117 protein-coding genes, 3 tRNA genes and 5 pseudogenes (1 of these 125 running past the window's edge) are annotated in these 112,607 nt (G+C 56.3%); 45 read left to right on the top strand and 80 right to left on the bottom strand.

Annotated features, from left to right (window positions below; all coding sequences use genetic code 11):
* The 3 genes from ET418_RS16660 to ET418_RS16650 all read left to right on the top strand — a co-directional run.
* Window positions 1-523: the final stretch of a hypothetical protein gene (locus ET418_RS16660; protein ID WP_149309536.1), read on the top strand. The gene continues 620 nt to the left of window position 1, outside the view; 523 of the gene's 1,143 nt are visible here — the last part of the coding sequence; its start codon lies beyond the left edge, outside the window; its stop codon occupies window positions 521-523.
* Between the two features lie 166 nt (window positions 524-689).
* Window positions 690-1,610 (top strand): SphA family protein, encoded by a 921-nt coding sequence (locus tag ET418_RS16655; protein WP_149309534.1) that lies wholly within the window; start codon window positions 690-692, stop codon window positions 1,608-1,610.
* A 119-nt stretch (window positions 1,611-1,729) separates the two neighbouring features.
* On the top strand, window positions 1,730-2,266 hold the full coding sequence (locus ET418_RS16650; protein ID WP_149309532.1) for a PASTA domain-containing protein: 537 nt from the start codon (window positions 1,730-1,732) through the stop codon (window positions 2,264-2,266).
* 80 nt (window positions 2,267-2,346) lie between these two features.
* On the opposite strand, the gene ET418_RS16645 is transcribed toward ET418_RS16650, so the two are convergent.
* Window positions 2,347-3,012: a type I restriction-modification enzyme R subunit C-terminal domain-containing protein gene (locus ET418_RS16645; RefSeq protein ID WP_188055647.1), complete on the bottom strand. Its 666-nt coding sequence runs from the start codon at window positions 3,010-3,012 to the stop codon at window positions 2,347-2,349.
* Between ET418_RS16645 and ET418_RS16640 the strand changes: the two genes are divergently transcribed.
* On the top strand, window positions 2,972-3,712 hold the full coding sequence (locus ET418_RS16640; RefSeq protein WP_149309529.1) for a tyrosine-type recombinase/integrase: 741 nt from the start codon (window positions 2,972-2,974) through the stop codon (window positions 3,710-3,712). The two genes, ET418_RS16645 and ET418_RS16640, sit on opposite strands and share 41 nt — an antisense overlap.
* A 566-nt stretch (window positions 3,713-4,278) precedes the next feature.
* On the opposite strand, the gene ET418_RS18680 is transcribed toward ET418_RS16640, so the two are convergent.
* The 10 genes and pseudogenes from ET418_RS18680 to ET418_RS16590 all read right to left on the bottom strand — a co-directional run bounded on the left by ET418_RS18680 (window position 4,279) and on the right by ET418_RS16590 (window position 9,818).
* Window positions 4,279-4,458, bottom strand: coding sequence for an FmdB family zinc ribbon protein (locus ET418_RS18680; protein WP_149309527.1), 180 nt, complete (start codon window positions 4,456-4,458; stop codon window positions 4,279-4,281).
* Between the two features lie 760 nt (window positions 4,459-5,218).
* On the bottom strand, window positions 5,219-6,892 hold the full coding sequence (locus ET418_RS16630) for an FAD-dependent oxidoreductase (protein WP_149309526.1): 1,674 nt from the start codon (window positions 6,890-6,892) through the stop codon (window positions 5,219-5,221).
* A 67-nt stretch (window positions 6,893-6,959) separates the two neighbouring features.
* The gene (locus ET418_RS16625) at window positions 6,960-7,268 is read right to left on the bottom strand and encodes a rhodanese-like domain-containing protein (RefSeq protein WP_149309524.1); all 309 of its coding nucleotides are present in this window, start codon (window positions 7,266-7,268) and stop codon (window positions 6,960-6,962) included.
* Between the two features lie 28 nt (window positions 7,269-7,296).
* On the bottom strand, window positions 7,297-7,512 hold the full coding sequence (locus ET418_RS16620; RefSeq protein WP_149309522.1) for a hypothetical protein: 216 nt from the start codon (window positions 7,510-7,512) through the stop codon (window positions 7,297-7,299).
* 78 nt (window positions 7,513-7,590) lie between these two features.
* Window positions 7,591-7,995, bottom strand: a complete 405-nt coding sequence (locus tag ET418_RS16615) for an OsmC family protein (protein ID WP_149309520.1) — start codon at window positions 7,993-7,995, stop codon at window positions 7,591-7,593.
* A gap of 62 nt (window positions 7,996-8,057) precedes the next feature.
* On the bottom strand, window positions 8,058-8,507 hold the full coding sequence (locus ET418_RS16610; RefSeq protein ID WP_149309518.1) for a MamS/MamX family magnetosome protein: 450 nt from the start codon (window positions 8,505-8,507) through the stop codon (window positions 8,058-8,060).
* A 101-nt stretch (window positions 8,508-8,608) separates the two neighbouring features.
* Entirely contained in the window at window positions 8,609-8,860 is a 252-nt protein-coding gene (locus tag ET418_RS16605) for a hypothetical protein (RefSeq protein ID WP_149309516.1), read from the bottom strand.
* A 62-nt stretch (window positions 8,861-8,922) separates the two neighbouring features.
* Window positions 8,923-9,078: pseudogene (locus tag ET418_RS16600) on the bottom strand (iron-sulfur cluster assembly scaffold protein); the annotation flags it as partial.
* A gap of 18 nt (window positions 9,079-9,096) precedes the next feature.
* Window positions 9,097-9,435, bottom strand: a complete 339-nt coding sequence (locus ET418_RS16595) for a DUF134 domain-containing protein (RefSeq protein ID WP_149309514.1) — start codon at window positions 9,433-9,435, stop codon at window positions 9,097-9,099.
* 2 nt (window positions 9,436-9,437) lie between these two features.
* A complete protein-coding gene (locus tag ET418_RS16590) occupies window positions 9,438-9,818 on the bottom strand; it encodes a NifB/NifX family molybdenum-iron cluster-binding protein (protein ID WP_149309512.1) in 381 nt (126 codons plus the stop codon).
* Window positions 9,819-10,214: 396 nt separating this feature from the next.
* Between ET418_RS16590 and ET418_RS16585 the strand changes: the two genes are divergently transcribed.
* Window positions 10,215-10,493: a J domain-containing protein gene (locus ET418_RS16585; protein ID WP_149309510.1), complete on the top strand. Its 279-nt coding sequence runs from the start codon at window positions 10,215-10,217 to the stop codon at window positions 10,491-10,493.
* A gap of 198 nt (window positions 10,494-10,691) precedes the next feature.
* Here the strand turns inward: ET418_RS16585 and extS are convergent, their stop codons facing one another.
* From extS to ET418_RS16535, 9 genes are all read right to left on the bottom strand, one after another.
* The gene (gene extS / locus ET418_RS16575) at window positions 10,692-11,483 is read right to left on the bottom strand and encodes a selenite/tellurite reduction operon c-type cytochrome lipoprotein ExtS (protein ID WP_149309508.1); all 792 of its coding nucleotides are present in this window, start codon (window positions 11,481-11,483) and stop codon (window positions 10,692-10,694) included.
* Window positions 11,459-11,875 (bottom strand): selenite/tellurite reduction operon b-type cytochrome membrane protein ExtQ, encoded by a 417-nt coding sequence (gene extQ, locus ET418_RS16570; RefSeq protein WP_149309506.1) that lies wholly within the window; start codon window positions 11,873-11,875, stop codon window positions 11,459-11,461. Before extQ ends, extS begins: the two co-directional genes overlap by 25 nt.
* Complete coding sequence (locus ET418_RS16565; RefSeq protein WP_149309504.1) at window positions 11,872-12,492, bottom strand: cytochrome b N-terminal domain-containing protein; 621 nt, start codon at window positions 12,490-12,492, stop codon at window positions 11,872-11,874. The genes extQ and ET418_RS16565 overlap by 4 nt, the downstream gene beginning before the upstream one ends.
* Window positions 12,489-12,887: a QcrA and Rieske domain-containing protein gene (locus tag ET418_RS16560; RefSeq protein WP_149309502.1), complete on the bottom strand. Its 399-nt coding sequence runs from the start codon at window positions 12,885-12,887 to the stop codon at window positions 12,489-12,491. Before ET418_RS16560 ends, ET418_RS16565 begins: the two co-directional genes overlap by 4 nt.
* Window positions 12,842-14,035 carry a selenite/tellurite reduction operon b-type cytochrome iron-sulfur cluster-binding subunit ExtO gene (gene extO / locus ET418_RS16555; RefSeq protein ID WP_246153131.1) on the bottom strand — a complete coding sequence of 398 codons (1,194 nt, stop codon included), beginning with the start codon at window positions 14,033-14,035 and terminating at the stop codon, window positions 12,842-12,844. Before extO ends, ET418_RS16560 begins: the two co-directional genes overlap by 46 nt.
* 16 nt (window positions 14,036-14,051) lie before the next feature.
* Complete coding sequence (gene extM / locus ET418_RS16550; RefSeq protein WP_149309498.1) at window positions 14,052-15,908, bottom strand: selenite/tellurite reduction operon c-type cytochrome ExtM; 1,857 nt, start codon at window positions 15,906-15,908, stop codon at window positions 14,052-14,054.
* Window positions 15,909-16,055: 147 nt separating this feature from the next.
* Window positions 16,056-17,264, bottom strand: a complete 1,209-nt coding sequence (extI, locus tag ET418_RS16545) for a selenite/tellurite reduction operon porin ExtI (RefSeq protein ID WP_149309495.1) — start codon at window positions 17,262-17,264, stop codon at window positions 16,056-16,058.
* Between the two features lie 66 nt (window positions 17,265-17,330).
* Window positions 17,331-18,674, bottom strand: coding sequence for a selenite/tellurite reduction operon rhodanese-like protein ExtH (gene extH, locus ET418_RS16540; RefSeq protein WP_149309493.1), 1,344 nt, complete (start codon window positions 18,672-18,674; stop codon window positions 17,331-17,333).
* 276 nt (window positions 18,675-18,950) lie between these two features.
* Window positions 18,951-19,238, bottom strand: coding sequence for a hypothetical protein (locus ET418_RS16535; RefSeq protein ID WP_149309491.1), 288 nt, complete (start codon window positions 19,236-19,238; stop codon window positions 18,951-18,953).
* Window positions 19,239-19,438: 200 nt separating this feature from the next.
* Between ET418_RS16535 and ET418_RS16530 the strand changes: the two genes are divergently transcribed.
* Window positions 19,439-20,404, top strand: coding sequence for a LysR family transcriptional regulator (locus ET418_RS16530; RefSeq protein WP_188055645.1), 966 nt, complete (start codon window positions 19,439-19,441; stop codon window positions 20,402-20,404).
* Between the two features lie 93 nt (window positions 20,405-20,497).
* On the opposite strand, the gene ET418_RS16525 is transcribed toward ET418_RS16530, so the two are convergent.
* From ET418_RS16525 to ET418_RS18580, 10 genes and pseudogenes are all read right to left on the bottom strand, one after another.
* Entirely contained in the window at window positions 20,498-20,716 is a 219-nt protein-coding gene (locus tag ET418_RS16525) for a hypothetical protein (protein ID WP_149309487.1), read from the bottom strand.
* A gap of 83 nt (window positions 20,717-20,799) precedes the next feature.
* Entirely contained in the window at window positions 20,800-21,765 is a 966-nt protein-coding gene (nrfD, locus tag ET418_RS16520) for an NrfD/PsrC family molybdoenzyme membrane anchor subunit (protein ID WP_149309485.1), read from the bottom strand.
* A gap of 11 nt (window positions 21,766-21,776) precedes the next feature.
* Entirely contained in the window at window positions 21,777-22,337 is a 561-nt protein-coding gene (locus ET418_RS16515) for a 4Fe-4S dicluster domain-containing protein (protein WP_149309483.1), read from the bottom strand.
* On the bottom strand, window positions 22,330-24,417 hold the full coding sequence (locus tag ET418_RS16510) for a molybdopterin-containing oxidoreductase family protein (RefSeq protein ID WP_246153130.1): 2,088 nt from the start codon (window positions 24,415-24,417) through the stop codon (window positions 22,330-22,332). Before ET418_RS16510 ends, ET418_RS16515 begins: the two co-directional genes overlap by 8 nt.
* A gap of 393 nt (window positions 24,418-24,810) precedes the next feature.
* Window positions 24,811-26,214 (bottom strand): rhodanese-like domain-containing protein, encoded by a 1,404-nt coding sequence (locus ET418_RS16505; protein ID WP_149309479.1) that lies wholly within the window; start codon window positions 26,212-26,214, stop codon window positions 24,811-24,813.
* Between the two features lie 26 nt (window positions 26,215-26,240).
* The gene (locus ET418_RS16500) at window positions 26,241-26,564 is read right to left on the bottom strand and encodes a hypothetical protein (RefSeq protein WP_149309477.1); all 324 of its coding nucleotides are present in this window, start codon (window positions 26,562-26,564) and stop codon (window positions 26,241-26,243) included.
* Between the two features lie 155 nt (window positions 26,565-26,719).
* A pseudogene (locus ET418_RS16495) lies at window positions 26,720-27,032 on the bottom strand (DUF3373 family protein); the annotation flags it as partial.
* Window positions 27,033-27,168: 136 nt separating this feature from the next.
* Window positions 27,169-27,507 carry a CGGC domain-containing protein gene (locus ET418_RS16485; RefSeq protein WP_149309475.1) on the bottom strand — a complete coding sequence of 113 codons (339 nt, stop codon included), beginning with the start codon at window positions 27,505-27,507 and terminating at the stop codon, window positions 27,169-27,171.
* Complete coding sequence (locus tag ET418_RS16480) at window positions 27,504-28,139, bottom strand: class I SAM-dependent methyltransferase (protein ID WP_149309590.1); 636 nt, start codon at window positions 28,137-28,139, stop codon at window positions 27,504-27,506. Before ET418_RS16480 ends, ET418_RS16485 begins: the two co-directional genes overlap by 4 nt.
* 81 nt (window positions 28,140-28,220) lie before the next feature.
* Window positions 28,221-28,343: a hypothetical protein gene (locus ET418_RS18580; RefSeq protein WP_274596139.1), complete on the bottom strand. Its 123-nt coding sequence runs from the start codon at window positions 28,341-28,343 to the stop codon at window positions 28,221-28,223.
* Between the two features lie 341 nt (window positions 28,344-28,684).
* Between ET418_RS18580 and ET418_RS18250 the strand changes: the two genes are divergently transcribed.
* The 4 genes and pseudogenes from ET418_RS18250 (at window position 28,685) to ET418_RS16465 (ending at window position 33,134) form a co-directional block, all read left to right on the top strand.
* Window positions 28,685-28,975, top strand: a complete 291-nt coding sequence (locus ET418_RS18250) for a hypothetical protein (RefSeq protein ID WP_188055659.1) — start codon at window positions 28,685-28,687, stop codon at window positions 28,973-28,975.
* A pseudogene (locus ET418_RS16475) lies at window positions 28,975-29,105 on the top strand (integrase core domain-containing protein); the annotation flags it as partial. The gene ET418_RS18250 and the pseudogene ET418_RS16475, both read left to right, overlap by 1 nt.
* 595 nt (window positions 29,106-29,700) lie before the next feature.
* Complete coding sequence (locus tag ET418_RS16470) at window positions 29,701-31,164, top strand: cytochrome c family protein (RefSeq protein ID WP_149309473.1); 1,464 nt, start codon at window positions 29,701-29,703, stop codon at window positions 31,162-31,164.
* A 338-nt stretch (window positions 31,165-31,502) separates the two neighbouring features.
* Entirely contained in the window at window positions 31,503-33,134 is a 1,632-nt protein-coding gene (locus ET418_RS16465; RefSeq protein ID WP_246153129.1) for a methyl-accepting chemotaxis protein, read from the top strand.
* Here ET418_RS16465 and ET418_RS16460 read toward each other — a convergent pair.
* Window positions 33,132-33,665, bottom strand: a pseudogene (locus tag ET418_RS16460) (IS30 family transposase); the annotation flags it as partial. The gene ET418_RS16465 and the pseudogene ET418_RS16460 sit on opposite strands and share 3 nt — an antisense overlap.
* On the opposite strand from ET418_RS16460, the gene ET418_RS16455 reads away from it, so the two are divergent.
* On the top strand, window positions 33,561-33,845 hold the full coding sequence (locus tag ET418_RS16455; RefSeq protein ID WP_149309470.1) for a hypothetical protein: 285 nt from the start codon (window positions 33,561-33,563) through the stop codon (window positions 33,843-33,845). The pseudogene ET418_RS16460 and the gene ET418_RS16455 overlap by 105 nt on opposite strands.
* Window positions 33,846-34,679: 834 nt before the next feature.
* Here the strand turns inward: ET418_RS16455 and ET418_RS16450 are convergent.
* From ET418_RS16450 to ET418_RS16310, 30 genes are all read right to left on the bottom strand, one after another.
* Window positions 34,680-35,228: a hemerythrin domain-containing protein gene (locus ET418_RS16450; RefSeq protein ID WP_149309468.1), complete on the bottom strand. Its 549-nt coding sequence runs from the start codon at window positions 35,226-35,228 to the stop codon at window positions 34,680-34,682.
* On the bottom strand, window positions 35,228-35,683 hold the full coding sequence (locus ET418_RS16445) for an iron-sulfur cluster-binding oxidoreductase (RefSeq protein WP_149309466.1): 456 nt from the start codon (window positions 35,681-35,683) through the stop codon (window positions 35,228-35,230). The genes ET418_RS16450 and ET418_RS16445 overlap by 1 nt, the downstream gene beginning before the upstream one ends.
* A gap of 3 nt (window positions 35,684-35,686) precedes the next feature.
* Window positions 35,687-35,908, bottom strand: a complete 222-nt coding sequence (locus ET418_RS16440) for a hypothetical protein (RefSeq protein ID WP_149309464.1) — start codon at window positions 35,906-35,908, stop codon at window positions 35,687-35,689.
* A 431-nt stretch (window positions 35,909-36,339) separates the two neighbouring features.
* Window positions 36,340-36,798, bottom strand: a complete 459-nt coding sequence (locus tag ET418_RS16435; RefSeq protein ID WP_275937964.1) for an HPP family protein — start codon at window positions 36,796-36,798, stop codon at window positions 36,340-36,342.
* Window positions 36,799-36,924: 126 nt separating this feature from the next.
* Complete coding sequence (locus ET418_RS16430; RefSeq protein ID WP_149309460.1) at window positions 36,925-37,929, bottom strand: 4Fe-4S binding protein; 1,005 nt, start codon at window positions 37,927-37,929, stop codon at window positions 36,925-36,927.
* A gap of 65 nt (window positions 37,930-37,994) precedes the next feature.
* Window positions 37,995-39,443 carry an ammonia-forming cytochrome c nitrite reductase subunit c552 gene (locus ET418_RS16425; protein WP_149309458.1) on the bottom strand — a complete coding sequence of 483 codons (1,449 nt, stop codon included), beginning with the start codon at window positions 39,441-39,443 and terminating at the stop codon, window positions 37,995-37,997.
* A gap of 22 nt (window positions 39,444-39,465) precedes the next feature.
* Window positions 39,466-39,930, bottom strand: coding sequence for a cytochrome c nitrite reductase small subunit (gene nrfH / locus ET418_RS16420; RefSeq protein WP_149309456.1), 465 nt, complete (start codon window positions 39,928-39,930; stop codon window positions 39,466-39,468).
* A 426-nt stretch (window positions 39,931-40,356) separates the two neighbouring features.
* On the bottom strand, window positions 40,357-40,791 hold the full coding sequence (locus tag ET418_RS16415) for a PAS domain-containing protein (RefSeq protein ID WP_149309454.1): 435 nt from the start codon (window positions 40,789-40,791) through the stop codon (window positions 40,357-40,359).
* A 93-nt stretch (window positions 40,792-40,884) separates the two neighbouring features.
* A complete protein-coding gene (gene hcp / locus ET418_RS16410) occupies window positions 40,885-42,495 on the bottom strand; it encodes a hydroxylamine reductase (RefSeq protein ID WP_149309452.1) in 1,611 nt (536 codons plus the stop codon).
* 170 nt (window positions 42,496-42,665) lie between these two features.
* Window positions 42,666-43,025, bottom strand: coding sequence for a DUF488 domain-containing protein (locus ET418_RS16405; RefSeq protein WP_149309451.1), 360 nt, complete (start codon window positions 43,023-43,025; stop codon window positions 42,666-42,668).
* A 56-nt stretch (window positions 43,026-43,081) separates the two neighbouring features.
* Window positions 43,082-44,416 carry an FAD-dependent oxidoreductase gene (locus ET418_RS16400; RefSeq protein ID WP_149309449.1) on the bottom strand — a complete coding sequence of 445 codons (1,335 nt, stop codon included), beginning with the start codon at window positions 44,414-44,416 and terminating at the stop codon, window positions 43,082-43,084.
* A 70-nt stretch (window positions 44,417-44,486) separates the two neighbouring features.
* Entirely contained in the window at window positions 44,487-45,413 is a 927-nt protein-coding gene (locus tag ET418_RS16395) for a CopD family protein (RefSeq protein WP_149309447.1), read from the bottom strand.
* A 59-nt stretch (window positions 45,414-45,472) separates the two neighbouring features.
* A complete protein-coding gene (locus ET418_RS16390) occupies window positions 45,473-45,916 on the bottom strand; it encodes a hypothetical protein (RefSeq protein ID WP_188055643.1) in 444 nt (147 codons plus the stop codon).
* Window positions 45,917-46,271: 355 nt separating this feature from the next.
* The gene (locus tag ET418_RS16385; protein WP_149309445.1) at window positions 46,272-46,574 is read right to left on the bottom strand and encodes a Rieske (2Fe-2S) protein; all 303 of its coding nucleotides are present in this window, start codon (window positions 46,572-46,574) and stop codon (window positions 46,272-46,274) included.
* Between the two features lie 44 nt (window positions 46,575-46,618).
* Window positions 46,619-46,990: a rhodanese-like domain-containing protein gene (locus ET418_RS16380; RefSeq protein ID WP_149309443.1), complete on the bottom strand. Its 372-nt coding sequence runs from the start codon at window positions 46,988-46,990 to the stop codon at window positions 46,619-46,621.
* 116 nt (window positions 46,991-47,106) lie between these two features.
* Complete coding sequence (gene acnA / locus ET418_RS16375; RefSeq protein ID WP_149309441.1) at window positions 47,107-49,911, bottom strand: aconitate hydratase AcnA; 2,805 nt, start codon at window positions 49,909-49,911, stop codon at window positions 47,107-47,109.
* Between the two features lie 20 nt (window positions 49,912-49,931).
* Window positions 49,932-50,534 carry a hypothetical protein gene (locus ET418_RS16370; RefSeq protein WP_149309439.1) on the bottom strand — a complete coding sequence of 201 codons (603 nt, stop codon included), beginning with the start codon at window positions 50,532-50,534 and terminating at the stop codon, window positions 49,932-49,934.
* 172 nt (window positions 50,535-50,706) lie between these two features.
* A complete protein-coding gene (locus tag ET418_RS18245; protein WP_188055641.1) occupies window positions 50,707-50,859 on the bottom strand; it encodes a hypothetical protein in 153 nt (50 codons plus the stop codon).
* Window positions 50,860-50,963: 104 nt separating this feature from the next.
* Entirely contained in the window at window positions 50,964-51,170 is a 207-nt protein-coding gene (locus tag ET418_RS16365; protein ID WP_149309437.1) for a ferredoxin, read from the bottom strand.
* Window positions 51,171-51,309: 139 nt separating this feature from the next.
* Window positions 51,310-53,589: a nitric-oxide reductase large subunit gene (locus ET418_RS16360; protein WP_149309435.1), complete on the bottom strand. Its 2,280-nt coding sequence runs from the start codon at window positions 53,587-53,589 to the stop codon at window positions 51,310-51,312.
* 98 nt (window positions 53,590-53,687) lie between these two features.
* Window positions 53,688-53,978: an antibiotic biosynthesis monooxygenase family protein gene (locus tag ET418_RS16355; protein ID WP_149309433.1), complete on the bottom strand. Its 291-nt coding sequence runs from the start codon at window positions 53,976-53,978 to the stop codon at window positions 53,688-53,690.
* Between the two features lie 97 nt (window positions 53,979-54,075).
* Window positions 54,076-54,234, bottom strand: coding sequence for a rubredoxin (rd, locus tag ET418_RS16350; RefSeq protein ID WP_149309431.1), 159 nt, complete (start codon window positions 54,232-54,234; stop codon window positions 54,076-54,078).
* 29 nt (window positions 54,235-54,263) lie between these two features.
* Entirely contained in the window at window positions 54,264-54,458 is a 195-nt protein-coding gene (locus tag ET418_RS16345; RefSeq protein WP_149309429.1) for a ferredoxin, read from the bottom strand.
* 71 nt (window positions 54,459-54,529) lie between these two features.
* On the bottom strand, window positions 54,530-55,135 hold the full coding sequence (locus ET418_RS16340) for a DUF6448 family protein (RefSeq protein ID WP_188055655.1): 606 nt from the start codon (window positions 55,133-55,135) through the stop codon (window positions 54,530-54,532).
* 57 nt (window positions 55,136-55,192) lie between these two features.
* Window positions 55,193-55,795: a TetR/AcrR family transcriptional regulator gene (locus tag ET418_RS16335; RefSeq protein WP_149309425.1), complete on the bottom strand. Its 603-nt coding sequence runs from the start codon at window positions 55,793-55,795 to the stop codon at window positions 55,193-55,195.
* Window positions 55,796-55,820: 25 nt separating this feature from the next.
* The gene (locus ET418_RS16330) at window positions 55,821-56,162 is read right to left on the bottom strand and encodes an alcohol dehydrogenase catalytic domain-containing protein (protein ID WP_149309423.1); all 342 of its coding nucleotides are present in this window, start codon (window positions 56,160-56,162) and stop codon (window positions 55,821-55,823) included.
* A gap of 314 nt (window positions 56,163-56,476) precedes the next feature.
* Window positions 56,477-56,725: a helix-turn-helix transcriptional regulator gene (locus tag ET418_RS18675; RefSeq protein WP_188055639.1), complete on the bottom strand. Its 249-nt coding sequence runs from the start codon at window positions 56,723-56,725 to the stop codon at window positions 56,477-56,479.
* Between the two features lie 302 nt (window positions 56,726-57,027).
* Window positions 57,028-57,102 (bottom strand) — tRNA-Gly (locus ET418_RS16320).
* 80 nt (window positions 57,103-57,182) lie between these two features.
* Window positions 57,183-58,568: a threonine synthase gene (thrC, locus tag ET418_RS16315; RefSeq protein ID WP_149309419.1), complete on the bottom strand. Its 1,386-nt coding sequence runs from the start codon at window positions 58,566-58,568 to the stop codon at window positions 57,183-57,185.
* A gap of 73 nt (window positions 58,569-58,641) precedes the next feature.
* Window positions 58,642-59,256, bottom strand: coding sequence for a YdcF family protein (locus ET418_RS16310; protein ID WP_149309417.1), 615 nt, complete (start codon window positions 59,254-59,256; stop codon window positions 58,642-58,644).
* An 82-nt stretch (window positions 59,257-59,338) separates the two neighbouring features.
* Here ET418_RS16310 and rpmB point away from each other — a divergent pair, with 82 nt between their 5' ends.
* Complete coding sequence (rpmB, locus tag ET418_RS16305) at window positions 59,339-59,530, top strand: 50S ribosomal protein L28 (RefSeq protein WP_149309415.1); 192 nt, start codon at window positions 59,339-59,341, stop codon at window positions 59,528-59,530.
* A gap of 114 nt (window positions 59,531-59,644) precedes the next feature.
* Here the strand turns inward: rpmB and ET418_RS16300 are convergent, their stop codons facing one another.
* From ET418_RS16300 to ET418_RS16280, 5 genes are all read right to left on the bottom strand, one after another.
* Window positions 59,645-60,025, bottom strand: a complete 381-nt coding sequence (locus ET418_RS16300) for a Rid family detoxifying hydrolase (protein ID WP_149309413.1) — start codon at window positions 60,023-60,025, stop codon at window positions 59,645-59,647.
* Window positions 60,022-62,172 carry a RelA/SpoT family protein gene (locus tag ET418_RS16295; protein ID WP_149309411.1) on the bottom strand — a complete coding sequence of 717 codons (2,151 nt, stop codon included), beginning with the start codon at window positions 62,170-62,172 and terminating at the stop codon, window positions 60,022-60,024. Before ET418_RS16295 ends, ET418_RS16300 begins: the two co-directional genes overlap by 4 nt.
* 101 nt (window positions 62,173-62,273) lie before the next feature.
* Window positions 62,274-62,483: a DNA-directed RNA polymerase subunit omega gene (rpoZ, locus tag ET418_RS16290; RefSeq protein ID WP_149309409.1), complete on the bottom strand. Its 210-nt coding sequence runs from the start codon at window positions 62,481-62,483 to the stop codon at window positions 62,274-62,276.
* Window positions 62,484-62,543: 60 nt separating this feature from the next.
* Window positions 62,544-63,152, bottom strand: coding sequence for a guanylate kinase (gene gmk / locus ET418_RS16285; protein WP_149309407.1), 609 nt, complete (start codon window positions 63,150-63,152; stop codon window positions 62,544-62,546).
* Between the two features lie 265 nt (window positions 63,153-63,417).
* Window positions 63,418-64,296 (bottom strand): YicC/YloC family endoribonuclease, encoded by an 879-nt coding sequence (locus ET418_RS16280; RefSeq protein WP_149309405.1) that lies wholly within the window; start codon window positions 64,294-64,296, stop codon window positions 63,418-63,420.
* 228 nt (window positions 64,297-64,524) lie between these two features.
* Here ET418_RS16280 and ET418_RS16275 point away from each other — a divergent pair, with 228 nt between their 5' ends.
* Window positions 64,525-65,829 (top strand): aminotransferase class I/II-fold pyridoxal phosphate-dependent enzyme, encoded by a 1,305-nt coding sequence (locus ET418_RS16275; RefSeq protein ID WP_149309403.1) that lies wholly within the window; start codon window positions 64,525-64,527, stop codon window positions 65,827-65,829.
* Window positions 65,830-65,934: 105 nt separating this feature from the next.
* Here the strand turns inward: ET418_RS16275 and ET418_RS16270 are convergent, their stop codons facing one another.
* Window positions 65,935-67,254, bottom strand: coding sequence for a DEAD/DEAH box helicase (locus tag ET418_RS16270; protein ID WP_149309401.1), 1,320 nt, complete (start codon window positions 67,252-67,254; stop codon window positions 65,935-65,937).
* 290 nt (window positions 67,255-67,544) lie between these two features.
* On the opposite strand from ET418_RS16270, the gene recC reads away from it, so the two are divergent.
* Window positions 67,545-70,757 carry an exodeoxyribonuclease V subunit gamma gene (recC, locus tag ET418_RS16265; RefSeq protein ID WP_149309399.1) on the top strand — a complete coding sequence of 1,071 codons (3,213 nt, stop codon included), beginning with the start codon at window positions 67,545-67,547 and terminating at the stop codon, window positions 70,755-70,757.
* Window positions 70,754-74,425 (top strand): exodeoxyribonuclease V subunit beta, encoded by a 3,672-nt coding sequence (gene recB, locus ET418_RS16260; protein ID WP_149309397.1) that lies wholly within the window; start codon window positions 70,754-70,756, stop codon window positions 74,423-74,425. Before recC ends, recB begins: the two co-directional genes overlap by 4 nt.
* Before the next feature lie 110 nt (window positions 74,426-74,535).
* Here the strand turns inward: recB and ET418_RS16255 are convergent, their stop codons facing one another.
* The 4 genes from ET418_RS16255 to rsmD form a co-directional block, all read right to left on the bottom strand.
* Window positions 74,536-75,714, bottom strand: coding sequence for a PilZ-like domain-containing protein (locus ET418_RS16255; protein WP_149309395.1), 1,179 nt, complete (start codon window positions 75,712-75,714; stop codon window positions 74,536-74,538).
* A gap of 52 nt (window positions 75,715-75,766) precedes the next feature.
* Complete coding sequence (locus ET418_RS16250) at window positions 75,767-75,958, bottom strand: DUF1858 domain-containing protein (protein ID WP_149309393.1); 192 nt, start codon at window positions 75,956-75,958, stop codon at window positions 75,767-75,769.
* 107 nt (window positions 75,959-76,065) lie between these two features.
* Window positions 76,066-76,551, bottom strand: coding sequence for a pantetheine-phosphate adenylyltransferase (gene coaD, locus ET418_RS16245; protein ID WP_149309391.1), 486 nt, complete (start codon window positions 76,549-76,551; stop codon window positions 76,066-76,068).
* On the bottom strand, window positions 76,548-77,111 hold the full coding sequence (rsmD, locus tag ET418_RS16240; RefSeq protein WP_149309389.1) for a 16S rRNA (guanine(966)-N(2))-methyltransferase RsmD: 564 nt from the start codon (window positions 77,109-77,111) through the stop codon (window positions 76,548-76,550). The genes coaD and rsmD overlap by 4 nt, the downstream gene beginning before the upstream one ends.
* Before the next feature lie 181 nt (window positions 77,112-77,292).
* Between rsmD and ET418_RS16235 the strand changes: the two genes are divergently transcribed.
* From ET418_RS16235 to ET418_RS16195, 10 genes and pseudogenes are all read left to right on the top strand, one after another.
* On the top strand, window positions 77,293-78,228 hold the full coding sequence (locus tag ET418_RS16235) for a tetratricopeptide repeat protein (protein ID WP_149309387.1): 936 nt from the start codon (window positions 77,293-77,295) through the stop codon (window positions 78,226-78,228).
* A gap of 177 nt (window positions 78,229-78,405) precedes the next feature.
* Window positions 78,406-78,482 (top strand) — tRNA-Arg (locus tag ET418_RS16230).
* A 424-nt stretch (window positions 78,483-78,906) separates the two neighbouring features.
* Window positions 78,907-79,632, top strand: a complete 726-nt coding sequence (locus tag ET418_RS16225; protein ID WP_149309385.1) for a YcbK family protein — start codon at window positions 78,907-78,909, stop codon at window positions 79,630-79,632.
* 220 nt (window positions 79,633-79,852) lie between these two features.
* On the top strand, window positions 79,853-80,293 hold the full coding sequence (locus ET418_RS16220; protein WP_149309383.1) for a hotdog domain-containing protein: 441 nt from the start codon (window positions 79,853-79,855) through the stop codon (window positions 80,291-80,293).
* Between the two features lie 392 nt (window positions 80,294-80,685).
* Window positions 80,686-82,011, top strand: a complete 1,326-nt coding sequence (locus ET418_RS16215) for an ATP-binding protein (protein WP_246153127.1) — start codon at window positions 80,686-80,688, stop codon at window positions 82,009-82,011.
* A gap of 227 nt (window positions 82,012-82,238) precedes the next feature.
* Window positions 82,239-82,655 carry a rhodanese-like domain-containing protein gene (locus tag ET418_RS16210; protein ID WP_149309381.1) on the top strand — a complete coding sequence of 139 codons (417 nt, stop codon included), beginning with the start codon at window positions 82,239-82,241 and terminating at the stop codon, window positions 82,653-82,655.
* A 62-nt stretch (window positions 82,656-82,717) separates the two neighbouring features.
* A pseudogene (locus tag ET418_RS18575) lies at window positions 82,718-82,879 on the top strand (4Fe-4S dicluster domain-containing protein); the annotation flags it as partial.
* Window positions 82,880-82,915: 36 nt separating this feature from the next.
* Window positions 82,916-83,911, top strand: coding sequence for a TVP38/TMEM64 family protein (locus ET418_RS16205; RefSeq protein ID WP_246153126.1), 996 nt, complete (start codon window positions 82,916-82,918; stop codon window positions 83,909-83,911).
* On the top strand, window positions 83,893-84,171 hold the full coding sequence (locus ET418_RS16200; RefSeq protein ID WP_149309377.1) for a hypothetical protein: 279 nt from the start codon (window positions 83,893-83,895) through the stop codon (window positions 84,169-84,171). The genes ET418_RS16205 and ET418_RS16200 overlap by 19 nt, the downstream gene beginning before the upstream one ends.
* A 277-nt stretch (window positions 84,172-84,448) precedes the next feature.
* Entirely contained in the window at window positions 84,449-86,485 is a 2,037-nt protein-coding gene (locus tag ET418_RS16195) for an ABC transporter substrate-binding protein (RefSeq protein ID WP_149309375.1), read from the top strand.
* A 15-nt stretch (window positions 86,486-86,500) separates the two neighbouring features.
* Here ET418_RS16195 and ET418_RS16190 read toward each other — a convergent pair whose 3' ends face one another.
* The 3 genes from ET418_RS16190 to rimI form a co-directional block, all read right to left on the bottom strand.
* Window positions 86,501-87,415, bottom strand: a complete 915-nt coding sequence (locus tag ET418_RS16190) for a dihydroorotate dehydrogenase (protein WP_149309374.1) — start codon at window positions 87,413-87,415, stop codon at window positions 86,501-86,503.
* 4 nt (window positions 87,416-87,419) lie between these two features.
* Complete coding sequence (locus tag ET418_RS16185) at window positions 87,420-88,238, bottom strand: dihydroorotate dehydrogenase electron transfer subunit (protein ID WP_149309372.1); 819 nt, start codon at window positions 88,236-88,238, stop codon at window positions 87,420-87,422.
* Between the two features lie 164 nt (window positions 88,239-88,402).
* A complete protein-coding gene (gene rimI, locus ET418_RS16180; protein ID WP_149309370.1) occupies window positions 88,403-88,852 on the bottom strand; it encodes a ribosomal protein S18-alanine N-acetyltransferase in 450 nt (149 codons plus the stop codon).
* A gap of 229 nt (window positions 88,853-89,081) precedes the next feature.
* On the opposite strand from rimI, the gene ET418_RS16175 reads away from it, so the two are divergent.
* Window positions 89,082-89,444, top strand: coding sequence for a hypothetical protein (locus ET418_RS16175; protein WP_149309368.1), 363 nt, complete (start codon window positions 89,082-89,084; stop codon window positions 89,442-89,444).
* A 121-nt stretch (window positions 89,445-89,565) separates the two neighbouring features.
* A complete protein-coding gene (gene merA / locus ET418_RS16170) occupies window positions 89,566-90,984 on the top strand; it encodes a mercury(II) reductase (RefSeq protein ID WP_149309366.1) in 1,419 nt (472 codons plus the stop codon).
* A gap of 205 nt (window positions 90,985-91,189) precedes the next feature.
* On the opposite strand, the gene gabD is transcribed toward merA, so the two are convergent.
* Window positions 91,190-92,644, bottom strand: a complete 1,455-nt coding sequence (gabD, locus tag ET418_RS16165) for an NADP-dependent succinate-semialdehyde dehydrogenase (RefSeq protein WP_149309364.1) — start codon at window positions 92,642-92,644, stop codon at window positions 91,190-91,192.
* A 364-nt stretch (window positions 92,645-93,008) separates the two neighbouring features.
* On the opposite strand from gabD, the gene ET418_RS16160 reads away from it, so the two are divergent.
* The 9 genes from ET418_RS16160 (at window position 93,009) to pepN (ending at window position 101,263) form a co-directional block, all read left to right on the top strand.
* On the top strand, window positions 93,009-93,596 hold the full coding sequence (locus tag ET418_RS16160; protein ID WP_149309363.1) for a TetR/AcrR family transcriptional regulator: 588 nt from the start codon (window positions 93,009-93,011) through the stop codon (window positions 93,594-93,596).
* A 73-nt stretch (window positions 93,597-93,669) separates the two neighbouring features.
* Window positions 93,670-94,254 carry a flavin reductase family protein gene (locus ET418_RS16155; RefSeq protein WP_149309361.1) on the top strand — a complete coding sequence of 195 codons (585 nt, stop codon included), beginning with the start codon at window positions 93,670-93,672 and terminating at the stop codon, window positions 94,252-94,254.
* Window positions 94,251-94,820, top strand: coding sequence for a flavodoxin family protein (locus tag ET418_RS16150; protein WP_149309359.1), 570 nt, complete (start codon window positions 94,251-94,253; stop codon window positions 94,818-94,820). Before ET418_RS16155 ends, ET418_RS16150 begins: the two co-directional genes overlap by 4 nt.
* Window positions 94,821-94,843: 23 nt before the next feature.
* Complete coding sequence (locus ET418_RS16145) at window positions 94,844-95,683, top strand: epoxyqueuosine reductase (protein ID WP_149309357.1); 840 nt, start codon at window positions 94,844-94,846, stop codon at window positions 95,681-95,683.
* Window positions 95,684-95,755: 72 nt separating this feature from the next.
* The gene (locus ET418_RS16140) at window positions 95,756-96,559 is read left to right on the top strand and encodes a nitroreductase family protein (protein ID WP_149309355.1); all 804 of its coding nucleotides are present in this window, start codon (window positions 95,756-95,758) and stop codon (window positions 96,557-96,559) included.
* 82 nt (window positions 96,560-96,641) lie between these two features.
* On the top strand, window positions 96,642-97,295 hold the full coding sequence (locus tag ET418_RS16135) for a flavodoxin family protein (RefSeq protein ID WP_149309353.1): 654 nt from the start codon (window positions 96,642-96,644) through the stop codon (window positions 97,293-97,295).
* A 1-nt stretch (window position 97,296) separates the two neighbouring features.
* Window positions 97,297-97,725 carry a cupin domain-containing protein gene (locus ET418_RS16130; protein ID WP_149309351.1) on the top strand — a complete coding sequence of 143 codons (429 nt, stop codon included), beginning with the start codon at window positions 97,297-97,299 and terminating at the stop codon, window positions 97,723-97,725.
* Window positions 97,726-98,007: 282 nt separating this feature from the next.
* On the top strand, window positions 98,008-98,586 hold the full coding sequence (locus ET418_RS16125) for a TetR/AcrR family transcriptional regulator (protein ID WP_149309349.1): 579 nt from the start codon (window positions 98,008-98,010) through the stop codon (window positions 98,584-98,586).
* 37 nt (window positions 98,587-98,623) lie between these two features.
* Window positions 98,624-101,263, top strand: coding sequence for an aminopeptidase N (gene pepN, locus ET418_RS16120; protein WP_149309347.1), 2,640 nt, complete (start codon window positions 98,624-98,626; stop codon window positions 101,261-101,263).
* A gap of 83 nt (window positions 101,264-101,346) precedes the next feature.
* On the opposite strand, the gene ET418_RS16115 is transcribed toward pepN, so the two are convergent.
* Complete coding sequence (locus ET418_RS16115; RefSeq protein ID WP_149309345.1) at window positions 101,347-101,769, bottom strand: pyridoxamine 5'-phosphate oxidase family protein; 423 nt, start codon at window positions 101,767-101,769, stop codon at window positions 101,347-101,349.
* A gap of 887 nt (window positions 101,770-102,656) precedes the next feature.
* Between ET418_RS16115 and ET418_RS16110 the strand changes: the two genes are divergently transcribed.
* The 8 genes from ET418_RS16110 (at window position 102,657) to ET418_RS18235 (ending at window position 109,496) form a co-directional block, all read left to right on the top strand.
* A complete protein-coding gene (locus ET418_RS16110) occupies window positions 102,657-105,188 on the top strand; it encodes an SPFH domain-containing protein (RefSeq protein WP_246153124.1) in 2,532 nt (843 codons plus the stop codon).
* 9 nt (window positions 105,189-105,197) lie between these two features.
* Window positions 105,198-105,938: a zinc ribbon domain-containing protein gene (locus ET418_RS16105; RefSeq protein WP_149309343.1), complete on the top strand. Its 741-nt coding sequence runs from the start codon at window positions 105,198-105,200 to the stop codon at window positions 105,936-105,938.
* A complete protein-coding gene (locus ET418_RS16100) occupies window positions 105,935-106,537 on the top strand; it encodes a glycerol-3-phosphate acyltransferase (protein ID WP_149309341.1) in 603 nt (200 codons plus the stop codon). Before ET418_RS16105 ends, ET418_RS16100 begins: the two co-directional genes overlap by 4 nt.
* A gap of 19 nt (window positions 106,538-106,556) precedes the next feature.
* Entirely contained in the window at window positions 106,557-107,729 is a 1,173-nt protein-coding gene (locus ET418_RS16095; protein WP_218043408.1) for an MGDG synthase family glycosyltransferase, read from the top strand.
* A 42-nt stretch (window positions 107,730-107,771) separates the two neighbouring features.
* Window positions 107,772-108,278, top strand: a complete 507-nt coding sequence (locus tag ET418_RS16090) for a hypothetical protein (protein ID WP_149309339.1) — start codon at window positions 107,772-107,774, stop codon at window positions 108,276-108,278.
* 103 nt (window positions 108,279-108,381) lie between these two features.
* Window positions 108,382-108,840, top strand: coding sequence for an FxLYD domain-containing protein (locus ET418_RS16085; RefSeq protein WP_246153122.1), 459 nt, complete (start codon window positions 108,382-108,384; stop codon window positions 108,838-108,840).
* Between the two features lie 179 nt (window positions 108,841-109,019).
* Entirely contained in the window at window positions 109,020-109,310 is a 291-nt protein-coding gene (locus ET418_RS16080) for a hypothetical protein (RefSeq protein WP_149309337.1), read from the top strand.
* Between the two features lie 30 nt (window positions 109,311-109,340).
* The gene (locus tag ET418_RS18235; RefSeq protein WP_188055657.1) at window positions 109,341-109,496 is read left to right on the top strand and encodes a hypothetical protein; all 156 of its coding nucleotides are present in this window, start codon (window positions 109,341-109,343) and stop codon (window positions 109,494-109,496) included.
* 4 nt (window positions 109,497-109,500) lie between these two features.
* On the opposite strand, the gene ET418_RS16075 is transcribed toward ET418_RS18235, so the two are convergent.
* Together ET418_RS16075 and ET418_RS16070 are read right to left on the bottom strand one after the other, a co-directional pair.
* Window positions 109,501-110,067, bottom strand: coding sequence for an HPP family protein (locus ET418_RS16075; protein ID WP_149309336.1), 567 nt, complete (start codon window positions 110,065-110,067; stop codon window positions 109,501-109,503).
* A 313-nt stretch (window positions 110,068-110,380) separates the two neighbouring features.
* Window positions 110,381-110,926 (bottom strand): class I SAM-dependent methyltransferase, encoded by a 546-nt coding sequence (locus ET418_RS16070; RefSeq protein WP_149309334.1) that lies wholly within the window; start codon window positions 110,924-110,926, stop codon window positions 110,381-110,383.
* A 343-nt stretch (window positions 110,927-111,269) separates the two neighbouring features.
* Between ET418_RS16070 and ET418_RS16065 the strand changes: the two genes are divergently transcribed.
* Window positions 111,270-111,345 (top strand) — tRNA-Lys (locus tag ET418_RS16065).
* A gap of 51 nt (window positions 111,346-111,396) precedes the next feature.
* On the opposite strand, the gene ET418_RS16060 is transcribed toward ET418_RS16065, so the two are convergent.
* Both ET418_RS16060 and ET418_RS18470 read right to left on the bottom strand, forming a co-directional pair.
* Window positions 111,397-112,269 (bottom strand): nucleotide-binding protein, encoded by an 873-nt coding sequence (locus ET418_RS16060; RefSeq protein WP_188055637.1) that lies wholly within the window; start codon window positions 112,267-112,269, stop codon window positions 111,397-111,399.
* 168 nt (window positions 112,270-112,437) lie between these two features.
* Window positions 112,438-112,572 carry a YezD family protein gene (locus tag ET418_RS18470; protein ID WP_274596141.1) on the bottom strand — a complete coding sequence of 45 codons (135 nt, stop codon included), beginning with the start codon at window positions 112,570-112,572 and terminating at the stop codon, window positions 112,438-112,440.
* Window positions 112,573-112,607: the final 35 nt, after the last annotated feature.

Below are 112,607 nucleotides of genomic sequence, written 5' to 3'. Positions count from 1 at the left end.
CGGCGATGGGGTCACGCGCCAGACAATGATCAACAGCGGCGCTGTGACCACTGAATGCAAACAATGCCACGAGAAGATCACCGGCCGTTGGCACTCGCAATCACACCTGGACCGTGCAACATGCCAATCCTGCCACTCAATGCCGTACCGCAGCTGCACCGAATGCCACGGCTGGCAACGCATCGTTGACAAGGCCTCGCCGCCGTTCCGGATCACGTACTCGATCAAGCTCGGAGTCGAGCACGGTAAGCTTACCACACTCGTGAAGGCCCCAGTTGATCCGAAGATGCTCGCGGACGAAGGGCTCCCGGAGATACCGGCCAACAAACTCACCACACAGTCCTCTTGGTATGCCGGGGTGCCGCACAACGTCATCCGGCCCAAACCCAACCAAGAATTGTGCGATCGTTGCCATGGCCCGGGGACCGCATTGCTCAAGGAAAATGACCTACAGTTTCCTGACCACGAGAAGAAACATATCATGACCCCGCGCCCGCCTGTGGACGCAACCAACATACACTAGTGTTCCTGATTCGGAACCGCCCCCATTCCAGATCCGCGGCGGCCTTCCCGTCGCCGCGGGTGTCAGGACACTTATGAGACTCTAACGAGAAGGCCTTTTATCGCGAGTCCGGTTGCTACCGGTTTGCCAATAGAAACATCGATACCTACCAAGAGAGGACAATACCGTGAACAGAATTAAAATCAGTGGGGTTTTGAGAAAAATTTTCTTATGTTTCATTGCTTCTGCAATCTCTATCGGTTCTTTGTGTTCCGCTGTGCTGGCAACTGAAGGAGGGGGCTGCGCATATCCCAATGGTGCTGAAGGCTCCCTGGCAGCAGCTCTTCCACCTCCCGGACTTTACTACATCAACTATCTGGTTCATTACGCATCAGATCGTTTGGATAATAAGAACGGAGACAAAGTCCCAATTGATTTCCATGCAAGAGTCTCCGCAAATGCCTCACGAATTCTGTATATGTCGGACAAGGAGATTCTTGGCGGGCAACTTGGAGCTTACGGGATAGTTACTTTGATGAATGCCAGTGCTAATACAAGCATGGGCTCCAAAACGAAGAGCGGTCTTGGTGACCTCACTGTCGGGCCAGTACTTGCGTGGCATTTCAATAAAAATCTGCATGCAGCTACAGCACTTGATATTACGGCACCGGTGGGTGAGTATAATAAAAATGACATAATAAATTTGGGAAGAAACTACTGGACCTTCGAGCCGATTGTTGGTGTGACCTATCTGGGTGACAACGGCATAGAGCTGACGACTAAATTCATGTACGACTTTAACACTAAAAATAACGCCACCGATTATACCTCAGGTCAGGAATTTCATATTGATTATGCAACCGGTTATCAGGTTGGCTCGTGGAAGTTCGGTGCAGAGGGCTATTTCTATAAGCAGGTGACCAATGACCACGGTGCCGGCGCTGCAGCCAATGATGGCAACAAAGGCCAGGTTTTTGCTGCCGGCCCGGCAGTCAAATATGACTTCAAAACAGGTGGTTTTCTGGAGTTGAAGTACGCAAAAGAAATGTTTGTTGAGAACAGGCCTGAAGGCGATAAATTTTTGTGCAAACTTGTCATACCGTTCTAACGGATGTATGCCTGCTTCGACATGGTTAAAATAATCGGGCTCTGTCGAAGCAGGCGTTGACACAACTGGAAACAGTATGGACAACCAGCCAAATCAATTAAAGTTGCCAGAAATGAAACATGCGTAATTTTACAATAATAACAATTACATCACTCGTGATGTCGCTGAATGGATGCAGGTTATTTGATTTGGGTGTGAATAATAGATTATCGGATGATTCTTCATCCCTGTCGGAGCATGCCCCGATATCAGTTAACGCACCAATAAACCTGATGCCTGATGTGGTCAATACCGACATGAACGTGACGGGACAGAAGCTTGCGTCATCGGGATTCGCGGTCATGGTCAAGCGCCCCAGGATTGTCGTAACCGGGCTCGGCACTAACAGGGTCGAATATCCCGAAAAAGTCGAGCCCTTTAAGGCGGCAACATGGAACCACATGATTGCCGGACAGGAACCAGCCGCAGGTATACCGATACACCCAGGCTCGGTGATTACGCTGACTTCAGGTATTCACCATGGTGCAGGTCCTTTTCGTCCCTGGATGGATGCCCACGGCTTTTCCGTCAAAATCAGGGGCGAGTCCCGTTGCCTCGAATGCCACACACGGCAATACTGCATTGATTGCCATAAAGAGGTGTTTGCCGGGAAGTGAGGCATCTATAAACAGTACCAGGGAACGTGCGACTATCGTTCTCCTTCATGTGATGCTGCGGGTGAGGTGAGTGGATTAATCTACGCAGCAGCCTTCAGATTGATCTCCTCCAGTAGCAGAATAACCTTCGTCGCCCCGTCATCCCCGAAGACCCCGTCCAGCCCCTCGTCGTGCAGGTCGGTAAAGGGCGGTTCGTACAGCAGGCCCGGCTCCATGGTGCCATTCTGGGTCAGGTAGCTGATAATCTGGTCTATGAACCTGATCTGGGTGGCCGAATAGGCCGTATCGTGCAGGAACTCGCCAAAGGCCTCGCTGGCCGCTTCCCGATCCAGCCCGACCAGACTGCGGATAAACGTCCCCAGGCTCTGCTGATGGCCGAACACCTTCTCGAAGCGTTCCCTGCCCCCCACCTCTTCCGAGGCGAACAACAGCCGCTCCAGTTCTTCCAGGTCCTGTCTAGTGATCTGCCGGTTCATGCGCAGTTTGTTGATGGTGATATGGTCGCTGTGGTCGCGGATGAAGCGCTCCACCTTCAGGCGATACTGGCGCATCTCCTCGGCGCTGGCATAGCCCGGCACGTAGATCTCCGAATGCTCGCCGATTGCGTCCTCGAAGTCGGTGTAGACGATCACCGCCTCGCCCTTGTCCAGAAATTTGAGCAAATCCCGCAGGCGAAGGCGCACCTCCTCCAAGAGAGGCAGGGTGATGCCGGACCAGTACCATTGGGTACTGCGCAATCCGTTCAAAACCATCACCAAGCATCTGCCGTCCAAACAGCGGACCCGAAACAACAAAGTGTTCCGCTTTGCTGAATGGAAAAAATTCCTGGCGAACGCCCCGGAATTCTATCGACCGCATCTGGAATTTTTGATCATGACCGGTCTGTCGGCAAGCGAATTGGCGGGTATCAGGAGAGAGGACGTATCGGAGCGGGCCATCACCCTGCAACGGTCCATTGTTCTGGGGCAGGAAAAGGAGCGGCTGAAGAACGATTATCGGTTCCGGCGCATTCCCATGACCGGGGCGATTAAAAGGGTAATTGACCGGATTCGAGAGCAATGCTCCGGTTCCCCCCATCCCTTGCCCATGGAAGACGGTACCCCGTTCGACGGCAACTCCTTCCGCAAGGTGGTTTGGAACAAAGCCTTAAAGGCATCGCAGATAGCCGAAAAGACCCCGTATTCGACGAGACACACCTTCTGCGCCTGGGCGCTGACCATCGGCATGAACCCGATGAAGCAGGTAAGCCTCATGGGCCACAGCAGCAAGCAGATGGTATATCAAAACTACGGGCAATACGTAGAGGACCTGGAAGATGACGTGGAGGATATTCTGCGTTATTTCGGTAGGGATTTCCTGATAAAGCCCGAAAAAAAACTGTCCCCGTTACTGGCCTATGGGGACAGTTACGGGGACAGTCGGAGTCAGATTCAGATAAATTATTGAATCGTATAATAAAAATTGGAGCGGGAAACGGGATTCGAAAATATCAGCTATATCAACTTAACTTGTATTAATATAATCATTTCAGATAATTAAATCAACCTTCCATCAGTAGCCAGTCCAATTTAGTCCAATCAATTTCAACCTATTCTGATCTACTCAGGGGCATACCGGGGACAGCAAGCGGCTCAACAGAACAAAACCTGCTTATCCGTAGATTGAGCATTCAAATCTCTCCAAGTACGCCAGTAAAGCTGAAAATAAGTACTGAAAAATATGTTTTGGTATCGCGCGGATATAACCGTTTATTGGTTTATTTGAAGTTATACTTTATTATTAAAGCTAATATATTAAATGGTTATATCTTCTTTGTTGGCTGATTTTCGTTTGCAAGCGTTCAGCAAAATCCATTAAATACCAAGCGATTGGTCAAATCGCTAAACCGAAGATTTTGAACCAGTCAACAAAAATTTGAGCCCGCGCGGGATCACCAATAAAGGCTGTTCTGGAAATTGGATGGCCAATGTCTGATTATTGCCTGTGACGCCAGACTGGCGCCGTCAGATCTTTCAGCCGCCACTATAACATCCTGCCACCGATGAAGACGCAGCCGCGGCAAATGTTGACAACTCCTTTTTAACCTCGCCAGATCCACATGAAGGACATACTACCGACGGGCTTGGGGCGGACACTTGCAGTTTTTCGAAGCGATGTCCACACGCAGTGCAGGAATATTCGAATATAGGCATGGGGGTTCCTTTCAACTTGTTATCTCGTATGGTCTTATTGGCTTTTCAGTATCAACAGCTTTGCAATCAATCGGATATAAATGAAAATCATCACTGCCAGTAAAAACAAAAGGGCAGAGTTAACATTAACCACCACCATGTCTGGCGTCACTCCAGGAAAAGAGCGGGCCATAGGTAGATCATGCGGCTGCAACACCGGGTTCAACCTGCGGTATCTGCCTTTGCATGACAGTAGTAGCTGTTTGCGTTTTCTGGCAAATTTTGCATTAGTTGTGCCATCAATTATGTGATGAGGAGTACCCTCATCGCCAACAGCCTCCATGGCATCAAGCCAGCTGCACTCGGAGTGTGCAATTATCGCGAGCACTAATAATGATCTGAGCAACAACTCCCGGGTCCGGCACATTGCTGCACTTTACTGCCACCGCAACAAGAGTCTGCTCCTGAAGTGTTCTGCAACTCCAAGTAACTCAATTTCAGACGTTCAACAATTTCTCCGAATCTGTCGGCGGTCTCAGTTTTGGGATATGAACTCAGGTAGGGGCGTTCTTCATCCCCACTTCTGGCAATTTCCATATCTATTGGAATAGCGCCGAGATACGAAACATCAAATTTTTGGGACAGCTTATACGGCAACATGTGCAAGTGATACCTAAATATAGGAGAACAAATGTTGTCTTGCCCGCAGCAGCGCATCAGCCATGGCCAGTTTAATCTCTAGGGGTACACATCCCCGAAGCTTGCTACGGGGATGTGTATTCTATTTTTCCAGTTCGTAGGGCCATGTGAGAATGCCGCCATCCATGAATCGGATATTGGAGAAGCCGGCTGCATTGAGGATTTTCTGCGCTTCGTATCCCCGTAGGCTGATTTTGCAAAAGGTGACGATTTCCTTGTCTTTGGGGAGGCTGTCCAACGTATCGCGCAACACGCCAAGTGGAACCAACTTTGCCCCAGCAATCCGCATCACCTCATGTTCAGCCGGAGAACGCACATCGAGCAGGAGAAAGTCCTCCCCTGCTTCCATTTTCTTTTTAACCTCGCGTGGAGATACCCCCTTGGCATGGCCGGAGAGTTTATTTTTCAGTATATCGGCGGCGACGATAAGGTTGTCCATGGCTGCAGCAAATGGTGGCGCATAGCCAAGGTCAAGATGGGAAACCTGCTCGGCAGTAGCACGGAAGGTGATGGCGGTGGCAGCGACATCTATCCGTTTGTCGACAGCGCCGGAGCCCACCGCCTGAAGACCGAGCAGCCGGCCATTTTCCCTGTCGGCCACCAGCTTCAACACTATCGGCTTCGCAGTTGGATAGAAATGAGCCCGATCCGGGGCGGGAGAAAGCACGATTTCTACATCGTAGCCTGCGGCACGGGCAGCGAACTCGCTCAATCCGGTCTTCCCTGCATTGAAATCGAATACCTTGACAATTGCCGTTCCCACTATTCCGTTAAAAACGGCGTCACCCCCCACCGCGTTGATTCCGGCCACTCGTCCCTGTTTGTTGGCCGTACTTCCCATTGGGGCATAAACCCCTTTACCGGTCACCAGATGGGTTGTTTCGCAACAGTCGCCGCAAGCATAAATGTCCGGCACGGAGGTACGCAGGTGATCGTCCACGGCGATAGCTCCGGTCGCACCTATCTCCAGGCCGGCATTGCGGGCAAGGCTCACGTTGGGCTTCACCCCGGCAGCAAGCACCACCAGATCGGCCAAAATCTCTCCCTGATCGGTGATAACCTTTTCCACATGCCCGTTTCCTTCAAAACAAGAGACACGGCAGGACGTCATCACCTGGACACCGTGCGACTGTATATGGCGTTCAAGAAGTGTTGCCATCTCGTCATCCAGAACACCCGGCAGAACTTGACCGAGCATCTCGACCACCGTCACTTGCATCCCGCACAGTGCCAGAGCCTCGACGGTTTCAAGGCCAATTAGACCCGCGCCGATGACGCATGCCCGTTTGCCGGAGACCGCCTGTTCTTTTAAGAAGGTGGCATCCTCGATGCTCTTGACAGTCACGATGCCTGCCAGTTCGCTGCCTTGCAGTGGCGGGATGAGTGGAGAGCTTCCGGTTGCCAAAATCAGGCGGTCATAGTCGATGAAGGAAGTCGTGCCGCTCACAGCCGTCCAGAGCTCAACCTTTTTATTCCGCCAATCGACTACGACCGCCTCGGTTTCAGTGATGACATCGACCCCCTTGACCTTTCTGAAAAAGACCTGATCACGCAATACACCGACTGGAGTGCTCATCAGCTCCTTAACTTCAACTACGGTGTCTGAAACGTAGTAGGGAATACCGCAAGCGCCATATGAGATAAAATTTCCCCGGTCAATCAGAGTTATCTCTGCCTCAGGGTTAACCCGTTTCGCTTTTGAAGCTGCCTTGGCCCCAGCCGCATTGGCGCCGATCACAACTATTCGCATTTTCATGCATTACCTCTCATATCTAAAATATGCAGTCTGGCAGAACGAACTTCAAATAACACGACGACACGTCTTACTTTTCTTGTGGGTGATCGACGTGTCTCCAGTTGGCCATGTGCCCTGAAAGCAGCGCTACGTTCCGGTAACCGAAGGCTTCTAGCACGCTTCTGGCAAGCTGGGCACGAGGGCCATGCTCGCAGGTCACCACCAATTCGGCATTCTTGCCGGCAGGGATGCGCGCCAGCTTCAACAGAATTTTCCAGGTTGGGGCATGGATTGCACCCGGTATATGCCCCGTCCGGAATTCGAAGCGGCTCCGAACGTCAATTATGGATGGCGGTTGTTTTGTTTTGATTCGTTTCAACAATTCCTGGGGTTGCATTTCATCTCCTTGTATCTGGGACGATCAGTTAACCAGTTGGTCTGATGTCTCTGATTATCCGGTAAGCAAGCAATACGAATGGCCAAGCGTGCCAAACCAAATCAAATATATCGATCGGTCTTTTCAGCGTGCCGGCCAGTAGCATCCTGATCTTTTCCACGATATGTGGCTGAGGGAAAAAAGGCGCAAAGCCAAGGAACAGAACAAGCGGGATGAGAAATCGGTATTCCAAAAGGCTTTTCATTGCCTTCCTCATTTGTCGCGCTGTTGCAACATGTGCAACAGCGGACGGGCATTAAGGTTGATTCTATTTTGCTATCCGTTACGCCATGCGGGCAGTGACCACGAACTCCGGAGGGTCCATGATTACCTTTTTCACCGTGCAGAGCCTAGCTGTCTTGACTATGGCGTTCCGGTATTTCTCGGGGAAACCGGGAGGGAGGTGAATCTCGATGGCTACCTTGGTGAGCCTCTTTTTCCCGCCTGTGTCGGTGGCAAACTCCAATCGCTGGGTAAGTCCCAGTCCCTCAGTGGCAATCTGCCGCTGCCGGCAAAATCTGAGAACATAAATACCGGCACAGGTTCCAAGCGAGGCAAGAAAATAGTCGAAGGGGCTTGGCGCCGCCCCCTCGCCCCCAGCTTCCACCGGCTGATCAGTGGGAATAATGACGCCATCCATTTCCGCATTGACCTTTTCCCCTCCGGGAAAGGTAATTTTCATCTCCATGGCATACCCTTTATCGGCATAATTAGTTATTGAGTGTTGTGAATCATTGGAGGCTCCGGTTTTTATCGCCTCCAGCCAGACCAGACGGGGATTCCGCCCTCATCGCGGAGTTTGAGTAACGCATCGCCTTTTTTCACTTCGGCAGCAATGATCGCCGGTTTTCCGGAAAACGTCACACGTGAACCTTTGACTTCTATAGTATTCCCTTTTTCGATGCGGGCGTCCTGCCGTTCGATATACCATGCCGGACCCAAGTGGACTGAAACCGTCTCCCTGTCTGTCTTGAGTTGGATATGAATACCGGCTCCCATTCTCTTCATAGGGGTTATCCGGTCCACAGAGATCACTTCACCACTCACGGTCTCGACGGTTGCGGGATTGTACATTCTCTGATAGGGACTTCCCAGGCCCCAGCCGCCGCTACCACCTCTCCCAGGTGCCGCAAAGGCTGTCACTGCCACTGTAAACATCAAGACAGCGGTAATGACAAAAATGCTACATTTCCCTTTCATGGTAACCTCCTCGAGAATGTTTTGACTACGGCTAGATGCACTGCGCCATTTTTCCTATCTTGCTGCAACGTTTCGACAGCCTTATTCGGCGCGACCAAGAATTATTCCAGGTCATTCTTTTCAGACAACTGTTTGTTGCGTAAGCACTGCACGACCTTTTTCACTTCTTCAATATCGTAGGGATCAAGATCCGCCGGAATATTCTCACCGCCGAATTCTTTATAGATTTTGAACCAGTTGCAAGATTCGTAGTCACCAAGGCACTGTTTCTGTTTTATATACTCGGATGTCTCGGGAAAGGCGCTCATGTTGTCCTTAATGAACTGGCAACACGCTAGTATTTCACAAGCCATTTGTCCACCTCGCCATCGTCGACATGTTGATTTTTCTTATGAGTTTAGCGGCCTTCTCCAGATTACCCGGTCCGCCCGGCATGTCTAATCAGCCAATGGGCTGTTTTGCCTGCCTGAGTAGATCTATACTGTTGCACCGCCGCATGCAGTGCGGAAGCGGCCATGTTCGAACAGTGCATTTTCTCTTCCGGCAGGCCATCAAGTGCTGTGGCTATTTTTTTGTCATTGAGATCTGGTTATCCCTTTTCTGCGTTTTCCCCTGAAATGTCGAGCTCTTCATTTTCCTGCATGGTACCGGAGATCGCCAATGCCTTCTGCCCGATAAGGGCCCGGGCAACTTTAAAGCGTGCATTGGCCAGAAGCCGTTGGACCGTGCCGCGTGATATCCCCATGCAGGCTCCCGCTTCTATCTGGTTTTTTCCTTCTCCGTCGCACAGGTGCAGCGCTTCCAGTTCGTCATGGTCAAGTTTGATTATTTCCAGATCTTTCAATGGTGTTCCAGCCGGCTTAAATACGGCGGAATAACCTGCGCGGTGTGGGCAGTTACAAATTCTCGGTTTGCGGGGTCGCGCCATAATTAGTGTGAACACCCTTCACTGCCGCCATGCCCGCCGCAGGTATGGTCCGGCATAAATTCCGGCAATGTGTTGTTGCGCAGCATCTCAAGATTTTTGCCAATATTCCCATCCTGCGCCTGAAACACTCGCATGCCGGCGCGGTTAAGCTTGTTCAACGCCCCACCACCAATGCCGCCAACCACGATTGCATCTACCTGCTGGCCGCCCAGTCCTGCTACCGGGTTGCAGGCACCATGCTCATGGATCTGGTCGCTATTCTTGATCGTCGCCACCTCGCTGGTGACTAGATCCACTACGACAAAATTTGGTGCGGATCCAAAGTGGCCATACACCTGACTTTCTAAACCGTGATTCTCTTGGACAGGAAAACAGACTTTCATTGTGAACCTCCATGGAGTATTGTGTGCATATGCACAGAATAAACCCCACCAAATCAGGTGTCAAGTTTTTTGTGCATAAACACATAACTTGATTATTCCACCTAATTAGCCAAGATATTTGAATCATCGACATTTTTTAAATATAAATTCAATTTAAAATATATCTAAATTATCTAATATAGTAAAAATAATATTATGTCAACCATGCGTGTGGAGTGCCTGGTTCATGCTAATGGGTGGCCTAGAGGCGACGTGCGCAATCGTGTTTGCATCCAGCATGAAAAATGGTAACCTGGATCAAAATCCCTACCGACACTTTGCGGCCATCAAAGGGGCAGAAGAGGTAGGCTTGGAGCAGATATGAAGTTCATCACGTGGACCCACTGAGCTTTTGCCATGACTTATGCTGATTTGCAGGAGGCGCTCCGGGTCCTTTGCTTGGGAGAGCGGGCTACCCTCAAGGAGATCAAGACCCGCCATCGGGAGCTGGTGAAGCGGCACCACCCCGATATGAACACCATTGATGATTCTGAGGCGATCCGGCAGGTAAACGCCGCCTATCGGCTGCTGATGGACTACGTTTCCGAGTATCGCTTCTCATTTGCCGAGGTTGAGTTCTACGAGCAGAACCCGGAAGAACGGATCTGGCGGCAATTTATGGAAGATTCGTTGTGAGGGAAGGATAAGCATGCCTGGAGAACAGGTCATCCGACTTGCCTTTTTCTTCAATGTCTTGGCGGTTGTTGCCATCTGGGAGGTCATTGCACCTCGTCGAGCGCTAATGTGGTTTCATTATCTATGAGTTGAGATGAAGTAACAGTGGTGCCCAACGTTTAGTTGAATTGGAGCTTGGGATTTTGACAGGTCCGAGTATCACTCCTGTGCTGCGATAATGGCCTTCAGATCTCGCAATTCCCCGGTATTCAGAACTATCGGCTGCATGAGGGTATGGGGGGAGACCTGTCGTGGATTGTGCAGGTGGAGCACCAGGTGCTCCTCGGTCCACCGTTTAGTCCCCGCGTAGGTAGAGGGATAAAACGGAGTGAGAAGACCCGACAGGTTCGGGCCGATAGTTCCCGCCCCCAGCAGGCCGTGGCGCATGGTCAGCATACGATGGCACGGGCCGCACTTGCGGCTGAACACATCCCCGACGGGCTTGTCCGCCTTTTCGAAGTGTACAACCAACGGCAACTCCCTCCCCTGCTTTTCCCCCTTCCCGACTTCGGCAAACAGAGCATTGACGATGACTACGACCTGGGCCTCATCCAGCTTGAAATCGGGCATGCCTTGGGCCGGGGACAGGATGGCTGCCGTGATCTCGCCCGGAGGCCTAGTGGCAAGCAGGCTGTCCAGGGGGGTGGCTAGGCGGTTCCCCTTGCCGCCGATCACATGGCAGCGCCGGCAGGCGAGTTGCTCCACTAGGCGGTTCCCCTGCGCTACCGCGGGTGTTTTTCCCATCGTGAAGTGGGCGTATCGCCCCGGGATCAGCAGGTGGTGGGCGACGTTTTTTCGCTTGGATGCTGGATTGCCCCGGTGGCAACCGGTGCAGGTGCCCCGCTCCCGGTAGTGGTGGGGGTGACAGTTCAGACACTGCGCACCCTGACAACCCCAGGCGGGCAAGAGCAGACAGAGAAAAACCGTCAGGGATGAAAGGAGAGCGACCAATTTGTCCCCCGGAAGAACAGAGCGATGATGGTGAGCGCCACGATGGCCAGAAACGCGACGACCGCCAGTAGATTGACGGTTCGCTGTTCCCGCGGAAACCAGACCGCCTGGTGGGGACGGCCGCCGACGGGGAGCCAGGGGAGTAGCAGGAACAGACACCCCAACGCCATGACCGGGTAGATCATGAAGCGGGAGTAACTGACCAGTTCCTGGATCCAGAGCAGAAACCAGGCCGATTTGACCGGGTTGGGGGTCAGGGCCGGGTTTGCCGCCTCCTGTAGTGGCGCCCGGATTATTGCCGCCGCCAACAGCAACGCGGCCGTAAAGAGGAGCCCGGAGCGGGCGATAAGCCGGAAAAAACCGGGGGAGCTTTTGACAAATCCCTGTTTCATAAGTAGGGGAGCACCCCCTTGTTTTTTCTGACCCGGTAGAAATGGAGCATGGAGAGCCCGCCGAGGGCCAAGGGGAGGATAACGATGTGCAGGGCGTAAAAACGGAGCAGGGACAGGGGCTGACCAATACCGTCGGGCACCAGCAGAGCCCGCAACTGTTCGCCGAAGGTGGCCGTTGTCAGCAGTTCCATGCCGGTCTGGGTCGCCCAATAGGCCAGTTGGTCAAAGGGGAGCAGGTAGCCGGTATAGGCCTCGAAGAGGGCCAAGCAGAGGAGCAGAAAACCGATCACCCAGTTGAGCTGCCGCGGCCGGTGGTAGGCGCCGGTCAGAATGACCCGCAGGGTATGGAGGAAGATCAGGATCAGGAAGGCATGGGAGCAAATCCGGTGGAGGCTGCGCAGGTAGGCGCCCCCCCAGACCGACGACTCCAGAAAGAGGATGGAGGTAAAGGCCCGCTCCGGGGTCGGCTGATAATAGACGAGCAGCAAAAGGCCGCTGGCCATCATCAGCAGGAAGACGCTGAAGGCCAGCCCCCCCAAACAGAGGGTGTAGCTGATAGCCAGGTTGCGCTCCAGCACCACCCGCGGAAAAAGGTGTTTGACGAATTCCATGATCATCCTGCCGTCACCTCGATCATTTCTCCCCGCCTTGACGTCTTCATCCTGCGGAGCGGCCGGTCGGCCGGTCCTTTCACCACATTGCCCCCGCGGTCGAATTGGCTGCCGTGGCAGGGACAGGAGAGCCCGTCGGCGGTGACGTTCACGGTACAGCCGAGGTGGGTGCACACCAGACTCAGGGCATAGATGTCGTCACCGGAACGCATGAGCGCGATCCGCGCTTCACGAAAGACCAGCGCCCCCTGTGCAGGAATCTCCGCCGTGGCCACACTGGCCAGTGCCTTATCAGCGGCCGCCTTGTGCGGCGTCAGGTATCGCCGGAGCAGCAGAGCTGAGCAGAAGAGCGCAGTCAGGGTTGCGATGAAGGTTCGACGCGATTGAGGAATGTTTTCCATTTTTCGATGTACGCCTTTGTGTAGGCCGGTCCCTTCCCGGCCATGCGCCGATAGCGGGAAGCGGTCATGAACGAGCCGTTGGCCAGTTTCTGCCCTTCCTGTACCCAGAAAGACTCAAGCTGCATGCCGTCCCGCCTCAGTTGGTAAATGCGCTCCGAGGGACGTTCTAGGAGGAACCGGCGCGGGTTGTCGTGGCACGCTTCGCAGGTGACGGTCCCCCGCTGCACCGTGTGGGGGAAGAATGCCCGCCACTCGGCGGCCAGCAGGATATTCTCGGGGCCGCTGTTCCGGGCCGACTGGATGTCGGTGTAATAGGCGATGAACTGCGGCCGGATCGGGCTCAACCTCCCCGCTGCATTGAATCCCAAGGGCGGGGCGTCCTGCTTCCTGAGGTAGGCGCTGCGCAGGTATTCGCCGCTTTCCCCCGGCCTGAGGTCGAAATCCTCCTTCAACCGCGGGTCGCGGAAGCGGAGGAAAAAGGTGCCGTACTCCTGGGGTGCCCAGGTCGAATGGCAGGCATAGCATTCCAGGCGTTCCAGGTGGGCACTGATGCGGTGCTCCACGACCTTCCGGCTCGGCCGGTGGCACTCCCGGCACCCTTTGGCCGCCTTCTTCCCCAGGGCCAGGCTGGCCATGGTGTGGCAGGCAGCGCAGGTCATGCCGGTCAGGTAATGCACGTCCGGCAGCATCTTGAGAAAGGTCTCGTTGTTGACCGCCAAGCCCCGCTGGTAGCGCATATTGTCCTCCCGCGGCGCCCGCCCAGCATAGTCCCACCCGGTGTAGTATCCCTTGTGGCAGGTTTGGCAGGCTGTCGTACCCGGCCTTCTTATGGCATGGCCGTTGCCGTGGCAGTCCAGGCAACCCCGCACATGGCATGAAGCGCAGTTTTTGGCGAAAAAGCCGCTGTCCCATTTGGCGTAGCTGCGCTGAACGAACCTCTGTTCTCCCTGCCGGGTCGCCATGGGGCGGTCGAAGATGGCATCGTACCCTTTGTGGCAGCCGACGCACCCTGCGGCACGGTTCCCACTGGCCGCGGGATCGCTGAACCTCCCCCCGAGCCGGTGGCAGGCTGTGCACACCAGAGTGCTGTGAGGAGCGGGCCGGTCGGGTTTTCCCTTGGCCGCCAGAAACGCTCCTGAGGCGACCATCGCCCCCCCAGCCATGCTAGCGGCCAGACAGCAAGCGGCGATGAAAGGTATCATCCAGGGCACGGTAGTCCAGTCCTTTCCGGTAGATTGGGTCGTTGGCCCGGACGTGACACGGGAGACAGAGGTTGACCGAGAGCGCCCGTTTAACCTCGCGGCCGTTCAGGGGACGGGCGTTCTCCCGGGTGATGGCCGAGAAGGCCTTGACCCGCCCGTTCTCCAGGGTCAGGAAGCCGTCCAGCGGTTTGCTGTCCGAACGCTCGCAGATCAGGGTTCCACGGATGGCATTCCCCTCCACTACGTGCTGACCGAACCCCAGGAAGGCGGGGTTGCCATGACATTCGGCACAGCTGATCGCCCTTTTCCCGGTATTGTGGGAGTAAAACGGCGCAAAACGTAACTGCTGGCGTCCCTTGAAACGCGACACGTACTCGGTCTTGGAGTTCTGACCGTCCGCTTCGACCACCGTCACAAAGGTCTGGCACCCAGGCGTCACCGGCGAGATGCGGCCCCGCTGGTTGAGTGCCAGGGGGAAAGGGTATGGCGTGCGATAATCCTCGGTCTCGCTGAAGGCGCCCGGCGTGTCCTCCCCCTTGATGAAATCCCTGCCCATAACCATCTTGTCGTACTTGGTATGACAGCCGTAACACTGGACCGAGGTGCGGGAGTGGCAGGCGTAGCACTCCAGGCGCCCGTGGCCGGCAATGGTATGCTCCGGCGTACCGGTGATCACCTTGCTGCGGTGCAGCTTCCCGCTCCGTTTGCCCAACACCCAGACGCTGTTGTCCCGAAAAAATACATTGGAATAGCTGCGTCCCTTTGCGGTCAGGATCATCTTCATACCAGGACGCATCTGCATCTTGTAACTCTTTGATTCCCGCAGCGCCTCGTCGCTCTCCCGGGTAATCTCCCGGTGACGGGGCGGCTGTGTGGCGCTGCCGTGGCAATCCTCGCAGGCGGTCTCGGCCTGGAGATACATGTTCCGGTACTCATAGCCGTCCCCCATCACGTCCCGTGAAGTGTGGCAATCGATGCACTCCATGCCGGCACTGAAGTGGACGTCAGGGGTGATGTGCACCAGGTTCCGCGCCCCGCTGGCCATCTCCGGCCCCCCTTCACCTTCCCTGGTGGGGACCAGGCCGTTGTTGCCATCGTACAGCCCCTGGTAGGAAAGGGCGATCCTGCCGCTGCGGTTGTGGCAACGGGAGCAGGTGCGGGTGTCAGGCAAGGCGCTCAGTCCATGGCTGGCGGAATGCCCCACCTTGCCCCGCATGGCCTTGTCGCGCCCCTCATAGGTTCCGGCGTCGTTCCAGGGAAAGTGGCAGGCGGCGCAACCGGAGCCGTGGCTGGCGGCATAGACGCCCCTGGTTTCCGCTCCCACATGGCAGCGGGCACAAAATTTACGGTACAGTTCACCGGACAGGTTATCAAGGTTCGCTACCGGCTTGGGGGAAACCGGTGTGCCTGTGGCGTCGTACTGCTTTTCGCCATGGGTGGTGTAACGGTTGCCGTCATCCCCCTCCCAGGTCAACTGTATATTGCGGATCATCCCGGCGGCCGTGTACATCAGGTTGCTCTTCATCCGCTCGAACTGATATTGGTGGCAGGGGGAGCACCCTTTCTCCCAGCGTCCCATATACTCCGGGTTGCCAATGCCGTACATCCCCTGATGGGCTTTCTTCGCATCGATCTCCAGAGGCTTGCCGCCATGGCAGGACACGCATTCGCCGTGATTTTTGGAGGCTGGTTCGATAGCTCCGTGGCATCTGACGCAGGAGGAAGTTTTTACCGCGCCCCCGCACCCGAATAACAGCAGAGAAAGGTAGCAGAAAAGCAGAAACGGTACAGGGATGCTGTTATAGATTCCAAATGGCATCGGCATCTTCTGGGATAGGACCTCTAACTTCTTGTATTGGCAAAATATAGCACGTCGCTATGATCAATTCGAATATAAAAAGACCTGGCAGGCGGGAAGCCTGCCAGGTGGTGGTGCCGCTCAACCGGCGTCCAGCTGAAGTGCCGGCTAGAAGATAACCTGAAGCTGGGTGATGTAGGTATTGAAGTCCTTGGTTGATGCGTTGTTTTTAGAAAAATCCGTATTGCTGTATTCAAAGGAGAGCTTCAGATTCTGATCGCGGAAATAGTAGTTCAGACCGACCCCGAACCAGTCAACACGCTGGTCGTAGACCGTATCGCCGGTTGCACCCGTACTGCTCAGATTGAGGGCTGCGAATTTCCACTTCTCGTAGCGACCGAAGAGCTGGAGCGGCAGGGTGGGGAGCATGTAGCCCGCCTTGACATACCAGCCGTTTTTCTGCCCCGTAATGCCGATGGTGCCGGCATCAGGATTGAGCCCCTTGTAGGCGTCGCCAAGGTCGATGTCCTCATAGGCGCCGGAGAGGGTGACCGTCCCAATCCCCTCAAGCGGGTATTCGAAAAACAGGTCGGTGGTCCACCCCTTGTAATCCACCGCTCCGGTTTTGTTGACCGTATCCCCATAGGCCACATCCGGTTCGAACTGATAGGCGCCGCCGATGGTGAGGACCTTCTTCTTGCCAAGATATGTGCCCTTGTAGCCGTAACTGTTTTCGGGATCGAGCAGCGATACATGACCGCGGAACGAGTAGCGAAAGTTGGATTTTGGCGTAACGTCACCGCTGGCGCTGCGGCCGTTCATGACATCGACACGGTATTGGAATATGTCATTAAAGAGATTGCCCCAGATGGCGACACCCTTGTCGCGGGTGCTGACATAGGGCGCGCGGATAAAGAGGGAGCGGTCGAGGGTCAGCGGGGTCTCGCAGGCGTCGAGGTTTTCGCGGCTCAGGTTGTACTTGAACTTGCCGGCATATACGTTGAACGCCTTGTTGAACTCGAAACGGACTACCGCATCGAGCATGGAGAAATCGGTGCTGGCATCGCCATCAGTGACCGTCAGCGGCGTGATATTCTGTTTCTCCAGAAACTCCGTCTGCACGTAGAGGCTCATGGTATCCCCATAGCGTCCCATCAAGGCGAGACGGTTGCGCCGGAAGTTGAAATCGGTCGTGGCCTTTGATTTGTCGGCGCCGGAACCGGTATCCCGCACCGACATTTGAAACTGCCCCTTGTAATCAAGTTGAAGCATCCCTTCCTCATTGGGCCCGAAGGTCATTTGCGGGCCGGCAAAGGCTGTGCCGGCCAAGCCTAAGAGAAGGGCAGCCGCAGCACCAGTTTTTCCGATTATAGACATAGAGGTTTCTCCTTCACTCGGTAATGTGAGTATTCAAAAGGCAGAATGCAGCATGAACCATCGTCCCTAGCAACCGCTGCCGGTACCACCGCCGCTGCCTGAGGAAGGTGTTGTCGATGAGGAGGTGCCGCTGGTGAAATACGCCTTGTCTTCAATCAGTTGCTGATTGGCACGCGAGTCGGAGATCGAGGTGTACATGGCGTTTGAAGCAGCATCCAGGGTTATGGACGTGCCGGCAACAAGGGCTGCACCGGAGCCGTTAAAAGTCCGGCTGATCGTTGTTCCCGAGGTCAATGCATCCGTTTGCCATACCGCGGCAACCTTGTTTGCAGTGGCGGTTGACAAATAGGACTGCCATTGCTGCCAGGAACCGTCATAAAGGGTCACCGGCCACGTGAGCATGCCGTCAAGCACGAAAAACGGCACGGAAGCCCTGAAGCCGGAAGCGCAGTAGACGTAGTTCATTTTTTTCGCAGCGGTAACTCCTTCCGCAGTCAGATACGCGATTTGGGCGGAGGGGCTATTCAGTACGCCCGTCTTTCCTGTCGCAGCAGTCCAGTAACTGGCATAGTTGTCTTCTATGGAATTTTGGATATAGACACCTGTTGTGGCGCTGACGCCGCCGCGGGCATCGATAATGGATACCCCGGAAGCGTCGGTTTTCAGCGTACCGGAGTTTATCTTGTCAACCAGGGCCAGCATGTCGCCGATGGAATAACGAACGTTGAAGTTGCTGGTACTTCCGGTATAGAAATTACGGACACTGAATGTTGATGCCGTTATCGTCGGCACGGTTGCTGTCAACGCATAGTCGCTGCTCCAACTGTTGGCCGTTGCGGCATCGTTCCAAGCATCATCCCCGCCGTTCAGCACCTTCAAGCGCTCCCGGGGAAAGCCCCAGTAACGGAAGGTGTAATAGGCTCTCGTTGCGTTCATCAAGCTCTGCCCCTTGCTGACGGTAAACACCACAGTGGTGTTTTTCGTAATGCCGAAGCGCTGGACCAAAGCATCCATGAGCTGACCGGTCAGAACTTCACTGGTGTTGGTGCCGACCCCCTCCATTCTCGTTATGGAAAGCTCGCTGGCCGAGTTGAGAAGCTGTGCCCCGGGAATATGCAGCGCCGCGTAGTTGGCCAAGGGGGCCACGGTGACGATGACGACCCGGTCCAGGCTGGCTGCGTTGCTGCTGTTAACCTTGCCTTCGTCCATCCACTGTTTGAGGGTGGCCGGATCGATGGCTGCATTGGCTGTCTTGGTTGTTGTGATTGATGCCGCCTGCTGGGCCGTTACATCCGTGTACCCTTTCGTGCCGGAGTCGCCGCATCCCCACAGGGTAAGCGCGGCGACGGCGAATGCCGCGAGTAATGCGGTTAGTGCCACTCTGCCCTTTTTCATCATTTTTTCCGACATAACTCCTCCTTGGAATTTCTGTGTACTTGTGTACCAGAGCGCATTGACAAGATAACGCGGTGCCTCAACTCACCTCCCCTCCCCTCGAAGGCACGATTTTCGTGTCGGTCCTACGGCAAAAAGACAAAAAAGTGCCGACGCGGTAACGTCGGCATAGCAATGAAGGAGGTTGTTGTATATATTTCAGCTGCGGTGCAATGGCACCACTGCAACCGAAACATTCTGCGACCTGAATACTTGGACATGCCATTATATGTGGCTTCTCCCAAAAGCAATTTATTGAGCGGGCACCGGTTCCGCCCACTTGAAGTGAAAACCGCTCTTTTGTACCCCCGGCTTCGCTGCCGGCTCCGCCCCTTCCGGTCGGCCCTGAACAGCAGGCGGGGTATGGGGTTCGGTCATAGCAGGCGTATTGCTCGCCGTTGGGGTACCGTCCGACAGGTATTTCTGCGATGCTATGGAAGAACTCCTGTCGTCGAGGAGGATGGTCTGGGTCTTGCCTGAACGGTAGGTGATCACCAGTGAGTCAGCATACGACAGGCTGGCGTGGCTGAGGCATGTCAAACACAAGACTGTGACGCATAAACGATTCATCGTGTCCTCCCGGGCGGATCTTCTAAATGAGGAATTCTCTAGGAAATTTAACGCCCAAACGCCTGTATTGCGGTTGTATTTTAACCGTGACATGCCCTATAGTTAAAACGAAAGTTTTTCATGCCCCCATGAGTATTGCGCACAACGATGTTCTGCAAGGAGGAGTGGTGATGAAATCCGAGTATTTACAAACACTTGTCGAATCCATAGCCACCGGCAGTTTTTCGAAGGCGGCAGAAACGCTCTGCGTCACCCAATCTGCTGTTTCCCGGCGTATCAAGTTCATTGAGGACCAGTACGGTTTCCCGCTGATCGACCGTAGCGGACCCGTGCTGGTGCCTACCGAGGCGGGCCGGATCGTGCTTGAAAAGGCCGAAAAGATGCTCTCCCTTGAAAAGGAGCTGCTTCACGACCTGCAGGGGATTTCCGCCAAGCCCAGCATCATGTTCTGCTGCACCCCGGCTTTCGGCGTTGTGTATCTCACCGATATCCTGAAGGACTTCATGCTGTCGAATCCCGATACGACGGAACTGAGGTTCTTCTTCGACATGCCGGACAAGGTTGTGGACGGCATGCGGGAAGGGGCGTATCAGGTGGGGGTCATCGAGCATAACGAGAATTTCGATCTAGCGGAATTTGAAACCTTTGAGCTGCCCGGGGATGAGGTGGTCTTTGTCAGCGCGCCCGAACTCGGGCTGGCGGATGGGGACGTGAGCATCGACCAGTTGACCCGCCAAGACCTGTACACCAGAAAAGAGGGGTGCTGCTCAAGCAAGCTGCTCGATTACAATATGAAGAAGCTTGGCAGGGATTACGGGGAGTTCAGCAGGGTCCTCTACTACGACGACCTGCATCTCATCATCGACTCGGTCCGCACGGGAGGGGGCATCGCCTTCATCTCGCGGCCGGTGGTGGAGGGTCTGGTGAAGGAAGGCCTGCTCAGGCAACACCGGGTTACCGAATTTGAACACGCCTACCGGCGCACCCTGATCGTGAACAGGGCGGTTCCCGCGGTCGATACCCCCCGGTTCGACAATTTTATTGCCTGCATTCTCTCGGCTTTTGACGGCAGCGGTGCGGAGCGCATCGCTGCCGGGTCAAAGCGCTTCTGCGCCGTCCACAGAGCAGCCACGTAGGAGTCTTCCCTTTCCCCGGATCATGTGGGGAAACGCCGCATGCAAAAAAGAGGCATGCTTTCACATGCCTCCGCAGCTGATCTCCGGCAATGACTAACAGCCGGACACTTCCTTTTTACCCTTTTGGGCTGGCTTGGCGTCGCCTTTCTTTGCATCCTTTTTTGCCTTTTTCTCTTTCTTGTCCTTCTTGGCATCCTTCTTTTCAACCTTTTCCGTAGCAGCCTTCTCTTCTTTCTTCTCCTCTGCCAGAACAACCGTTGCAAAGCTCAGGGCCATCAGGGCCGCTACCATGACTGCTGCGATTCTTTTCATTTGTTATCTCCTTTTGGGGGCGAGCTCCGGCGTGCCGGGCGTTTAAAGCGAAATACCGGGCCTGCAGGGCGTTAGACCGCTTACTATAAATGGCTGAGTTGGCCGGCATAGACAAAGGACAAGCGTATGATGAGTCCCCCTGCCAGCACCATGAGGGCGCTCAGATTCATCTTCAGCAGGGCGTCCGCAGTCAATTCCTCTCCATGCTCTTCCTTCACCTCAAGATACTTGAGGACCAGGGCCACCGGAAAGATGATCAACAGCAGGAGCATGCCCAGGCCGTACCAGAAGTATCCGTGGGAAAAGGTGAAAAAGGGCATTATGGATTCGCGGTGCGCCCCCGACGAAGTGTACTGGCCGTAGAAGAATAACGGCAGGATGACCATTTCGGCCAGTATCAGCCAAATATCCACCTTGGTGAAGAAGAGTTTCACCTTCTTTTCTCCGGCGATCATGATCATGAACGCCGCTCCGGCCGACATGGCCGAGGTCAGGAAGAGGACCGGCAAGATCGCCGAATTCCACAACGGGCGGGCAACGAAGGAACTCAAGAGCACCCCGGTGTAGACGCCGATGAAGATCCCCATGGCAAAATTGGCGGCGGCAAGCGGCAACTTGAACCTGCTCAACCGTTCGGAGAGATTCACCAGCACCGGGAACCGGAGATAGTGTCTCTTGGACTCCGGGAGTGTGGCCAGCGCGTACATGATGCTGACGGGATAAAAAACGAGCAGGCCCCAGGAGCCCCAGGACATGGGGGAGAGGGGCTGAACGGTCAGATAGAACCAGAACACGTTGAGTTTGCGTTCCAGATCGAGAAAGATGAAGAGCATGCCGATGCTGAGGATAATGGGGACATAGAGGGGGGCGCTAAAAGCGGCCCGGTCTCCTTCCGCCAGTTTTCCCCCCTTCCTGACATGCAGGATTGAGGTCATGATGGCCAGCCCTGCGGAAAGCCCTCCGAGAAAGAGGTAGAGCGACACCCGCCAGTCCCAGACATGGAGATGTGGCGTGGTGACAGCGTTCACTCCCGTGATGGTCAGTTCCATACCGTCTGCTCCTATTCCGGTTTCCCGAATCGTTTGATGTAATAGACCCGCGGTTTTGTGCCCGCTTCCTGCAGCAACACCTCGGCGTGGTTTTCCCGCAGGGCGATGCTGACGGGGCTTTGAGGGTTATCCAGATCACCGAAGATTCTCGATTTTCCGATGCAAGTTGCAACGCAGGCCGGCTCCTTGCCCTCCTTGATGCGATGTTCGCAGAAGGTGCATTTATCGGCAAAGCCCTTTTTCTCGTTGATGTAGCGGGCGTCGTAGGGGCAGGCGGCCAGGCACGACTTGCATCCGACGCAACGGTACTTCTTCAACAGGACAAGACCGTCTTCCTTGCGCTTGTAGGATGCCCCGGTAGGGCAGTTGTAGACGCAGGGAGGGTTGTCGCAGTGGTTGCAGAGTTCAGAGCGCAACTCCATACGCAGCAGGGGGAATTCACCCTCGATTTTTTCGACCACCCGCGTTCGGTACTGTTCGGGGGGGACCTCGTTCTCCTTTTTGCAGGCAACGACGCATGCCATGCAGGCCACGCAGCGACGCTGGTCGATTACCATGGCATATCTAGGCATGAGGGGCCTCCTTCTCGATCCGGACGAAGTTCACCCGCATGCCGGTCCCGCCGCAGATTGGGTCAACTTCATAACGGGTGATGAGCCCCTGATCATCCGCACCCTTGTTAAAGGCCTTTTTCAAAGATGTGCTTGAAGTGCTGAACCCATGAACCATGTAGGCACAGTCCTTGCGGATACGTTCCGTGACCTTGACCTTGATCGGGTTACTTCTCACGCCATCCTGGTTTACCAACGTCACATACGTCCCGTTGACAAGCCCCATCTCGCGGGCTCTGGGTGCGTTAACCCACACCTCATTTTCCGGGTAGAGTTCGTGCAGTTCCGGATTGTTGGTTGTCCGGCTAAAGGTATGGACGGCGTTGCGGCCGTAGATGAGCCGGAACTCGCCGCTCGCCGGTTGCGGGTGTTGTGTGTAACGGGGTACCGGGTCGAACCCCTTTTCCTTGAGTTCGTTGCTGTAGAGCTCGATCTTGCCCGAGGCTGTTTTGAACTTGGGCGGGGTCTCGGCGGTTATGTAGGGGGCTGCGGTGTCGGGAATCGTGATGGTACCCGCCTTTTTCAGTTCTTCAAAGTTGATGCCCCAGTGGGCGCACTGGGCCTTGATCTTCTCCTCATAGGTGGCCCAGGGGAAGTATTCATCGAGGCCAAGACGCTTCGCCAGTTCCTTGGCGATCCACCACCCCGGTTTTGATTCGTACATCGGCTCGACGACCGGTTGCCGCAGCGAGACAGTCAACGACTTGCCCTTACCCACGGCCAGGGCATCGTACCGTTCCAGGTAGGTGCATTCCGGCAGAATCACGTCGGCCAGCATGGCCGTATCAAAGGGCATGACATCCACCGCGACCAGCAGGTCGAGCTTTTTGATGGCTTCCAGGGTTTCCTTCTCGTTCGGGATCGCCTTCATGAGGTTTGTCCCGCTCACGAACCATCCCTTGATCGGGTACGGCTTGCCGTTGATGGTCGAGGTGCGGATCGCCTGGGTCACCCCCTCGCCTCCGGCAAACGGGTAACCGCCACCGTTCAGGGGTTCCCTGGACGGCTCCGGAAACGGCTTGGACTCCATTTTGGGAAAGGATGCGGTGGTGGCGAAGAAGGTCCCCCCCGGCCTTCCCCACGTCCCAAGGAGTGCCATAAGGATGGCGATGCACCGTGTGCGCTGGACATCGTCGCCATACCAGGTGGCGTGCCGGCCGGGATGAATGCAGACCGCAGGGGCGTTCTTTGCCATGAGGCTGGCGGTTTCCAGAATGGTGGCGGCGGGTATCTCGGTCTCCTTTTCAGCCCATTCGGGGGTGCAGTCCCTGACTGCCTCCGCAAGCTCCCCGAAGCCGTTGGCATAGGCGCCGATATATTCCTTGTCGTACAGCCCGTCACGGATGATGATGTTGATCCAGGCCAAAAGAAGCGCTATGTTCGTTGCCGGACGGATCGGTAGCCAGGTATGGGCCTTGCCGGCGGCAATGGAAAAACGCGGATCGACCACGATGAATTTTGCGCCTTTTCCCACCGCCTCGGCATAGTCCTGGACCTGGGAGTTATGCATGTTCTCGCCGAGATGGGAGCCGAACAGGACCACGACCTTGCTGTTGACCATATCTAGGCGTTCCGGAGAGCCGATGCTTTCCCCAAAGGTCAACTCCAGCCCGACATCACGGGGGCCGCGGCACTGGGCAAAGGAGGGCATTCCCACGTTGGGAGACCCAAATGCCGACAACAGTGGCAGGAAGTGGTCGGTCGGCGTGCCGTGGGTAAACAGCGCAACCGCTTCCGGCCCGTACTGCTGTTTGATCCGGGTCAGCTTTTCCGCCACAAGATTGAGGGCTTCGTCCCAGGATGCCTTCTTGTACTTCCCCTCGCCGCGCGCCCCGGAACTGATGAGCGGGGTCTTGAGACGGTCGGGATCGTACAACAGTCCGGCGCCGCCGTTGCCCCTGCCGCAAAGCTTGCCGCGCGCGCCGGGATGGTTCGGGTTGCCTTCCAGCTTGACAACCCTGCCATTAATAACTTTGGCCATGACGCCGCACTTCCAGAAACAGATCTCGCAAAACGTGGGAACGTATGTCGCCTTCAGCATACCCTGTTCTTCAGCCCACAACAAAAATTTGTCCGGCAGCGTTGCCGCCACGGATAAGCCGACAGTGGTTGCGCCACTGATTTTTAGAAAGGACCTGCGAGTGATTGATGTAGCCACGTCCTGTCACCTCATGAGTGTATTTGGAAGAGCGCTTCCAGTGTCTGTGCCGTTACAGGGACCACTGCAACGGGTCGTGGTGCTACTCCTGTTTGTTATAGTATGTTAGCAAACCGTAGTGAAACGAATACTTGGCATGGTTGCATGCGTTTTGCGCAAAAGAGAACCCCGGCAAAGTATCATTGGTCGTCCGGAACTAATACGGGCAAACGCAAGGGTCTCTGTTTCAGAACAGCCGTTTGTAGTCGTCAGCCGCGGAGGGGCCGGGCTATTCAATCACGGCACCGAGAGAACGTAACTGCCGTCCTTACCAAAGGTGACCGTGGCATTCAGGTATCCGACCGAAGGAAACCCCAACTCTTTCAAGGCATGATAGGCCATCTCGGCCCGCACGCCGGTGGAACAGTGGGCAATGAGCAGCTTGTTCTTGGGGATCTCGCCGGCCCGCGTCGTGAGTTCTTCCACAGGGATGTTGACGGCACCCTTGATCATGCCGCTTTTGACCTCATCCCCGTTGCGGACATCGATGATAAGTACGTCCGGGGGTAGCTCTGCGGCGTATTTTTTGAATTCCGCCACCGCCATCTCGCCGGGGCGGGGTTTGGGAACATAGACGGCCTTGGCGGCAAGCGTGCCGCTCGCTACCGCGTACCCTGCGGCCTGCCAGCCGGCAAAGCCCCCTTCCAGCACCTTAACGTTACCGTAGCCGGCCTTGAGCAACTGCCCGGCGACCTTTTTTGCTAACTTGACGTCAGGCCCACCATACACGATGATCGGCGTTTTTTTATCCTTGGGTGGCAGATTCTTGATCAGCTTGGCGGACCAAGCAGCCGGGAAGGAGACCGCGCCGTTGATGAATCCCTTGGCCGCCTCCTTCGGAGAGCGAACATCCAGAAGGACATGGGGGAGGCCCTTGTCGAGCCAGGCCTCCTGCAAGGCTTGGGGCGACAGCACGGCGTAGTTCTTTACGGACCAGGCCGGCAGCCCGTCCTTGAAAACCTTGATGTTGGTGTAGCCGAGCTTTTTGGCCTTGGTAGCCGATCCTGGGCTCATATTGCAGGTGGGGCCGGAACAGTAGAAAACAATCAGGGCGTTCTTGTCCTTGGGGAGTCGCTCCACCAGTTTGTCGAAGGATGGGAAGGGGAGATTGACGGCCGTGGGGATGGCTCCCTCCTGGAAGCGCGGCAGGGGGCGGGAGTCGAACAGGAAGTACCGCCCCTTCTCCGGCCCGAGGGCCACAAGCCGTTCAACTCCGGCTGTCGTTATGAGCATATCGGAAGAAACCGTGACGGGAGGCTTTTCAATCAGGCGGACGGCGGTCCTGCCCCCTGCCCGCTCGGTATACTCAACCTTTACCTCGTGTCCTTTGGGCGTTTTCCGTAAGAGCTCGCCATCTCCGGTTGCGCCTTGACTGTTGACGACCTTGATCTCATCTTCATCGAACCTGATGAGCTCCACGGAATTGTCAATCCTCACCTGGATCGTCTTGGCCTTGAAGGCAACGTTATCGAAATATCCCCGCAGGGTGTTGGCTTCAGCCGTGTGGCAATTGGTGCAGATCTTTGCGATGACCGGTTTTACCTGAGGGACCTCGGTCATGGCAGGCGCCGAGGCCGCCAGGCTGATACCGACAGCCGTGGCGGCGACAAACGCACTGGGGAGAAGAGGCTTTGCAGTCATGTGGCTCCTCCTTGTGGGGGGTCAGTTTAACATCCTGCTGTTTTCTTAAAGATCTTGCTGCTATTCTTGCCGCCTGCCTTCTCGAACTTGCAGCGGATCTCATCACCCTCGACGATGCGTTTGTCCTTGAACTTGTCGAGGGTCAGGTCGTCGGTAATGATGATGGTCACGCTTTCCCCGCTTTTGCCGTCCTTGAGGGTTGCCGTAGCTGACTTGCCGTCTGCCGCCATTTCGATCTTGGAGATAACGCCGACCATCTTGACCTCTTCCGCGCTGGCGGTTGTTACGACTGCCAGGGAGGTGAACACCAACAAGGCCACCATAACGACGACAGAGAAAATCTTTTTCATGTGCTTGCTCCTTTTTTACGGTGTAGGTTTATTTTCTCCGCCCCCCGGCGGGAGGCGGAGAGGATTCAAACCGGTAAAAAACCGGAGGAGCGGGAGGCACGGTTCCACTCCCCCGGCGTACTGTCCGCATCACGAAAGCGGACACTTGAAACCTGCTAGAAATGCACCTCGAAGGTCGCATACACGTTGTGCGCGTATTCCAGCGGGGTGGTGGTCATCATCTGGCCCTTTACCTCGGAGATCTTGACCGGTGCGCCGACCCAGTTGTTGCTGCCGGTGTATTCGAAGTCATAGAACTGGTAGCCGAGGCGGAAGGAGGTCTTGCTGAAGTAGGAAGAGATCGGTTTCAGGTTCAACTCCTGGATGACGTACCCTTTCATACACGTTGTCGCGGGTTCCGACCTTTGAGGTCCACATGTCGGCGGCGGCAGAGGCAAAGGTAATCCAGTTTTTGGAGTCGTGGTTGTAACTTCTAGTTCGGATGTAACCCTGGCATCAGGATGATGGCCTTTTACCAATTCTCGATGTCGAGTCTTAATATCCTTCATGGTGGCCCGTTCTCCCAGTCCTAGAACATGCAAGGCCTCCTGTAAATCCGAATAAGTCATGGCTTTCTGTGCGTCCAATCGATTATTTTGGTATCCGGCCCCAGTTTTTTCTCGGCACCCCCTTTGATAGCGGCGAAGTGGGGGCAGGGATAACCAATCGGATTGCTGCTCTTCATACATGAGGCAAACACGATTGCTTCTGCCCCACGGTCAACCATCATCTTTGCCCGTGTGGCAGCTTTCTTGCCGGAGCAACCGCCGCACGAACGAAACCTGATAATTTCAACCGGGCCAGTTTTTTCAAAAGCCATAGTGCCTTCATTGGCTACTTTGAAATCGGTGCTGCCCGGACACATGTCCTCAGTCAATTGACAACGAATAATTCCAACTTTCATATATGTTCAGCTCCTTCCTTTTTATGAGCACATACAACGACGAAACCACCGCTTCCGTAGCCGTCTTTGACGGTAAGTAATGAAGACTCTTCCGGCAAAAGTGTCTGGCGGTATGAAAAAGCAGAAAAGCCAGCTTTGACTAACAGTGCTTCCAATTCATTCACCGAATAAAATGTTGCATCACGGTAAAACATGCTATGAGCTTTTTTCTGGTTGTATTTCCGTCCCAGTTCGCTTTCACGGTCGATAAACCCTACTATCAACAATCCACTTGGTTTAAGAATTCGGAATGCTTCCCGGAACGCTTGCAATACGTCGTCAAGGAAGCACACGACCGTTACCATTACAGCAAAATCAAAACTGCTATCGGCAAAAGGTAGGACTTCTGCAATGCCTTCCACAACGACAATACCCCGTTGACGTGCCAGTTCCGCCATTTGTGGTGCAGGTTCAACTCCAATAGGTATTCCAAGGGGAACCGCAAATCGACCCGTTCCAACACCTATTTCAATTCCATTCTTATTTCCGGGAATGAAGAGCCGTAAAGCTTGCAACTCTGCCTGATAAAGGTCGCTATTGCTATCAAACCAGATATCGTAATCGGCTGCATTTTCGTTGAAAGATGATTTCATATCCACTTTGGATACCTCACGGGTAGCGAGTTATCGATCAGGCATATGTTTTTTTGAATATTAACCCGTAATGATGCGGAGTCAAGTCGAAGCTGTTTTGTTCATTGAAATAAAATCCGGCTTCAATTGCCCAATTAAGCCGAAAATCATGGCTATGGTCGGAAATATCCACATACCGCCGCCCCAAAAATATTCGTGTGGCATAGGTCTCTCTTTATTGCCTCCGTACCGGACGCCGTTATGGTTTGCAGGTGAAGGGTTTGCTCCCTTCGGGCGGATGCTGTTCCTCTGGCTCGGCGGTGTCCGAGATGCCTTGCTCTCATGAGCCTGATTTTGTGAACACCTATAGTCATAGCGCGTTATCACTTCATCGATTTCATTCGCGGTTGCAGCACACTACAAGGACATACGCCGCTGAAAGCTCTTGCCGCTCTGATACAAAACTGAGGTTTCCAACAGACGAGGGGGGTCCAAAGCATCGACTAAAAAAACGGATATTGACAAATAACACGTTGCGCGGCCTATTCGCTGCGACCTGAAACTGAATGTCTTCTGAAAATGCTTCTCGTTTCCGCCGGATAACAAGGCTTGAATACGTGGTGGCTACTATCGATAAGCTAAAACCCTTCCTGGACAAAGAAAGGCCGATAAATTTGATTACAAATCGCATTAAACAAGTTGAGTATCTACGATGTCTTGGCACTCAACACCTATCTGTTGTTGGCCATTTATTGCCGGCAACAGCATCAGGAACGACTGCCGATTCTTCCTGGCAGGTTATCCTTCAGCTGGCGGATTTTTGGGATTCAACAAATGGAGTTGTAGCCAATCAGTAGAACTTATTAACGGGGAAATATTTACAACTCTTCGGAAGCAAAAATCTTGATTGGAAACTGGCGGTACGAGTACAATCATATCCGTCCACACAGTTCGTTAGGATATCGACCGCCAGCACCACAGGCACTTGAAACAATCGGCTTTACGCAGTTAGACACGGGCACCACAAATTCCTCGTCATGCTCTTACTGCGGCATAGACTGGGCCAAGTTCGCCCACAGCAGGATTTTGATCGAGTATGACGACGTCACAACCGTTGGGACATTCAGTCTGCGCTGTGCGGCAATCGATCTGGCAAACAACATTGATAAATCGCCCAAATCTATCGATATCGGCGACTACTACAGCAAGAAGCTGATCGATGCAGAAAAAGCCTCCTGGGTCATGGACGACAACAAGCCAGGAGTCATGACAGGGAGGGCCAAAGGGGCTTTTGAAGACAAAATAGCGCTGGAAAGTTCGTCAAGGAAAATGGTGGGTGCAGGCAACTTTCAATGATTCTATCAAGGCCGCATATGAAGACATGCACAAAGACACAAAGCAGATCCACGAACGCCGTAAGATTAAGCACTCAATGCCGATGAAGGAACATAAATCCTGAATATGCGGGAAGAGTAATGTCATACTTTGCAGAAATTTCCCGATCCTCGCTATACTTCTGAACCCAATATCACCGGGGCGATCCAAATATGATCATCTCCCATCCATACCGTAGGAGGCTGACATGTTCCTGAAACATCTTCACGCGATCCCAGCCATTACCCTTTTGTTAGCCATTCTGACCGGAACAGCACTGGCCGGATCTCCTGTTTTCAATGTGGACCGGGAGTATTACCCTTATTATCCGTCACTCATCAAGTGGAACAAGTCAAAAGCTGAATTCACCCCACCGAGTGTCTGCAAGGAGTGTCATGTAAAACAGTACAAGGAATGGGCCGGCTCGGTGCACAGCCTTGCCTTTGTCGATCCTATCTACCAGGGCGAACTGAACAAAGCGGGGAAAGCGGTCGGACATGAAGTCACCCGCCAGTGCGAAGGATGCCACTCTCCTGCTGGAATGGTGGCTGGCGAGATACAAGGGGCGGGAAATTCCGGCTTGAGCGAAATGGCTCTTGCCGGCGTATCCTGCGACATCTGCCATTCGATAAACGGTGTCACCCACTGGCAGACGCCGTCCCATGAACCGGAAAACGGCTCCTTCATCCTCACCCCCGGCGTTGAGACCAAGGAAGGTATTCAACTTCTCAAGCACGGCCCGCTAAAACCGCACAACGCTTGTGGTGGCGGGTTCCATGAATGCGTCGAATCAGGACTCCATCTCCAGGCCGACCTCTGCGCTTCATGCCACCAGGTCTATCACTACGATGCCCATTTCCCTCTGGAGGCCACCTATATTGAGTGGAAACACGGCCCCTATGCCCAGAAGAACATCCTCTGCCAGGATTGCCACATGGTTGATATTGAGAATTTCAAACGTTCCGCCGATGAGTTTGTGAAACCGGAGCGCAAGGAATACAGGCATTACTTTAATGGTGCAAACTACCTGCTGACCTATCTTGCCGCAGGAGCCGCAAAAAAGGCTGGGGACACAAACCATGCTAAAATACTGATGAAACAGTACGAAATGGCGGTGGAACGGCTAAAGTCAGCCGGCGACCTGGAACTGGCACCGGTGTACCGCGACGGGCACTTGGCCGAACTGAGGGTACGGGTCAAAAACGTCCGGGCCGGACACAATTTGCCGACATCCCTTACCAATGTGAGGCAGATGTGGTTGGAGGTCACGGCGAAGGATGAGACCGGAAAGACCGTTATGACCAGTGGCGAAGTTAGAAATGACGGCACCTTGCCCGACAATGCCCGCCTCTTCAATTCGGACGGCATGGGGGAGAATTTTCACTTCGCCGTAGATCCCTGGGTGATAACATCTTTCTCGCGACACGACACCATCCCACCAAGAGGGTATAAGGATGTTTTCTACGGGATTGCCACCCTTGGGATGGCGAAGTCGTTATCCATTGAAGTGAAACTCAGATACCGGCAGGCTGACCAGAAGGTTGCCGAAGCGTTGCTGGGCGCAGTACCGAAGGACATCGACCTGAAGAAAATATATGATCTCAAGGCGGTGCCCCCGCTCCCCGTGGTCGATATGGTGGTAAAGCAGGCGTCGTTTCCCACATCACACTAGGGAAGCAGCCACTTTCCTTACTGGAGTTGATATACAATATAAAGAGACTATGCAGCGGTAATCATATTGAAGCACTCTGCAAAGAACTAAACCCCGCCTGACACGGGTGAGGAGAGCATATGGAATACTTTCTGGCAACAGGAAGAAGATGTGAATCGACTTATGACTTTGGCCCGCAATCGCCGCCTATATTGCCCCACCAGTGTTGAAATGTCAGCAGAATACCGTTGCCACATGGGGCAAATTTGAACGTCGATTAACCCCCATGGAAATTGTGGTGCTCGATTCAAGCAACTCATTTCATTATGCAACCATTATTGCTACTAGAGGAGGCTACAATGTCTTTCATCAAGAGTATCAATTTATTTTGGAAGTTTTTTATTTTTGGCGGTCTAGCCACAGTTCTGCTATTGACGGCAATGTTTGTATCTTATCGCGGGATGAAGGGAACAAACGAGCGTTTTGACCGCTTCAACGATAAATATCAATCATTGGCACTGACGGTAAGTGAGATGCAGGCTCAAGGAATTCAGTCGGAACAGGCTGTTCGCAATGTGATCCTTAACCCATCCGATGAAAAGGCGCTCTCAAACTATAGCAAGGCTTCTGAAGAGTTCCTCGCATTGCTCAAAGACGCTATAATCATTGCCAATGGGGTCGAAGAGTATGGCAAACAATTTAATAAACTGCCGGCTATGTGGCGGGAGAATAGCGTTATTAAAGAGGAGATCATCAAGCTGGCCAGAGAGGGAAAACAGGCCGATGCGATTGAGCTACTAGTTAAGAAGGAAACTCCCAAGTGGCGGGAGATCAAAGTATTAATCGTTGAGATGCAGACCGCAATAAAGAAGGATATGAAGGCTGAACGTACTGATCTCAATGCATTTACTAATCAAACATTTTCCTTGGCGGTAACGACATTGATTATCACCATTTTGTTAATGAACTTGTTATTATTGATCTTCTGGAGGGTCATGCAGACCTCTTTCAATGAACTGATTTTGCGTCTCAAGGATATTGCAGCAGGCGAAGGCGATTTGAGTAAACGGCTTGAGGTACAGGGGATGGATGAACTTGCCCAAACAGCAATTTGGCTGAATAAATTCATAGAGAAAATGTCGGTAATCATTACCAGTGTGGTCGGGACGTCATCCAATCTGGCATCGGCAACCTTAGAATTAAACATAACTGCTGAACAAATGGCCGTCAGTGCTGAAGAAGTAGCTGCTCAAGCAGGTACTGTGGCAACTGCTAGTGAAGAGATGGCAGCCACCAGCAACGATATTGCCAAAAACTGTCACTTGGCAGCGCAGAGTGCCCAACAGGCTGCCGATACCACCCAGAATGGGTTTGAAGTTGTCAAAAACACGGTTGAAGGAATTCGTCAACGCGGAAAGCGCACCAAGGTGAATGCTCAGGCAATTTCTTCGCTGGGAGAACGCTCCGACCAGATAGGTGCCATTGTCGCAACTATTGAGGACATCGCCGATCAAACCAACTTGTTGGCCTTGAATGCCGCAATTGAAGCGGCCAGAGCCGGAGAGCAAGGGAGGGGGTTTGCCGTTGTTGCAGACGAAGTGCGTGCCCTGGCTGAACGTACTACGCGCGCTACAAAAGAAATCGGTGAAATGATAAAAGCTATTCAAAATGAGACCAAACAGGCAATCGTCTCAATGGAAGAGGGGGTTAAGGGAACAGAAAAGGGGGCGGCCGAGGCAACCCTACTGGAGTCTGCACTCCAGAAGATTCTTGAGCAGGTCAATGAGGTCACCTCGCAAGTAAGCCAGATTGCTACCGCTGCGGAAGAACAGACCGCCACCACCAACGAGATCACGACGAACATTCACAAAATTTCTGAAATTATTGAAAGCACTTCCAAAGGAGCACAGGATACGGCCACGGCATCTTCAAGCCTCTCCCGCTTGGGAGAGGACCTAAATAGTCTGGTAGGTCAATTCAAGCTAGCCTAGCAAGCTGTTCATATTTTCGTTGGTACCTCGCTGCCTTGCAGCGTAGGGAGCAGCAAAATATACCTTTAAGCCGGTTGCAGCTTCCAACTCTTTGAACTGTGAAAATTCCTTGCCGTTGTCAACGGTTAGAGTCTGACGCATCGTCTCTGGCAGTTTCAAGAAACACGGGATGCTTTGGGCGTTCACGGCTGCCGCTTTATTGTCCGCGAGCTTTGCCGCCAGCAAATAACGGCTCATCTGCTCTACATGGGTGGCCAACGCCCCTTTTCCTTTGGCCCCTTCCAGGGTGTTTCCTTCCCAGTCACCGAAGCGTTCACGGCTTTCAACTATGACCGGGCGCTGGTCAATAGAAACGCGGCCAGGAATAAAACGCCGCCCTGAACCGTAGCGTCTCTGCTGGCGTTGTTTGGGATGACGCCGCCGTAGATGCTCATGGAGGTCGCCGTCCTGGCTGACGTCCAGGTAAATCCAACAATAAATCGTTTCATGGCTGATGCGCATCCGCTCATCATTGGGGCAAACAAGGGGAAGCGTCCCCACTCGGTGCGAGGCATCGTATCGATATCTGATAACTGCTACTGTGTATCAACCACCGGCAACCAAAGTTCGGGGCGTCTCTCATCGCTTATCCAAGGAAATAAGCTGATAAAACTAGCACCCGAGACATATCATCTTGCCGGAGAACAAGTGGAGGTACTACTACCAGTCTAAGAGAAGCGGGGATAGTTCGTAACCTCCCTCGTCCGGCGGTCGTAGAAGGTACTGAAAGTGGATTTTAAGTGAATGCTCTATATTCGAGTTTTTTGTCAACTGGCCCCATAGTTGGCCCCATTAAATACAAAAGAGGTTAGGCCAAACGGCCTAACCTCGTTATTTTATTGGAGCGGGAAACGGAATCCACTTTTTGATAGTCAATCTTAACAAGGCTTAAACATAAAATTTCAAATAAATTAAACTGTTACTCTTACATTCTCGGCTGATTTTCGTTTGCAAACGTTCAGCAGAATGCGTTAAATACCAAGCTCTTGGTCAAAGTTTAGTCAAATGTTTTGAGACAGTTGTTTCGAGTCCATGCTGGCTCCCCAAGCGCGACGTTCAGCAAAACTTTTTCGCCCACCATTTTGGGTTTCTGATGGCTCCGGTCAAGAAGAATCATCCAAGGACGGAATACACATTTCTGAAAACACCCTGGAGTATATGCTAAACGCCCAGTTTACAGGGTTTCGTTATGCGTTTCGTTATTCCAAAGTTAATTAACAGTACACAACGCGACAAATTTTGACGCTTTGCCATGTCATACTGACCTTACGATCAATGACAAAGGAGGCAGGGCATGGCAAGCAGGAGACCCTTTCGCGGTATTCACCACAGGAACAGCACTTCCTTTCAACTGGACAGCGAATCCCGCAAATACCCCAGAGCGCCTTTTAAACAGCACGACCTTTGTGTCATTTTATTATGACACTATCACTCAAGCGTCTCGAAAACCGCTTTTTCCTCATCCGTTTGTCACGCGAAGCGGGGCATATCTGTTTCGGCGCGATGCTATTCCTTTTCGTATGTTTCTACAAGATTTCGATAATGGGTGCTGAAGTCAGTATTAGTCTGCATTTCCGCTCGCTGATATCCACTTGCTATTTCCGGACGCATGCTCTCTGGAATAACTCTCTCCGCCAGGGGATAGAGGATATCGTCCTCTTTGGCAATATGGTCACGCAGAAGTGCTGCATAGGCCAAGGCGTTTTCTACGATGACGCTCTCTCGCCCCGGAATGCCTTCCACAGCCTCGTTAACAGCAGTTTCCATCCCAAGTACAAAAGCTCTGCCCTGCTCATGTTCCATCAGCATTGCCGCTACCGGACTGTTCTCGCGCGGCATGCCGTTTTTGACCAATGCGACGAAAAGTACATCCTCTTCCTTGGCATGATGAAATCGGTCCGCATAATTGCGGATAAAGTCAACGCCATCCAGGTAGAACTGCCAATCTGTATGGCTACCCTCTAAAGTGAGGGGGGCATTACGCTCCAGCAACGCAATCATGCGCAGTATCAGACGATGCTCGTCCACAAGTGTTGAGGTAATGTTTGTCTTCATCAGTCCCTCCTGGTGCCGTCGATACCGACAATCACGGTTTCCAAGGGGATATCCCTGCCGCTTTTCTGAATGGCTTCCCTGACCATGATATCGAGCCCGCGGCAACAAGGCACCTCCATGATTGCCACGGTGATATGAGGGGTTTCATTAGTAGAAAAGATCGTAGCCAGCTTTTCCACATACGTGTCGGTTTCATCGAGTTTAGGACATGCTATCGCCAGCGCTTTCCCTTTCAGCAGGTCCTGATGCATGCTCCCCATGGCAAAAGCGACACAATCGGCGCAAACCAGGATTTTTGCGTTTTTGAAGTACGGAGCGGCGGGCGAGACCAAATGAAGCTGTACCGGCCACTGTCTGAGTTCAGAGACTGCCTTGTTGTTGTTTGTTTCTTCGTTTAACGGCCTCTCAATTACCTTTGCCATGCTGCCTGGGCAGCCACATCCCAAATTACCCATGATTTACTCTCCTTTTGTCGCTAAGAATTCGTTGACTTCCAACTCGATTTTCGCTTCATCTTCCTTTGACAGGCCATGAATGGAGACTACATCCTTCAGAAGACAGATCCCCACTTTGCAGGTGGTACAGCCAATGTCATACCGGGCAAGAATCTCGCCGATCCCCGGGTAGGTCTGCATTACATCCTGTATCGCTCTATCACCAAGTTCGTTGCTGAAGTTCATTGGGCGCCTCCTTGCTGTTTTATGATTATGAGGTTAACAAACAAACGGTTGACGGGCATTGATGTAGATCAAGTAACTGCGAATTCTCTCAGGAAGTTTATCGACCGGCTATTGGGATGGAAAAACTGTAAAAATGGCACTCCACGACAGAAATCGTTGGAGGATGCCATGAGGGACTTGGTTCATAATTCGTTGGGATTTTTCAAGACATAGCAAGAGATTGTCATGACCACGTCGGCTAATTATGACTCTCAACCTGACAAATTAAAGGTGAAAACCAAATAATTTGACCTGTGTCATGCAACTTGCGATGCAGGAAGGCTACGTTGGACTTAATAGGATAGCGTTCAAATTCGATTCAATAAAGGAGTTGTTTATGCGGGATTGCGGATCAGTCAGATCATCTGACGCATACAGGAACTTCCGCCGAGCTATAGCCAATGTCTGGGGTAGGAACGATGAAATACCACATTATTTGTAAAGATTGCCGTTGCCAGGAGGATCAGAGCTCCAGCCAGCACCGGCATCAGGATAAAACTTGGGCCGACGGCCCCCTGCACGCCGATCAGAGCTGTTGCTCCTCCCGGAGGATGGGTCGTATGGGTCATGTTCATCACGAAGATTGCCAGCCCCACCCCAATGGCCATGGTCACCGGCGAGGAGCCGAAAAGGGCTACCACAATCACCGCAACGGTGGCGGAAACAAGATGCCCTCCAACCAGATTGCGCGGTTGGGCCAACGGCGAGTCGGTGGCGCCGAAAAGGAGGACTGCTGAAGCCCCGAAGGAGCCGATCAGCAAAGGGTGGCCCACCAGGGTTGTTATCTCGCAAATAGCAAGAATACCCAGGGTTGCGCTGATGCAGCTCCATACTGCATAACGCAGAGACATCGGTGGACGCGGCCCCCTGAAGGGTGCCTTGAACTTGCGGGGTAACCTGGCAAGCCTTTTATTAATCGCAACGTGTCTCCGTATGAAGATTGATATGCGTTTTTTCAATCTATTAACGCCTCCAGGTCAATGACTAAGATAAGGCTCGAGCGGTATGAGCCGTTGATAATCGGCATAGCTGAGCGAGCTGTGCCAGTGTCCGCTGAACATTCCAACGCCAATCCCCACCATAAAGATAAGCACAACCACGGCAGGAAAAACCAAAACCGGTAGTGGTCGTTTCCAGAAAAAAGGCTGCATGGCGAGGATATTATGTTCGGGGCAGTGCACAACACAGGTGAGGCACCCCGTGCATTCCGGAGAGGAAACTGCTGTGCTGGAATGAACCGCAAGGCCGGAAGGACAGGCAGCGGTACAGCGCCGACAACCGGTGCAGCCACTCGTGTCCCGACGGATTTTGAAGGGGCTGATGATGCTTGCCAAGCCAAGCAGCGCCCCATAGGGGCAGAGATAGCGGCACCAGAAATTTTTGTACAGAAGGGACAAAAAGGTCAGGATCGCCAGAACCGTCACCGTGGTTATGGACATACTTGTGAAAAAATGGAGCATCTTGACATCGCTGACCGCCCAGTAGGGAGCATCCAAAAATCCACTAAGTGTATCGGCCGGCATATCCAGCAAAATTAGCTTAACGAACAGTAACAGCAATAGATACTTGACGCCTCTCAATACGACGTCGAGCCATGGCCAAATACTGAAATTCCGGCCAAACAGCAGCCGACCTAACTTGTGTGCACCTTCGGAGAGGGTACCGACAGGGCAAAGCCAGGAGCAGAAAGATTTCTTGGCAAGCAGACTCATGAGCAGGACCGTCAGGAAGATAACCAGGGACGCGGGATGGATTGGGTGGATCTTTCCTGAAACCAGCCAGTATTTTAGGCTGGTAAGCGCGCCGATGGGCAAAAATCCCTCCACGCCCGGCGGACGAGACACCACTGGAACTGATGCGCCGCTTTCGGCGGCATTGACAAACATACCGAAACGGATGCCGATGCCGATCACCCACAACAAAAAGCACCATTGAACGATGGTGCGTATGGTACGCCCTGATTTTGCAGAAAGCTGAGCCATGATACATCCTCTTTCAATCATATCCCGGGGGCGGGTTTATTCTGCCCAACCCCCGGGAACACGATCTATTTTGCGGCAAAGGGATCCTTGATCTCATCCTGCGGCTTGAACATCAGCTTTTTCGTGCCGCGGTTGTTCACGTACTTGGCCAGCTCCAGGTCGACCTTCTCCGGGACCGTCACCCCCGCCTTGGCCAGGGCCTGGCGGAGCAGTCCTTCGGCCTTGCCCGCATGACTGGTCGCATCGCCAAGGATACGAAGCGCCTCGCTGGGGTTGTGGAAACCGGTAGAGTTCTCGGCACCGATGAACACGACCCGGTAAAAGGCCTCTTCGTAGTGATCCCGGGCCTTGGCATAGAGATCCTTGTCGATCTGCCTGCCGGCGGTCTGGGCCTTGTTGGCCATCTCGAACAGCTTGGCCACGGTGGCAGTGGCGTAGCCGGAGCGGATGAACTGGGACATGGTCCGGTCCTGGATGGCGAAGATCTGGTTGCGCAGCCATTCGGGCGTTTCGGAGTGGCACTGCTGGCATGCCTTCAGGTCGTTCTTCAGCGGGCTCATGATCTGATGGTCTGAAACCTTGTGAGTTCCTACCTTGGTGTAGGGCATATGGCAGTCAGAACATGCCACGCCCGCCTGCCAATGCACGCTGTTGTTGGAGAAGAGTTCGAATTCCGGGTGGCGGATGAAAGCCAGCTTGAATCCGGTGACGCTCTGGGTCCACTCGCCGCTCGACGGATTGTTGCGCAGTTTTTTGATGATGTTCTCGATGGTAATACGGCCCCATTTACTACCTTCCCATGGGAACATGACGTCGGTTGATTTCATCTGCGCATCTTTGGTGATACTGTAGGTAACATGACATTGAGCGCATACTAGGGACCGCATGTCCTGCTGGGTCAGCTTGGACTGATCGACGCCGAGCTTATCCAGGGCTTTGCCCAGAGTGAACCCGCGGGATATCCTCAGAGACATATCATTGTTATTGTGGCAGTCGATGCAGGTCACGCCAAGGGTTTGGTGTTCCTGCGGAACCTGTGCAAGAACCTCCTTGTACGGCTTGGCAAAGTAGTCTTTGCCCATTTTTCCCTGCAAAATCGGGGCATACGGCGTCTTGCAGGTCAGACAGGAACCGCCGGCCTTGTAGCGTCCCGGATCCACATCCAACTGATCCTTGATCATGTTGAGGTGCCCCCGTGGCTCGCTGTACTCGGAACCCATGGCCCAGCCATTGTACAGAAGCGCCAAAAACGGGAATTCGTCGAGCTTGTCAGGACGTTCCCGTCCTTCGTCATTTCCCTTTTTGTACCGGCTCTTGCCTGCCGGATTAGGTTCACCGGTTTTTTTCCAAAGTTCGTACTCTATGGGGTAAACCTTCCCCCATACAGCAGGCTCAATAGTCCCGTCGGGGATCGCAGCGGTCTTTACCGGTTCGACTTTCTTGGGGGCGCACCCCGCGCCGATCGTCACGGCAGCCATCAGCGCCAGCACGGCGCAGCTCTGCAACATCTTCATTCTGTTCTCCTCTCTTTGGTTTTTATCTGGTAGCAACGGTGCCGGACATCCGGTGGCGCAACTGCCGGTGGCAGCCCCAGCACTGCCGCGTGGTATCCAACTTTGAAACCGCCTCGGCATGACAGCGAATGCAATTGCTCTGTACGACCTTTGCCCCATGGCTGGACAGGGTGATCCGCTCCGGAACCATGCCGGTATTAAACGAAATCACATCCTTCATGCCGTCGATTGACTTCCAGACATAGTGGACCACGTGGTTGCCATTCGGCAGGTGGCAATCGACGCAACGAACCCGCCGGTGGGCGCCGGCGTGACTCCAGGCGGTGTGCTGCTCCTCCATGACATGGCAGCTGGCGCAGAAATCCGGCGATTCCGACAGCGCCAGCAATTGCGGAGGTCCGAAGAGCAGAAAGGCAGCGACCGCAAGGCCGATGACAACTACCGACAGGATCGTAATAAAACCTTTTGATGACGTCAGGAACCGCATGGGGCCTCCCTGATATTGAATCTATTTGGTGCCGCACATACCGCAACGTTCTCGGAATAATCCCAGGTTAGCATCAGGCGCGCAGATGGCCTTGACCCAGATCAAGAAAATGGCGATGGAGAGTAAAGGGAATGGATTCTTCCGGCACCTGGGCATGAGAACAGGCCGTTACAATGATGGTAGCAATGGCGATCACAAGGCCTGAGGCTGCCGTAAGGATGCGGTGTCCGCGAGATGCAGGTATGCGGATAGAGATTGGGCCGTGGGGATTACAATTTTCGTATGGGGAAACCTGACCGGGCAGTAGGGGGGGGCAAACGCAGGGCCGGCCGTGGGAAGCGGAGCGTCGTCCCGCACCCCAGGGGCCATGGCGCCGATGGCGTAGACCCCTGGGATGCGCGATCTCGATAATGTCGTTACAGAATCTTAGACTGATGTGCCTGCCAACTTTGTTTCACAGGCGGTCAAACGTTCCTTCAGCTCCTTCTCTTTCTTCCACCGCTCCGTTACATCCCGCATGATTGAAGCGCATCCCTGCATGAAGCCGGCCTCGTCGCGCAGCAAAATCATGCTGAACTCCAATGAAACGCGGGTGCCATCCTGGCGGACGCCCGGCGAAGAGAGAAGACCTGTTTTGTATTTCGTTTCACCGGACGCCATCACCCGCCGATAGCCATCCCAGTGGCGGGCACGCAAATTCTCGGGGATGATCAGGTCAAGCGATTGCCCGACAGCTTCTGCTGAAGAGTGGCCGAACATGTGCTCGGCCCCACTGTTCCAAAAGCGGATAACCCCTTCACGATCCGAGATGAGGATTGCGTCCGGTGAATCATTGACCAACTGTTTCAAGAAACTGTCCATATCCCCTCCTCGCGGTACTTGATAGTTTAAGCAATAAACGCCCCTGTGCAAGACGTGGGGCGTTTATTGCTCATCGAATCTTTTTGTAATGTGTTATCCCAGTATGGCCTTCAGGTCGGCATCGGCGGTGGTGATCGGGCCGAGGTTGAAGTTCTCCACCAGGAAGTTGAGCACGTTGGGGGTGATGAAGGCCGGCAACGACGGCCCGATCTTGATGTTCTTGATCCCCAGATGCAAGAGGGTCAACAGGATGACCACGGCTTTCTGCTCGTACCAGGAGAGGATCATGGAGAGCGGCAGGTCGTTCACGCCGCACTCAAAGGCCCCGGCCAGGGCCACGGCGATCTGGATGGCCGAGTAGGCGTCGTTGCATTGGCCCACGTCCAGCAGACGCGGGATGCCGCCGATGTCGCCGAATTCCAGCTTGTTGAAACGGTACTTACCGCATGCCAGGGTCAGGATGACCGTATCCTTCGGCGCTTTTTCAGCGAACTCAGTGTAATAGTTGCGTCCCGATTTGGCGCCGTCGCAGCCTCCCACCAGGAAGAAGTGTTTGATCTGGCCTGCCTTGACCGCAGCAATGACTTTGTCGGCTACGCCAAGTACAGCGTTGTGACCAAAGCCGGTCAGGATTTCCTGCCCGGGATTCTCCGGCAGCGCCGGGCTTTCCAAAGCCTTGTTGATTACCGGGCTGAAGTCCCAGCCATCGATATGGTTGACGCCTGGCCATGCCACCAGTCCCCAGGTGAAGAGACGGTCTGTGTAGTTATCAGCCGGTTTCTGAATGCAGTTAGTGTTGAAAATGATGGCGCCGGGGAAGGTGGCAAACTCCTTGGCCTGGTCCTGCCATGCCCCGCCAAAGTTCCCAACCAGGTGGCTGTACTTTTTCAGGCCGGGATAACCATGGGCCGGCAGCATCTCACCGTGGGTGTAAATGTTGATGCCTTTGCCTTCCGTCTGTTTGAGAATTTCCTCCAGCATCTTCAGGTCGTGGCCGGACACCAGGATGGCCTTGCCGGCCTTGGTGCCGAGCTGTACCGACGTGGGGACCGGGTGGCCGTAGGTGTCAGTGTGGGCAGCGTCCAGAAGTCCCATCACGGTCAGGTTGTGCTTGCCGCACTCCATGGAGAGGCCCACAAAGTCCATGAGTCCCAGGTTGGGATCAGTAGTGGCGGCCAGGGCCTTCTGAAAGAAGGCCAGCACCTCGTCGTCGCTGCGGCCCAGAATCATGGCGTGGTCCATGTAGGCGGCCATCCCCTTGAGGCCGTACATGAGGATCTCGATCACGGAGCGGATATCCTCGTTGGCGTGCTGGGCGTTGATGCCGTACGCCTCCCCCTGACGGGTCATGCCGTCGAGATCCTCGGCAGGTTTCCATTCGGCCACGGGACCGGAGAGGGTGGTGCCTTTGGCGGCCAGCGCCGTGCGGGCCTTCTCCTTGAGCTCATAGCAGCGCTTGATGATACCGCCGATGCGGGGGGCCTCGAAATCCACGTTGGTGACGGTGGTGAAGAGCCCTTCGATGGTGAAGCGGTCGATCTCGGGGTCGCGCCCCAGCTTGTCGGCGTGGAGTGCCAGACTCTTCAAGCCGTACACCAGATGGTCCTGAAGCGTTGCTACATCGGGTTTCTTGCCGCATACGCCGGAGATGTCGCAGCCGGTGCCGTGTGCCGCCTGTTCGCATTGGTTACAGAACATTCCCATGAGTAATTCTCCTTTATTTTTTGGTTTCTACAAACACGCAGATTGTCTTCCGCCGCTTCTAATGGTCAAGAACCTACACCGATATTTGTCCTGATTGTTTGACTGAAGTCAAACTTGATCAATTTGATCCATTTCCAATAACTAAGTATGCTGAGGTTTGTAACGACATTCTATGAAACGTCTTCCCGTTTTTTCTCAAAAAACGACCGAAGGGCCACGGCATTGTTATGTTCAATGTCATGTGCACTGAAAAGCAAGGTAATGTCCTGCTTCCGGGACATGTCCAGGAGAAAATGCCAGTTTTGGCTATTGCCCTCTAACTCAGCTTCGTAGCGTCGGCAGAATTCTTCCCACTTGGCTGGGTCGTGCCCAAACCATCGTCTCAAATTATCGCTGGGGGCCAGATCTTTTAACCATCCATCCAACAGGAGATTTTCTTTCTTCACACCTCGGGGCCACAACCTGTCCACAAGGTAACGTGGGCCGTCTTCTGGTTCATGCGGTTCATATACACGCTTGACTCGTATCATGATATCCGCCTCAAAAAGCAAAAGTGGAACATTTGAAACCCGTAGTTTTCTTTTTGTCACGCTTCCTTGGCCGCTTTGTTCGCTGCGATAAGAAGTGGGTCCCATACAGGAGAGTAGAGCGGCGAATAACTCAGATCAAGTTCCGCGAGTTCAAACACCGTCATCTGTTTGTAAATAGCCGTTGCGATAACATCGAGCCGCTTTGCCACCACGTCCTGCCCTATCATCTGCCCGCCGAGAATCAAGCCGGTCCCTTTTTCAAGCAGGAGCAGCACCCGCATTATTCCACCTCCGGGAAATGCCCCCCTGGTAGGAGTATCCACGTGGATTTTTACATAGTTTGCGCCTATTTCGCCGAGTTGACGTTCGCTGAGGCCGGTCGTGGCCACCGTAAGGTCGAAGAACTTGAAGACCGCAGTCTGGTCAATACCGTAAAACATCTTCATGGCTTTGCTGTTGACGATGTTGCTGCCCACGAGTCGTCCCTGCTTGTTTGCCGCCGGGCCGAGCGGCATATAGCCGTTTCTACCGAGCTGGCGGACATAGTGTTCGGCGCAGTCGCCGGCAGCAAAAATATCAGGAAGGTTCGTCCGCAAAAAGCGATCGACCTTTACCGCACCGGCAACCCCCAACTCGCCTCCGGCAGCCGAAAAGAGTTCCGTGTTCGGCTTTACCCCGATGGAGACAACCACCATGTTCGCGTCGAAGTCTCCGGCCCTGGTACTGACCACGGTGCCATTCTTTTCCATAATATCGACATTGGTATGGAGCGTGATTCCTTTCTCTTCTATCTTCTCCAGGACCTTCGCCCTGATCTCTTCAGCAAAGGAGGGGAGGATCGTGGCGGACTTTTCAAGGATGACCGGGGGAATTTTCATGTTGTAGAGGACATCCGCCAGCTCTAAATTGGTATAACCGGAACCCACGAGAAGTGCATTGGTAGGGGCTTTTTCGTAGATTATTTTTTTGACCAGCCGCGTGTCGTCCAGGGTCTTGAAATAGAATACGTCATTATCTTCAAATCCGGGAAGAGAAAGCCTGATCGGTTTATTGCCGGTGGCGTACACGAGGTAATCGTAACTTTCACGATATTCCCGAGCATTGATGAGATCAACAACCGCCACTTCCTTCTGAACCGGATCAATTCTAATAACTTCATGGTTCTGCCGGTAATCGATACCGCGTTCCTTTCGGATCGTATCAAGATCAAGAGCATAGAGCTCCTCGACAGGCTTGTCCTTATAGAACAGGTTATAAGGCATACCGCAGGCGGCATAAGAAACATCGCCTGATTTTTCCAGAATAATCACCTGCGCGCCGGGATCTTCACGTTTGATCTGGCTGGCAGCTGACAGTCCACCTGCTATCCCACCAATAATCACAGTCTTCATCTGATCACCTCTTGAGATGTGCTTTTAATGGCTGCACCTTACTGTGGGTTTTGTTATGAATGATTGGTTGTCATCCCCACCGCCAGAGAGAAAGTATCAGGATAATGATAAAGACAATCGTAAGGTTCATGTGCGCCATGAAGAAAAACACCCGTTCGTGCATTGGTGCTTTTCGGGGACCGGAAACGATGAGCTCCCCTACTGCTGTCATGGCAGTCACCTTCTCGCTGCCGTGCGGAGCGAGTGACAAGGCCTCAGTCAAGTTGTTGCCGGCATTGTGCCGTCCCATGTGAATCCCTTGTTTCCAGAGTTTACTTTGGGTCGCATCGTAGACCTTTCCCTCGAAGGCAAAATAAGCGGGCCGCCCATCTTTCCCGTCAAAAGCTGCCAAATCTTCAAGGGTCAGTTCACCGGTCATGCCTGTGATTGACGACTCCTTCCGCTTTGCCTTGAGACGCGGTCCGATGATGGTGATGACGAACAGGGCAGAGATTACCATTACCAGGTAGAGACAAACCTTAATGAATAGGAGGATGCCAAATCGGGTGTGAAAGAGCGTATCGAAAGAGGATATCCGGTAGTAAGTCAGGATTGACCCGGTTACGCCCATGACAATCATCGAGACGATCCCGACTCTCAGTTCGCCTCGCGGGAGGCCGCTGGCCGCATAAGCCGGCTTTAGGATCAGGTGCACGTAGAGGATCGTACCGAACCAGAAAATAGCGGTCAGGAAGTGGATATAGCCGATTGCCAATCGGAATTCTTTTACAAACGTACCCCTTTCAGGAGTTACTGTCTTGGTTTGGAGAGATTTGGCAAATGCCTTGCCGGCCATTGTCAATTCGCCGCCACCGCCAGGGTCAATGTGACAGGCAGCACATGCCTGGCCGGTCTGCTTGGCATACTCTTCGGTAGCACCAACCCCCTGGGGCAGCAATATCACAAATGCCGAAAAAAGAAGTATTCCGATAAGGTGCTGCAAAACTATTTTAGGCATGCGGTTCCTTCCTACCATCGTCTTGTCGACTGAAATCTGATTGCAGGGGGTGATGAGATTCAGCATTTATGCAGGCATGCCGTACGCACAACTTCAACCATTCGGCCTACCAGTTCGGAATGGCTCTGCACTTGAAAAACATAACGGGGTACGTTGTGGCTGGGTGTCCTTGCCATAAACGGTTCCCCCCAAAAGCTCAGGAGGCATTCAGTTTTGCCCTCTTTGTCAAGATCGGAGATGATGGCTGAAACTCCTCCTGAGATGGAGGTCCAAATGGTCTCACGAACTTTGCTTTGGTTTGGACAGCACTTGATTTTGGGCATAACTTCGCCTTCCCACATCTCCCGACCACTGGAATCGAGGATAAACTGGATCGACTTTACCGCAGGGTTTTCAATAGCGGTTTTGAGAAGTGCATCAAACAAAATCTGACGCTTGAGCATGACTGGACAGACGTGAAACCACAACATATTGTTGCGTGCCCGACGGGAAAAGTCTTCCATCGTCTGGCGAATGCTCAATGGCCCAGCAAAAAAATCCAAAAAGCAATTTTTTTGGTCATGAATGGCCTCCTTAGGGGGTCAGTATAAATTCAAAGTTATAGACGTGGTTTTCCTTTTTTTTCGGGGCCGTTTATTGAAAAAATCAGTGTTGATACCTACATCTGGACCAGTGCATGTTATGTAAAATCCATTTAATCACACCATGAAGGCAAGATAATGGGGATGCAACCTCATGATGCTAAAATTGTATCAAAAGTTTATACCGACCAATGTCAGTAGTAATTGCTCAGTGTATCAACTAACTAGTCACCGTAAACGTTTACAAGGTTTCACATAAACTGAACCGTTAGTAATTCTAACTTTCCAATTCGATCATTATGTCGTCTCCAACCAATTCGACTTGATAGGTCTTCAGGGTATAGCCGGGATGGTCTGTTGAGGCACCGTTTGTCAAATCGTAGTGCCAACCGTGACGTGGGCAGGAGATGACGCCTTCCTTGACTATTCCTGCCAGCATCGGGCTTCCCTGGTGGGGACATTCATTCTCGCAGGCGAAGATTTTTCCTCTGTCGTTAGTCAACACAACTTCGACTCCGTCAATGGTTATGAGCTTCTTGCCCCAGAAAGGGACCTCAGTAAGCTTCGCGGCAAAAATCATGTCATTACTCTCCTTTGTCACTTCAATGTTAACCTCCAGAACTCTCAGAGCAACATGATTTTTTTCGTGGAGTCTCCTGCACCGATATCTTCTACCGGCAGCCCTTCCTCGCAATACGCATTAAACCCACCAACCAGAAAGTGGGAGTCATTCCAGCCAAGTTGCTGAAGCAACTTGGCTGTGCGACTGCTTCGTTCGTCGCCAGGACAGGTCGAATAAACGATTATAGTCCGGTCACGGGGAATTTGTTTCAAATGCTTCTCGACTTCGTCGTCGTTTAACCTCAATGCGCCTCGAACTTTCTTGACAGCCCAGTCCCAGTCTTGGTGATGGCGATCGTCAACAAAGAAAAGTTGATCACCGCGTTTCATGAGGGATTTCAATTCGTTCACGGTAACTCCCAATCCTTCGATCATATCATTTCCTCCTTTGCCTCAATATTGGTCAAAGTTTTTTCAATTTTCTCCTTCAACTTCAGCCTGCTTGTCGATCCGTTTCAAACTTTTGTGTATTTCAGTAACAGCGTTTATATTTATTTAAGAGTTTGTCGCAACACATACGATAGAATCCCGCCATGACAGAAATAATCGAGCTCATTGGGAGTATCGATGCGGACAGTCACCGAAAACTGGCCCGACGAACCATCGCTTAACCTGGTTTTAACTGTGATTCTCTGTCCCGGCTCCAAAGAGGTGAGACCTTCGATATCAAACAGTTCATCCCCGCTTAAACCCAGGGAGCTGCATGTATCACCCGGCAAGAATTGCAGAGGGAGGATTCCCATTCCGACGAGATTGGAACGGTGGATCCGTTCAAAGCTTTCGGCTATCACCGCACGAACCCCCATAAGCAGTGTCCCCTTGGCGGCCCAGTCCCGCGACGAGCCGGTTCCGTATTCTTTGCCGGCAATAACGATGAGCGGAACCTTTGCTTCGTGGTAGCGCATGGCAGCGTCGTAGATGAACATCTGCTCGCTCCCTTTGCCGTCTGTTGACTTCCAGGTGGTCACCCCCCCCTCCACCCCCGGTACCAGATGGTTCCTGATACGGATGTTGGCAAAGGTTCCCCTGACCATCACCTCATGGTTACCGCGGCGGGAGCCGTAGGAGTTGAATTCCTCCGGCTTCACGCCGAGGGAGATGAGGTAGCGACCTGCCGGTGACTCCTTGCCGATGGAGCCGGCCGGGGAAATATGGTCTGTTGTGACGGAATCCCCAAGGAGCACAAGAACCCGGGCGCCCTTGATGTCGGCGACTGGTGCTGGAACAGCCGTGAAATTGGTAAAAAATGGCGGTTCCTTGATATAGGTCGATTGCTTCTGCCACCTGTAAAGTTCACCGATTGGTGTTTCAAGCCCATTCCACAGTTCGCCGCCAGTAAAAACGTTCCCATATGTGTTTCTGAATTGTCCTGCCGAGACATGGTTGTGAACAAGCTCTGTCACTTCTTCCTCTGCGGGCCATATATCTTTGAGGAAAACGAGCTGGCCATTCGGGTCGATCCCAAGAGGATCATGAGTGAGGTCGATGTTGATGTTTCCCGCGAGGGCATAGGCGACGGCGAGTGGTGGGGAGGCGAGATAGTTCGCCCGAACATAGCTGTTGATCCGTCCTTCGAAGTTACGGTTACCCGAAAGTACCGCCGCAACCGCCAGGCCACCGTCAACAATAGCCTTGACAATATGCTCGGCCAGCGGCCCGCTGTTGCCGATGCAGGTCGTACAGCCGTAACCGATCAGATGGAAGTGCAAACCTTCAAGATAGGACATCAGCCCTGTGGAAACAAGATAATCAGCGACAACTTTCGAGCCAGGCGCAAGGCTTGTCTTCACCCATGGCTTGACTTGCAGGCCACGCTTTACTGCGTTTCTAGCCAGGAGCCCGGCGGCGATCATCACCGAAGGATTGGAGGTATTAGTGCAGCTGGTGATGGCGGCAATGACAATGGAACCATGGCAGAGGCTGTACGCGGTCCCGTCTGGTTGACGCAGCGGCATACACCGGCCCAAAGCTCCGAGTTCCCGGTCGGGATGAACCACTGCCAGCTCTGGGGCAACGGTCATCGGCGAACCTCCCTCACCAAGCCATCGTTCCTTGGTTTCCTTCTCCAACTTTACCGCTTCATGTTGCATGAAGGTGATCAGAGATGTGCGAAAGGAATTACGCACATCCTTGAGCAGCAGCCGGTCCTGAGGTCTGGAGGGACCTGCCAAACACGGTTCGACCGTATCAAGATCCAGTTCTAGCGAATCGCTATATGCCGATTCGGACTGGTCGGGGGTATGCCAAAGACCCTGCACCTTGAAGTAGGCTTCAACTAGCGGGACAAGTGCACCCCGCCCGGTAAGGCGCAGATAGGCGGTGGTCTGCTCGTCAACCGGGAAGATACCGATCGTGGCGCCATACTCCGGCGCCATATTGCCGATTGTTGCGCGGTCGGCCACGGAAAGCGAGGCAAGGCCGGGACCGAAGAACTCCACGAATTTCCCTACTACTCCTTTCCTGCGAAGCATCTGCGTGACAGTCAGGACAAGATCGGTAGCCGTCGCCCCTGGTTTGAGTTTACCCGTGAGGCGAAAACCAACCACCTGGGGGATGAGCATCGAGCAGGGCTGGCCAAGCATAGCCGCCTCCGCTTCAATACCACCCACACCCCAACCCACCACCCCCAGCCCGTTGATCATTGTAGTGTGAGAATCGGTCCCGATCAGCGTGTCGGGATACACCCATGTCGCGCCATTCAGTTCCGCTGTCATAGCGACGTGGGCAAGATACTCCAGGTTTACCTGGTGGCAGATGCCGGTTTTCGGAGGGACGACGCGGAAGTTGTCGAACGCCATCTGCCCCCAGCGGAGAAATTGATAACGCTCTCGGTTGCGCTCGAATTCGATGGCGGTATTCTCTTGTAGTGCCGCCATAGTGCCATACCGGTCCACTTGCACTGAGTGGTCGATGATCAGATCGACCGGCTGGAGCGGGTTGATTCGGGAAGGCTTCCCTTTAAGCCTGTGCAGAGCCGCGCGCATGGCGGCGAGATCAGCGACTGCCGGCACACCGGTGAAGTCCTGAAGGAGCACCCGGGCCGGCATGAACTGGATTTCCCTGTCAGGGAGAGCCGTCGGCTCCCACCTGGCCAGCGCCTCGATGTCCGCTTTCCTGACAGTCACGCCGTCTTCGCGGCGCAGGAGGTTTTCCAGAAGTATTTTCAATGAAAAGGGTATTCGTGAAAGATCAATGCGTGCAGATTTGGCAAACGCTTGCAGGGAATGGTACCGATATTTTTTACCGCTGACCTCAAGGGTCACGAGGGAATCAAAACTGTTCCGTGTATTTCCCATAACCACCCTCACATTCGTTATCAAGCGCTCCGAACCAAATCCTCGGCACGTTCTTTGATTCGCTGCAACTCCGTCTTAATTACCGATTCCATTTCTTTTTCGTGACCAGTTATCCCTTTTACATCTGTTAATTTAGGCACCAATACCAAATTAAATTGTAATACAACCGGTGCCATGGGATTCTGGACAGAATAAGGAACTACTTTTATGATAATTTGCCCGGAAAAATCTGGATGATCGACCAGTTTCTGGCGGATGTCCTTAAATTTGTTACTTACCAGAAACTTTTCTCTGTATGGTACGCCCCGCAGAGTGTTTTCCCTTATTATTTCAATTTCATACACATAGGATCTGAATAACTCGGGATCATAATCGTTTTCATTTTCCTGTACCTTGATTTCCTTGGGGACCCCCTGATAATACACAAAATAGTCAAACCCTCCGGACACGGAGTTTTCCCAACTGATGTTGAGTTCCTTGGCAGTCCCGCCTTCTAGCCGTCCCACGACGCTGGAAGCGTTCACGTCCGGCAAGTAGTGCTGTGGCGTCTCTATGCTGTCTAAAAGCACATTCCAAATGGTTTCAGGATCAGCATGTATCAACACCCTTAATGTCTTAACCATAGTGCCACCTCACGCCATTCCGTGGGGAATCATGTATCCCAAATATATTCAAAGTTTCACTTTCACGCATGGCAAACCTCCTATCCCTGTTATATCCGGATTTGCCGTGAGCCTACGAAGTTCGATCCAAGCGAGATCTAACAACGTACTTCGCGATCATTGCTCATCCTGTTCACTTGGGGAGATACGCCATTAATTCCTTGAGCCTATTCAGCGCTGCTTCTAACTCGGCAAGGTTTGCTTCCAGCTGCATCAAATCACCCGTATCCAATTGAGGTGCAAACTCTTGGATTACTGCAATTTGCTCTGACAACACATCATTCATTCTGAAGTGCTCCTCTGAAAGATATAAATTCGGGTGATTGTTTATCCGCTCGCTGCCTTTTATATCTCCCCCTTTGAACATTCGAAATGTTTTTACGAAGCTATCTAGCAGACGCAGGTTTCTCTCCAACCGATACAGGTTACCGGACAGACATCAATGGCCTGCAACTGAATATCCTCTTCAGTTGCCCCTCTTGGATCAAAACACTCTGCTAGGCCACGATCGTTCAAATGGAATACATCGGGAAGATTTTTGACACAAATACCACAACCGATACACATGTTCTGGTCAACAAATGCCTCTTTTGTCATGGTTGTTTTCCTTTTTTGCATTTATTAATGATTTATTATTCAGTTTGATTGATTCAATTTTATGGGATAGAAGAGCTGAAAGTATTTCATTCGAGTGAATAAACAACCCAGCTACCGTTCTTTGTTTTAAGCCCATTTGTCACAGTGATGATATTCTCTTCGTGGCTCGCCAGGACTGGAACGACGCGACAAACAACGGAAAAATACCCAGACCTATAAAGATAAGGTCACCCGGCATGCGCAACCATTCGATCATGTGCGGAATTTTCCCCTGCAAAAACTCCGGTCCCCGAGCATGCCAATAACCGTTGTTCAGAACGTCGATAAACTGGAGCACTCCACCGGGAAAGAGGTTGGTCACAACCATCAGACCCAGGCCGATGTTTAGCCCCCAAAAGGAAACTCTGACGAATTTTTCCGGACGAACCCACTGTTCATCAGTCAACACCTGCCGCAGAGCAAAAACTATCAGGGCAACGGCGAGCATGCCGAAAACTCCCATCATTGCCGCGTGCCCATGGTTTGGCGTGAGCATAGTGCCAACCTCGAAGTAGCTGACAATGGGAAGATTGATGAGAAAGCCGAAGACGCCGGCGCCGACAAAATTCCAGAAACCGACTGCAATCAGAAAATAGAAGGTCCATTTGTGAGGGATTGCGATGGCCTTATTGCAGATATCACATTTCCCTTTGGTCAGCTTGACAAAGTCCCAAGCATCCAGAGTTAAAAGAGTAAGCGGCACCACTTCCATGGCGGAGAAAACCGCTGCAAGTGCCATGGTGATATTCGCTTGACCAGTCCAGTACCAGTGATGACCGGTACCGACGATGCCGCTCCCCAGGTAAAGTATTGCATCAAGGTAAACGACCCGGGCCGCCGTCTTATGGGAAACAATGCCGAGCTTGTAGAAGATGAGGGCCACCATTACTGTTACGAAGACTTCAAAGAAACCCTCGACCCAGAGATGAATGATCCAGAATCGCCAAGTGTCGACAACCGAGAAATGGCTGGTGCTACTGAAGAACATGGCGGGAAGATAAAAGAGAGGAATGGCGATAGCCGCGTAAAGAAACAGAGATGCTATCACACTTTGTTCGCTGTCACACCTTGCAGGTGCTATCGCCCTGAACAACAGAACGACCCATCCTGCCAAACCAGCAGCCAGCATTATCTGCCAGGCGCGTCCAAGCTCCAGGTACTCCCATCCCTGGTGCCCGAACCAAAACCAGAATCTGCCGAGTAGTTGGTTGATGCCGAGGATCTCTCCCGCAAGGCTTCCAACAACGACCAGAACAAGCGCGCAAAATAGCAGATTAATACCACCGACCTGCCCCTTTGGCTCCTTCCCGCCCAGGGAGGGAGCGAGGAATAGGCCACCGGCGACATAGGCGGTCGCGATCCAGAAGATCGCCAGTTGCAAGTGCCAGGTCCGGACAATATTGCTCGGAAGCAACGTTGATATATCGATACCGAAGAAGCCGGCCGGGTCTGCCCGGTAGTGTACCGTGGCTCCGCCTACCAACGCCTGTATCAGAAATAAAAGCACTGCGACCAGGAAGTACTTGATGGTTGCCCGCTGGCTTTCGGTCGTAACACCGGGCAACATCTGCGGATGGACATGCTCTCCCTTCCCCTTCCACCCCAGGAAATCGAACTTGCCACAGGCAAACAGGACGGCAGCGGTTGCGGCCAGGAGCGAGATCAGGGAGAGGGCGCTCCACAAGACCGCGGCGCTGGTTGGTGTATTTCCGACAACCGGATCGTAGGGAAAATTATTCGTGTAAGAATATGTCAGGCCGGGACGGTCGGCGACTGACGCCCAAGCGGTCCAGGCAAAAAAAGCCGTGAGTTGTGCAAGTTCAGACGGGTCTTTGATGTACTTTGCGGGGAGACCGGCACTTCCAACGGGCGTGGAAAAATATTTTGCCCATTTAGCTATTTGCTGCCGGTACGAAGTGGACTCAATCGGGGTGAGGGGTAACGCTTCCGTTTGCGGATCATAACGGTTCCGTTTAAGCAATTGTGCAGTTTCCGCATTGACCATATCACGTTCGGTGATGGAGAGATCCTGCAAGTTTCGCTTGAATCGTTGTTGTGAAAGCATCGACCCGATATCTACGGAAAGCGTGTGGAGATATTCGGCTGAGAAATCTGGCCCGAGGTAGGCACCATGCCCCCAGACAGTCCCGTTTTCCATAAGTCCGTATTTGAGAAACACCTGTTGACCGGCAACTATGTCATTTTTGGTGAAGATTACCTCACCATCAGGTCCAACAACCTTAACCGGGATTGGCGGGGCGTCCTGATAACTCCTTACTGCCAACCAGATCAGAATCGTGAAACCCATAATCATGACAAGGATTAGAGCATTTTTCCACCATGGTGAGAGAGTTTCAATCGGCAGTATTTTATCGGTCATTGTTGTCCCTCTTGCAATAATTGATATGGCGATCATTTTTATTGTAACTGAAATATTTCCGCTATTGGCACCACCTGTTTTTTGCTATTCTCACCTTCTTACCCGATAATAACTTCGTAAAACTGGGGAGATGCGCTGCCGTCGAACAATGGACCGACGCGCTTGCCTGCTTCGTTGTGGGCAGGGCTCTCATGCATGGCCATGAAGCTTTCCTGACTCTCGTGCTCCACAATGGCAGCATAGTTGCCGCCCTTCACGGGTTTTAAAAGGCGCCGGCCAATAAATCCTTTGAAGCTTCCAAACTCTTTGTTTGTATCTGCAAACCACTCCCTGAATGCTGCATCCTTTCCTTCTTTAATGGGGGGAAAATTGATAATGACGACAAACATGGTGTGTACCTCCTTTATAAACAGTTGCTTTGATACCTTGCCCTAACAGTTGATCAGGGCCGTATTTTGATAGCGAGTCACGTTCAAAAGACTCCCTTTAAAACTCCTCGAAGGAATCCTTTCTGGCACCGCAATCGGGGCAGACCCACTCATCCGGAAGATCTTCGAAAGCGGTTCCGGGTGAAATCCCATGCTCCATGTCTCCGACCGTCGGATCATACACATACTGGCAGATGATGCATTGCCAACTCTTCATGTTTCTCTCCTTTGGATACGATTTAAACTTTATTCTTTCCAATGGATACACGATACCGGGCATATATCGACGGCGTTGGCCTGGATTTCATCCTCGGTTGCAGCTAAGGAATCAAAACATTCCGCCTTGCCGCTATCATCAAAACGGAAGACATCGGGAAGGTTGTCGACACATAGTCCGCAACTGATACATTCAGCCTGATCAACCCATGCTTTTTTTGCCATTGTCATCTCCTTGTGTTTGTGACTGTATAATTTTCAAATTAAGTATCACTGCTCGATTGCTTCGGATGATATTAAGTGCCATTCTCGCGTTTCTGAACTGTATGCCTTTTGTGAGCATTCTCCCCATGATGCGCCGCATGCCCCTCCGCATCCATCTGTAAGCGCTCCACGTAATGGGTATACTCGACATAGGCCTCCACGTATTCACGCCCCTTCAGCACGCTCTCGTCCTTATGTTTGAGCGTTTCAACCACTTTCTCGTATCTCTGTTGAATACCTTGGTTGACCGTATCGTTCAACATCTTCACCAAGTCGTCGGGAGAGCCTCCGGCCAACGCTTTGTCAGCCTCGGCGATAACCGGCTCCACTTCGCCTGCGGGCTTCAGCCCAGTGAATGGGGCGCCTTCGCCAGCACGGTGGACTCTTACCAGTGATTCGAAAAATTTCATCTCCGCGGCTTGCTGCTGTTTCTTGCCTTGGGCAGCGAGTGCCTTCTTGAAAGCTAATTTAATGCTTTTCTCATCTTTGACCTGTATCCATTTGAGAACAGGTGTGACATCTTTGGTTTCCAGAGCCTTGCGGGCATCCTGAACAACCGGCCCGTCCATGGTGTCGCAATGTGCTGAGACAAGTCGCGAAGAGGTCAGCAGGCCGAAGCAGATGAAAGCAGCAGCCATAGTTACAACCTCTTGAATTCGTTTCACAATGTGACCTCCAGTGTAATGACGTCCGCTTCAACTCTTGCGGTTCACACCTCGTGCAAAGCATTTCCAAAGCACTTCTGTCTCATCTGTCAATTTAGTTGAAAAATTATTCATCATCCATCGAGTGACGGCAAAATGGATCGTACCGATGAACATGCTGGTAATTGATTGAGAGTCCATTTCTTCATCAAGTATTCCACATTTCTGTCCTTGCTCAACTATTTCCTTTATTCCCATAAAATACTTGGAGATAGTGCTTCGCACCTTTGTCCGAAGATTGTCATTGGCCACAATTGTTTCTTCGGAAAAAATGGTGCGCGGAATGCCGACGTGCCCTTCTAAATATAAGAGGTGGCTTTTAAATATTGTTTCCAGCTTGTCTTTCGGATCGGTTAGCTCTGCCACGGATGCCAGTATCAAGGTCAGATCGTCCCCTATTTTGTCGATCACCGATTTGATAATTTCTTCCTTATTTCTGAAATGCCGGTACAGATTCCCCTCGGAAATACCTGATGCAGAAGCGATCTCAACCGTAGTTGCACCGCTTATTCCCTTCTGCCCTATGACATACAAGGCAGCCTCTGTTATCTGCTGTTGCCTGACCTCAGTTGTTTCCCGTTTTTTATTAGTCATTTATACCTCAATTGCAAGTGAGCATTCACTTCAGTTTAACGCAAAATTGTTCCTGTGCAAGCGCGGATCCTACAGGTAGGATCTCACTGTAAAGGTAGCCCAAGACTTCATCGCCGACCTGGAACTCGGTAACCCCGGCACCTGCCGCCTCGACCACACCGGCAACATCCCACCCAGGGATGATGGGAAACCAAGCGTCCATGAAGTCCTTACCAGTACCGGATCGTAAGGCAAGGTTTGCAGGACTAGCACCTGCGGCCTTAACTCTAACCATGACGCTGTTCTGAGGCAGCTTGGGCCTCGGAAAGTTTCTTACTTGGAGGACTTCAAGCCCTCCATAAGAATCATATGTGACAGCCTTCATCATTCTGCATCACCTCCAAATACGGGCGGTAGATCGAGATAAATGCGGTATTCTGCAATCTTCCATTCACTATCCTTTCGTACCAAGGAGGAACGGTAGTAACCCGCCTCAATGGGCTGAACCGTGCCCTGTGCACCAAAGACTCCCTTTGGCCAACCGTCTGCGGGCTTCTCAAACCCTAGCGTCGAATATTCCAGGGCGTTATGGATCTCAGAATATGTATCTATTCGGCCGAACAAAACGGCAAAAAGAGTTGCAGCTTGTTTTCGGCTTCTTTGGCTTTTTGATTAATCCACGCTAGGGGTGATTCGGGCATATCAGAGGCTCGTTTCTGATGGGGTGAGCTTCTTGTTTTTTACCCAAGCTTTAATTTCGTCTATATCCCACCTCTGCATCCGCCCAAAAATAATAACTGGCCGAGGAAAATCAGTCGATTTCCTGAGGCGATGTAATGTCGTACGTCCAATGCACAAATGTTCAAGCAATTGATCGATGGATATTTTTTTCCCATTTGCCCTCCCTGTTGATTTTTTGTCTTCTGAGAGAGTTATTGTGGCGACCGTCATACAAAAAAAAGCGTTCCCGTATGTTTCTGGGAACACCACGTACACGAGTAAAGTTATTTGGCTAAAAAAAGAAGTGTAATAACAACTTGTTATGGTTGGATAAATAAACGAGGGAGTGCAAAAAATATTTGGTGAATAGAGGGGACCAACAAAATGAAAGGGCATGGATTTTTTCGTGCCCTATATAAAAGGGCACTACAGACACTAAATGACAAACCCTGTGCACTCTGTCAAAAGTGTCCCATAAAGTGTCCCATAAAAACTAAAAGGGGTTAGGCAATTTGCCTAACCCCCTGATTTTATGGAGCGGGAAACGGGATTCGAACCCGCGACCTTCAGCTTGGGAAGCTGACACTCTACCACTGAGTTATTCCCGCGATGGGTTTGTATAAATGCCAAGAGATGGGCATTTTGTCAACAATTTAATTGCGGTCTTGCCCCCTTTTCGAAAATACGCCTACCCGATGGTGGCCACAATGAATTCACGGACTGCAGCCAAGTCGGCATCCATCACCTTGCAACGGGTCGGCATCCCCTCCAAAGCGGCGATGGCGGGCGGGACCGGAGCCGGTACACCGGTGGCCTTTTCCACCGCCTCGCCGAACTTGGCCGGATGGGCCGTGGCAAGGCAGACGCGAAGGGAGTCGCCGGGCAATTGTTCCAGAGCGGCGCGCACCCCGACCGCGGTATGGGGGTCGAGCAGATAACCGGTTTCCTTGTAAAAACTGCCGATGGTATCCAGGGTCTGTTCCTGATCCACCGAGACCGAACAAAAATCGCGACGCACCAGGGCCATCTCTTCGTTGCTGAAGGTGATCCGCCCCTCTGCCTTCAGTTCGGCAAAGGCCGCCCGCACCCGGGCCGGGTCTTCACCGAAAAGATGGAACAGGTAGCGCTCGAAGTTGGAGGCCACCTGGATATCCATGGAGGGGGACAGGGTGGAGACCACGCCGGCCAGAGAGTAATCACCCTTGTTGACGAAACGGGTCAGGATGTTGTTCTCGTTGGTGGCCAGCAGGAGCTTTTCAATGGGCAGCCCCATACGCTTGGCCACGTAGCCGGCAAAGATATCGCCGAAATTGCCGGTGGGGACCGAGAAAGAGACCGGCGCCTTGCCGTCCTCCGTTACCCGCAGCCATGCATAGACGTAGTAGACCACCTGGGCCAGCACCCGCGCCCAATTGATGGAATTCACCGCGCCGAGAGCATACTTTTCCTTAAACTCCAGGTCGTTAAAGAGCGCCTTGACCATGTCCTGGCAGTCGTCAAAGGTGCCGCGGATGGCGATGTTGTGGACATTGGCATCGGTGACGGTAGTCATCTGCAGGGCCTGCACCGGCGAGGTCTTGCCGTGGGGATGCAGGATAAAGATGTTGATCCCCTTCTTGCCACGCACCCCGTGAATGGCGGCGCTGCCGGTATCGCCCGAGGTTGCGCCGACGATATTCAGGTTTTGCCTCCGTTCGGCCAGGATATATTCGAACATATTGCCCAGGAACTGCAGGGCAACGTCCTTGAAGGCCAGGGTCAGGCCATGGAACAGCTCAAGGATGTAGACGCCGTTTTCCCTGACCACCGGGGTCACCGCAGGGTGGGTAAAGGTCGCGTAGGAGCGGTCGATCACCCCCTTCAGGTCGGCGGGGGGAATATCGTCCACAAAGCGGGAGATGATCTCGAAGGCCAACTCCGGGTAGGAGAGCCGCCGCCAGGCGTTGAGCTGCTCCGGGGTAATCCTGGGGTAGGATTCAGGCAGGAGCAGACCGCCATCGGTGGCCAGTCCCATCATGACGGCATCCTTGAAGGGGATTGGCTGAATGCCGCCGCGCGTACTGAGGTAACGCATGTTGTGATTCCTTTCGGGCTTTGGCTGAAGCAAAAAATAAATTTAGCAGAAATTCGTCAATTAGGGAAGAGTCTCAGCCGCCGGAAGCTCCGGGCAGGATGCTCTCGCGCAACTCGCCGGGCACGAGCAGGAAGAAAAAACGAAACATGCAGTATTTGTAGAATTCGCTGAACAGGAGGTGAAAGCTGCCACCGTGGTTCCACCAGGCCTCTTTGAGATTTTTGCTGTCAACCGGATAGGGGTAGATGGCGACATCCTTGGGCAGTGCGTTGCGAAAGAGGATTGCGGCCCGCTTCATGTGATAGCGCGAAGTGATGAGCACGATGGAACGGACGTCGGCACGCATGATGACGTCGCGGCCATAGATGGCGTTCTCCAGGGTATTGCGGGAGGCCTTTTCCAATATTACCCCTTCGGACGAGGGGTCGCCGGTCTGGGGGCGATAGAGGTCACCCTTGCGGACGGAGGGATCGACCCCGATCAGAAAAAGATGGCTGCCCCGTTGTTCCCGATACAGCCGCACCCCCTCCTCCACCCGCCCCTTGCCGCCGGCCAGCACCACGATGGCATCGGCCTTGACCGGCCGTTGCCGGTAGGAAAAGGTCTTGTAGGTAAAGTCGATGAACAGTACCGCCACAACGATAAACAGGATAATTACGAGCGTTATGAAGGCCTTGATGATATTCATGTGTTGTCCAATTTTTCCCTTGCAACCGGCCAATTAATCTGCTAAAAATCTTTTTTCAGCAATTAATGGAGGTTACCACCATATGTCAAGAAAATGTGAAATCTGCGGAAAAGGCCCGAGCTTCGGCAATAACGTGAGCCATGCCAACAACAAGACCCGTACCGTCTGGCATCCGAACATCCAGAAGGTCAAAACCGTTAAAAACGGCACGGTTGCAACCATCAAGGTCTGCACCCGCTGCATCCGTTCCGGTCTCATCACCAAAGCGCTTTAATCGCGGCGGTATATCAGCCGCTTGAACGGTCTGCGATTTGAAGCCGTGGCACATCTGCTGTCCACGGCTTTTTATCGTTCCCGCTGGAGGTTGATGCTTCCCTCTCCCCGGCTATCACGCCAGAGCGACGACCTCGATCTCAACCAGCGCGCCGCGGGGCAAACCTTTGACCGCCACAGTCGAACGGGCCGGTTTGTGATCGCCGAAACTACGGCCGTAAATCTCGTTCACCACAGCAAAATCCCCCATATCGGCAAGGAAAATGGTGGTCTTGACCACCTGCGATAACCCCACGCCGGCAGCAGCCAGCACGGCGGCAATATTCGCCATCACCCGTTCGGTCTCCGCTGCCACGCCCCCTGTCACCAACTCGCCCGTTGTCGGGTCAAGCGCTATCTGCCCGGAGCAAAAGAGCAGCCCATTGGCCCTGATGGCCTGTGCATACGGCCCGATAGCAGCAGGGGCCTTGTCTGTCGCAATAGTTTCGCATGTCATTGTTTTAGCCTCTCCACTTTGATGACACCCTTGATCTTCATAATAGCGTTCATCACCTTCCGCAGGTGCGCCAGGTCGCTGACATTCACCTCGAAGGTATTTTCGCCACGCTGGTCAATGGTGCTCTGAATATGGGCGCTGGCGATATTGGCCTCGCTGTTGGTAATGGCCATGGTGATGTTTGCCAGAATACCCTTGACGTCATGACAGATGACCTTGATCTTGACCGGAAGGGAGGTGGTTTTGATCTTGTTCCAGGCCACATCGATCTGTCGTTCGGGATCGCTCTCCAGGGCGAACTTGCAGTCCGCGGTGTGGATCGTGACCCCCTTGCCGCGGGTGATAAAGCCGATGATCTCGTCTCCCGACACCGGATTGCAGCACTTGGCGAAGCGGACCAGCACATCGTCGACGCCGCTGATTTCCACCGCACTGGAAGACTTGCCCTTGAGCTTGTTGATGACCGCCGAGAGCCGCGACTCCTTGCGTTCGGTCCGTTCCTGCAACTTTTCCGCGGGCACGAGCTTCCCGATGATCTGGCCGCTGGAGATCTTGCCGTAGCCCACCGCCGCCAACAGGTCGTCGTCTCCGGCAAAACCGAACTCACCGGCAATCCTTTTAAAGTCCCCGGCCTTCTGGATTTTCTGCAGGTTTATGGAGTATTTGCGGAAATCCTTTTCACAGATCTCGCGCCCCAGAACGATGCTCCGCTTGCGCTCCTCGATCTTGATCCAGGCGCGTATCCGGTTGCGGGCCCGGGAACTATGGACGATCTTGAGCCAGTCCTTGCTGGGGGTATGGTGGGGTGAGGTAATGACCTCGACGATATCGCCGTTCTTCAGTTCGTACTTGAGCGGCACCAGCTTGCCATTGACCTTGGCCCCCACACAGCGATGACCCACGTCGCTATGCACGCTGTAGGCAAAATCGATCGGTGTGGAACCCTTGGGAAACCCCTTCACATCCCCCTTGGGGGTAAAGACGTAGACCTCCTCGGGAAAGAGATCCACCTTGACCGAATCCATGAACTCCTTGGAATCCTGGAGTTCCTGCTGCCACTCCAGCAGTTGCCGTAGCCAGGCAAAACGCTTGACCTCCTTCTCGTCGTACCCCTTGCCCTCCTTGTACTTCCAGTGGGCGGCAATGCCGGCATCGGCCACGCGGTGCATCTCGTGGGTGCGGATCTGCACCTCCATCCTGTCGCCGTGGGGGCCGATGACCGTCGTGTGCAACGACTGGTACATGTTCCCCTTGGGCATGGCGATGTAGTCCTTGAAACGCCCCGGAATCGGCTTCCAGGCCGAATGGATCAAACCAAGCACCTCATAGCACTCCCGCACGTCTTCCACCAGAATGCGGATGGCCAGGAGGTCGTAGATCTCCTCGAATTCAACGTTGCGCTTCTCCATCTTGCGATAGATGGAGTAGAGGTGTTTGCTGCGGCCGGAAACCTCGCCAGGGATTCCCTGAAAGGCCAGCTTGTCGGAGATGATCGATTTTGCCTCTTCGACGTACGCCTCCCGTTCCTTCTTCTTCATGGACACCTTGCGGGCCAGGTCGAAGTAAAGATCCGGGTTAAGATAGCGGAACGCCAAGTCCTCCAACTCCACCTTGACCCAGGATATGCCCAGGCGATTGGCGATGGGGGCGTAGATATCCATCGTCTCCTGGGCGATGGTGCGCTGCTTGGTTTCGGGCTGGAACTCGAGAGTGCGCATATTGTGCAGGCGGTCGGCCAGCTTGACCAGGATGACACGGATATCGTTAGCCATGGCCAGGAGCATCTTGCGAAAATTCTCGGCCTGACTCTCCTGCTTGGTCTTGAAGTGGATCTTGCTGATCTTGGTGACCCCATCCACCAGCCTGGCCACCTCTTCCCCGAACATCTCCACCAACTCTTCGTAGGTCGTCAGGGTGTCTTCGATGGTATCGTGGAGAAAACCGGTGACGATACTGGGGACGTCCAGGCGCAACTCGGCCAGCAGGCCTGCCACCTCCATGGGATGGATGATGTAGGGCTCCCCGGACAGGCGCGTCTGGCCTTGGTGTACCTTGGCGCAGTACACATAAGCCTTGCGGATGATATTGAGATCAGCCGTCGGGTTGTACGCCGTTACCGTGTCGAGGATGTCGTTGAGTCTGATCATGCGCCGTTATCTACTCGCAGGACGAAAAGGATCGGAAGGTGCGGGGATGGATACAAAAAGGGTGAAGTCGCACCATTTGCGATTTCACCCCAGTACGACAATTAATGGGCTTGCTGTTTCTTGTTGATTTCGAAGTTGACCTTGCCGGCGGCGATTTCCCGCAAAGCGGTTACCACCATGCGGTTGTTCTTCGCATCGATAAGCGGATGAGCCCCTTTGTAGAGCTGTTTGACCCGCTTGGAGGCCAACATCACCAGAAGAAAACGGTTATCGACCTTTTTGAGGCAATCTTCAACGGTTACCCGTGCCATAGCGTTACTCCTTCCTGCTACTGATAGAAAAATGGAACGTTATTTTTACATGATTTCATCTCAAATATCAAACAATTTCGCCACCTGCTCCAGCATTCGGGAGGTCCGGCGACGATGGGCCAGAACGATGGCCGACAGTTCCTCGGCGGCATCCTCGAAGCGGTCGTTGATGACGATGTAATCGTACCAGCGGCACTCCTTGATCTCATCCGCGGCCCGCACGATACGGCGCTCGATAACCTCGCGGGCGTCCGACGAGCGACTCTCCAGACGATGGCGGAGCTCTTCCATGGTAGGTGGCAGGATGAACACGAACACGCCGCCGTCGAGGCGCTCCTTCAGGATCATCGCCCCTTGGCAATCGATATCCAGCACCAGATCGATGCCGTTGCGGCGGGCATCCTCCAGGGTATGCAGCGCCGTGCCGTACAGGTTGCCGTGTACTTCAGCCCATTCGGCAAAGGCATCCTCGGCCACCATGCGTTCGAATTCCGGCCGGGAGACGAAAAAATAATCCTGGCCATCCACTTCACCGGCCCGCGGCGGCCGGGTCGTATAACTCACCGACTCCCTCATGGCCGGAAAACGTTGCAGGAGTTCATTACAGAGAGAGGTTTTGCCGGCCCCCGAGGGAGCCGATATGATGAGGATCAGGCCTTCGCGTTTCATGGAACATCCTTCCCGAAAATTTTGCAGAGGGTAGCACAGAACAGCCGCAAAAAGAAAGTTCCACCCGAAGGGCCGCCCATTTTACCCTCATGATTCACGCGTTATACAAATCTATAAGTATTAATCAGGCTGCTGAAAAGCCTAGGTTGTTCAAAAATAGTCAGATCGTCGCACCCGCAGAAAACCCCGCGGAGGCGTAGCAGCGCTACGCCGCACAAGGCGGTTTTCGAGGATGGCGACGAGATGGCTGTTTTTCAACAACCTCTTATTCGATGTTCTGCACCTGCTCGCGCATCTTCTCCATCTCGGCCTTGATCCGGATGACCAGCGAGGTGATCTCGGCGTCGCTGGATTTTGAGCCGATGGTGTTGACCTCCCGGTTCATCTCCTGCATCAGGAAGTCCAGCTTGCGCCCCACCGGTTCCGGGAGGCGCAGCGCCTCGTCGAACTGGGTGAAATGGCTGGCGAGCCGGACCAATTCCTCGGTCACGTCGCATCGGTCGGCCATCAGGGCCACCTCCTGGGCCAGACGCGCCTCGTCCATCTCCGTCCCTTCCAGCAGTTGTTCCAGACGCGCCTTCAACTTCTGCCGGTACTCGATCACCACCGCCGGCGTACGCCCCCTGATCAGGGCGGTCCATTCCGCTACCTGGGCACGCCGGGCCGCCAGATCGGCCGCCAGCGCCTCACCTTCCCGTGTCCGCATGGCATCCATCGCCGTCACGGCAGTCTGGACCGCCGACAGAAGCTGATCGCGGTAATCGTCCTCGGTAAGGGTCGTGCTCCCCTCCCGCAGGACCCCCTTCTGGGCGATCACCAGGGAGAGCGGCACCTGGCCCAAGAGCCCCAACTCGCCCGCCAGGTGGTTGAACGTGGTGAAGTAGGCCCGCGCCAGGGCCGTGTCGATCCGGGGCAACGATTCACCGGCCAGAGCCTCCTCCCACTGTACGGAAACATCTATCTTACCCCGCTTGAGCTGGGCGGAAACGGCCCGCTTGACCTCATTTTCCAGGGCCATGAAACCGCGCGGCATCCGCACCGACACCTCGCCGTAGCGATGATTGACCGAACGGATCTCCACCGTGAAGGTTCCCTGCTCTGCTGTCGTTTCTCCCTTGCCGTATCCGGTCATGCTCTTTAGCATCGAGACACCTCTTTCCATAGTAACGTCACATCTGCGGACCATACAACATCCCAAGCGTTTCATCAACGACAGGTTTGAAGATGCAAAATGTTCCGGTCGCAGGAGGTGGTTTCCTCATATTCCCTATTGACAAAGAGGAACCGGTACTGTTCAATTATATTTTTACGTTTTGGAACCAATTAGGATTGTGTGTGAGACAATCTTCAAATCAGCTCCAGGAGGAACGCAATGAACCCATTGGCACAAGAACTGAATGACCTGCTTGCCCAGCACAATCCGCATGTTTTGGAAATGCTGTCCGATCTCGGCAAGAACCTCTTCTTTCCCAAAGGCATCCTGACCCAGTCGGCCGAAGCCAAGGGAAAGGCGCACAAATACAACGCCACCATCGGCATCGCCACCGAGAACGGCGGGCCGATGTTCCTGTCGTGTATCCAGGACAAGCTGTCCGCGTTTGACCCCAAGGATATCTTCCCTTATGCCCCCCCGGCCGGCAAGCCGGAACTGCGTTCCCTGTGGCGGGAAAAGCAACTGCGGGAAAACCCGAGCCTCCAGGGCAAACATTTCAGCAACCCCATCGTTACCAATGCACTTACCCACGGTCTTTCCATCGTCGCCGACCTGTTCATCGACAAGGGGGATCACCTGATCCTTCCCGACATGCTCTGGGGCAACTACAACCTGACCTTCGGCACGTGCTGCGGTGCGATCGTCAAGAAACACCCGACCTTTACCGTGACGGGCGGTTACGACATCGACGCCTTCAAGGCGGTTCTGAAGGACACGGCCGAAGAAAAGGGCAAGGCCGTTGTCCTGCTCAACTTCCCCAACAACCCCAGCGGCTACACCCCGACCGTGGCAGAGGGGGATGCCCTGGTGGCGGCCATCAAGGAAGTGGCCGAATCCGGCTGCAACATCGTCGCCGTGACCGACGACGCCTACTTCGGCCTCTTTTACGAGGATAGCCTCAAGGAGTCCCTGTTCGGCAAGCTCGCCAACCTCCATCCGCGCATCCTGGCGGTAAAACTGGACGGCGCCACCAAGGAGGAGTTCGTCTGGGGCTTCCGTACCGGGTTCATCACCTTTGCCGACGGCAACGAATACGAGAATACACCGGTCATGACCGCCCTGGAGAAGAAGACCATGGGGATCATCCGCGCCCGCATCTCCAACTGCCCCCACCCCTCACAGACTTTCGTCATCGAGGCGCTGCGTTCGCCCCACTTTCTGGCCCAGAAGGAAGAGAAATTCCAGGTCATGAAGGGGCGCGCCCTGAAAACCAAGCAGGTCCTCAACAGCGGCAAATACGACTCGGCCTGGACCTACTACCCGTTCAACTCCGGGTACTTCATGTGCCTGAAGCTGAAGCAGGTGGATGCCGAAAAGCTGCGCGTCCACCTGTTGGACAAGTACGGGGTCGGCGCCATCTCCACCAGCAAGACCGACCTGCGCATCGCCTTTTCCTGCATCGCAGAGGAGCATATCCCCGAGTTGTTCGACATCATCTACCAGGGTGTTCAGGACCTGACCTGATGCACGGTTTGGTCTGATAATCCACAGGAACAAAAAAGGGCCCGCATCGTGCGGGCCCTTTTTTGTTCTCTGAACCGGTATCGTGATCAAATCAGGGGGCAGACTCTACCGTACCGACCTGCTCCCCCGGCGGCCGGTCTTGGGGGCGGGCCGTTCGGCCACCGGCTTTCCCCGGCGCGGGGTCGTATTTTTGGAGGCTGGAGTCTGCGCCTGCCTGTCCTTTGCCTTCCGTGTCTTGGACAGTTTATCGGCCTGCTTGATCTCCTTGACCCGGACACTCCTCTTGGCGGCTACATGGGGAAATTCCGCAAGCGTCCGGCGCGGGATGGTATTCTTGAGCAGCTTCTCGATGGCGACCAGTAGCGGCCGCTCCTCCGGGCAGACCAGGGAGAGGGCGATCCCCTCCTCCCCGGCCCGGCCGGTGCGGCCGATCCGGTGCACATAATCCTCGGGGACCTGGGGCAGATCGTAATTCACCACATGGGGCAGATGCTCGATGTCGAGCCCGCGCGCCGCCACATCGGTGGCCACCAGCACCCGCACTTCGCCCCGCTTGAACTCCGCCAGGGTGCGCGTCCGAATGGACTGGCTCTTGTTGCTGTGGATGGCGGCGGCCTTGATCCCGTCGAGGAGCAACTCTTCCGTCAGCTTGTCCGCGCCGTAGCGGGTGCGGGCGAAGACCAGCACCTGATTCCAGCCTCCCTGGCGGATCAGGAACGAGATCATTTCCCGTTTGCGGCTTCGCTCCACCTCGTAGACCGCCTGGGTCACCGCGTCGGCGGCGATATTCTTGCGCGCCACCTCGATCCGCCGCGGGTGATCGAGCAGTTGGTCGGCAAGCTGCTTGATGCTCTGGGAATAGGTTGCCGAAAAGAGCAGGGTCTGGCGTTTGGCCGGCAGATATTCCGCAACCGCCTTGATCGCGTCGATAAAGCCCAGGTCGAGCATGCGGTCGGCCTCGTCCAGGACCAGGAATTCGATCAGGGAGAGGTTCACCGTGCCCCGCTCCGCATGATCGAGCAGACGCCCCGGCGTGGCGACCACGATATCGACGCCGCGGTGCAACCGCTCGATCTGCGCCTGGATGGTCACCCCGCCGTAGATCATCGTGGAACGCAACGCAAGGCGTCGGGCGAAATTGTTCATCTGCTCGCTGACCTGGGCCGCCAGTTCCCGGGTCGGCACCAGGACCAGCGCCCGCGGAGCCCGCCGCTTTTGCCGGGGGGGATGTTCCGCCAGCCGCTGCACGATCGGCAGGGCAAACGCCGCCGTCTTGCCGGTGCCGGTCTGGGCGCCGGCAAGCAGGTCGCATCCCTCGAAAATCACCGGGATCGCTTCGGTCTGGATGGGGGTCGGCTCGGTGTAGCCCCGGGAGGCAATGGCGCTCAGCAGTTCGGCACGCAGGCCGAGGGATTCAAAGGACATGGTTCGAACTCCTTACAACGGATTGTTGTCTACGAAAACGACACGGCAGCGCCATCATCGTCCGCAAAATTTCATGCCTATTGGGAAGACAAGGCCGTGTCGGTTGCTTCAGGAAAACAAAAACCACAGGAATGGGCCCTGTGGTTCAGATGTGTATCATGTATAGCATGCCTCCCCATGCAGCGACAATGGCTTTCTTGCAGAGGCGCCAGGCGACACGATACCAAGCTCGGGGTTGACCTCCACTTCCCGCTTGTTTGTCCTGCCGGTTCCGGTGTAGTCTAGCCGCCATGGGCACACTCAAGGTCATTACCAGCAACTCCCTCACCCGTCTGGCCGCTTCCCTGGCGGGCGACATGGCAGGCTCCCCTACCCCGCCCCTGGGACGGGACACGGTGGTGGTGCTCAATCCCGGCATGGCCCGTTGGCTCTCCCTGGAACTGGCAACCATCCGGGGGGTCGCTGCCGGCCTTGACTTTCCCTTTCCCAACCAGATTCTGGACAGCTGCTTCCGCGCCATGATCCCCGGCTTGCCTGACAGTTCGCCCTTTACCCGGGAGCGCATGTCCTGGCGCATCGCGGCCCGGCTCCCAGCCCTGCTGACCCGGCCCGGCTTCGAACAGGCAGCCGGCTACCTGGGCGCGACTGCCGACGACCGCCGACTGCTCCAGATTTCCCGAACCCTGGCCGACCTGTTCGACCAGTACATCATGTTCCGGCCCGATATGGTCCTGGCATGGGACCGGGGCCGGGATGACGGCTGGCAATCTGACCTGTGGCGGGCGATCTCCGCCGACTGTGCCGGACAGCATCGGGCGGCGCACCTCAGGATGTTTCGGGAGCGCATCAAAGCGGGAGCACAACCGGTCGGCACGCTCCCGCACCGGATCAACCTGTTCGGCATCTCCTACCTCCCCCCCTTCCACCTGGAGGCATTCTCGCTGCTGGCCCACACTACGGAGGTGGTTTTCTACCTGCAAAACCCCTGCGGCGCCTTTTGGGGCGATATCGTCTCCCGCAAACGGTTGGCGGAATTGGCCCTGCGGGAGTCCCCCGATGCGGAAGAATACTACGACACCGGCAACCCGCTGCTCTCCTCCCTGGGAACCATGGGGCAGGAGTTCCACGACATGCTGCTGGAATACGGCTTCGACACCACGGACCGGGACGAGGAGGGCGAACAGCCCGGCGCCACCCTGCTGAAGGCTATCCAGAACGACATCCGCCAGTTGCGGGACAGCGGCGGCCGGGATGAGCGGATCGTCGTTGCGCCGGGGGACCGTTCCATCCAGGTGCACTCCTGCCATGGACCGCTGCGCGAAATGGAGGTGCTCTACGACAACCTGCTGGCCATGTTCGACGAACTGGACGACCTGGAGCCGCGCCACATCGTGGTGATGATACCGGACATCGAGACCTATGCCCCCTACATCGCCGCCGTGTTCGGCACCCAGGCCGGCGGCCGGCCGGCCGTACCGTTCACCATTGCGGATCGCAGCCAGCGCCGGGAAAACCCGCTCATGGAGACGTTTGCCCGTATCCTGGGGCTCCCGGCAACCCGCTTCGGCATCAACCAAATTCTGGAACTGCTGGAATCGCCGCCGGTGCTGGACCGCTTTGCCATAACTTCCGACGAACTGGAAGCCATCAGGGGTTGGCTGAATGAAACCGGGGTGCGCTGGGGCTTTGATGCCCACCAGCGGGCCGAACTCGGTTTCCCTCCCTTTGAAGAGTTCAGTTGGCAGGCCGCCCTGGACCGCCTCTTCCTGGGCTATGCCCTGGAGCCGGACAACGACCGCCTGTTTCGCGGCATCCTCCCCTTTGGGGATATCGAGGGGCGCTCCGCCGTGCCCCTGGGCAAGCTGGCCGAGTTCCTGCTGGCAGCGCGCACGGCGGTCAAGCTGCTGTCGGGGCGCCATTCCCTGGCCTCCTGGGCCGATATCCTCACCACCATCGCCCAGGACCTTATCCGCCCCGACAACGGCGAGGATGGGCTCAAGCCGCTCTTCGACAGCCTCCAGACCTTACGTGAAGCCGAGGAACTGAGCGGTTTCAGCTCCCCCATCAGCCTGGAAGCGATGCGCGAAGCCCTGAACGGGCTGCTGGATGATTCCGGCGGCGGCTTCGGCTTTCTGGGGGGGAGGGTCACCTTTTGCGCCATGCTCCCCATGCGCAGCATCCCCTTTCGGGTGATCTGCCTGTGCGGGATGAACGACGCCATCTTCCCCCGCAATAAACGCCAGCCCGGCTTCAGCCTGTTGTCGGGAAAACGCAGGCGTGGCGACCGGTCCCTCAGGGACGAGGACCGCTACCTGTTCCTGGAGACCCTCATCTCGGCCCGGGAACGCCTGCACATCAGCTACACCGGGCAGAGTGACCGGGACAACGCCGTCATCCCCCCCTCGGTGGTGGTTGCCGAACTGCTCGACTACGTGGCGCGCGCCGCTGTGGTCGCCGGTCTCCCCGAAACCGCCCCCCCTGTCCTCGTCAAACACCGCCTGCAAGCCTTCAGCCCCGACTACTTCAGTGCCGACGCCACCGCACCGCTGTTCAGTTACTCGGCCGAATACCGGGACGCCCTGGCGGCACGGCAGCTCTCCGGCCCCGTGACGCGCCGTTTCATCACGGCACCGCTGCCGGATGATTCCAACCTGGTGCAGGAGATCGAACTCCGGGAGTTGCAACGATTTCTCAGCAACCCCTGCGCCGCCTTCCTTGCTCGGCGCCTGGGCGTACGCCCGTTCAATCCCGCAGAAGAGGTGCAGGAGCGCGAATCGTTCCGCCTGGACGGCATAGCCGCCTACGGACTCAGGCAGGATCTCGTGCAACAGATCTTGTCCGGCGCGGAGACGGGCACCAGCTACGAGACGGCCCGAGCCCATTCGCTATTGCCCCCCCTCGCCGCAGGACAGACCGCCTTCAGGGAGGCCCAGGATGAGGGCCGGAGATTTGCCGATCTGGTGGCGCCGTACCTGGATGCGGAGCAGGAGCCTCTGGCTGTGGCCTTCGGGCACAACGGGATGACGCTGAAGGGCACCGTGAACGGCATTCGTTCGAGACGGCATCTGCGCTGGCGCTGCGCCGCCATGAAGGGCAAAGACCGTCTGGGGTTGTGGGTCGAGCACCTGATCCTCAACGCCCTGGCGCCCGCCGGCTATCCGCGCCAGAGCCTCCTGCTCTGCAACGACCAGTCCTTGTCCCTGGCGCCGCTGGACAACGCCGCCGCCATTTTGGGCGACCTCCTGGAGTTGTACCGCGAAGGCCTGAGGAGACCGCTCCCCTTCTTCCCCCAGGCCTCCTGGCTCTACCTCGCGGAGAGCATGGACAAGGCGGAAGGACGGTGGACCGGCAGCGACCACGCCCCCTACCCCGCCGAATCGTCAGAACCGTCGATTTCCATCTGTTTTGGCGATACGAATCCACTGGACCAGGAATTCAGCGAGCTGAGCCGCCGGGTGTTCGAACCGATGCGGGCGGTGGCGGCCGAGGAGAAGGTGGCATGAAAACCCTCAACCTCAACGAAATGGACACCTCCGGCCTGACCTTGATCGAGGCCAGCGCGGGCACCGGCAAGACCTGGACCATCACCGCGCTTTACATCCTGCTGCTCCTGGAACAGCGCATGCGGCCGGAGGAGATCCTGGTGGTGACCTACACCAAGGCCGCCACCGCCGAACTGCGTGACCGCATCAGGAAACGGATCGCCGCCACCCTGGACCTGTACGTCACGGGCCGGGAACCGGCCGACGAGCTGGAACAGATGCTGCTGGCCAGCCACAAGGTCGATAGGGACTCGGCACAACGCCTCCTTACCCGCGCCCTGTACTCCTTTGACGACGCCGCCATCTTCACCATCCACGGTTTCTGCCAGCGGGCGCTGCTGGAGAATGCCTTCGAGAGCGGTTCGCTGTTCGACAGCGAACTGACCGCCGACCAGTCCGCCCTGGTAGCCCAAGTATGCGACGACTTCTGGCGGACCCGAATCATGGCCGACGAAGGGCCATTCCTGGAACGCCTGGTCATGGAGGGATACACACCGGACAAGCTGGCCGCCCCCTTTGAGGGGCAGTACCAGAACCGGGACCTGAACGTCATCCCCGAAGCGGAGGATGTGGACCTGGCCCGGCTCATGGAGCAACGGGACGTCCTGCTGCCGCCGGTGGCGGCCATGTGGGCGGCGGAACGCGCGGCCATCGTCCAGATCCTCAACCAGGCCAACCTGAGCCAGACCAGCTACAAACCGCCCCAGATCGAGGCAGCCGCGACAAAACTCGACGTCTGCCTGGGACGCGGGTCTCTGGACAAGGGATGCGACGGCCTGGCGCTGTTTACCCCGGCCCGCATCGAAAAAGGCATGAAGAAGGGGTCCACCCGGCCGGAGCACCCGTTTTTCGGCCTCTGCGACAAGCTGCACGATGCCGTTGTCCGGGTCGACAGCGGATTCACCGCGAAACTGATCCATCGCCAGATTGAACTCAAGGGGTGGTTGCGGGACGAACTGGCCCGGCGCAAACAGACCCTCAACCTGCGCTGTTACGACGACCTGTTGCTGGATCTGCACCTGGCCCTGGAGGGGCCGGGCGGGGGGCGGCTGGCGGCCGGACTCCGTGAGCGCTACAAGGCGGCCCTGATCGATGAATTCCAGGATACCGACCCGCTGCAATGGCGGATATTCGCCCGTCTGGCCGGGCTGCCGACAATAACGGGGCGGGGAGCTTACGACGGGGTGAGCGCCGGGAGCCCCCCCGAGGCGGTTCCATACCCGCTCTTCCTGATCGGCGACCCCAAGCAGGCCATTTACAGTTTCCGTGGCGCAGATATCCATGCCTACATCGCCGCCGCCCGGGCTACGGACGGGGACCGGCGCTGGACCCTGGACACCAACCGCCGCTCCACCCCGCCCCTGGTGGCCGCCGTCAATACCCTGTTCGGCACGGACAATCCGTTCCTCAATCCCGGCATCCTGTTCAGCAAGGTTCAGGCGGGCCGGGACCGGCGGCAGCGACTCCTGTGCAATGGCAGGCCGGTGGAGAGCCCGCTGAGGTTTTGGGTGTACCAACGTGCAGACCGGTCAAAAGCGGCAGGCAAAGGCGCGGCCCGTGGGGCAACGGTCACGGCGACCGCCGCGGAGATCGCCCGTCTGCTGGACGGCAGTTACGAGGTCATAGCAAAGGACGGCATCCAACGGCCGCTCAAACCGGGGGATATCGCCATCCTGGTCAAGGCCCATTACCAGGCCGACCAGATGCAGAGCGCTTTGACCGCTCGTGGCATACCCTCGGTCCAGCATGGCAATGCCACCATCTTCGAGACCCGCGAAGCGCTCGACCTGTTGCGCATCCTGCGGGCGGCGGCCGATCCGGCCCGGAGCGCCCTGGTGCGCGAGGCGCTGCTGACCTCCGTCATCGGGCTGTCGGCGAATGAGGTCTTTGCCCTGCACCATGACGAAGGCGCCTGGGAGGTATGGCTGCTGCGTTTCCGGGCGTTGCACGAGGCGGCCCGGGCAGGAGGAGTGATCGCCCTGGTTTCGCGCCTGCTGGGTGAGTGCGGCGTCCGGCGGCAGGCGCTCGCCTCTGCCGAAGGCCCCCGGCGCATGACCAATATCCTGCACTGCTGCGAATTGCTGCACCAGGCGGAACGGGAACAGGGCCGCGGCCTGGAGGGTTCCATCGCCTGGCTGGAACGGCGCATCACGGGAGAGTTGCAGGACGATACCTTTCTGTTGCGCCTGGAAACGGACGCCAACGCCGTCACCCTCTCCACCATCCATGCCAGCAAGGGGCTGGAATATCCGGTGGTGTTTCTCCCCTTTGCCTGGGACCCCCCTTCCGCCAAAAGCGGGCGGGTGCTCTTTCACAATGCCAGCGGCGGGTTGACGCTCGATCTGGGATCGGACCAGCGGGATACGGACCACAAGCAACTGGCCAGGGAGGAACAGGATGCCGAGGCGGCACGCCTCCTGTATGTGGCCCTCACCCGGGCCGAGTTTCTCTGCTATGTCACCTGGGGCAGCATCAAGGGCGCCTTCGAATCGCCGTTGCGCAGGCTGCTGCACGGTGAGAACTTCAAGGACGCAAAATCGTTCGGCGCCGCCGACGATCAGGAGATTTTGGATGCGGTCGCCGGGCTGGCCGGCAAGGCGGTCCATACTGATGGTCCCAGCCCCATTGCCGCCCGGTTTATGCCGGCAGAGATAGCCGCCCCGCCCTATACCCCAGAACAGGATGCCTCCGGCGCCTTTGCCTGTCGCGAGGTGCAGCGGACAATCTCCACAGAGTGGCGCGTCTCCAGCTTCAGTGCCATTACCGGCGGCTCCGAACGTCACCTCCAGCCGCACGATTACGATGCCGTCACCGCGCCCGGCGCTTCCCCGGCCACCGGCGACAGCCCCGTGGCCGAGCTCGGAACGGACCTGTCGATCTTCTGCTTTCCCCGCGGCGCGGCCGCCGGCACCTGCCTCCACGAACTATTCGAGCAACTCGATTTCAGCGCAGTGGAAAGTGCGTCCCTGGAGCGGCTCTGCCAAGCCGTTCTGCTGCGCAGCGGCTATGACCGGCGCTGGCTGCCGGCCGTGCAGCGTATGGTCATGGACATCATCTCCGCCCCGCTCCTCCCCGCCGATCCCGGTTTCTCCCTCTCGCACCTCAAGCCGGGCTCGTGGCAGGTCGAGATGGAGTTTTTCCTCCCCCTGAACCGGTTGAGCGGCAGTGGTTTGACCGAACTGTTCGCCGGGCTGCTGAGCCCCGACCGGCATGGCGAGTTCCCGGAGGTCCTCGCCGCACTCCACGTCCAGGAGACGCGCGGCATGCTGCAGGGCTTCATGGACATGGTCTTCGAGCACAACGGCCGCTACTACATCATCGACTGGAAATCCAACCATCTGGGAAACCGGCACGAGGACTATCGTGCGGCAAGGCTTCCGGAACCCATGGCCCGGCACGCCTATATCCTCCAATACCACCTCTACACCCTGGCGCTCGACCGGATGCTGCGCCTGCGCCTGCCGGGTTATGATTACGCCACCCATTTCGGCGGCGCCATCTACGTTTTCCTGCGGGGAATTTCGACCGGTTCGGTCGAGTACGGCGTCTACTACGACAAGCCGTCGCCCCTGTTCATCCAACGGGCAAACGAATTGTTGCTGGTGAGCGGAGAGGCTGGCGTGAGGTAGATTGTAGTTTCAAATTTTCCAGGTCGAAAGGTTCAGGACCGCATCTACAAACAACACGAGCCCGGCGGTATCCGCCCGGGCTCGTGTTGCGTTAACGACTGGATCAAAGTCTATTTGAACTTTTCCAGGTACTTTCTGATCCCCCCCTCGAAGATCTCTTCGATCTCGTTTTTGGGGTGTCCCTTGGCATAATGTCTGAAATAATCGGCGATGAGCATGGTAACCAGCAGGAAGATGAGGGCGTAGACAAGCCGCCTGCCGAAGCGGCCCCAGTTGAACCGGGACGCCTCCTCCTGTTCTTCCCCCTCGACAGGACGGCCGTCACGAAAGATAAACTGTTCGCGCAACTGGCGTATCCGCTTGAGCTGGACATTCGAAATATGGCTGATGATGGCGTCCCGATCCCGTTCGTCGATGAAGACGAATTGCAGGCCGGTGTTGAAGTATTCACGGTCGTTGCCGGCGGCGAAATTGCGGTTGGCGGTGATGACCCGCGCCACGATGTCCACGATGCGGCGCGGCATGGGGACAAGGATCTCCAGCAGCACATAGACGCCGCTTTCAAACTGCTGGTGGGTGATGATACGCACGCCGCCGCCGCTGATGTTGGCGGCCAGCGGTATAATGGTATCCCATGAGTCGGCCGGGGCTTCTTCCCCACCCTCAGGCTCTTCGCGCTCCTCTTCTAGCCCGTCGCGCTCCTCTTCCCCTTCGTATTCTTCATCATGCTCCTCCTCGCCCTCCTCGCCCTCCTCGCCTTCCCCGGCATTGTCCTCTGCTTGTTCGAGCCGCCGCTCCGGAGGAAGTTCCGCACGCCCCAGCAGCAGGCTGCTGTCCCAACGTTTGTTCTTGAGTTCGACATCGACGGCCAGACGCTGCTCGCGGCGTTCCACCCATTCCTGCTTGAGAATGTCCACGTTCTGTTCAGAGGAGAGGTAGTACTTGATCGGCAAAAAGGCATCGATACGGTAGAATTCCCGCAGTTCGTCGGAAACGATCTCGCCGATCAGGCGGAGAAGTATCTCCCGGGCAGGACCTTCGGCAACGATGATGGCCCGGCAACTGTAACCGCTGTCATCCCTGCCGCCGCGCAGGTCGAGGATCTGCCCCACGTGGAGGGAGGCGTTGAGGGGGAGTTGATCGCGGGAAAGCTGGAGGGAAACGAAATCCTCGTCGATCTCGAGAATTATGGCCCAGTCGCGGAACACTCCGGCATTCGCCAGGGGAATGCCGACGTTGACCTTCATGCCGGCGGGAAAATAATTGGCGTAATTGTCAAAATCATTCATGGAGTGAAATCCGCCAAGAGGATAACCTGCCGGTGATCGTGAGCCGTGGTATTCATTCCAGGGATTTGTTCAATGCTTCAATCAGTTCGGCGATGGCGACCTTGTGAACACCGGCCCCATGCTCAACGGTTTCCAGATCGGCGATCTGACATTCGTAACAGTCAAGATGATAGCGCTGGAATACCGACACTGTTTCGGGGTGCTGTCTGATAATATCGGCGATAATCATGTCCCGTGTGATCATGGTACGCACCTCGCTTGCTTGCAAAAAAGGATGGGCTTTGGAGCGCCTGGGTAGTTTTGCTTCGTTGCACGCTTGGTTCCGTTTGGCACCGCCCCATGAGCGGTCGTTCACTCGAGTCCGAATTTTGCCCTGAGGGCGGCCTTCACTTCCGGCGGCACAAACCGGTCGATATTCCCATTCAGCAGACAGACCTCCTTGACGATGGAGGAGGAGAGATAGCCGTATTGCAGCGATGTCATCATGAACAGCGTCTCGACGCCTTGACCGATCGTGCTGTTCATCTGGGCGATCTGAAACTCGTACTCAAAGTCCGATATGGCGCGCAGCCCCCGGATGATGACATGTGCCCGTCGTGAGGATACATAATCTATCAGAAGGCCGCTGAAGGTGTCAACAACCACCCGCGGTTCCTCCCTGAACACATCGCGGATCAGGGCGACCCGTTCGTCGATGGAAAACAGGGGGTTCTTCTGGGAGTTGGCGGCCACCGCCACCACCACCTGATCGAAGATCTTCAGGCCGCGGTTTATGATATCCACGTGACCGTAGGTGATGGGATCGAAGGAACCGGGATAGACAGCGATCTTTTTCATGCGTCCTCCAACATAAAGAACTCCAGTGCCGTGTCACCGTAAACCCGGCGATCGCACTTGATAAGCGTCCCTACCCGTTCGGGCAGGGGATTGCGCGCCGCGCATTCCACGATCAGCACCCCGTCATCCGCCAGCAGGGACAGGCCGCCTACCGCCTCCGGCACGGTATCGTAAAGGGCAGAGGCATAGGGGGGATCAAAGAACGCCACATCGAAGCGCCGTCCTTGCGACGCCAAGAGACGCAAGGCTTTGAGACAATCGAGAGTAAGGATCTGAGACCGGGCGGTAAAGCCGGTGGCCTCCACATTTTTTTCCAAAACCGCCTGTACGTGCCTATCATGCTCCACAAAACAACAAAAGGCCGCCCCCCGGCTGAGGGCTTCGATCCCCAGGCTCCCGGTTCCTGCACAGATATCCAGCACTTGAGCCTCTTCAAGGTCACGACGGCTCGCAACGATGCTGAAAAGTGCTTCACGGACCCGGTCGGCTGTAGGACGGGTTTGCATCCCTCGGGGCGCCGCAAGCTTCATTCCCCGCACACTACCCGCAATTACGCGCATTTCCGGCGTCACCTTTCCCGTATACTCTATCTGCCGAAAGCTACCTTAAAACAGTATAGGCGTCAAGTCGGAAGCACTCCAGGCAAAAGATGACGTGCCGCGGAAAAAACAGTTGAAAACAAACCGTGCTCCAGTACAATGGCACAGTCGGGCCTATCCTTGAAAATGTTGGGGAATTCATGTGAACAGAGGACGAGCACTACCATACCGTTTCGCGCGCCTCATGGTGCTGGCGGCCTCCCTGAGCGTTGTTCTACAGGGGACTGCGGCGGCTGTCCAATGGCGCCCCCTGGCCCGTACGGCGCGCCATGACGTCGCCGTTGACATGGATTCCCTGAAACTGACCCCCCTGGGCAGGGTGACCGTCTGGCTCAGGTTCACCCCCCTCGGCGAACCGCAGCGCAAGCTGGCTGCCGGCGAATATGGCGAAAAGCAGTACCGCCTCCACCTGGAATATTACGAAATAGATTGCAGTGAACAGACCGATATCCTGGAACTCATCGACATCATCGGACCGGACGGAAAACGGTTGGCGAGAATGAAGGGTGGAGGCCCGCTGGCAGCCATCTTCCCCGGCTCGGCTCTCGACCTGGCAGCCAAACAGGTCTGCCCGTCATTTGAGGATGAAACGGTTTCGGACGATGAGGTGGAAACGCCGGACAGCAACGACACGGCGGAGGCGACCACACAACAGGTCCCTGAAGAGGTACGCACACGTATTGCCGAGGCACTCCAGAAGACACAAAAGTCACCGGACAATCAGGCAGCCTGGCGCGAACTGGGAAATGCCTATTACGACGGCGACCAACCCCAGCAGGCCATTGAGGCCTATGACCGGGCGCTGGCGCTCGCCCCCGACGATGCGGACATACTCAACGACCAGGGGGCTATGTACCGCCAGTCAGGTGATTTCACGCGAGCCCTGGCAAATTTCGAGAGGGCGCTCAAGATCGCGCCCAATAACCTGGAAAGCCTGTATAATGTCGGATACGTCAATGCCTTCGACCTGAACCGCATGGACAAGGCACGGGAGGCGTGGCGCCGTTACCTGGAGTTGGACCGGACCAGCGAGACCGCCCTCCAGGTTCAGGGGTTCATCGAACGTTACAACAAATAAGTCACCATTGCAGTGGGCGGCAAGAACCGGGCAATTTAATCATTTCCGCACTGTTGCTAATTTTGCGTCATGTGATATCTTAGCGCTTTCGAATATTCAAGTGTATGACTTGCCAAGTGCCCCCTGATACCTACAGCAACCATCAGCATGGCGGTTCAGTTGTCATAATCTCAGTATGCGCCCGTAGCTCAGCTGGATAGAGTCCCTGGCTTCGAACCAGGTTGTCGGGAGTTCGAATCTCTCCGGGCGCGCCAATACAATAAGGACTGAGGCTTTATTGCCTAAGTCCTTATTGTTTCTTGCACCCTCTTGTGGATACTCTAGTTATCTTGCGAGGTAAAGGAAACAATCATAAAGACGATTCATCTCAAAGTTGACCGATATCAGGAAGCAAGCTTGTCTTGCACGGATAGCTTGTCTTGATGGCGACCAGCATTGCCTGGCGATAAGTTTTATGGTTGCTATCTAAGGTTGAGCAGTATTATTTCTGTTCAAATAATTTAATTCTGTTTTTCTTGACCCTGCCATCCAACTGGTGGCAATATCCGTGTCGAAAATGTTCGAATCAAAAGTCCGGCAACACTGACAATTCATATTGAGGAGTTCCGGGGAACACCTCGCTCTTCATACGAGCCCGCGGTAGTTTCCCGTAGGCTCTCTGTTTACAAGGATATAGGCATGTTCACACGAAGACAGTTTATTGCGGCTGGCGCCGGATTATTGTTGGTGCCGCACAGTTCGCTGGCGAAAGCGCTCATGAAGCACAATGTGTCCACAGGAATCAGCGACCTCGTCGAGAACGGCGACATCCCAAAGGACATCGCCGTTGGTCCGAACATAACCGCCGAGCAATTCATTGCCGCTCAACGCGACGAAAAAGCCCTCGAAAGCCTGGTGGGCGGCTTGGTGGAGCGCAAAATAAAGGGTCAGCCCTTGTTCAACGAGGGCAAGATCATTCTCTATAACACACACTTCAAGGAACGGTACCTCTTCAAGTTCAGGAATGGCTACGGGGAGTATGATCCCAAGATCCTCGGCTCGCTCAACTATTTCATGCGCTGCAATTACGACAACAAATACACTGATATGGACATTGCCACCATAGAGATGATCAACTATGTTGCTCAGCTCCTCGGGGTCAAGGAGATCTACATCAACTCAGCCTACCGGACGCCGGAATATAACGCCATACTCGCCAGGAAAAGCGAGAACGTGGCGCGCAACTCGTTCCACATGCAGGGCAAGGCGGTGGACTACTCCATACCTGGCGTGCCGATCAGCAAGGTGTGCCAGTATGCCCAGCTGGCGCGCAACTATTTCGGCTACGGTGGCGTCGGCTATTATCCGCGGCAGAACTTCGTGCATAATGATAGCGGGCCGCTTCGCAACTGGGCGAAGAAGTAGCCGTTCCACTCCAGAACAGATCATTCTCAAATGACTATCCAATATTTAATGATGTTCCCCACTACTCATTTTCCGTGACACGCCACTATAGAGTAAAGGCTTGCATGGTTATTGCCGATACCTTTATCATTGCTGCAGACCCATAGCCCACGAATTCACACGTTAAAATCGACGGGAGGTTTAACCCTTGATTTTTCAGAACGGAACAAAGGAGACCGCCTTGGCCAACCACACTGAGTTCCCGGTGGGAGAATTGCTTCTCCGTACTTATGCAAAGCCGAGCGATACGAACGCGAATGGAGATATCTTCGGGGGATGGATCATGTCGCAGATGGACATCGCCGGCGGCATGTTGGCAATAGAGATCACCGGCGGCCGTGCCGTGACTATTGCGGTGGACGCGATGAAATTCATCAAACCGGTAAAGACCGGCGACATCGTCTGTTGCTTCGGCAAAGTTACGAGGATCGGGAACACCTCCATCACCATCAGGCTGGAGGTCTGGGTTAAGCCAAGCCTGAGGGAAGCGCCGAGCGACAAGGAAAACGCATTGTACCTGGTCACGGAAGCTTCATACACCTATGTGGCCGTTGACCAGGAAGGACGCAAACGACTATTCCCGAAACCTGCACAGCCCGCCCCCGACCGCGCGGACACATAAAAAATGACAGAGTTCGCGGTGGCACTATTCTTTAAGCACTACCCACCGTTTTCTTGTGAGTTTATCCTTATTGGCAAAGACAGGAGAAGCGGGTGGAAATCATTATTGATAATCACGTAATAGACGTTCCCTGCCGTTGTGGTCAAATTATCTAGGAGAGTCCGGGACGGCTCAAGAACAGTCACCATTCAGCGAAAACGACAAGATTGTCGACACTTGAATAACAAGGAAGGGTGTTGGCTCACCACATTAAATTTGGGGTATCCCGGCAGAACCGGGGGATTACCCAGAGGAATTTATTCATGAGCTACGGCACCCCCCTCGGTCGAGTTTGAATGGATTCACAACTTGAAAAATTATGGCAGTGTGTAACGCGCGATCATGATGCGTCGATGGAGGTCCGCCTCTTTCGCCTGGTATCCCTGACGGTCGCCCTCCTCAGCCTCCTTCTCATCCTCCCGACCAATATCCTTTTAAACCTCCCCGCAGCCCAAAATATGATTATTTTTGTATTTGGCCTGCTGCTCCTCTATTTCTACCGGTCCTCCTGCCGCGGCCGCCACTACATCAAAAGCCTCTATGCCCTGACCATCCTGGTGCTGAATCTCACCTGGTTCATGAACGGCGGGACCCTGGGCAGCATAAGTTATTACTTCTTAGCGGCCCTTTTGTACCCCTTGACCTTTTTCCGCGGGCCGGGACGCTGGACCATGTTTCTGCTCCTTGTGGTCAACACGAGCGCTCTGCCGATAGTGGAATATTACTTCCCTTCCCTGATCATACCATTCAAAACACCCCAGGACCGGTTGATCGACCTGACAACCGGCGTTCCCTTCAGCTGTGCTGCCTGTGCATTACTGTTCTGGGTGGTTATTACCAACTATGATAAGGAAAGCGCCAAGGCGGCGAATGAGATCGCGGAGCGCAAGCGCTCAGAAGCGGAGCTGCTGGGCGCCAGAAAGGCCGCCGACTGCGCCAGCCGCGCCAAGAGCCAGTTCCTCGCCAACATGAGCCATGAAATCCGCACCCCCATGAACGGCATCATCGGTGGGGCGCAACTCCTCGGGATGACCGAACTCTGCCCTGAGCAGAAAGAGTGCCTGGACTACATCCGGAGTTCCTCGGAAAGCCTGTTGGCGATCATAAACGATGTGCTTGACCTCTCAAAAATAGAGGCCGGCAAGATCGAGCTGGAATGCGCGCCTTTCTGCCTGCGGGAGTGTCTTGACCAAGTCGTCGCCCCCCAGTTCACTCTCAGTGCCGCCAAAGGGCTTGTCCTGAAAACCGATATACCGGACCATGTCCCCGATGGGCTGACCGGGGACCAGCTCAGACTGAAACAGATCATAGCAAATCTGGTCGGTAACGCCGTCAAATTTACCCACCAGGGGGGGATAACGGTTTCCGTGGCCCTGCTCGAAAGCAGCGACGATGCAGTCCTTCTGCAGTTCAGCGTTTCGGACACCGGCATCGGCATTAACCCGCTGGACATGGATAAAATATTTACCCCCTTCACCCAGGCGGATTCATCCACATCGCGCAAATATGGGGGAACCGGGCTCGGGCTTTCCATCAGCAGGGAACTTGTCGATCTCATGGGCGGCAAGATTTGGGTGCAAAGTGTGGAAGGGCGCGGCAGCACGTTCCATATCGAGGTCCCGTTTTCCACCACCAATGGGCGCGGCGGGGCAGCGGCTGAAGCGGGAGGAGGAATCTGATCATGGCGTGAACCGCACCATCGGAATTCCAGGCGCCGAATCGGCATGCAATAAAAAAACGGAGCGTCATCGACGCGGCTGCATTTACCGAGGGGATTGTGGAGTGAAACGGAGCAACATCGCCACGACCTTTCACTATCGTTGCTTTAATCGAATAAACCAATTTGACCTTAACCCGCTAACTCTTTAGGATGCTCCTCCGCTTACTAATGCCGAGGGGCCTTTTCGTGAAATATGTATCCGCGCTGCTTATCATCCTGACACCCTCCTTTCTGTCCGCCGGCCAGATTCCAACCGTGTGCCACAACGAACTGGCGTCATGGATCAAGGCCAATAAGAAGCTTTCCATAGTGGATATCCAGAATGCCGAAGGGTTTCGCGCCCACAATTACGACCACTCGCTCGCCGCGGGCAACGACCCGGCACGTTTGAAAAAGATCGCCGCCAGATTGCGTTCGACCAAGGGCAGGGTGATTGTGGTCAGCGCAACAGGCGGCAACGACGCCGTGCATGCCGCGGAGTCGCTCGAACGCGGGGGCGTTCAACATTCCCGGATCCTGGTGCTGGAGGGGGGGATGGAGGCAGCGGCCAAGAATGCGGCCTGCGAATGCTGCAAACCGGCCCAATCTGGTAAAACGGAATGAGTTCGATCCAGAGTGAAACCGGGCCGTTGCGGCCGCAACTGGCGGCGCTGCTTGCGGACTAAATCAGCGGCTGCACCGGGTGCGGCGTCTGCGTCGGGGAGTGCGGTTTCCTGAAACTCTACGGCTCCCCCCGCGATATTGCCCGTTCCTACGATCCGGATGACCCGAAAAAGAATGTCGTCTGCTTCGAGTGCAGCCTCTGCGGACTCTGCTCGGCCGTCTGCCCCACCGGCGTCAAGCCCCAGGCCCTCTTTCTGGAGATGCGGCGCGAGGCGGTAGACCGGGGCTTTGGCTCGTTCCGCGAGCACAGGGGGCTTCTCGGGTATGAGAGGACCGGCACATCCCGCCGTTTCAGTTGGTACGGCTTGCCGGAAGGATGCACCACGATCTTTTTCCCGGGCTGTGCCTTGCCGGGCACGCGCCCCGGCGTAACCGTAGCGGTCTATGAGCGGCTGAAAGAGGTGTTTCCCGACCTCGGCCTGCTTTTCAACGCGCCGAAACCGTCATCGGGGCCGGTCACCTATGTCAATCGCCTGCGGCTCAAATCCCGGTTCAAGAGAATCGTGCCCGCCGTCACAACCCGGGAGAGGACCGTCCCCGGCGGCGGTTCCGGGATGCTCCGGCCGCTCCTCTTTCTGGGCGTCATGATCGCCGCCATAGTTCTGGTGCGGGCGAGCGGAGCCGGCCAGTACCTGGAACCGGAACGGCTGCGTGCCCTGTTTAGCGGCTTCGGCATCGTGGCACCGCTGGTGTACATCGCCATCTATACGGTCGCTCCCACGCTGATGCTGCCCGGCCTCCCCCTCAGCATGGCCGGGGCAACGGTTTTCGGGCCGGTCTGGGGGGTGGTCTACACGATCATCGGGGCCACCCTGGGGGCCTGTGCGGCCTTCCTGATCGCCCGCTATGCCGCCCGGGACTGGGTAGAACGGCAACTGGTCGGTTCGCGGTGGAACAAACTCGACAGCGAGACCGCCCAGAACGGCTGGAAGGCGGTGGCCTTTACCCGGTTGATCCCCCTGTTCCCCTTCAATCTGCTCAATTTTGCCTTCGGCCTGACGAAGATCTCGTTTCCCCAGTATGCCGTGGCAACCTTTATCTTCATGCTGCCCGGCACTATCGCCTTTATCACGTTTTCAAGCTCGTTGCTGGGATTGCTCAAGGGTAAGGTCTCCCGGGAATTTTTTATCGGGATCGTCCTCATCGTCGCAGTATCGCTGATTCCCCGGCTGGCAAAATGGTATCGGAGGATCTGATCGAAGAAAAGATTACGGTTGACGGCAAGGATGTCATCAAGCCCTATACCCCGCATTTCGTCTACCACGGCACGGCCGAGGCGATCAACTTTGCATCGGGCTGTATCGTCTGCCCATCCGGGTGCAACGGGGGGATCATCGCCGACAATTCACTTCCCCTGAAGGAGACCAAGAATTATTACCGTTTTGACTGGAGCAAGATGCCGGCGCCCGGAACAAAGGCCGAAATCGTAATCAAGTCGATTTACGGTACTAAGTAATACAAGAAACGTGGGAAGCTCACCGGCCGGTTCAGCACATACGCGGCAAAGGCGGAAAGAGGAACCGCACGACAGCGGTTCCTCTTTCCGGTTGCTCCATCCTCCCAATCGAATTTTTCTCTTTTTTGTACATCAATTACAAAATTGCTTCACATCAATTTAACCTGAGGTATACTTTATGCCTGCGCTAAGCATTATCTCCCCATCTCCATAGGTAGCGGGGCGCTGTCCATCGCGTGGGCCCATTGTTCAGAGATTCCACAATCCGGGAGTGTACATGAAAAGGCGTTTCCTGATCGCACCCTGTCCGGCGAAATCCTGTTCATCGTTCCCGAGCATCTTGTTCGGCATCATTCCCCTGGCGGCCTTTTTCCTCCTTCTCCTCCACCCTGCCCTGCTTCTGGCAGGCACTACCGTGCTGACGCCGGTCACCCTGCAATTGAAGTGGAAACACCAGTTTCAATTCGCCGGATATTATGCCGCCGTGGAAAAGGGCTACTACCGCGATGCCGGGCTGATGGTAACGCTCCGTGAGGCGGCCCAGGGGAGCAATTCCGCTGAGGCGGTCCTGAACGGGGAGGCCCAGTTCGGGGTAGGAGGCAGCTCTCTGGTCCTGATGCGGGCTGAGGGGAAACCGGTCGTCGTCCTTGCCGCCATCCTGCAGCATTCGCCCCTGGGCATCCTCTCCCTCAACGCAAATAACATCAGAAATGTCCATGATCTGGCGGGCAAACGGGTCATGCTTGAACCGATGTCGGCCGAGGTCATGGCGCTCTTCAGGGCGGAGGGGGTACCCGACGACGCGATCAGGGTCGTTCCCCACGAATTTTCCCTCGAAAAGCTCCTGAACGGCGAGGTTGACGCCGCCTCTGTCTACAGCACGACCGAACCCTATCAGCTCGAAAAACGAAGAATCGCCTATTCCATCATCTATCCCGAACGGAGCGGGATCGATTTCTACGGCGACACGCTCTTCACGCGCCGGGAGGTGGTACAAAAGCAGCCCGAGGTGGTACGGCAATTTCGCGATGCAAGCCTCCGCGGCTGGAAATACGCCCTTGAGCATCAGGACGAAATGATCGACCTCATCCTGAAACGTTACAATACCCACCGCCTCACCAGGGGACAGCTTGCCTACGAAGCTGGAGAGCTGCAAAAGCTGATCAGGCCTGACTTGGTGGAAGTCGGCTACATGAACCCCGGCCGGTGGCAGCACATCGCCGACACCTATTCCCAGTTGGGAATGATCCCGGCATCGAAACCGTTTCCCCTGGAAAGCTTCCTCCATGCCGGCGAACAGCCACGGCTCCCGGATTGGCTCTACGGGACCCTGGGCGGGGCCATGGTGATCATCATCGCCGTCTCTGTGGTCGCCATCCGCTTTCACTACCTTAACGCGGCGCTCAATGATCAGATGCAGTTGCGCGACAAGGCCGAGGCAAAGCTGCGGAAGCTGTCGGCGGCCATTATTCAAAGCCCGGTTTCGATCGTCATCACCGACACGACCGGCGCAATCGAATACGTAAACCCCAAGTTCTGCGAGCTTACCGGCTATACGGCGGAGGAGGTCGCCGGCCAGAATCCCCGCATCCTGCGCGGGAGCATCCTACCCCCCGAATTCTACGGCGATCTCTGGCGGACCATTCTCGCCGGCGGACTCTGGCATGGGGAGTTTCTGAACAAGAAGAAGAATGAGGAGCTGTTCTGGGAGCATGCCACCATCGCCCCCATCTGGGACGCACAGGGTGAACTCACCAACTTCGTCGCCATCAAGGAGGATATCACCGAGCGCAAGATGCTGCAGGAAAAGCTCAATCACATGGCCCATCACGACGAGCTGACCGGCCTGCCTAACCGGGCGCTCTTCTTTGACAGGATCGGGCAGGCGCTGGCCCATGCCAAAAGGAGTCAGACGGGATTCGCCCTGCTGTTCGTGGACCTGGATGGTTTCAAGACGATTAACGATACCTACGGACATGACAGCGGCGATGCGCTGTTGCGGGAGACGGCCCGGCGCCTGGCGGGATGCGTCAGGGACTCGGATACGGTTGCGCGTATGGGGGGAGACGAATTTGCGGTCATGCTGCTGGATGTTGCCGATCTCGGGCATATCACCCAGGTGGCGGAAAAGATGCTGACGCTTCTTTCTATGCCGTTCATGTTCAAAGGACTCGAGTGCCATGTGGGGGCGAGCATCGGCATCAGCATCTTCCCCCAGGATGGCGACGCCGTGGACACCCTCATGAACACGGCCGACATGGCCATGTACCGTGTCAAACAAGGCACCAAGAACAACTATGCCTTTGCCTCCTGATGAGGCTACTGCGAATCAGGCCTCCAGGGCCCCGATCAAGCTCTTCACATCTTCAACGCCGTTTTCCGCCAGCCACTTTTCCATGCCTTCAGCGATTTCCTGCGCAGCACCCGGATTGATGAAACTGGCGGTCCCGACCTGCACCGCCGTCGCCCCGGCCAGGATGAATTCCAGGGCGTCACGGGCGTTCATGATGCCGCCGATACCGATGATCGGCAAGCTGACCGCCCGGGCCACCTGCCAGACCATGCGCAACGCCACCGGCTTGACCGCCGGGCCCGAGAGACCGCCGGTGATGTTGGCCAGCACCGGCCGACGGCGCTCCAGGTCGATGGCCATGCCGGTCAGGGTGTTGATCAGCGACAGGGCGTCGGCCCCCGCATCGGAGCAGGCCTTGGCCATGGAGACGATATCCGTGACATTGGGCGAGAGCTTGACGATCAACGGCTTGATGGTGGCCTCGCGGCAGGCCGTGACCACCTGGAAGGCGCACTGGGGGTCGGTGCCGAAAACGATGCCCCCCTGCTTGACATTGGGGCAGGAGATATTCACCTCCAACCCGGCGATTTCGGGGATGGCGTCCAGACGGCGGGCCAGTTCGGCGTACTCGTCGATGGTGTTGCCGAAGAAATTGGCAATGGCCGGGGTGGCGACCGAGCGGAGGAAGGGAACCTTTTTCTCGATAAAGGCGTCGATGCCCACGTTCTGGAGGCCGATGGCGTTCAGCATGCCGCCCGGCGTCTCCACGATGCGCGGCGTGGGATTGCCGGCCCGGGGCCTGAGGGACAGCCCCTTGGTCACGAAGGCGCCAATGGTTTCCAGGTCCACGTATTCCGCAAATTCCTCGCCATAGCCGAAGGTGCCCGAGGCGGTCATCACCGGGTTGCGCAGTTCCAGCCCTGCAATGGATACAGACAGGTCAGGTTTCATGGTTTCAGGCCTCCCACTTCAGTTCGGCAGCGTCGAAGACCGGTCCATCCGCACAGACGCAGCGATAATCGGGTGTTTCGTTGGAATGATGGTGGCCGGGGGTGACACACCCCAGGCAGGCCCCCATGCCGCAGGCCATATACCCCTCAAGGGAGACCTGACAGGGTATGTTTCTCTGGGCGGCGATGCCGGCCACGGCGTTCAGCATGCCATGGGGGCCGCAGGCGAAGATGCGCGGCGTGCCGTCGCAGGCAGCCAGCCGTCTGACCAGGGCCTCGGTCACCAGGCCACATTCCCCCAACGACCCATCCTCGGTGGCCACATAGCACTCCACCCCCAGGCGCTCGAATTCGGTGATGCAGAGGACGTCGTCTCGCGTCCTGCCGCCGACAAAGAGCCGCACCGACGACTGTTTCACCAGTTCCTTGGCCAACAGGTAGAGCGGCGCCAGCCCAACGCCCCCCCCCACGATAATCTTTTCCTCCTCAGGAGAGCCGAGCTCGAAGCCCTTCCCCAAAGGGCCTAAGACATCCAACAGATCGGTGTTATGCAGCGCCGAAAGCATGCCGGTCCCCTTCCCCACCACCCGGTAGAGCATCTCCAGGTAGGGCTGGGATGCGGCACCGGTCTGGGCCGGGGTATGGACACCCACGTCGAAGATGCCGAAAGGGCGCCGCAGGAGCGGATCGATGGCATCATTCACCCGCACCATCACGAACTGCCCCGGTTGGGCCGCGGGGAACTCGGAGGGAGCGGTCATGCGCATGCGCCAGTAGCCGGGCGAGACCTCCACGTTGGATATGATCATGGATTTGAACTGCATCTAACTGTCTCCTTGGAAGGTTGTTGAAAAACAGCCATCTCGCCGCCATCCTCGAAAGCCCTTTCGTGCGGCGTAGCGCTGCTACGCCTCCTCAGGGCATTCTGCGGGTGCGACGATCTGACTATTTTTGAACAACCTGAGTTTTTCAATAGTCTGTCAGGCTCTTATAGTGTTTTTTCCATCAACAGCGCGTCCTCCACGCCTTCGTAGTACTTCGTCCGCATCCCGGTCCGGGAGAAACCGAACCGTTCGTAGAGGGCGATGGCTGCCCGGTTGGAGGCGCGGACTTCCAACCTCATGATCCCGGCCTGTTTCCCTTGGGCGATGGCAACGGCATGCTCCAGCAGCGCCCGGGCGATACCCCGTCCCCGCAGGTGCGGCGCCACGACGATGTCCAGGATCTCGGCCTCTTCGAAAAGCGACATCAGGCAGACATAACCGCCCACCGCGCCTTCGATGACGGCGACGAACGGAAACGAATGGGGTGACGCAAGTTCGTGCAGGAAATGTTCATAGCGCCAGGGATGGGGAAAGGAGGCCTGCTCAATGGCCAGCACGCTCTCCAGATCGGCCTTGGTCATGGGGCGGATATCAACGGTTCCCGGTACAGACATGGGAAAATATGATAGGCAAACAACCGGGTAAAGTAAACGATTTTGTACGGCCAGGGTCTGCATCGGTCCCGCAATCCCGCCTCATGAATCGCCCTGCGCCACGCAAGGCGCATATTTCGGCAAAAAGCACCGTCTGAACGGCAAAACCGGCGTATAATACTATCCAGAGGCAGAGCACGAGCCGGTTCAGGGAGACGACGTCGCCGTTTGCCGGCAGAGGAGGTGTGCCATGAAAGGACGTGAGATACTGACAACCGTCAAGGAGCGGGCAACAGCGGATCATTGCTTCGTCAAGTGGTGGCGCAAGGAAGAGGATTTTCTCGATTACGAACTGCTTGACCGGTTTCTGGAACATGCCACGGAAAGTGAAGAGATCGGCGGCCTGCAACTATTGACCATGAACGAGATGCGGGATGAAGTCAAACGGATCGGTGGGACACGGGTGAAGTTCATCCATGAGGCGTCCGGAGACAAAATCGAATGGGTGCATCGGGCCAAGGAAGGTGTGCGTACCCACATCTGCGCCTATACGCCCGAGGCGCTGATGACGATCTTCGACGTGGAGACCCACGGCAATCCGGTCGATTCCTGAGATATGCCCGGACCTGAAGGCTGCCGGCCGATGATCGGCAGCCTTTTTTATGCCGATGCCTGACGCGGGACAGCGTCCAGGAGCATCGACTTCATGCGGCAACCACTGAGGAGAATCATCCATGACAACCAGCAGCACACCCGACCTGATCATCCTCGGCTCCGGCTCCACCGCCTTTGCGGGGGCGTTGCGCGCCACCTCCCACGGCGCGCGGGTGCTCATGTTCGAAAAGAGCGTTCTGGGAGGCACCTGCATCAACTGGGGCTGTATCCCCAGCAAGACCCTCATCCACGCAGCCCTGTTCAATCACGAGGCCCATCTGGGGATGAGGCTCGGGCTCGGGCTTGAGGATGGCAGGCAGGGCGTCGCTTGCGAGGCGCTCTTCGCCCACCGGGAAAAGGTCGTGCACAAGCTCCGCCAGGAGCGCTACCTGGACGTACTCAAAAACATGTCCGGCCTGGAACTCGTCAAGGGGACCGCACGCTTTATCGACCCGCACACCATCGAGGCCAACGACAAACGGTATCGCTGCGACCGTTTTCTTGTCGCGGTGGGTGGCAAGCCGCGCATCCCCCCTATTCCGGGGATCGAAGTGTGCAACTATCTAACGAGCCGGAGCGCCCTGCTGATGAAGGAGCTTCCCCAATCCCTGGTCATCGTGGGGGGCGGCGTCATTGCCGTCGAACTGGGGCAGATGTACCATCGCCTGGGCTGCCGCGTGACGATTCTCGAACACGGACCGCACCTCTTGCCGACCGTGGAGCGGGAAGCGGCCGAAGCGCTCCGAGCGGTGCTGATGGGGGAAGGCATCAAGGTGGTGACGGATGTGACCATCTGTTCGGCCGATCGAGCGGGGGACGTGAATGTACTCTCCGCCGATGTGTGCGGCAGGCGCCACGAATACACCGCCCAACGGCTGCTCCTGGCGGTGGGGACCGGCCCGGCCACGGAAGGGCTCGGCCTGGAACAGGCGAACGTGGGGACGGACCCGAAGGGCTTTATTGTCACCGATGGGCGCATGCGCACCTCAACCGATGGCATCTGGGCGGCCGGGGACGTGACCGGCAAGATGCTGATCGCCACGGTGGGAGCCCGTCAGGCCATTGTGGCGGTCGACGACATGTTCAACGAGGGGTGCGGCTGCACCATGGATTACCTGTCGGCCCCCATGGCGGTCTTCACGGACCCGGAGATCGGCATGGTGGGCCATACCGAGGAGAGCGCCCGGCAGGCCGGTTTTGACGTGGCGGTCAATACCATGCCGGTCAGCGCCATCCCCAAGGCCCACGTCACCGGCCATACCGCCGGGGTGATCAAGATGATCGCCGACCGGCCGACCGGGCGGCTCCTGGGGGTGCACCTGGCCTGCCACCGGGGGGCGGACATGATCAATGAGGCGGCCCTGGCCCTCCACCTGAAGGCGACCGTAGCGGATCTGGCCACCACCATGCACGTCTACCCTTCCATCGGCGAGGGGCTGAAACTCTGCGCCCAGGGGTTCGATAGGGACATCAGCAGACTATCATGTTGTGCCGAATGATAAAAGGTACTGACTGAATCCGTGATGCCGGAATGCCGCAGTGGCCGGAAGAGCCGGAGCCCGCCCGTCGCCCGTGTCGTGGCACGTCATTCACTCTGTCGGTCCTCCGACGGGGTGTCGGCATCTTCTTAAAGGCAAAGGCTGAGGCCTTCCGGCAAACAGAGGCATGGAGGTGTCACGGATTCAGGGCTGTCGTAAGCCAGGATCAGATACCGCCCATGCAGAGGTACTTGATCTCCAGAAAGTCATCGACGCCGTACCGGGACCCCTCCCGGCCGACCCCCGATTCCTTTACCCCGCCGAAGGGGACGACTGCGGACGAGATGAGGCCGGTATTGATGCCGACAATCCCGTATTCCAGGGCCTCCGCGACCTGCCAGACCCGGCCGATATCCCGGCTGTAGAAGTAGGAGGCAAGCCCGAATTCGGTGTCGTTGGCCATGCCTACCGCCTCTTCGTCGGTGGTGAAACGGAACAGGGGCGCCAGGGGGCCGAAGGTCTCTTCCCGGGCCACCGCCATGGCTGGGGTGACATCGGCCAGAATGGTGGGCTGGAAGAAGCTGCCGCCCAGTTCGTGCCGCCCTCCGCCGGTGATGATGCGCGCCCCCTTGGCCAGGGCGTCGGCGATGTGTTCTTCCACCTTCTCCACGGCCTTCATGTCGATCAGCGGCCCCTGCTGGGTCTCCCCCTTGAGCCCGTCGCCCACCTTCAGCCTGGCCACGGCAGCGGACAATTTTTCCGCAAAGGCGTCGTAGACGCCGGCCTGCACGAGGAAGCGGTTGGTGCAGACGCAGGTCTGGCCGGTGTTGCGGTACTTGGAGGCGATGGCCCCCTCCACCGCGGCATCCAGGTCGGCATCGTCGAACACGATGAAGGGTGCGTTGCCCCCCAACTCCATGGCCACCTTCTTGACCGTCCCGGCGCACTGCTGCATGAGCAGCTTGCCGATTTCCGTCGAGCCGGTGAAGGTCAGCTTGCGGACAATCGGATTGGCGGTCATCTCGCCGCCAATGGCGCCGGAGACCCCGGTGACCACGTTGAACACCCCGGCCGGGATGCCGGCCCGCTCGGCCAGCACGGCCAGCGCCAGAGCCGAATAGGGGGTCTGGCTGGCCGGTTTGAGGACCATGGTGCAGCCGACGGCCAGGGCCGGTCCGGCCTTGCGGGTGATCATGGCGGCGGGGAAGTTCCAGGGGGTGATGGCGGCGCAGACGCCGATCGGTTCCTTGATGACAACGATCCGCTTGTCGTTCTGAACCGTGGGGATCGTGTCGCCGTAGACCCGCTTTCCCTCCTCGGCAAACCATTCGATGAACGAGGCGGCATAGGCGATCTCGCCCCGGGATTCGGCCAGCGGCTTGCCCTGTTCGGCGGTCATCAGGATCGCCAGGTCCTCCTGGTTTTCCAACAGCAACTCGTACCAGCGGCGCAGGAGCCGGGAACGATCCGCAGCGGTCCTGGCCCGCCAGACCGGATAGGCCGCGTTGGCCGCCTCGATGGCGGTGCGGGTCTCAGCCCCCCCCATCCTGGGAACCGTGCCGATGACCTCGTCGGTGGCGGGATTATTGACCGAAATGGTGCCGCCGTCCGCGGCATGAAGCCACTGGCCGTCGATATAGCATTGCTGGCGAAAAAGGGTCGGGTCTTGTAAGGTGAGCATGATGTCAATCCTCCGTTGGGATAGTCCGAGGTACGACGGCACTGCCGGTGGCTGCTATTTTACCCCAAAGCCTTGTGAAGTAAAGTGTTGTGCATACCATTAAAAAGAGCACACGCATGGTCCATCATTCCTGAATCCGTGACGCCTGAACGGCGGAGCGAGCGTCATGCCGGAGTCAAACGCCGCCCATGAAGCACCAAGCCGCCTGTGCCGTGCGTACTCCGTCACGGAGAAACCACGTCTGGCACCGTTGAGACAGAGGCATGCCAGGCGAGAGAAGCCGTGAGGGCGTCGCGGATTCAGGCTTCTCTGATTTTGATAATTCCCCTTGACACATTAGACCGACCGGTCTATTTTTACGCCCATGAAAAAGAAAGACACACGAGGCGAGATCATTCGGATCGGCACCGAGATGATCGCCCGCCAAGGATACAACGCCACCGGCATTGATGCCGTTCTGAAGGAGGCCGGCGTCCCCAAGGGGTCGTTCTACCACTACTTCAGGAGCAAGGAAGATTTCGGCCTGGCGGTGATCGATCACTTCGCCGAACGCTTCGAACGACGCATGGAGGAGTTCCTCAGCAACGAGAACCTTGCGCCGCTCGACCGCATCCGCGATTTTTTTGAGAGCGGTCTGACGCGCGTAACCCAGAACCAGTGCACCAAGGGCTGCCTGATCGGCAACCTGGGACAGGAACTGGCAGACCTGAACGAGCGCTTCCGCGCCCGGCTGGATGAGATCTTCGGCATGTGGCGGGAACGCTTTGCCGCCTGCCTGCGCGAGGCCCAGAACCGGAGCGAGCTTTCCGGCGCTGTCGATCCGGCAATAACCGCCGGTTTCATCCTTTCCGGCTGGGAAGGTGCGATCCTGCGGGCCAAGGTGATGAAATCGCCCCAGCCGATGCGGGACTTCGTCGATCTCCTCTTCAGCGCCATCCTGGGACAGAAGTAAGCCCTTTATTTATCCCAAATATAGTTGACCGGTCTATTATCGTCAGATTGGCGAACCAATCAAGGAGGGACCCATGAAACAATCCATTGGAGCAAAGACGCTGGCCACCCCAACCCCGGTGTGGCTGGTTGGCACCTATGATGAAGCGGACACGCCAAACATCATGACCGCTGCCTGGGGCGGCATCTGCTGTTCCCAGCCCCCCTGCCTGGCGGTATCCCTGCGCAAGGCGACCTACAGCCATGCCGCCATCGTGGCACGCAAGGCCTTCACCGTCAGCATCCCCTCCCAGGCCCAGGTGGCGCAGGCCGACTATGTGGGGACCGTATCGGGCCGCGACGGGGACAAATTCGCCGCCTGCGGCTGGACGGCGGTGCGGAGCGACCTGGTGGACGCCCCCTACGTGGACGAGGTGCCACTGGTGGTGGAGTGCCGCCTGCTGCATATCCACGAACTGGGCCTGCACACCCAGTTCGTGGGAGAGATCGTGGACGTCAAGGCGGACGAGGCGCTTATCGGTGCCAAGGGATACCCGGACATCACCAAAGTAAGGCCGATAATCTGGGACACGGCCCACATGGGATACTACGGCCTGGGGGAATTCCTGGGCAAGGCGTGGGAGATCGGCAAGACCATCACAACGGAGGGAATGAAATGAAAATCGTTTGTCTGCTGGGAAGCCCCCGCACCAAGGGGAGCAGTGCCACCATCGCCAACCATCTCCTGAAAACCGCCGGGGATCTGGGGGCGGAAACGCGGTTCTTTGAATTGAACCGTCTTGCCTACCGCGGCTGCCAGGCATGCTATGCCTGCAAGACAAAGCTCGACCGATGCGCGCTCAAAGACGATCTGAGCGAGGTATTGGCCGCGGTGAGCGAGGCGGACGCGGTGGTGCTGGCCTCACCGGTCTATTACGGCGACATTACCAGCCAGCTCAAGGGCTTCATCGACCGCAGCTACTCCTATCTGGTTCCCGATTATATCACCAACCCGCAGCCAAGCCGCCTGGCGCCCAAAAAGCTGGTCTTCGTCCAGACCCAGGGGCAGCCGGAAGAAGCGGCATTTTCCGATATTTTCCCGCGCTACGAAGGCTTTCTGAAATGGATGGGGTTCAGCGAAACCACACTGATCCGCGCCTGCGGTATCGGCCCCGGCAGAACCGACGTCGTTCCGGGACATATCCTGCAACAGGCCGAGGAAGCGGCACGCGCCTTGATGGCATAGGCCCGGGAAGAAAGGAGACGGGGATGGAAGAGCGCATCCGCACCATGATCTGCCGTTTTGTCGGGGAAAGTCCGGCCGGCCGCTTTCCCGAGAGCGATGAGCCGTATTTCGATGAACCGCTGGTCGGCTATGCCGCTGCCGACGACCCACTCTTCGATGACTACAAACGGATCATCGGAGCGTTTCACCGTACGCCGCACGAGGTAATGGAGATCGGTTTCGGCACCGGTGTGCGGGCGGCCACGGTCATTTCCTGGATTCTGCCCATCACCCAGCCGACGCGGGACAGCAACCGCCGGGAAACGGTCTATCCCTCCCCGGCCTGGGCCCGTACCCGGAACTTCGGCGAGCAACTCAACGCCGCGTTGCGCCGCCATGTGACGGAGTGGCTGGCCGAACAGGGACACCGTGCCGTGGCGCCCCAACTGGAAGCGACCTGGCGCGAATACCCCGAAACCCCGGTCGGGAGAGCCTCTACCTGGTCGGAGCGCCACGCCGCCTATGCAGCCGGCCTGGGCACCTTCAGCCTGAACGACGCCCTGATCACCCCCCGGGGGATCGCCCATCGCTGCGGCAGCGTCATTACCGACCTGCCCCTGACGCCGAGCCCGCGCCCGTACCCCGACCACTATCACAACTGCCTCTATTACCGGGAGAAGAGTTGCGGCGCCTGCATCGGACGTTGCCCGGCCGGGGCTATTTCGTACCAAGGACACGATAAGGACGCCTGCAGCCGTTACGTCTACGGCACGGCGGTGGCGGCGGTCGCGGAGAAATACGGCGTAACCCAGACCGGGTGCGGCCTCTGCCAGACCAAGGTCCCGTGCGAGGGGCAAATCCCGGCCGGAACGACCGACGCTTGAGTTCACGGGACACGAACGTCCGTCGTGAGCATTCTGCAGTTCCAACAGCAGGTTTTACTTCAAGGAGGGAAAATGAGTCTGGTAACGATTGATCACAGCACCTGCCGGCGTGACGGCATCTGCAGCGAAGTATGCCCGCCGGCGCTTTTTGAGGTGGATGGGGAGGGATTTCCCGTTTTCCGTGCCGGTGGAGAACAGGACTGCATCACCTGCGGTCATTGTGTCGCCGTCTGTCCCCAGGGGGCGGTTCACCACGAAAAAATTCCCCTGGAGGAGTCGCTCCCCATCGATCCCGCCCTGACGGTTTCCATCCCGGCCCTGAACCAGCTCGTGAGGAGCCGCCGCTCGGTCAGGGAGTTCCGGGATGAGCCGGTGCCCCAGGCCCTGGTCAAGCAGGTTATCGAAGTGGCCCGGTGGGCCCCCTCGGCTGTGAACCGACAGCCGGTGCACTGGCTGGTGATCCAGACCCCGTCCGAGGTGAAGCGCCTGGCCGGGCTGGTGATCGATTACCTGCGCCAAAGCAACAAGCTGGAACCGCGCTACACCCGGTATATCGACTTGTGGGAACAGGGCAAGGACCCGATCCTGCGCAATGCGCCCCACCTGGCCGTTATCCACGCCCCGGACGAATGGCTCTGGAGTTCGGTGGACAGCACCATCGCCCTGACCCAGTTTGAACTGGCGGCCGTCGCCCAGGGCATCGGCACCTGCTGGGCCGGCTTCCTGATGCGTGCGGCCAACGGGCATCCTCCGCTCAAGGAGGCGCTCGGCATCCCCGAGGATCACAGCGTCTACGGGGCGCTGATGTATGGTTTTCCCCGCTATCGTTACCCCCGCGTCCCACCGCGCCAGGAGGCGCGAATCCAGTGGAGATAATCGGGCTGGCGGCGCTGATATCGAACAAACGGAAACATGACGTGAAAATTTCTGAAACAGTCCTATTGCGGAGGTGTAACTGATGAAGGTCATTGCCATAAACGGAAGTCCGAGAAAAAAATGGAACACGGCGACCCTGCTGGGCAAGGCCCTGGAAGGCGCCGCCGCGCAGGGGGCCGAGACCGAGCTTGTCCACCTCTACGATCTTGATTACAAGGGGTGCGTGAGCTGTTTCGCCTGCAAGACCCGAGGGGGAAAAAGTTACGGCGCTTGCGGTTTCACCGACGGCTTGACGCCGCTCCTGAACAGGATCATCGAGGCCGACGCCCTGATCATCGGGTCGCCGATCTATTTCGGCTCGGTGACCGGCGAGACCCGCTCCTTCCTTGAGCGCCTGCTGTTTCCCTACCTGACCTACACCCTACCCTATGCATCCATAGCCCCCAAGCAGATCGCCACCGGGTTCATCTATACGATGAATGTTACGGACGAGCAGAGCACGGCGTACGGCTACGAGCACCTCTTCACCTCCCATGCCCGTTACCTGCAACTGATCTTCGGGCAGCAGCCCGAAACGTTGTGCAGCTTCGACACTTGTCAGGTTAGCGATTACTCCAAGGTGCTGATCGAGAGTTTCGACCCCGTCCATAAAGAGCAACGGCACAAGGAGGTATTTCCCCAGGACTGCCAGCAGGCGTATGACTTGGGGGCCAGGCTTGCCGGAAAGGGGCTATGACATGACGGAGCAGGCGAAAAACTTCACGGCAGCCCATATCGGCCCCTTGGAGGGCCTTTTGAACCACGATTTCCGCGGACTGAAAGGCAAATACTTTATCGGCGGGGAGTTGGGGCTTACCGGTTGCGAGGCCTCCCTTAACCGGCTCCCGGCCGGCAAGGCCATGCCCTTTGTCCATGCCCACAAAAAAAACGAAGAGCTCTACATCGTGCTGCGCGGCAGCGGCACGTTCTTCGTGGATGGCGACGAATTCCCGATCCGGGAGGGGAGTCTGGTACGGGTGGCGCCCCAGGGCGAACGGTCGTGGAAAGCCGGCGATGAGGATCTCTACTTCATCTGCATCCAGGCCAAGGAAAACAGCCTGAGCCAGGCCACCCTGGAGGACGGGTTTCGCATCCCGACGACCAAGGCGTCCTGGATGGCGGAATAGGCCCAAACCGGACACTTGTTGTGGTAACAGATGCAAAAGCCCCGCTTCCCGGATGGGAGGCGGGGCTTTTGCGCGCCCATGGACATTCCCCACTCTTTCATGACGTTTTTCTTGCCCAATGAACTGAAAAAGCCATACTATGGCCACCAACCTCCTGGGCATCAGGTAGCGGTACCCCCCGGAGCAGTCCGTAAGAACCCCTTGACAGACCATTGTAAACATTATAAATTGACCATATTGAATGACCATTCATTCAATTCCAATGGGATTGGGGTCAGGGATATGGCAAAGCTTGATAAGCGTGGCGAAATAGTTCGTGCGGCGGTGGAGATCATTGCCGACCAGGGGTTCCATGGATCCCCCATGGCCATGATCGCCGAGCGGGCCGGGGTGGCGGCCGGGACGATCTACTGCTACTTCGAGAGCAAGGACATCCTCATCAAGGAGTTGTATCGGGAGATAGAAGGGAGATTACTGGAGGCGCTCCGGGTTGGCTACCTGACGGAACGCCCCATCAGGGAGCGTTTTCTGCACCTCGGCATCAACTTCCTCAAGTACTTCGTTGCCCACCCCCTCGAATCCAAGTACATGGAGCAGTTTCACAACTCCCCCTATGGAGTGGACCTGCGCCGGGGCAGGTTTGCCAAAGAATTCAAGGACGATGACCTCCTGTACCTGGAGTTGTTCGAGCAGGGAGTCGCCCAGCAGGTCATCAAGGACCTGCCCCCTATCTTACTCTTTGCCCTGGCCTTCGGACCAGTGATCACCTTGACCCGAGACCATATTCTCGGGTTTATAGAACTGGACGACGCGCTCATTGAGAAGACCATCGCGGCATGCTGGGACGGTATCAAACGATAGGCCGGCGTTGTCAACAAAACCGCATGAAGGACCAGATATGACAGAAACTGCCCATACCACCATTCACCGTCACGATTACCGCCCACCCGACTATACCGTTGAAAGCATCGACCTCCGCTTTGAGCTGGGGAAGGAAACGACGCTCGTCCGCTCCCGCCTTGCCCTGCGGGCGGCTTATGACCGCTCCGGGGGAGAGCGGCCGTTGATCCTGGACGGCCACCGTTTCGTACTGCGCAGCCTCTGCCTCGACGGGGCGCCCCTTGCCCCGGAGGCCTTCCAAGTGTCGGAAGAGACGCTCGTCGTGCCTTCCGTCCCCGCCACCTTCACCCTGGAGGTGGAAACCGAACTGCGCCCCCAGGACAATACCTTCCTCGAAGGGCTCTATCGCTCCAACGGGATGTTCTGTACCCAGTGCGAGGCCCAGGGGTTCCGCTCCATCACCTACTACCCGGACCGCCCCGATGTACTTTCCATCTTCACCGTCACCGTCATCGCCGACCGAGAGCGCTACCCGGTGCTTCTGTCCAACGGCAACCCGATGGACAGGGGCGAACTGCCGGATGGCCGCCACTTCATCACCTGGCACGACCCATTCAGGAAGCCGAGCTACCTCTTCGCCCTGGTGGCCGGCAGACTGGCCTGCATCGAGGACTCTTTTACGACCTGCTCGGGCCGGGGGGTGAGCCTGCGGCTCTATCTCCAGGAGGCCAACCGCAACAAGGGTGAGCACGCCCTCCGTTCCTTGAAAAAGGCCATGCGCTGGGACGAGGAAACCTTTGGCCGGGAATACGACTTGGACTGCTACATGATCGTGGCGGTGGACGATTTCAACATGGGGGCCATGGAAAACAAGGGGCTCAACATCTTCAATTCCTGCTACGTCCTGGCCACCCCCGAGACCGCCACCGATACGGACTACCAGGCCATCGAGGAGGTCATCGGCCACGAGTATTTCCACAACTGGAGCGGCAACCGGGTTACCTGCCGCGACTGGTTCCAGCTCTCCCTCAAGGAGGGGCTCACCATCTTCCGCGACCAGGAGTTTTCCGCCGACATGGAATCGCGCGGCGTGAAGCGCATCGCCGATGTCCGCTACCTGCGCACCGCACAGTTCGCCGAGGATGGCGGCCCGCTGGCGCACCCGGTCCGCCCCGAATCCTACATGGAGATCAACAACTTCTACACCGCGACCGTCTACAACAAGGGGGGTGAGCTGATCCGCATGCTCCGCACCTTGTTGGGCGCTGGGCGTTTCAGAAAGGGTATGGACCTCTACTTCGAGCGCCATGACGGGCATGCGGTCACGATTGAGGACTTTGTCCAGGCCATGGCCGATGCGAGTAATATGGACCTCGGTCAGTTCCGCCTCTGGTACAGCCAGGCCGGAACGCCGCTTGTGGAGGCATCGAGCTCATTTGAAGCGGCCGACGGCGTCTTCACCCTGACGGTGCGCCAGTCCTGCCCCCCCACCCCCGGGCAGCCGGATAAACAACCGTTCCACATCCCGCTGGTCGTCGGCCTCCTGGACCGGGCCGGCCGGGAGCTTCCGGTCACCCTGTTCGGCGAACCGGCGCCCGGCCCCACCACCAGGATTCTTGAGGTGAACAGGGCCGAACAGACCTTCCACTTCTCCGGTCTGGACAGCGAGCCGGTGCCGGCCCTGCTGCGTGGCTTCTCAGCCCCGGTAAAGCTTGATTACCCCTACCGCCCTGACGACCTCGTGCTCCTCATGGCCCACGAAACCGATCCTTTCTGCCGCTGGGAGGCGGGCCAACAATTGGCGGCGCAGGTCATTCTCGCCCTGGTGGCCGACCAACAGGCCGGACGGGAACTCAAGCCGGACCAGGCGTTCGTGGCGGCCTACCGGGCCGCCCTTACCAGCGGGGAGCCGGATCGGGCCTTTCTGGCCGAGGCGCTCACCCTGCCGTCGGAGAAATACCTGGCCGAACTGATGCCGGTCATCGACCCGGGGGCCATCCACATCGCCCGCAGGTTCACGATCCGCGCCCTGGCGACGCAGTTGCGGAACGATTTCCTCGCGGTGCGCGAGACGTGCCGCAGTACGAGGCCCTACGGGGTGGACGACGGCCGATCGGGAGAACGCCGCCTGGCCAACCTCTGTCTGGCCTACCTGATGAGTCTGGAAGAGCAGGCCATCACCGAACTCTGCATCCAGCAGTACCGCACATCGGACAACATGACCGACACCATGGGGGCGCTTGGGCCGCTGGCCTCGTGCGACTGCCCCGAGCGCAGCCAGGTGCTGGAGGATTTCTACCGTCACTGGCAGGGGGATCGCCTCGTGGTGGACAAGTGGTTCTCGCTCAGAGCCCTGTCGGATCTCCCCGGCACCCTTGACGACGCCCGGGCGCTCATCGACCATCCGGATTTCGAACTTGCCAATCCCAATCGTTTCCGCGCCCTGGTAGGAGCCTTCAGCCAGAACCAGCCCCACTTCCATGCCCCCGACGGCGCAGGTTACCGTTTTCTGGTCGATCAACTGCTCCGCCTCATCCCGCTCAACCCCCAGGTTTCCGCCCGTCTGCTTGCGCCGTTGACCACCTGGCGGCGCTTCGAGCCGGGGAGGCAGGCGCTCATGCAGCAGGAGTTGAGACGGATCCAGGCACTTCCCAAACTGCCCAGGGATGTCTACGAGGTCGTGGAAAAGAGCCTGTAACCTACCCCCTGGCGAAACGGCTGGGCACTATTCAAGACAACACGGGTTCGAAGGATTGGAGCAACAGGCTGCGGGAAGGATTCCTACCCGAGGCATTCCGGCAGTGAATATCCGGGATTGATAGGGATATCGAAATGTATCCCCGTTGAAAACTCCATGATTTTCTCGACCCGAACCATGAACCTGGTCAAGGCGGGGGTAACGTCCAGTGGCACGGGTCCGGCGCTATCTCCTTCGACCATATCGTCGTGAGGCTTGACGACCCGGCCGATCAACTGATAGCCGGTCTTCGATCCGGGCACGGCCACAACAACCGCAACATGGGTGTTTCGGGTAATATTGTGCAACGTCACCGGGCAAAACCAGTTCTCGAACACCAAAAACGATCCGTCACTCACGGTCAGATGATTACCGGCTGCCACGTGAGGATGTCCCTTCGTATCCGCAGAAGCCACATAGACCACGGGAGTGCTTTCAATGTACTGACGCATCGTTTCCGAAATCATGTCGCCCCCCTCTTGCAGCCCCCGCGCCAACGCCCCTACTCTTCCCGGATATTCGCAGGATGCGCGCCAACGCAATCAAAAAAATAACTTCGCAAAAACAACACATTACAATGCATCCTTTTTCCTCGCAATCCGACTACTGCAATAAAGGTTGCAGCGGTAACGCGCTTGAGGCGGGGAACAAATCCGCACGTGGCAATCTGCGGTCAAATACATCTTTGTTGCTCATGCAACAAAGATTGCTGGTTATGGAACAGCAACAGGGACGGGAGGGCGACGGCCTGATCCTGCGGCGAAGGATACCATACAGGCGGCTGCCGAGTTCATGAAGTGGCTTCCCTCCAGACAACACCAGCCCTACTGACACACGTTGGTTCCCTTCTACCCGCGGCTCAAAAGCTTGGCCTGCGCTCCCCACCCGCACCGGTTCAGAAAGCTCCTTTACCTTTATGCCTGCCGACTTCCTCCCCCTCTTCATACAATGCTACCAACCTCATAACTAACGAACACGGCTATCGCATAGATGCTGAGGTCAAAGAGCCCCACGCATGCTGTCAGGTGTATAGCTCCACCGATATCGTCGACCTTGACCGCAATAAACGGTTGGCGAGCGATCTGCCTATATACGGTAAACGAGTTGGAATCTATGTGGATACCGATTTTTTACTGCGTCAAAAAGATACAAATGAAGGGCGAAAGATATGCTTTCGGTGTTATGTTTTTATATAAAAACAGGCAGATAGGCATATTATACAAGTATGTTAATTATTTTAACACTTTGAAATTACATTGTGATTTTGGTTTCTGTCATGTAGAAGAAAGTATATTTTCAATGATAAGCAGTAGCCATCTAGTTGAAACGCGGAACATCACCTGGGAGGAACCTCATGTACGATGCTGTAGCCCTCTTTTCCTGGATTGCCCATCATTACTACTACTTTCTCGCCTTTACCGTCCTTGTCATCCTGCTCTGGAACTCGGTGGTGGTGGTCGGCGGCAACGAGATCGCCCTTATCGAACGCAGGTGGTTCGGCAGCAAGATGCCCCAGGGACGGGTCGTGGCCCTGGGCAAAGAGGTCGGCATCCAGGCGCGGACCCTCGGCCCCGGCCTGCATTTCCTGATTCCATTCATCTACAAGGCAACCAAGAGCGTCTTTACCGAGATTTTGGAGAACGAGATAGGCCTGATCGAGTCAGTGGATGGCTCGGCCATCCCCTCCGGACGGATCTTTGCCGCGGTGGTGGCCGGCCATAACTCCTTTCAGGACGGCGAAACCTTCATCAAAAATGGCGGCCAGAAGGGGCCACAGATCGAGGTGCTGCCTCCGGGCAAATACCGGATCAACCCCTACCTGTTCAAGCTGACCAAGGGGAGCGTCACCGAGATCAAGGATTTCGAGATCGGCATCGTGGAGTCGGTTGACGGCGTCGCCATCCCAGAGGGAAAGATCTTTGCCCAGGCAGTGGCAGGCCACTCGTCCTTTCAGAACGGCGAGGCATTCATCACCAACAGCGGCCAGAAGGGGCCTCAGATCGAGATCATCCCGCCGGGCAACTACCGTATCAACCCCTATCTGTTCAAGGTAACAAAAGGCGAGGCCACCAAGATCAATGAAGGGGAGATCGGCTTGGTCGAGTCTGCCGATGGTTCTGCTATACCGGCCGGCCGCATCTTCGCCAATGTGGTGCCGGGACACAACTCCTTCCAATCCGGTCAGGATTTCATCAAGAGTGGCGGCCAGAAAGGGCCTCAGACAGAGATTCTGCCGCCGGGCGTCTACCGTATCCATCCGAATCTCTTCAAGATCACCAAGGCCGCAGCCGTGGTGATCGCCAAAGGCGAGGTCGGCATGGTCACGGCCCAGGACGGCGCACCCATCCCCATGGGGCGGCTCCTGGCCCAGAGCGTACAGGGACACTCCAATTACGAAAACGGCGAGGCGTTCCTGAAGAACGGCGGCCAGAAGGGCCCCCAGATCGACGTGCTGCTGCCGGGCACCTATCGCATCAACCTGAACCTGTTCCAGGTGCAGGTTGCTCCCGCCGTGGTCATCGAGGCCAACAAGGTCGGCCTGGTAACCGCCCTGGACGGCATCCCGCTGCCGGAACGGGAATACGTGGCCTCCCCCATCAGTGGCCACAACGATTACCAGGACGGCTCCGCCTTCCTGACCAAACAGGGACAACGCGGCCCGCAATTGGACGTGTTGCGGCCGGGCACCTATTACATCAACCCGTTCATGTTCAGCGTAGAACTCGATGATGTGGCCGTGATCGAACGCGGTCAGGTCGGGGTAGTGGTGTCGAACGTGGGCGAGGACCCCACGGAGGAAATGAAGAAACGGCTCGGTTCCTCACAGAATGGCGCCACCGAGGAAGAGGGCAAGGAAAAGTATGTCGTGCCCACGGGATTCCGCGGCATCCAGGAGGAGGTGGCCGGTCCGGGGCGCTATTACCTCAACCGCCGGGCTTTCATGGTGTACGTGATCGACACCACCAACATCACCATCGACTGGGACGACCAGGAAGACACTCGCTTCGACCAGTTGACAGTCATTTCCAAGGACGGCTTCCCGATCCAGGTTTCGGTCAAGGTCGTGATCCGCGTGCGTCCGGACCAAGCCCCCTACATGGTGGCCAAGGTCGGCTCCATCGACAACCTGATCCAACACGTCATCCACCCCATGATCGACTCCTCGTTCCGCAACCAGGCCTCCACCGCCTCGGCCATGAACTTCCTCCAGAGCCGTTCGGAGGAGCAGACCAAGGCCGAAAACCGTGCCCGGACAGATCTTGAGCGCTATCACGTTGAATGCGTGTCGGTCCTGATCTGCCAGATCCGCCTGCCCGAGGAATTGATGCAGACCCAGACCAAGCGGATCATCGCCGAGCAACAGCAGGAGATGTACAAGATGGAGCAAAGGTCCCAAGCGGAGCGCACTGAGATGGAGAAAATGCGCGCCACCGCCGACCAGCAGCCCACCCTGGTGGCATCGGAGATTGCCGTGAAGGTGGCCACCCAGAAGAAGACCGAGATGATCACCCTGGCCGAAGGCACGGCAGAGTCCAAGGCCTTGGAAGGCGTCGGCGAGGGCAAGCGGCTGAAGGCCATCGGCGACGGCGAGGCGTCCAAGATCGCGGCCATCGGCGAGGCGACCGCCCAGGCCTACAGCAAGCAGCAGGAGGCCATCGGCGAAGAGGCCATCAAGCAGATCAAGATCGTGGAGCTGATCTCCACGGCCATCGAGAACGGCAACATCAAGATCGTCCCGGATGTCCTGGTTACCGGGGGCGGCACTGCCACGGACGGGCTCATGGGGATGCTGACGAAGCTGCTGCCGGGGGTGGACATCCCCGCGCTGGTGAAAAAATCCGCGCCATCGGCCTCTGCAGGGCGGCCGGAATCGGGGAGAGCATAACCGAAAACCATGATCTGCCCCAAATGCACCCATGAACAACCCGACGGTTCCGACCACTGCCTGCGTTGCGGCGTTATCTTCGCCAAGGTGCATTCTGCGCCGCAGCTGGTAACCGTTGAAGTCGCCGCAACGCCTACCGCTACCTTGTCAGGGGTGACCGGTCCGTTCAAAGAACGACTGTTCGCGGTTGAGGCGGAGGAAAACCGGCTATTGCTGGCGGGACGTTTCTGCCTCTGGCTGGGCCTCGCCGTATGGGGAGTCCGGTTCATGACGACACCGGTAACGGGGGAGCATTTCAATCAATCGTTCATGCACCTGATCAACCTCCCCTTCCACGAGGCGGGGCACCTCTTCTTTTCGCCATTCGGCAGGTTCCTCCAGGTCCTGGGCGGCACCCTGGGACAGTGGCTTATCCCTCTGGTGGTGACGATTGCTTTCCTTGTCAGGGCGGACCGGTTTGCCGCCTCGGTCGGCCTCTGGTGGCTCGGCCAGAGTTTCATGGATATCGCGCCTTATATGGATGACGCCCGGGCCGGGCAGTTGATGCTGTTGGGCGGGGTTACCGGGAGCGAGGTGGCGGATTATCACGACTGGGAGATCATCCTGACCCGCCTGGGCTGGATGCGGTACGATCACCTCATCGCACGCCTTTCCTTCGGCTGCGGTGTGGTGCTGATGCTTGCGGCGCTCCTGTGGGGCGGCTGGGTGTTGTACCGCCAGAAGCGGACGGGCATACCGGGGCGTTCATGACACAAACCATTATCGCCATAACCGTCGCCTACCTGCTGGGCTGCTTCACCACCGGCTACTACCTGGTGCGGCTTTTGACCGGCCAGGATATACGCGCCACTGCCAGCGGCAACCTGGGAAGCCGCAACGTGGGGCGTCTGTTGGGCACCAAAGGTTTTATCCTCACCTTTCTCGGCGATGCCGGGAAGGGGTTGTTGGCGGTCTGGCTGGCCCGCTACCTGAGCCCCGCCCCGTGGCTTCCCTGCGCCGCCCTGCTGGCGGCTGTTGCCGGGCACATCTGGCCGGTACAGCTCGGCCTGCACGGCGGCAAGGGGTTCGCCACCTTCGCAGGGGGAATGATCCTGCTCAAGCCGCTGGTGCTGCTGGCTGGCCTGGGCCTCTGCGCTGTGGCCTATCCGTTCCTGCGCGGCACCACCAAGACCGGCCTGGTGGCCCTGGCCTGTTCCCCCCTGTTTGTCGTAGCAGGGCAACTGCGGCGCGGCGCTCCGATCATGTCCCCCGCAACGGCGCTCTACTGTCTGCTGGTGGTCGTGGTCCTCTACGCCCACCGTACCAACATCCGCAAGGAATTTTTCAACCGCGGCGGCTGTTTGGGATAATACCGGAGGCTCCTGATTTGTGCAAAACTACCAACACGCGGATATCACCATGACCGGCACCACCGGTAAACGGCAAAAAATCGCCATCCTGAGCGTCTCGGCCGGCGCCGGCCACGTGCGGGCCGCCCAGGCGCTCCAGGCCGCGGCGGAAAAATGGTATCCCAACCTGGAAACGGTCCACGTGGACCTGATGACGCTGGTGCCCAAGCTGTTCAAGACCATCTACGCCGATACCTACATCAAGGTGGTGGAGCGCCACCCGGCCTTTTGGGGCTATCTCTACGACAAGACCGACCGCGACAAGGTGGATTCGGCCCTGAGCCGCCTGAGGAGCGCCATCGAGCGGCTCAATACCCGGAAGCTGAAACGGGTGCTGGCCGAGATCGCCCCGGACCATGTGATCTGCACGCATTTCCTGCCGGCCCAGTTGCTGGCGCGTCAGATTCGCAAGGAAGAGTTCAAGCGGCCGGTCTGGGTGCAGGTGACCGATTTCGACGTGCATGCCCTCTGGATTCACGAGGGACTGAGCGGCTACTTCGCCGCCCACGATGAGGTGGCCTGGCGCATGATTGAGCGGGGTATCCCGGCGGCCGGCGTGCGGGTGACCGGCATCCCGATCATGCCGGCCTTCGGCGAAAGACAGGACCGCGCCGCCTGTGCCGCTGAACTGGGGCTCGATCCCGGCCGAAAAACGCTCCTGATGATGTCCGGCGGCACCGGTGTGGGGAGTATCCACCTCCTGGCCGAGCGGCTGCTCAAACTGGAGGGGGATTTCCAGATCGTGGCCATGGCGGGCAAGAACGAGCGGCTGCTGGCCGACCTCCGGGCCATGGCCCGGCAGCATCCGGGGCGGCTCTTCCCTCTTGGGTTTACCAGGGTGATCGAGCGGGCCATGGCGGCCAGCGACCTGGCCATCACCAAACCGGGCGGGCTGACCACCTCGGAATGCCTGGCCATGGGGCTGCCCATGATCGTGGTGTCGCCGATCCCGGGCCAGGAGGAACGCAACGCCGATTTCCTGCTGGAAAACGGCGCAGCCATGAAGGCCTGCGACGCCGGCGCCCTGGCCTGGCGGGTGGCAATGCTGCTGCAAGAGCCGGAGCGTCTGGCGCGCATGGGTGAGAAGGCCCTGGGGCTGGGGCGTCCGGATGCGGCCCGGCAGGTGTTGGAGATTATACAAGGCGGGCTATGAATTTTATTTCCTTATAACGTTACGCTGAAGGTGAAACCGTTTATGAAAAAATCTTGTTGGGGCCGCTCCGGGCACCTGTTGTTTCTCATCACCTGGGTAACGCTTCTGGGGCTGTTCTTCGCCATGACCGAGATCCAGATCGAGGGGGCAAACGGCTGGGCCGCGTCCCTGCCCACCTGGCGCATCGAAAAACATTGGCTGTTGGACCTTTTCTGGGGCGGCCGGGCCATGACCGGCTACCACGCCTGGGTATTTTCCTTCATGTGCCTGGCCTTCCACTTGCCCCACGCCATCGTGGGACAGATCACCTGGCGCCAGGAGGCGCGGTGCCTCGGCTCGTTGATGCTTTTCTGGATCATCGAGGACTTTCTCTGGTTCGTCATGAACCCGGCCTACGGCATCGCCCATTTCAGGCCGCAATTCATCCCCTGGCACAAACATTGGGCACTGGGCATGCCCACGGATTATCTGCTCTTCACCGTGGTCGGGTCCTTGCTCCTCATGGTATCTTTTTCCGGCTTGCAACCAAACGAGAGGATACAGCTGTGAGCTGTCCCCCCGGCTTCCCTCCTGCGGCACCCTTTCCATTGATTGCGTCTTGAAATTTGTCTCTCAACTTGAGAAAATGAGTCTATATAAGGAGGTATTCGATATGATACGCAAAGCGCTACTGCTCATGGGAGCCCTGCTCCTGCTGGGAGGATTCACCTCGCTCTCGGACCGGCTCAGGGAACAACTGAAAACGTCGCCGCAGCATTATGCCCAGTTTGATGTAAAAATGGGCTGGGATATAACGACGGCGAATGGTGCCACCATCATCAACGGCGTCATCCAGAATATCCGTTATGCAACGATGGAAGATATAGAGATATGGGTATCATCGGTTGACGCCAACGGCAAAACCGTCAGCCGCTCGGTTAATTACGTGATCCCGAGGAGATTGGAGATGGGCGACCTTACTCCATTCAGCGTCACATTGCCAACCGCGGCAACGCCGGGCACAAAACTTATTTTCACCTACAAATACAACGGATTCGACGGTGGCGGCCCGGATGACGGCGGAGTCAACTGGATGCAGTCATTTGAGTCGGCCGTTTCTCCCCACGTTTAAAAGGGGAAACAGGTAAAACAGAAAAGCCCACCCCGAAAGAGGTGGGCTTTTCTGTGCCAGGTCGCGGCACGTGGGATTTCCGGGTAATATGAATAATTTGACGTACGTCATGCAGAACGTGAATGCAGGGGGGTATGCTGCTCTCGGATAGCGACACACCAATTCAGGAGGAGCAGACTATGTGCGATTGTGGACCAAACGGAGGACCGGGAGGAGGGCCGTTTGCCACCGGCAGAGAACTTGTGGAATTTGTGCTTGCAGCCCATGGCGGTGCTGTAGCAGCGTCACCCGTACCCAATGGCGGGCTGACGGCAACGTGCCAGGGATGCGGCGCATCCTTTTTACTGGCGTCGTTCGTCCAGGCCTGCCCGGAGTGCGGCGGCGTGCATGCCGTATCGCCGCCTCGCGCCGCCGACCCGGCTGCCATACAGTTTGCCGGGGCCAATTTCGTCCTGCCGACGGTGCCGTGAACCTACGGCGACTCTGAGGGAAAGGAGCACATGATGGTCACCACAAGTGAAATCGTCGTTACGGCAACCATATGGGTGCTGACCGCAACCGGCGGATTCTTCGGGATGCGCGCCGCGGTGCGCAGGAAACGAGAAAAACGCGCCGGGATGGTTGCAGACAAGGCGATACGCAAAAACAGCATCTAAAAAGCTAGAGCCAATGTTTGGGGTACGAGCGGTGATATACCACATTATTGGTAAAGATCGCCGTTACCAGGAGGATCAGGGCCCCTGCCAGCACCGGCATCAGGATGAAGCTCGGGCCCACCGCCCCCTGTACGCCGATCAGGGCGGTGGCTCCGCCGGGCGGATGGGTTGTGTGGGTCATGTTCATCACAAAAATGGCCAGCCCCACCCCAATGGCCATGGTTAGCGGCGAGGAGCCGAAGAGTGCGACCACCAGCACAGCCACCGTGGCGGAGACGAGGTGCCCTCCGACCAGGTTGCGCGGCTGCGCCAACGGCGAGTCCGTGGCGCCGAACAGGAGAACCGCCGAAGCGCCGAACGAGCCGATCAGCAAGGGATGGCCGACCAGGGTAGTCACCTCGCAAATGGCAAGAATACCCAGAGTGGCGCTAATAAAGCTCCAGACGGCATAGTGCAGCGACATGGGGGGGCGGGGCCCCCGGAGCGGGGCCTTGCAGTTGCGGGGCAGTCTGGCAAGCCTCTTATTGATCGCAAGGTGTCTCCGCACAAAGATTGAAATGCGTTTTTTCATTCAGCCGACGCCTCCGATTTCATGACCAAAATACGTTTCAAGCGGTATGCGCGCTGATGACTGGGCTCAGTACCCACAAAAGATGGTGCGGGAGCGTGCATTCGGAACACGGCTAAGGTAGCATAAATCACCGGTATGGCTTTGACTCAGATCAAAAATGCCTTGATGCGGGGCAATGAATGGCCATTTTATGCGCGGGAGAGATGGCCGGGAAATGCCCATGATTATGGGACATTGAACCCGACCTCCGGTTTTTCCGGTCAGCACAGAATCGTTTGTCGCAGGCCGTGGGGCCCGCTCTGTAGTTACGGGCTTACGCCCGGTCCATCTGGTAGATGGCAGCCACTGCATGGCTGCGGTAATAATGGCTGATGCGTCGTAGGCCATGGGGTGCCAGAAGGGTATCGAGTTCCTCGTGGGTAAGGGTCTTGGAGCATTCCGCACACGAGAAATAGTCGTTGCAGGTCGTGTCGCAGCGTTCCTGCGGCTTGCGGCACCGCACCTCCATCAACAGGTAACCGCCCGGCCTCAGGTTGGCGACGGCGTTTTTCAGGTAGGCGTGCCGTTCGGCGCTGTTCATGATGATGTTGAACACATAGGTGGACAGCACCAGATCCACGTTCAGGTCGCTGCGGGACAGCTCATCGGTGGCAAGCAGGCGCTCCACATGGTGAATGGCCGGACACCCTTCCAGCTTCTCCACCTGTTCCGGCAAGTCGGCGGCATAGACCCGGAACCCTTCCTGTGCCAGGTAAAGGGCGTTGCGCATGGTACCGGTCCCGTAGTCCAGAACCTTCGCGGCATTCTGTTTTTTGAAGAAACGACTATAACGTTTCACACTCTCGGCTACGGCTGTCATTGCGTCCCCCTTCCCTATTTAAAATATAATAACTATAAATTTAATAGATTAATAACATGCAGAGACAAAATCTGTCCAGGAAAATAATCGACATGTCACTTAAGCAGGCATGTTTTGGCCGAAATCCCATTATCTCCACGAAAACCCACTAAACGGCCCGGTTGCCTGCCAAGTCCACAACACGCACCTGATGATGCCACGTCCCCCCCCCCTTGCTGTAGACGGCACAACACTCCAAATGCATCTTTCTGGCTATTGGTACGGTTTTTTGAATTACCTTGATCGCATTTATTAATTATATCAATTGGACGGTCGTTTCGAATTAGGTTAGTGTACCAACAATGGGCACATAGCTTAGCTGGTAGAGCAGCCGACTCTTAATCGGCAGGTCGTCGGTTCGATCCCGACTGTGCCCACCATTTCTTCCCGCAACACTTCCCTACGCAACACTATCACCTGCGACCTTACGGTCAAATCGCAGCCCCATCGGTAACCAGGCCGTTTTCAAGAGCATAGATCCGGTCTCCCCACGTCCGCGCCCATGCCCGCAGTTCTTCGGGCTGCATCGGCGCAGACAGGCCCGGCTGGGACGCGGCCTCGTCAACGATCTGATTGGCCAGTCTGCGGTAGAAATAGGACTGGTTGGAGAGGGGCGACGCCTCGATGACGGTCTTGCCGTACAGTTCGCACTGTCTGACCATCAGGGAGCGGGGGATGCGCCCCATGGTGCGGGTGCGGGTCTGAACGGCAAAATCGGCGATAAACGATTCCTCGAACGAACTGCTGATGCTGTTGGGGATCAGTCCGCCCACCGGTACCGGCACATTCGATTCGCCATAACGGTCCAACATCTTGAAGATGGCGTTGGCGGCATGCAGCGACATGAAGTCGGCCGTTGTGACCACAAATATCCGTTGGACGCCGATCTGCTGGATCGGGGTATAGAAGCTGGAGCAGGTGCTGTCGCCGGAGATGTCGTAGAGCACGAAGTCGGGCGCGATAGCCCCGAACAGGTCGATCCTCTTCAACTCTGCAAGCGCGCGGGCTATCTCGGACGATCCACATTGGCCCGAGCCGAACGGATCACCCAACTCGACGCAGGTGACCCCCTTGAACCCCTTGTGGGCAACGGCATCAACAGAAATCTCGCCCCATTCCCGCAAAAGATCGAACACCGTCGGGATGGGATCGCCGTTGTTGAGGAGACTGCACGAGTCGCCTTTCGGATCACATCCAACCTGCAGGACGCTGAAACCGGCTTCTGCCAGGGCGGCGCTGAGATTTGAGGTTAAGGTGGATTTGCCCACTCCCCCCTTGCCGTATAATGCGATGTGTTCTGTCATGGGTCGCCTCGTTTCCCATCCGGCAATCCGTCGCGGGACTCCGAACGTTTGAAAAGCAAGAGGCCGGGGCTGTCCAGGAAGAGACATGAACCCCGGCCTCCGGTTTATCCGGTCAGCGCGGAATAAGATGTTTTGTTATTAATCCGCGAAAGTGGGGATGTTGGCTTGCTAAATCCCGCTTCCGTCCACATACCCGACCTTGTTGAGCCGGATCTTCTCGCTCTTGTCCACCTGGATCACCCGGCCGTCCTGCACCACCAGGGTCACCGTGCCGAAACGGATCGAGCTCAGCGCCTCACGCACGACCTGTTCCAGATCCCGGCTCCATGGCTCAGGGG

Origin of the sequence: Oryzomonas rubra, assembly GCF_008369015.1 — a bacterium.
Lineage (GTDB): Bacteria > Desulfobacterota > Desulfuromonadia > Geobacterales > Pseudopelobacteraceae > Oryzomonas > Oryzomonas japonica.
The sequence above is the reverse complement of the archived record's forward strand: the minus strand, read 5'-3'. Positions and strand labels throughout refer to the sequence as shown.

Excerpts from the sequence above, each read along its gene's own strand:
- ET418_RS16650 (WP_149309532.1), top strand. The coding sequence starts at position 1,730 with ATGCGTAATTTTACAATAATAACAATTACATCACTCGTGATGTCGCTG.
- ET418_RS16640 (WP_149309529.1), top strand. The coding sequence starts at position 2,972 with ATGCCGGACCAGTACCATTGGGTACTGCGCAATCCGTTCAAAACCATC.
- ET418_RS18680 (WP_149309527.1), bottom strand. The coding sequence starts at position 4,458 with ATGCCTATATTCGAATATTCCTGCACTGCGTGTGGACATCGCTTCGAA.
- ET418_RS16630 (WP_149309526.1), bottom strand. The coding sequence starts at position 6,892 with ATGAAAATGCGAATAGTTGTGATCGGCGCCAATGCGGCTGGGGCCAAG.
- ET418_RS16625 (WP_149309524.1), bottom strand. The coding sequence starts at position 7,268 with ATGCAACCCCAGGAATTGTTGAAACGAATCAAAACAAAACAACCGCCA.
- ET418_RS16620 (WP_149309522.1), bottom strand. The coding sequence starts at position 7,512 with ATGAAAAGCCTTTTGGAATACCGATTTCTCATCCCGCTTGTTCTGTTC.
- ET418_RS16615 (WP_149309520.1), bottom strand. The coding sequence starts at position 7,995 with ATGGAGATGAAAATTACCTTTCCCGGAGGGGAAAAGGTCAATGCGGAA.
- ET418_RS16610 (WP_149309518.1), bottom strand. The coding sequence starts at position 8,507 with ATGAAAGGGAAATGTAGCATTTTTGTCATTACCGCTGTCTTGATGTTT.
- ET418_RS16605 (WP_149309516.1), bottom strand. The coding sequence starts at position 8,860 with ATGGCTTGTGAAATACTAGCGTGTTGCCAGTTCATTAAGGACAACATG.
- ET418_RS16595 (WP_149309514.1), bottom strand. The coding sequence starts at position 9,435 with ATGGCGCGACCCCGCAAACCGAGAATTTGTAACTGCCCACACCGCGCA.
- ET418_RS16590 (WP_149309512.1), bottom strand. The coding sequence starts at position 9,818 with ATGAAAGTCTGTTTTCCTGTCCAAGAGAATCACGGTTTAGAAAGTCAG.
- ET418_RS16585 (WP_149309510.1), top strand. The coding sequence starts at position 10,215 with ATGACTTATGCTGATTTGCAGGAGGCGCTCCGGGTCCTTTGCTTGGGA.
- extQ (WP_149309506.1), bottom strand. The coding sequence starts at position 11,875 with ATGAAACAGGGATTTGTCAAAAGCTCCCCCGGTTTTTTCCGGCTTATC.
- ET418_RS16565 (WP_149309504.1), bottom strand. The coding sequence starts at position 12,492 with ATGATCATGGAATTCGTCAAACACCTTTTTCCGCGGGTGGTGCTGGAG.
- ET418_RS16560 (WP_149309502.1), bottom strand. The coding sequence starts at position 12,887 with ATGGAAAACATTCCTCAATCGCGTCGAACCTTCATCGCAACCCTGACT.
- extO (WP_246153131.1), bottom strand. The coding sequence starts at position 14,035 with ATGGTCGCCTCAGGAGCGTTTCTGGCGGCCAAGGGAAAACCCGACCGG.
- extM (WP_149309498.1), bottom strand. The coding sequence starts at position 15,908 with ATGCCATTTGGAATCTATAACAGCATCCCTGTACCGTTTCTGCTTTTC.
- extI (WP_149309495.1), bottom strand. The coding sequence starts at position 17,264 with ATGTCTATAATCGGAAAAACTGGTGCTGCGGCTGCCCTTCTCTTAGGC.
- extH (WP_149309493.1), bottom strand. The coding sequence starts at position 18,674 with ATGTCGGAAAAAATGATGAAAAAGGGCAGAGTGGCACTAACCGCATTA.
- ET418_RS16530 (WP_188055645.1), top strand. The coding sequence starts at position 19,439 with ATGAAATCCGAGTATTTACAAACACTTGTCGAATCCATAGCCACCGGC.
- ET418_RS16525 (WP_149309487.1), bottom strand. The coding sequence starts at position 20,716 with ATGAAAAGAATCGCAGCAGTCATGGTAGCGGCCCTGATGGCCCTGAGC.
- nrfD (WP_149309485.1), bottom strand. The coding sequence starts at position 21,765 with ATGGAACTGACCATCACGGGAGTGAACGCTGTCACCACGCCACATCTC.
- ET418_RS16515 (WP_149309483.1), bottom strand. The coding sequence starts at position 22,337 with ATGCCTAGATATGCCATGGTAATCGACCAGCGTCGCTGCGTGGCCTGC.
- ET418_RS16510 (WP_246153130.1), bottom strand. The coding sequence starts at position 24,417 with ATGCTGAAGGCGACATACGTTCCCACGTTTTGCGAGATCTGTTTCTGG.
- ET418_RS16505 (WP_149309479.1), bottom strand. The coding sequence starts at position 26,214 with ATGACTGCAAAGCCTCTTCTCCCCAGTGCGTTTGTCGCCGCCACGGCT.
- ET418_RS16500 (WP_149309477.1), bottom strand. The coding sequence starts at position 26,564 with ATGAAAAAGATTTTCTCTGTCGTCGTTATGGTGGCCTTGTTGGTGTTC.
- ET418_RS16485 (WP_149309475.1), bottom strand. The coding sequence starts at position 27,507 with ATGAAAGTTGGAATTATTCGTTGTCAATTGACTGAGGACATGTGTCCG.
- ET418_RS16480 (WP_149309590.1), bottom strand. The coding sequence starts at position 28,139 with ATGAAATCATCTTTCAACGAAAATGCAGCCGATTACGATATCTGGTTT.
- ET418_RS18580 (WP_274596139.1), bottom strand. The coding sequence starts at position 28,343 with ATGCCACACGAATATTTTTGGGGCGGCGGTATGTGGATATTTCCGACC.
- ET418_RS18250 (WP_188055659.1), top strand. The coding sequence starts at position 28,685 with ATGTCTTCTGAAAATGCTTCTCGTTTCCGCCGGATAACAAGGCTTGAA.
- ET418_RS16470 (WP_149309473.1), top strand. The coding sequence starts at position 29,701 with ATGTTCCTGAAACATCTTCACGCGATCCCAGCCATTACCCTTTTGTTA.
- ET418_RS16465 (WP_246153129.1), top strand. The coding sequence starts at position 31,503 with ATGTCTTTCATCAAGAGTATCAATTTATTTTGGAAGTTTTTTATTTTT.
- ET418_RS16455 (WP_149309470.1), top strand. The coding sequence starts at position 33,561 with ATGCTCATGGAGGTCGCCGTCCTGGCTGACGTCCAGGTAAATCCAACA.
- ET418_RS16450 (WP_149309468.1), bottom strand. The coding sequence starts at position 35,228 with ATGAAGACAAACATTACCTCAACACTTGTGGACGAGCATCGTCTGATA.
- ET418_RS16445 (WP_149309466.1), bottom strand. The coding sequence starts at position 35,683 with ATGGGTAATTTGGGATGTGGCTGCCCAGGCAGCATGGCAAAGGTAATT.
- ET418_RS16440 (WP_149309464.1), bottom strand. The coding sequence starts at position 35,908 with ATGAACTTCAGCAACGAACTTGGTGATAGAGCGATACAGGATGTAATG.
- ET418_RS16435 (WP_275937964.1), bottom strand. The coding sequence starts at position 36,798 with ATGTCTCTGCGTTATGCAGTATGGAGCTGCATCAGCGCAACCCTGGGT.
- ET418_RS16430 (WP_149309460.1), bottom strand. The coding sequence starts at position 37,929 with ATGGCTCAGCTTTCTGCAAAATCAGGGCGTACCATACGCACCATCGTT.
- ET418_RS16425 (WP_149309458.1), bottom strand. The coding sequence starts at position 39,443 with ATGAAGATGTTGCAGAGCTGCGCCGTGCTGGCGCTGATGGCTGCCGTG.
- nrfH (WP_149309456.1), bottom strand. The coding sequence starts at position 39,930 with ATGCGGTTCCTGACGTCATCAAAAGGTTTTATTACGATCCTGTCGGTA.
- ET418_RS16415 (WP_149309454.1), bottom strand. The coding sequence starts at position 40,791 with ATGGACAGTTTCTTGAAACAGTTGGTCAATGATTCACCGGACGCAATC.
- hcp (WP_149309452.1), bottom strand. The coding sequence starts at position 42,495 with ATGGGAATGTTCTGTAACCAATGCGAACAGGCGGCACACGGCACCGGC.
- ET418_RS16405 (WP_149309451.1), bottom strand. The coding sequence starts at position 43,025 with ATGATACGAGTCAAGCGTGTATATGAACCGCATGAACCAGAAGACGGC.
- ET418_RS16400 (WP_149309449.1), bottom strand. The coding sequence starts at position 44,416 with ATGAAGACTGTGATTATTGGTGGGATAGCAGGTGGACTGTCAGCTGCC.
- ET418_RS16395 (WP_149309447.1), bottom strand. The coding sequence starts at position 45,413 with ATGCCTAAAATAGTTTTGCAGCACCTTATCGGAATACTTCTTTTTTCG.
- ET418_RS16390 (WP_188055643.1), bottom strand. The coding sequence starts at position 45,916 with ATGGAAGACTTTTCCCGTCGGGCACGCAACAATATGTTGTGGTTTCAC.
- ET418_RS16385 (WP_149309445.1), bottom strand. The coding sequence starts at position 46,574 with ATGATTTTTGCCGCGAAGCTTACTGAGGTCCCTTTCTGGGGCAAGAAG.
- ET418_RS16380 (WP_149309443.1), bottom strand. The coding sequence starts at position 46,990 with ATGATCGAAGGATTGGGAGTTACCGTGAACGAATTGAAATCCCTCATG.
- acnA (WP_149309441.1), bottom strand. The coding sequence starts at position 49,911 with ATGGGAAATACACGGAACAGTTTTGATTCCCTCGTGACCCTTGAGGTC.
- ET418_RS16370 (WP_149309439.1), bottom strand. The coding sequence starts at position 50,534 with ATGGTTAAGACATTAAGGGTGTTGATACATGCTGATCCTGAAACCATT.
- ET418_RS18245 (WP_188055641.1), bottom strand. The coding sequence starts at position 50,859 with ATGAATGATGTGTTGTCAGAGCAAATTGCAGTAATCCAAGAGTTTGCA.
- ET418_RS16365 (WP_149309437.1), bottom strand. The coding sequence starts at position 51,170 with ATGACAAAAGAGGCATTTGTTGACCAGAACATGTGTATCGGTTGTGGT.
- ET418_RS16360 (WP_149309435.1), bottom strand. The coding sequence starts at position 53,589 with ATGACCGATAAAATACTGCCGATTGAAACTCTCTCACCATGGTGGAAA.
- ET418_RS16355 (WP_149309433.1), bottom strand. The coding sequence starts at position 53,978 with ATGTTTGTCGTCATTATCAATTTTCCCCCCATTAAAGAAGGAAAGGAT.
- rd (WP_149309431.1), bottom strand. The coding sequence starts at position 54,234 with ATGAAGAGTTGGCAATGCATCATCTGCCAGTATGTGTATGATCCGACG.
- ET418_RS16345 (WP_149309429.1), bottom strand. The coding sequence starts at position 54,458 with ATGGCAAAAAAAGCATGGGTTGATCAGGCTGAATGTATCAGTTGCGGA.
- ET418_RS16340 (WP_188055655.1), bottom strand. The coding sequence starts at position 55,135 with ATGGCTGCTGCTTTCATCTGCTTCGGCCTGCTGACCTCTTCGCGACTT.
- ET418_RS16335 (WP_149309425.1), bottom strand. The coding sequence starts at position 55,795 with ATGACTAATAAAAAACGGGAAACAACTGAGGTCAGGCAACAGCAGATA.
- ET418_RS16330 (WP_149309423.1), bottom strand. The coding sequence starts at position 56,162 with ATGATGAAGGCTGTCACATATGATTCTTATGGAGGGCTTGAAGTCCTC.
- ET418_RS18675 (WP_188055639.1), bottom strand. The coding sequence starts at position 56,725 with ATGACGGTCGCCACAATAACTCTCTCAGAAGACAAAAAATCAACAGGG.
- thrC (WP_149309419.1), bottom strand. The coding sequence starts at position 58,568 with ATGCGTTACCTCAGTACGCGCGGCGGCATTCAGCCAATCCCCTTCAAG.
- ET418_RS16310 (WP_149309417.1), bottom strand. The coding sequence starts at position 59,256 with ATGAATATCATCAAGGCCTTCATAACGCTCGTAATTATCCTGTTTATC.
- rpmB (WP_149309415.1), top strand. The coding sequence starts at position 59,339 with ATGTCAAGAAAATGTGAAATCTGCGGAAAAGGCCCGAGCTTCGGCAAT.
- ET418_RS16300 (WP_149309413.1), bottom strand. The coding sequence starts at position 60,025 with ATGACATGCGAAACTATTGCGACAGACAAGGCCCCTGCTGCTATCGGG.
- ET418_RS16295 (WP_149309411.1), bottom strand. The coding sequence starts at position 62,172 with ATGATCAGACTCAACGACATCCTCGACACGGTAACGGCGTACAACCCG.
- rpoZ (WP_149309409.1), bottom strand. The coding sequence starts at position 62,483 with ATGGCACGGGTAACCGTTGAAGATTGCCTCAAAAAGGTCGATAACCGT.
- gmk (WP_149309407.1), bottom strand. The coding sequence starts at position 63,152 with ATGAAACGCGAAGGCCTGATCCTCATCATATCGGCTCCCTCGGGGGCC.
- ET418_RS16280 (WP_149309405.1), bottom strand. The coding sequence starts at position 64,296 with ATGCTAAAGAGCATGACCGGATACGGCAAGGGAGAAACGACAGCAGAG.
- ET418_RS16275 (WP_149309403.1), top strand. The coding sequence starts at position 64,525 with ATGAACCCATTGGCACAAGAACTGAATGACCTGCTTGCCCAGCACAAT.
- ET418_RS16270 (WP_149309401.1), bottom strand. The coding sequence starts at position 67,254 with ATGTCCTTTGAATCCCTCGGCCTGCGTGCCGAACTGCTGAGCGCCATT.
- recC (WP_149309399.1), top strand. The coding sequence starts at position 67,545 with ATGGGCACACTCAAGGTCATTACCAGCAACTCCCTCACCCGTCTGGCC.
- recB (WP_149309397.1), top strand. The coding sequence starts at position 70,754 with ATGAAAACCCTCAACCTCAACGAAATGGACACCTCCGGCCTGACCTTG.
- ET418_RS16255 (WP_149309395.1), bottom strand. The coding sequence starts at position 75,714 with ATGAATGATTTTGACAATTACGCCAATTATTTTCCCGCCGGCATGAAG.
- ET418_RS16250 (WP_149309393.1), bottom strand. The coding sequence starts at position 75,958 with ATGATCACACGGGACATGATTATCGCCGATATTATCAGACAGCACCCC.
- coaD (WP_149309391.1), bottom strand. The coding sequence starts at position 76,551 with ATGAAAAAGATCGCTGTCTATCCCGGTTCCTTCGATCCCATCACCTAC.
- rsmD (WP_149309389.1), bottom strand. The coding sequence starts at position 77,111 with ATGCGCGTAATTGCGGGTAGTGTGCGGGGAATGAAGCTTGCGGCGCCC.
- ET418_RS16225 (WP_149309385.1), top strand. The coding sequence starts at position 78,907 with ATGTTCACACGAAGACAGTTTATTGCGGCTGGCGCCGGATTATTGTTG.
- ET418_RS16215 (WP_246153127.1), top strand. The coding sequence starts at position 80,686 with ATGGAGGTCCGCCTCTTTCGCCTGGTATCCCTGACGGTCGCCCTCCTC.
- ET418_RS16205 (WP_246153126.1), top strand. The coding sequence starts at position 82,916 with ATGCGGCGCGAGGCGGTAGACCGGGGCTTTGGCTCGTTCCGCGAGCAC.
- ET418_RS16200 (WP_149309377.1), top strand. The coding sequence starts at position 83,893 with ATGGTATCGGAGGATCTGATCGAAGAAAAGATTACGGTTGACGGCAAG.
- ET418_RS16195 (WP_149309375.1), top strand. The coding sequence starts at position 84,449 with ATGAAAAGGCGTTTCCTGATCGCACCCTGTCCGGCGAAATCCTGTTCA.
- ET418_RS16190 (WP_149309374.1), bottom strand. The coding sequence starts at position 87,415 with ATGAAACCTGACCTGTCTGTATCCATTGCAGGGCTGGAACTGCGCAAC.
- ET418_RS16185 (WP_149309372.1), bottom strand. The coding sequence starts at position 88,238 with ATGCAGTTCAAATCCATGATCATATCCAACGTGGAGGTCTCGCCCGGC.
- rimI (WP_149309370.1), bottom strand. The coding sequence starts at position 88,852 with ATGTCTGTACCGGGAACCGTTGATATCCGCCCCATGACCAAGGCCGAT.
- ET418_RS16175 (WP_149309368.1), top strand. The coding sequence starts at position 89,082 with ATGAAAGGACGTGAGATACTGACAACCGTCAAGGAGCGGGCAACAGCG.
- merA (WP_149309366.1), top strand. The coding sequence starts at position 89,566 with ATGACAACCAGCAGCACACCCGACCTGATCATCCTCGGCTCCGGCTCC.
- gabD (WP_149309364.1), bottom strand. The coding sequence starts at position 92,644 with ATGCTCACCTTACAAGACCCGACCCTTTTTCGCCAGCAATGCTATATC.
- ET418_RS16160 (WP_149309363.1), top strand. The coding sequence starts at position 93,009 with ATGAAAAAGAAAGACACACGAGGCGAGATCATTCGGATCGGCACCGAG.
- ET418_RS16155 (WP_149309361.1), top strand. The coding sequence starts at position 93,670 with ATGAAACAATCCATTGGAGCAAAGACGCTGGCCACCCCAACCCCGGTG.
- ET418_RS16150 (WP_149309359.1), top strand. The coding sequence starts at position 94,251 with ATGAAAATCGTTTGTCTGCTGGGAAGCCCCCGCACCAAGGGGAGCAGT.
- ET418_RS16145 (WP_149309357.1), top strand. The coding sequence starts at position 94,844 with ATGGAAGAGCGCATCCGCACCATGATCTGCCGTTTTGTCGGGGAAAGT.
- ET418_RS16140 (WP_149309355.1), top strand. The coding sequence starts at position 95,756 with ATGAGTCTGGTAACGATTGATCACAGCACCTGCCGGCGTGACGGCATC.
- ET418_RS16135 (WP_149309353.1), top strand. The coding sequence starts at position 96,642 with ATGAAGGTCATTGCCATAAACGGAAGTCCGAGAAAAAAATGGAACACG.
- ET418_RS16130 (WP_149309351.1), top strand. The coding sequence starts at position 97,297 with ATGACGGAGCAGGCGAAAAACTTCACGGCAGCCCATATCGGCCCCTTG.
- ET418_RS16125 (WP_149309349.1), top strand. The coding sequence starts at position 98,008 with ATGGCAAAGCTTGATAAGCGTGGCGAAATAGTTCGTGCGGCGGTGGAG.
- pepN (WP_149309347.1), top strand. The coding sequence starts at position 98,624 with ATGACAGAAACTGCCCATACCACCATTCACCGTCACGATTACCGCCCA.
- ET418_RS16115 (WP_149309345.1), bottom strand. The coding sequence starts at position 101,769 with ATGATTTCGGAAACGATGCGTCAGTACATTGAAAGCACTCCCGTGGTC.
- ET418_RS16110 (WP_246153124.1), top strand. The coding sequence starts at position 102,657 with ATGTACGATGCTGTAGCCCTCTTTTCCTGGATTGCCCATCATTACTAC.
- ET418_RS16105 (WP_149309343.1), top strand. The coding sequence starts at position 105,198 with ATGATCTGCCCCAAATGCACCCATGAACAACCCGACGGTTCCGACCAC.
- ET418_RS16100 (WP_149309341.1), top strand. The coding sequence starts at position 105,935 with ATGACACAAACCATTATCGCCATAACCGTCGCCTACCTGCTGGGCTGC.
- ET418_RS16090 (WP_149309339.1), top strand. The coding sequence starts at position 107,772 with ATGAAAAAATCTTGTTGGGGCCGCTCCGGGCACCTGTTGTTTCTCATC.
- ET418_RS16085 (WP_246153122.1), top strand. The coding sequence starts at position 108,382 with ATGATACGCAAAGCGCTACTGCTCATGGGAGCCCTGCTCCTGCTGGGA.
- ET418_RS16080 (WP_149309337.1), top strand. The coding sequence starts at position 109,020 with ATGTGCGATTGTGGACCAAACGGAGGACCGGGAGGAGGGCCGTTTGCC.
- ET418_RS18235 (WP_188055657.1), top strand. The coding sequence starts at position 109,341 with ATGATGGTCACCACAAGTGAAATCGTCGTTACGGCAACCATATGGGTG.
- ET418_RS16075 (WP_149309336.1), bottom strand. The coding sequence starts at position 110,067 with ATGAAAAAACGCATTTCAATCTTTGTGCGGAGACACCTTGCGATCAAT.
- ET418_RS16070 (WP_149309334.1), bottom strand. The coding sequence starts at position 110,926 with ATGACAGCCGTAGCCGAGAGTGTGAAACGTTATAGTCGTTTCTTCAAA.
- ET418_RS16060 (WP_188055637.1), bottom strand. The coding sequence starts at position 112,269 with ATGACAGAACACATCGCATTATACGGCAAGGGGGGAGTGGGCAAATCC.